We start from the raw sequence: 115,343 nt of genomic DNA on the forward strand, positions 1-115,343 counted from the left end.
GCTGGAACCCACGCGCTCAGCCGTTCGTCTGGACCAAAACTGCGGAGCAGATCCTCAAGAAGGCCAACCGCCCAACAACTTCAAACGCGGACCACTAGGACGGCGGGCGAGCTTGCTCTATCCCCTGGATTCTCGATACCGGTCTCACGATAGGTATGGAACGATGGTCGGGTTGTCCAGCACTGTTCTGCGCGCGTGATGCCAGGCGCCAGTCAGTGGCGATTCCAGTCCGTAGGTGGCTAGGGTGATCTGGGGATTGAAGTGTGGCACCCTTTCGGATCGTGAGCGGATGAGGCCGTTGAGGTACGGCTCCAACCATGGAAACAACGCAGGGAGGATGCCGCCGAGTACGACGACGTCGACATCGGTGTAGTTGCTCATTGTTCCGACTGCAGATGCGAGCGCCTCGCCTCCACGATCCAACGCAGCATGCGCGTCGGCGTTGTTGGCCTCCAACAAATCGATCAGCTCCGTAACAGAGAGCGAACTGTCGAGGCCTGCGCGTTCCAGGAGCGCGTGGAGGCTGAGATATAACCCTAGGCATCCTCGGGCCCCACAGCTGCACTGTGGACCCGCCATGTCGACGCCCACATGTCCGACGAGTCCAGCCAGTCCATGCGACCCGCCGTAGATATTGCCTTCGATCACCAAGGCCCCGCCCACTCCCTCGCGTTGTGCGCTGATATAAGCCATCGCGCGAGGCCGAGTATCGCTCGGGTACGTGGCGTATTCGGCCAGGGCGCTCAGGCGCCCCTCGTTAATTACTTCGACGCGCCGGGGTTGCGCTAGAGCTTCTTGGAGCGGTGTTCGCACGTCGAACGCGCGTAGGCCCAATGGCAGGGCGGCCACGATGTTCGAGTCGTGCGCAACGATCGCCGGCAGAACAGCCACGGGATTCGCGATCCACGCATTGGTGGCGTGGTTTGCGCGTTCGATCGCAGAATCGAACATGTCCTTGAGCGCCGTAACGAAACCCGATCCATCGCCTGGTTCGGTGGTGTGGGCTTTGCGCGCGGACCACAGAACTTGACCCGCCATGTCTCGGACTTCGCCAGAAACCGATCTCGGAAATAGCTGGACTGCCACTGTGCGGACACGATCCGGCGCAGGCATCAACAGCCTCCGCGGTCGCCCCCGTCGTCCTTGGACGTTGCCGGACTCGACCAGTAATCCCCGTGCAATCAAGTCCTCCACCATGGTGGTTACAGTCCCGCTGACCAAGCCGGTCCGCTCGCGCAGCTCCATACGCGCGCACGGCGCGTTGTCGACGGCGGCGGCCATCACCAGAGACAAGTTGTGTCGGCCGACGTCTGAGGATAGTGCGGGAGAACCTGTCATGGATTCCTATTGTCCGCTACGTCTGCTGCAGGGTCGTAGAGAGGCCGACGCGGATTCGAAGTCCACAGCCATAGGGCACGCGCCTGAGCGTATCGGCGATGCGTTCTCTTGCCGTTGGCTTACGTTTCGGATGGCCACCGGATTCGCCGAAGACGCAGAAACCAATAACAGTTATAGCCTGCAACAAATCGGCAATGAACACTGAATTTACGTCGAAAAATCTTTTAGTCAATCGTTGACTTATTCATCTGAATCATCTTAGTGTCGTAGAGCACACCTTCGATGGTGAAGTTCCGGTGGACATCGACCCGCAGCCAACCAGGATTTATCGAAACCAGCTGTGCCGGAGATCAATTTGAGTCTCAGAATTCCGTTGCTGCCGAAAACGACAGAAGGAAGTAAGCCATGGAAGGCATCGTCTTTACAGGCAACCGCAGGGTGGAAATCCGCAATTTTCCGGTTCGAGAGCCCGGACCGGGCGAAGTAGTCGTCGCCGTACGAGCGTCCGGCATGTGCGGAAGCGATCTTCACGTTTACCGTGCCGCCCAGGACGGGGTCGACGGGGTCGGTCAAGCGATTGCAGGCCACGAGCCTGCTGGTGTAGTCCATAGTGTCGGGACTGGAGTGGGAAACCAGCTCGCTGCGCCGGGCGACCGCGTTATGGTGCACCACTACATCGGTTGCACGACGTGCGACAGCTGCAGGTCCGGGTGGCCGCAGATGTGCACAAAAGCTCCGTTTCGTGCGTTCGGGACTCAGGAGCACGGTGGGCACGCTCCGTATATTGTGGTTCCGGCAGCGACCTTGGTGCCTCTCCACGACTCGCTGAGCTTCGAGGCGGGTGCGGCCATCGGATGTGGCACCGGCACGGCGTGGGGTGGCCTGGAACGTCTTGGCGACATCGGGGGATCGACACTGGTGGTCTTCGGGCAGGGTCCGGTGGGGTTGTCGGCGACGATGCTCGCGACAGCGAGGGGTGCACGTGTCATCGCCGTCGACCCAGAACCGGCCCGCCGGATTAGTGCCGAGCGGTTCGGTGCTGTAGCCACCGTCGATCCGGCAAAAAGCAACGCGTCGGACATGATTCGGAACTTGACCGACGGTGCGGGAGTACCGCTCGTACTGGAAACCTCCGGAAACTCCTCTGCGATCTCCGCTGGAATGGCCTCCCTGCGACCATGGGGAAAAATCTGTCTGATCGGTTTGGGTGCAGGCGAGGCACGATTCCGCGTGACCGATTTCTACCGAACCCAAGTGACAGTGATGACGTCGTGGACGATGTCCATCGTCCAACAGCGACAGTGCGCCGAATTCGTTGCGCGCGAGAAGTTGCCAATTGACGAATTATTCAGTCATCGGTGGCGTCTGAGCGAGGCTGTCGAAGCTTACGAAGAATTCGACAAGCAGAACGCAGGAAAGGGTGTGTTCGTGTTCGACAGACTGGATTTGGACGCCGAACGAGTCGGTGCCGAATCCACTGTTCTCGGAGGGGACCGATAATGAACACAATAAATCCACGTCGCCGCTTGATCGGAGGGTGTATCGGCAATGTCTGTGAGGTCTTCGACTACTCAATCTACGCTCTCGCCGCACCGGCGCTAGCGCTGCACTTCTTCTCGCGAGAGAATCCTACCGCCGCCTTGCTCGGAACCTTCGCAATCTATGCACTGGCCTTCTTTGCGCGACCAGTGGGCGGCGTTCTCTTTGGTTTTATGGCGGACAGGGTCGGACGCCTGAAGATATTGTCGTTGACCATTCTGCTGATGGGCGGAGGAACGGTCGTCACAGGTTTGCTTCCTACGTACGAAACAATTGGCATCGCTGCACCCGTGCTCCTCGTCTTGTGTAGGCTCCTGCAGGGACTTTCGATGGGAGGCGAATCGTCGGGCGGCTACAGTTTCATCGTGGAATCCGCACCTGACGGCAAACGCGGACGTTGGATCGGTTTTGCCGTGTGCTTCATCTACGTCCCGACTTCGCTCGCCGCAGTGTTTGTCCTCGGCGTCCAGGCCGCCCTGGGCAGCGAGGCTTATCTGGATTGGGGCTGGAGAGTGCCGTTTATCTTCGGTGGTCTCATCGCAGTTGCAGGGTTCTGGATACGCCGCACGCTCGATGATCCGGAGGAATACACTGCCGCAGTTGCCAATCAAGGTGACGCGCGGAGCACACTTCGGGAAGTAGCTGCTTCTAGGAAATCGATGCTGAGGGTGATACTTCTGCAAGTTCCACAGGCTGTAGGAGCCTACCTTCTCGTCGGCTACATGTTTACTTTCGTCGTGAAGACAGGTGGTCTCGACGAAAAGCCGGCTCTGTTTTCCAACGCCGCGGCAATCCTGGTCTTGGCAGTAATCGCAGTATTCTTCGGCTCCCTGGGCGATCGTATCGGTCGAAAGCCACTGCTCATCGGGGGCGCGTCGTGGCTAGCGGTGACCGCGTACCCGGCGTTCTCGCTCGCCGCATCCGGAACGCTGTTGGGTGCAATCGTCGGGCAGAGCCTTTTAGCTATCGGAGTCGCGATCTTTGCCTCCGGTTACTTTGTCACCGCCGTAGAATTATTCCCGACTGCAGTGCGCGGCACCGGTCATGGGTTCTCGTTCAACCTATCCGCTGCCATCTTCGGAGGTACCACACCGCTCGTTGCCACTGCCCTAGTCGGCTCGTTCGACAGCCCGGTTGCCCCTGCGTTCTACGCGATGTTGTTGATCCTCACCCTCGGTGCAGCTGGCATCGCTATGACGCCGGAGACCAAGAACACCGACCTACGCACATCTCTGCAGCCGACTGGACCGACCGGGAGGATCTTTTCGTCCGACCGATCCACTGCCGACACAAACAGCAAGTAGACCGTAACCGCACCAGGCGCACGTCTAGGTGTTGAACGAATAACAGCGCACCACTGCGTAAGCAGAAGAGGGTGCATAGCTTGCTCAAACTCCGCCCTCGCCAGACGGCTCCTAGGTTCAGTCTGGTGAGGGCGGGCTGAGGAGCTGTAGGGCGAGCTGCCCGGTGATCAATGACCGTAACACCATTTTTGCAATTCTCACTGGCGCAACATCATTGGATTCAGCCCGCCCCAAGCTTGCCAATCCCCACCCGATACGCCGATACGGCCCGAGCAACGTCAATCGTGGAAATGCTGGGTACACCAGCGGACTAAACACGCCCAAAAAGTCCCGACCCCACGATGCAGTCAGGAACCACAGCACATCACCTCAGTCAGTGGATCGAGGCTAAGAGTTTCCGTGGAAGAACAACTAGGCTTGTTCTTGAAGTGCGATAACTGGTCGACTGAAATCTTTGCCGTTCGCGCCGTGTCCAGCGGCGGCCCCACACAGCTTCGCATTGGAACGGCGGAATCCTGGGTCGGACCTCATACTGGGCCCGTGTTTGTTCCGGTCGCATCTGCGCCGTTGGTCAATCGGGTAGCGGCACGTTTTGGAGTCGAACTTGGCCGCGGGCGACTACCTTGCCAGTGTCGACAGCCGTGATTACCACGAGCCAGAGTTGTTGTATCCGCCCTTGGTGCAACGGTTCGGCGACCACCTCGACCCGACCACCGGTGCTGGCTCGGATGAAGTCGGTCGAGTTGTTCACGCCTACCGCGAATTGACCACGTGCCTTGACCGCCTCGCTGGCGCCGATGCTCGCGGCCGACTCCAGCGCGGTGGAGTAGACGCCACCGTGCACCACACCCCACAGCGTGAAGTGTTCCTCGGTGAGTTCGATGTGTCCCACCACCTTCGTGCCGGAGACCAGTTCAGCCTCCAGTCCGGCGGCGGCGGCGAACGCGCTCGGCGGTGTCGCCAGGACGTCGTTGGGAGATACTTACTCCTTACTCCTTACTCCTTGCTCATCTCACATGCCTCGTTTCCGCCGGAAGGCTCCGGCACCGTTTCGTCGCACCATTGCGATCAGCGTGGCGATGCGTCCGCGCTGAAGATCGGGTTGAAGGCCCGCGCCCAGGCGGTGCAGTTGATCGGCGTGCCAGGACAGCTCCAACAGTCCGTCGAGCGACTTGATGTCGATGAGCTTGCCGACGACCGGGCGTAGTCCGGCTCGGATGCTTCTAGCGGACAGCGTTTCCGTGCGGCCGCTGAGGATGGCGTCTGCCGCGTCGGTGGTGGTGGCGGTAGGTCGCCCGAGACCGATGATGTCGCACTCACCCGATTCGACCGCCGCGGTCATCGCCGTCCGGGTGCGGAACCCGCCGGTGACTGCGAGCGGGACAGCCTTCGCGAGTTCGCGCACGGTGCCGGCATATTCGAGGAAATACGCCTCACGCGCCCGAGTGCTGGCTGCGGCGGACCCCATCATCGCCGGCTGCTCGTAGCTGCCGCCACTGACTTCGATGAGGTCGATGCCTTCGCCGGCGAGAGCTGTTATGACCGCACGTGACTCGTCCTCGGTGTAGCCGCCACGCTGGAAGTCTGCCGAGTTCAGTTTGATGCCCACGGCGAACCCGTGGCTCACCCTGGACCGGATGCGGCGGACGATCTCGATCACGAACCGCATGCGACGCTCGGGATCGCCACCCCATTCGTCGGTGCGCTTGTTCGACCGCGGTGAGAGGAACTGCGCCACCAGGTATCCGTGCGCCCCGTGGATCTGCACCCCGTCGAAACCTGCGGATTCGCACACCGCGGCTGCGGTGGCGAATCGCTCGATGATGTCCTCGATCTCGGCTCCGGTCAGCTCGCGTGGAGTGCTCGCTCCGGGGAAGTCGAGGGTAATGGGACTCGGCGCAACCGGGGTGTGGCGGACGTTGAGTGGATTCGACTGTCTGCCAGGATGATTGAGTTGGACCCAGATGGGGGTCCCGCCGTCCTGCGTCGTCTTGGCCCACCGCTTCAGGGCGTCGAGATCGTGATCGTCTTCGATCACGACATTGCCGGGCTCGCCGAGCTGGGCGCGGTCGATCATCACGTTCCCCGTGATGATCAGCCCGAAGCCGCCGCGACTCCACGTCGAGTAGAGCGTTTCGAGACGCGTATCGGGAGCGTGGTCCCGGTCGGCAAGCGCCTCACTCAGCGCAGCCTTCATGATTCGATTCGGCAGGATCTGACCGCAGGGAAGAGTCAGCGGATCGTTCAGCGAGGTGGTCAAAATGGTTCCTTGTCTCGGTTCGGTTCGATCGAGAAGTCAGCGGCGGGTGACCGGTGGGAGGTTGGGGAAGGCGGGTTCGTTGATGCCGAGGTTTCCGGAGCTCGCCAGCGGCCGTACCTGCAAGAACAACCCTGTTTTGTGGGTGGTCTCGTCTTTCGTCCGCTGCATGGCCGGCTTGTGGCCACCGGGTTTGTAGGCGTAGTCCATTGCCAATGCGTGAGTCTTCCAGAGGCTGATCGACGTGTGCTCGAAGGGGAACTTCGAGGCGACGTCGATGCTTCCTCGGTGGCCGGGGTGATGCCTCGCTCGTGACGCTGCGTCGATGTTGTCGTTGGCGAATGTCCCGAGATGTCGGGGATGCAGGATGCCGTGGACGACCACGATCAAGGGCTCGTCGCGCGTGATCGGAGCGGCACCCTCGGCGCAGGGGAGCCATCCGTGCCAGGTGTCGCCCGGATTCTCGAGGCGGACGCGGGTGACCTCGCCGTCGACCCTGAACCTCCCCGGTTCGTCGACGAGATCGCCGAGCGGTCCCGCGAATGCTGCTGCTGCGACATCGGCGTCGTCCCAGGCCATGACGAGTGCCCCGTTTGCGGGAAGTAATTTCGGGATCTTCGTGAAGGTGCCGAAGTTCGAGTTGTTGATCAGGACCGAACGCAGGCCTGCAGGTCGATCGGCGAGCACGCGCCGGAGCGCGCGTCGCCACCGCCGTACGCCGCCGCGCGGACGGCTGAGGTGGTCGAGTGTGATGTAGTCCTGGGTCTCGGGCACTGATCGCTCCTGTTTCATCGGTTCCGGCGTAATGGCCTCATCGCCCTCGCCACGCTACTATATGTTTCGTATAGTAGCCAAGAAGTCGTTTCCGAGAAATCAACTCTGACAGGAGATTCACGGATGATTCGTTACCCGTTGAAGGACAAAGTCGTCTTCCTCACCGGTTCCGGCCAGGGGGTCGGTGCGGCTACCGCCCGCGAGCTGAACCGTCGGGGCGCTCGGGTGGCGGTCGTCGACATCGACCTCGTGAACGCTCGCCGTGTGGCAGGCGAACTGCCGGCCGGTCGTGCGATCGCGATCAATGCCGATGTGACAAACCCGATATCGGTACAGGAGGCGGTCGCCGAGACGACCTCGATGCTCGGTCCCATCGATGTGGCCATCGCAAATGCCGGTGTGCTCGGGCGTCCGGGGCGCCTGCAGTCGCTCGCGTCTGCGGACTTCGAGAAAGTCATGTCCGTCAACGTTGTCGGCGCGGTCAATACCGCTGCAGCAACGCTGGATTCGATCATCGCGCGTCGCGGACAGATCGTGGTCGTGAGTTCGGTGTTCGCGGTTATCAACGGTGCTGCCGCGCTGCCGTACGCGATGAGCAAGGCGGCCGTGGAGAAACTAGGTCAGGGCCTTGCCGTTGAACTCGCCGCGCAGGGTGCGTCGGCGATGACGGTGTACTTCTCTCTGGTGGACACCCCGATGATCAGGGACGGCGTGGATGCGAGCCCCGAGGTGACACGGCTACTCGAAGAGTCCTCACCCGCACCGCTCCTGGTTCGTATCTCACCGGAGGCCGCCGCGAAGGCGGTCGTCGACGGGTTGCAGCGACGCGCCCACACGGTGATTGCCCCGAAGCGGTGGCGTGCAGTGTTCGCTGCGCGTGGGGTCGTCGGTCCTATTACCGACCGGAAGCTCATGAAGAACAGCCGGATCGGCGAATTGCTGTCCGGAATCGATGCGGCACGCCGCACAGGAAGTGAAGTCTGATGTCCGATGATCTCGCGTACGCGCCCGCACACGAACTACTGACGCTGCTCGGCAAGCAGGAAGTGACGAGCGTCGACCTGGTCGAGATGTACCTGGCCCGGCTCGACAAGCACAACACCCGTCTCAACGCGGTTATCACACTGGACGCCGAGCGCGCCCTGGCGGAGGCCGCGGCCGCCGATGCGGCCGCCGCGCGCGGCGACGCACAACTGGGTCCGCTGCACGGTCTGCCGATCACGATCAAGGACAGCTACGAGACCGCGGGCATGCGGACATCCTGTGGCCGAACCGATCTTGCGCATCACGTACCCGCGGTCGATGCCGAAGCCGTTGCGCGGCTTCGTAGGGCCGGTGCGGTGATCATGGGGAAGACGAACATGCCCGCGGGGAACATGGACGTGCAGGCAGACAACAAGCTCTACGGTCCGACCAACAACCCCTGGGACCTCGGTCGCACATCGGGCGGTAGCGCCGGTGGTGGGTCGGTCGCCAGCGCGGCGGGGTTGACGTCGCTCGACATCGGATCGGAGATAGGCGGGTCGACTCGGGTCCCTGCGCACTACAACGGCGTTTACGGACACAAGGTGACCTTTCGTTCCGTCCCGCTGGTCGGCCACATCTCGCCCGGTCCCGGAGTGCAGCGGTGGAGTGAACCCGACCTGGCCTGCTCCGGCGCGCAGACCCGTCACCCCCGCGATTTCGTCCCCGTTCTCAAGGCCCTCACCGGAACCCTCGCGCGCGACGGCGGGTTCTCCTATCGACTGGATTCGCCACGAGCGACGGAGCTCAGCGGTTTTCGAGTGGCGGTGTGGACCGAGGATCCCGACTGCCCCATCGATTCCGACGTCCGTCGCGCGGTCGACCTCACAGTGGCGGCGTTGCGGGATGCGGGAGCGAGCGTCGACTCGCATCCGGCGTCGTTGCCTGTGACGATCGCCGAGTCGCAGAGTGTGTTCGAGCCGTTGCTGTACGGTCAGCTCGGTTTGGACCGAAGCCAGAACACTCCGGCGATGCTGAGCGCAATGGGCGCTCGAATGGCGCAGAACCCTCGGGGTGACGCGGCCCGCGCAGCGCGTGGGAGCTTCTTGACCCACTACGCGTGGATGAAGGTCGACGGCAGACGGATGGAGATCCGTGAGCGGTGGACGCGCTTTTTCGAGAACTACGACATCGTGCTCATGCCTGTCACCGGCACCGCGGCCATCCCGCATCATCGCAAGCTCGTCGACCGGTTCGGCAGGCCTTACAGAGTCGACGGACAGGAGCGGTCATACTGGGATCAGGTGCGCTGGAGCGCTGTGGCCAACGTGTCGGGGTCACCCGCGACGGCGTTTCCGGTGACCCAGACGGCGTCGGGTCTGCCGGTCGGTCTGCAGGCCATGGGCCCGATGGGCGGCGACCTCACTACGATCGAATTCGCCGCGCTCCTCGGCGAGAGGCTCGGTGGGTATCGCCGTCCGCCGGTCGATTGACTGGAAATCGTGCGGGGCGCGAATGCGGGCACGGGGCGCATCGAGCAGGATAAGGACAGTCGAGCGAGTTGCGAGGAGGCCACGGTGACCACGAAGGACAAGGCAGCGCCGCGGTCCTATGGTCAGGCGTGTCCGCTCGCAACTGCGATGGACTTGCTCGGTGAACGGTGGACGCTCCTCGTTGTCCGGGAGTTGTTACTGGGACCGAAGAAGTTCGGCGAGCTGGGGGTACGTCTCGCGGCTGCAGGGCCGAACAGGCTGTCCTCCAGACTCGATCGACTTCGTGAGGCGGGCGCGATCGAGAAGACTGCGGCGGGTGCCTACACGCTCACCGATTTCGGCGAAGGTCTTCGGCAGCCGGTGATCGGTCTGGCGATGTGGGGGCTCGGACTCATGCAGGGTGGCGTCGACGCGCTGGAGCCCCGGCCGGACGTCATCGCGCTGGTTCTGACGACACTGGTGTCGGCAGATGCTCTCGATGGACTCGATGTCACCTGCCAGGTGCAGTCGGGTGACGACTTCGTGATCGACGTCCAGGACGGCCGCATGACTGTCGTCTCGGGACGCACAGACGATCCCGACTGCGCGCATCTGATGTGCAGTACGGCGACGTTCATCCAACTGGTCAGTGACTCAACGACTCTCGATTCTGCCATCGCACACGGCGACGCCCAGATCGCCGATGAGACCGGTGACGTGCACACACTCATGACGGTTCTCGGCACCACGGTGGCCGCCATCCGCGCGATCAGTACCTGATCCCTCGGGATTGTATCGGGTTCGACCGCATCTCGGCTGCGGCTGTTCCGAAATTGCCGTCGCCGATGCGCCGAGCGCCGTCGGACCCGATCGCGACCAGACAGGCGACGACCTCTCGGCGGCTCAGCGCTATGTCGCCGTCGAGCCACTTCGCTACTACCTCGGACGCGCTGGCGATCAGAAGGTGTGCGGTGAGTTTTGCTCGAGGGTCGGGTGAACTGTTTGCGGTGAGGACGCCGAGCATGCTGTCGACGAACTTCGCGACGGCTCGGTCCTTGGCGTCGCGTATTCCGCGGTTGACTGCTGCTTCGAGGTACAGCTTGGCCATTCTCGCATCGTCGAATGTCGAGAGAATTGCCTCCACGGCCGCCGCGATGAACCCCCCCGCTTGCGCCATCGGTCGGCTGGTGTGTGCTGGACGCGATACGTTCGCTGGCAGCGCTGAACGAACTTTCGAGTACCTCTTCCGCGAGGCCGTCGAGATTGTCGTATTGCTCGTAAAAGTGACGCTTCGACACTCCCGCCCGTTCGCACACCACGCTTACCGTCAGGGTGCCGATCCCGAGTTCCTGGACGAGGTTCAGCAGTGCTTTCGTGAGTCGGCCCGACCGTGCCGATCGTCGTTTGGATGCACTTTCGCCTCGATAGGGACGTTCTGCAACTTTCCTGGGTGGGTTTACGCGCTCCATGCTGCCACCTCGTTGTTCGGTGACCACTCTTGAATGCAGATTGCTGTCGACCTGCAACTAAAACAAGTCAGTTTCGGTTTCGGACGTCACAACGACACAGCTGATCACCCGGGACGGCCAGGTGCCGCTGCGGTGGTTCCGGGAGGTGTACCCGAATCTGAACCGTGAGCAGGGGTTCAGGCTCGGCGTCGAGTTCGCGCGATATGTACAGCCCACCTCCTTCGGCCCGCTCAGTCTTCCGCTGATCAGTGCCGGGTCGGTTGCCGAATCGTCGAGTTGCTGGAATATCTTCCTCTGATCTCGACCGCGCTCGCTGTGCACATCCACCACACCGAGCATGGGTTGACCATCGGGCTCGCGGGCCGCACCGGCGATGCAGGCTTGAACAGCATTGCAGTCGCCTACGGCGGTGCCAGTTTGCTCCGCCTCATCGACCTGCTCGCGAGCTCGGCTCAGAATGTCGAATTGCACCTCGATGTCCCGGTGTCCGCGGCTGCAGATTTCCTCGGCGACATGACTCGACGGTTCGTCTTCGATGCACCGTCACCTTTCGTTTTCGTGCCGGCGGCCATCCTCGACGAGGCCTGCAGATTCTCGGACTCGGTGTCCTACCGACTCGGCATCGCGGAATTGAACAAAGCCGTGGATGGGCGCCGCACGAAGTCGTACACGGACACCGTGCGTGCGCTCTTCGCCGCCGATCCGAGATGTACCGACAGCGCGTATTGCGCGCGCCAGCAGGCCATTTCGACCAGCACCCTCAAGCGACATCTCGGTTCCGAGGGAACCACGTTCCGTGAACTGCGCCAGGCTTTCCTGCAAGAACGCGCCACCGTGCGTCTACTCGACAGTTCGGTGACGGTGGCGGAGGTTGCCGCCGAACTCGGCTACAGTGACGTGGCCAGCTTTTTACACGCGTTCCCTCGATGGACCGGGCGATCGCCGAGGGCGTTTCGCAATCACTCCGTATCGCCGGGGTGACGGTCGCGGTCGAGTGCGGCTGACTGTTGTGCACCGACGGCGCTCGACACGCGAGCTCCACGAGCGTCTCCACCACGGCCGTATCCGGCTGATCGTTCATCGTCTCTCCTCGACCTCCCACCGCGTTGCGGCGGCTCCTCACCACTGTCGCCCCGGGCTCCCAGTGCTGGACAGGGCCATTCGTCACTGGATGGAAGGCCTTGAGGTAGACGCGTTGCGTGCATGCCGATCGAGGGCGGGAACCACAGGTTTAGTGTTGAGGGTGAATGCGACTCAGGAGCGGAACCTGAGGACGCGACCGAGGATCCACGTCCGCAGACCGCTCAGGAGGGTCCGTTGCTGACCAAGGATGCTCAATCCTCGACCCCGCTTCTACCGACGTTGCGCGCCTTTCTGAGCGTGGATGGCCGCAAGACCGAGTCTGCTGAGATTCTCTACGTGCAACGCCGAACGCTGTACAACAGGCTCGCTCGAATCTCCAACATCCTTGGGAAGTCGTTGGACGAACCGGAAACTCGGCAGCGCTTGCTGTTGGCAGTCAAAGGCTTGGAACTGCTGGAGGGCTCGGCTATCAGCTTGTCCAGACTTTCCCAAGGTGGTGCTGGTTCGTCCGCTGGTGCGGTGCCCCTGAGGTAGTTGGCCGGTTGTGTTCGGTTGAGTTACTCGTGCGCGCCGCACCGTAGTTGATGGCTGATTCCGACCGTGCCCAGCCCGAGAAGTGGGTGCGATCGACGACGACAAGATCGGGATTTCCAAGCGCGCGAGGATCGTGTGTTGGCCGCCGATGGCGTGGCGCATACAGAGCTCGCACCCTCGATCGCGAGAGTGGGATCTCGGTGGCATTGTTCGCCCAACGGGCGAAGTACGTTGTTAAGCAATGGAGTTTCAGATTGCTTGCCGACTACCCGAAGATCGGGCACGCCCTTGTTGCTCGCTTGTGGTCCCAACTTGGCGTTCAGTCATGGTTTACGCCACGCAAGGCGGGTGGCGGGGGCGTCGTTACCGCAGCAGATGCTGGCGAAGTGTGCCGTGGTGTCGTCGATGAGGATGGTGATGTGCGCGGAAAGGCCCTAGGCATCACCGCTCTCGTTTTCCTCGACCGCGTTGGTTCTCGTGGACGAGAGAGAAGGTGCATATTGGGTCAGAGAATCAGACCTGCTCGCCGGGCAGTGTGCGCCGCTTCGTATCTCGTCGAAGCGTCGAGCTTGGCCATGATCGACTTCATGTAGCTCTTTACTGTGGACACGGTGAGTCCGAGCGCCTCGGCGATCGCGATGTTGGATCGCCCCAACGCCACGAGCAAGAGCACGTCACGTTTGCGCGAGGTCACGTGTGGAGCGGCGGACGTCGCCGCGGCCGGTTCGAGGAATACCCGAAGGGAGTCGAGTACGGACGAGACGTTCGATGCGTCCATTCCTGCTGCGGCAGAACGGAGTCGGGTGTAGAACTGTCGAATATCCTCGCGAAGACGGTCCATGTCTCGGCGGGTGGCGACGATCGAGTGCGCGGCGACGGTCCTCGATCGTTCGACATCGAAGTGCGCTGATGCAAAGTCGTCGCGCTTTCCTGCTGACTCCGTGGCGATGTGGTTTCGCTCGGATGAGTCTCGTTGTCACGAGTCCGCGCACTGCATCATTGCGTCAGGACGCTCTCCGTCCACCCGATACCATGGCTGTCCGGCACCGATCGGGACGGTCCGGTGCCGGAGAGTCGACGGCAGTTCGGTGTCACGAGAGTGTCACAAGTCGGTACGATCGAACATGGACTCGTCCGGACAATGATGTACGAAAACCGTTGCAAATAAACAAATATCGAGTCCATTGAAGTTCATGCGAATCCACTTCCAGGGACTTAAAATCCGCACAGTGTCGGTTCGAGTCCGACTGGGGGCACTGGAGTCCATGTGGATCCGACTTCGACAGTTCACTGACACGAGGCTGATACATCTCGGTATGAGCGGAGTCGTGGTGTGAGCGTCGATGCTTACGTTCTTTGCGCACGACTGGATGCATGTGGGTATGCGAGCGACGACGTCGTGGATGAAGGAATGGCGCTCTGCCACCGATCAAGGATATGACGCAAATTATGGAGGGATCATTGCGGACCCGGCGTCCTGCATCTGTTGTGCGTTTTCGCCTCTCAACGTGACCGGTGTGTCAGTGACCACGTGCAGATGTGCCGGTTGCGGTGATTCGACGACCGGTAACCGGGCACATCTTCTGCGCTACTCGGGTTCAGTCGAGCGGAGACTTTATGGTTACGACAGGGCAGGGTGCGTCGAGCATGACTCGTTGGACCTGACTACCGAGCAGCAGCTTCATCGTTGCCGATCGACGGCGCATCCCAATGACCACGAGGTCGGCCGAGACTGACTCGGCTACCTCGATGATCTGTGTCGCTGCATCACGGCCAGCTGGATGGACGGTGTGAGAAATTCCGACTTCTACCAATTCGGCGGCGATCGATTCTCCGAGTGTGGGGGAGCTGTAGTTGGGGCTCGCCGGGGAATCAGCACCTCCGACGAGTACGACGTTTATGTGTAGATCGCTGGGGCTACTGGCCAATGCTTTGCCATGATTCAGAACCCAGTCGAACGCCAGTCGGCTTTCGGGGCGATCATTTTGTGCAACAACGATGTTCATAGGTGTCCTCATCCGGGGTAGGCGGCGGTGAGTGCGCCGACGGCGAGCATGACTACGCAGACGAGTGATGCGCGCCAGATTGCTTTTCGAAGGTGCGCTCCGAGTTCGACTTTGGCGAGTCCGATGAGCAGGAGGAACGAAGCAACCAACGGGCTCGAGGTGTGCAGGGGTTGGCCGACGATGGCGGCGCGGGCCATTTCTTCGCTTGTGATTCCGTAGTGCGATGCGGTTTCGGTGAGGACTGGTAGCACTCCGAAGAAGAAGGCGTCGTTGCTCATCAGGAATGTCAGCGGGATGCTGAGCACGCCGGCGACGATGGCGAGGTGTGGTCCGAAGGCGTCGGGGATCACGTCGACGAGCCATCGTGACATTTCTTCGACCATGCCGGTGCCGTTGAGTACGCCGGTGAGAACCGATGCTGCGAAGACGAGGGCGACGACGGACACGACGCTCGATGCGTGGGCTTTGATCTGGTCGGATTGTTCGCTGACACGCGGGAAGTTGAGCACGAGTGCGATGCCGACCGCGATCATGAATGTCACGGGTGGTTCGACGATATCGAGGACGAGCAGTGTCATCACTGCGATGGTGAGAGCGAGGTTGAGCCACACCAGCTTCGGGCGGGCTTTGGGTCGGTGCAGGTGTGCCGCTGCGTCGTCGGGGAGATCGCCGAAGTCGCTGGTCTCGGGGATCGCTGTCGAGGGTATGTCGTCGCCTGTGCCTGCAGAGCCGGCGCCCGGTCGATCCGATCCGGTGGAGGCGCTGCCTCCGGTTCTTGCTGTGGTGGTGACGCTTTCCCGCTGGAGGATGCGTGATTTGGGATCGAGGGTGAGTGTGCCGACTCGCTTACGTTCAGCGCGGCCCAGGAAGTATGCGAGCACCGTGACAGCGATCAGACCGGCTGCGATAGCGGGAATCATCGGGACGAAAATGTCGATCGGTGAGACGCCGAGCGCTGCCGACGCACGTGCGGTCGATCCACCCCACGGAACAGTGTTGAGGACACCATTGGCTGTGGCTGCGACGACGGTCAGGACGACCGGGCTCATGCGAAGTTTGAGGTAGATCGGCAGGAACGCCGAGGTCACGATGATGAAGGTGGTCGATCCGTCACCGTCGAGGGAGACGATCGAGGTCAGTAGTGCTGTTCCGACGACCAGACGCATCGGGTCGTTCTTGACGAATTTGAGGATCAGTCTGATCAGTGGATCGAAGAGTCCGACGTCGATCATTATTCCGAAGAACGTGATGGCGAAAAACAGCAGTGCTGCGGTGGGCGCGAGTTTGAGCAGCGCCTCCATGATGATGTCGCTCAGACCCAGGCCTGCGCCTGCGAACAGGCCGAACACGGTGGGCACCAGGATAAGTGCTGCGACCGGTGTGATGCGTTTGCTCATGATCAGGTACATGAAAACCGCGATCATGGAGAAACCGAGTATGACGAGCATCGTCGCCCTTTCGTGTAGTGGTGTGCATCACTGTATACCGTATGGAGTTCCTTGGCGAGTGCCCTGTGGTTGGCTACGATGCGTTCATGACTGGTGACAGCAAAAGTGATCGGGTGTATGCGCAGCTCAAGGCGGAGATCATGTCGGGTGAGATCGCACCTGGGTCGTCGCTGGGCGCGATTTCCATCGGTGAGCGGCTGAATGCGTCCAGAACCCCTGTCCGGCAGGCGTTTGTGCGGCTGGAGGCAGAGGGTCTCGTCACGCTGGTCGACCGGCAGGGCGCACGGGTGGCACCGATATCGATATCGGGGGTGCGTGATCTTTTCGAGCTTCGCTCGCTGCTCGAGTCGACGGCTACCGGGATGGTCGCCGATGCGGTGCGTTTCGATCCGGCTGCGGCCGGACCGTTCATCGAGATTCTCGGCGAGCTCGACAGCATGGAGAACGAGGAACCGTCGAGTCAACGGTGGGAGCGCTTCTACGAACTCGCCGAGCAGTTCGATCGAGCGGTGATCGCGCACACACGCAACGCGCATTTGTCGCGCTCTATTGCCGAATTGCGGCCGCACAGTGCGCGTTTGAGGTCGATTGCGCACACCAGTCCGGATCGCCTCGAGCGCTCGCTGGTGGAGCATCAGCAGATGTGTCGGGCGATCATCGCCGGAGACTCGTCGGCTGCGAAGGCAGCGGCGGCCGAGCATCTCGAGGCCACAGAGCGAACCATCCTCGATGCAGTGATGAATCCTGCACGTGCGGGCCGTGGTCCGCGGATCGACGTTGTCACGGCCTGAGCTGCGTCCGGTCGGCTGATCGTCGGGCGGGCCGCAGGACTTGGCGTTCCCGCCAGGATCCTGCGGCCGTCGGGCGTGACGGTCGAACGCGTCAGGCGATGTTGGTGCCGTGTTCCTCGTCGATGCGGGTGGTCACGCCGGTGGCGATGACGGTGCGGTTGGCGTCGATGGAGGCGTAGGTCCAGAAGATGTGGAGTTCGTCGGTGTCGGAGGTGTTGTGAAAGAAGTGTCGAATACCTGCCGGGATGAACGAGTTGTCGCCCACCGTGACGGGATACTCCTTGCCGTCGATGTGTGCGACGGCCGATCCTTTCAGGACCAGCACTGATTCGTCGCAGTTGTGGATGTGTTCGGGGATTGCCGATCCGGGGGCGAACATGGTGATGCCGTTGAGGAAGTCCTTCGCGCCGACCTGTTGTGAGACCAGGGGAATGGTGCGGGCTCCTCCGCCGCGTTGGCGCGGGGTGATGTCTGAGGCATGCAGCACAACGGCGGGGCGGCCGTCGTCGCTGGCGGAGTCGGTGACGGTACGGCCTTCGGTATTGGCGGTCATGAAGTTCGGTCCTTTGCGGGTGGTCGAATTGGGTTGTGGCTGAGGTTATTCAGAGACAGGTGCGACGGAGGCCGGGGTGTTCATGGCCCACCAGGTACGCACGTTGACGAATTCGCGGATACCGGCGGAAGCGAGTTCTCGGCCGTAACCGGATCGCTTGGTACCCCCGAAGGGCATTCGGGCGTCGGAGGCGACGACGGCGTTGACGAAGCATGCGCCGGAGGTGATGCGTTTTCCGACCGCAATGGCCTTGTCGACATCTGCGCTCCAGATGCTTGCTCCGAGCCCGAAGCGGGTGTCGTTCGCGACGTGGACTGCTTCGTCGGCGTCTGCAACGGTGATGATGGACGCGACCGGCCCGAATGCCTCTTCGTGGTAGGTGGTCATTCCGGCGCTGACGGTGCCGAGGACGGTGGGGGCGTAGAAGTTACCGGGCCGATCGAGGACCTTGCCGCCGGTGAGCAGGGTCGCTCCCGCGTCGACAGAGTCCTGGACCTGTGCAGCGACGCCGTCGCGCAGATCGGCTCGCGCCAGGGGGCCGACGTCGGTGCCGTCGGCTTCGGGATCGCCGACGGTCAGTGTTTCGACTGCAGCGACGACCAGTCGGGTGAACTCGTCGGCGACCGGGGCTTCGACGATGAACCGCTTCGGGGAGATGCAGGACTGGCCGGCGTTGAGAAAGCGGCCCTTGGCGGCCAGGTGTGCGACCTTGGGCAGGTCGGCGTCGGCGAGAACGATGAATGGATCCGAGCCTCCGAGTTCGAGCACCGACTTCTTGATCTCGCGTCCGGCGATGGAACCCACTGCAGATCCGGCGCGTTCACTGCCGGTGATGGTCACGGCACCGACGCGGGGATCAGCGATGAGGCGTTCGGTGACCGCCGGTACGTCGACCTCGGCGACGAGGAGGGTGGTGAACAATCCTGCCGGCAACCCGGCGGCTTCGAGGATGGCCTGCGCTTCGAGAGCGGAGCCCGTGGTGTTGGGCGAGTGCTTCAACAATGCAGCGTTCCCGGCCATCAGCGCGGGCGCGGCGAAACGAAAGACCTGCCACAGCGGGAAGTTCCACGGCATGATCGCCAATACGATCCCGATGGGTTCGTACGACACCCAGGAAGTGTCGGCGGAGGTCTCGTAGATCTCGTCGGCGAGGAAGCCGGCAGCGTTGTCGGCGTAGTACTCGAGACCGACAGCGCACTTTTCTACCTCGGCGCGGGACTCGGCGAGCGGCTTGCCCATCTCGCGGGTCACCAACAACGCCAACGACTCCGCGCGGGATCGCAATTCAGCGGCTCCGGCCTGCAAGATTTTCGATCGGTCATCGAAACCGATACGCGCCCAGTCGGTCTGGGCGGCCGAAGCAGTATCGAGCGCAGCGTCGATGACCGCGTCGCTCATCGCTTCGTACGTAGCGAGCTCGCGGCCGGTTGCCGGGTTTATGGTCGTGATGGAAACAGACATTGATGAAGTTCTCCTGGATAGGTGGCCCGAAAACGAGAAACGTCAAACGGACTCGGATGCGATCACGGTGGTGACGGAACTGCCGAACGTGTTGTGTTGCGAGCCGGGAACGATGACGTCGTCGGCGATCTCCCGCCAGGCAGCGAAATGTGGTGACGCTTTGTGCGCGTCGAACGCAGCGCGGTCGGTGTAACGCTCGTAGTAGAAGAAGTGGTTGGGTTTGCTCTCGTCCTCGAATACGTCGAACTGATGGCACCCGGGCTCATTCCGGACCGATGACTCTGCGTTCTCGATGATCGCGCCGATGAATTTCTCGCGCTTGTCGGGTTTGACGCTTACCGACACCAGCAGGTTCATGATGAAAGGCTCCTCGACTCGAATGTGATCCACGTTATGTATGTCGTAGTGTATACCTAAACGTATCGACTGAAACGAGGGATTGATTCCATGACCGACGAAACCCGCATCGAACCCGATGCGCTCATCGAGTTCGCTGCCGCGGTCCTGCGGTCTCACGACGTTCCCGACACCGATTCCCGACTCGTGGCGGACAGTCTCGTGCAATCCGACCTGTGGGGGCATCAGTCCCACGGTGTGCTCCGTTTGCCGTGGTACGTGGCGCGGCTCCGTACCGGTGCGATGACGGCGGTCACCGCACCGGAGGTCATCGCGGATGCGGGTGCCCTGCAGATCCTCGACGGCCGGGACGGTATCGGTCAGGTGTTGACCGAGACCGCCCGGAAGTCGGCGATCGAACGGGCACGTCGATACGGAATCGGGATGGTAGGAGTCCGCAACTCGAACCATTTCGGTACTGCGATGTACTACACCCGGCGTGCAGCACTCGACGGCTGCGCGTCCATCCTGACCACCAACGCCAGCCCAGCGATGGCACCGTGGGGTGGGCGCGAGAAGCGTCTGGGCACCAACCCCTGGTCGATCGGGGCACCTGCACCCACGCCGGGGGGAGCAGTGGTCGTCGACATCGCGAACACCGCCGTTGCCCGGGGCAAGATCTACCTCGCGCGAAATAGAGGCGAATCGATCCCGGACACGTGGGCGATGAACGCCGACGGCCGCATCACCACCGATGCATCCGAGGCGATCGACGGCGTCATCTTGCCGATGGCGGGCCACAAGGGTTACGCCATCACCTTCATGATGGACATCCTTTCCGGCGCGCTCACCGGCAGTAACACCGGCACAGCAGTGAAGGGACCGTACGTCGCGGACCAGCCCAGCGGAGCGGGCCACATGTTCATCGCCATCGACGTCGCGAGCGCAGGCAAGACCGAGCAGTATCTCGAGGCCGTACAAGGGTTGATCGACGAGGTGCATTCCACCCCGCTGGCAGAAGGCACCGACCGCATCTACTACCCCGGCGAGGTCGAGGACAACGCTGCGGCACGCAATCTCGCCGACGGTGGAGTGGTGCTGGCCGAACAGACCCTCGCCGACATCAGGGCCCTGGCAACTGAAACCGGCACCTCTCTTCCCTTCTGAATCCTGCCCGCCCTTTTCAGAACTGTACGAGGAGATCTGTTGTCCGCCTTCACCGTTGACCGCCGTGATCGACGCGATGCACACCTATCACGCCGAACTCGGCGGGCGGCGAGCTAACCCGAACCGTTGACCGCGAATTGCCCTGCGGTCCAACGCAACACGAATGGCAGTCCAGTCATGGCACCGATGAAGTGATCGCCTGCCACGGGCTCGTAATGCACGTCGGCCCCCTTGCTGCGCCACTGCTCGATCAGGGCAGACACGCCGGCCTCGGGGATGAAGCGATCGCCGATCCACTTGCTCGCGGAACCATGGAAGAGCGCGACCGGCACCGTCGGCGCGTCGGCGCCCGGACGGTTCGCGGCGATCACCCGCCGCGCGATGTCGGAGTCGAACGGGTCGGGCTCGGACGCCAAATCCTCGATTCGCATGCGTGCCAACCCGCCCAAAGCCAGGGGGAGGACGGACATGTCCTTCACCCAGGACGCCAACAGCAGCGCCTTTGGGCCGAACAATTCCACCATCTCGGGGTGCTCACGGGCGAGACCCATGGTTGCCGCGCCCAGCAGGCCGGCCGCGACGGTGCCGTTCATGGTGTCCAGCAGCATCGAGAAGTCGGTGGGCGTTCCACCGGCGACGGCGCCCGCCAACCTCACGTCCGGCGCGTACCTCGGCTGCAGCTGCGCCGTCCACGTGGTGGCGATCGCGCCACCGCTGTAGCCGTAGGCCACCACTGGGCTGTCGGCGAGCTCCGGGGCGACGACCGTCATCCCGCGTAGCGAGTCCAGGACGGCATGGCCTGCCATCGTGCCTTCGGAGTACGACATCCGCGGGCCCTGGTGATCGGCGACGAGGACGGCGTATCCGCGAGCGAGCCAGAGCGGCATCACCGGCGGGAGGTCGGCGCCGACACCGTGCACGAGCCGGTACGACGGCGTGCTCTTGGCTCCGAGGGAATCGATGGCCACGTTGTGGGCGACGACGGGCCGCGGTCCGCGCCCGGTCCACGGCCGCTTCGGGATCAGCAGCGAGGCGGTGACACCGGCGGGGAGACCCCGCGCGTCGGTTGATCGCACCATGAACTGATGCAGGGCGGTTCGCGGCCGGGGCACCAGACCGCGGGTCGTGCGCTGCCGGATCACCGCACCGGGTGCTAGGTCTTCGATGCCGGGAGGGGTGAGGAAGAAGGCGTCGTTGTCGATCGGGGTCGGAAGGATCGAGGCATGGGGATCGTCCGGAGGCTGCAGAGGCAGTCGTCGAGTCAATACGCGATCGAGCACACCGAACAGAGTCATGATCCCCCGACATTCTTCCCGAGCCGTATCCATCCCCGCGGTCACCGTACACCGCGAGGCGATCGGTGAACGCAATAATGGAGACGTCCCCGCGGTCCACCCCTCACTGTGGTTGAACCGAAATGCTTTTCGAAGAATTCATCATGCCCGCTCTGCGGCGTCCACCCCCTCGGCGCATCACACCGAGAGCGGGCAGCTCAGGCCATTCGAGGAACGACTGTGCCGGGACTCTGGTCGACGAGGGTATCGAATTGACCGCCCCTCGATGCAGCAGCGAACTCCCTACCTGCTCATCAGTCCGTGCTCGTCGTCATAGCCTGCGGCGAAATGTACGAAGCCCGGTCAGGATTGCTGCCGCAGCAAACAAACAAGTAGCCACCGATGACCAGACCGAAAACTCACCGTCCTGAGTTCGAGTCACCGAGACAACGGCCCACAGCAACGCCAGCCCCGACCAGAAGAAGACCCACCTCGTCCCGCTCGGAAAGTTCACCGTCGACTCCTCGCATTCGGGACTGCCCCTACGTCGGTTGCCTCGTGGGGTCGAATGATTCGGCCCGCGTGTGCGGTCCGGTTGATTGTCTCGAACTCGACGGTAGGCCACCTCTGCGGTGAGCGGCACATCGGGCGCGCGGGTCGACCATCGCCGGGGCGAGGATGTTTTTCTGCAGCAGAGCGAAGTAGGACTCCATAGGGCGTTGTCACCACACGCCCCGACCCGGCCCATGGAACCTCGTAATCCTTTGCGCAAGAGAGCATGCACCGAATTCCTGGACCGGAATTGGCTACCGCGATCCGAGTGGGCGTTCGTCCTCACCGAGCTTCTTTGCGCCACAGCATCATCCAACGTGGACACCGACGACGAGGCCTTCATTCGGGAGGGGATCTAGTAGCGGACGATCCTGTTGGACCACATGTCCGTGATCGTGCACAGGAACAGCTTGCCGTCGTCCGTGCGGTGTCCGGTGATGTCGGTCGGCCGCAGATCCCGCCCGCCGTCGCGAAGCGAATCGCGGGCGCCAGGCAAGCATCCCGCTTCGAGGCAAACGCGTGGGACCTGTGTGGGCGCTTCACCAGTTGGTCCGAATCGAAAGCTCACGTGACCTCGCCGGCGCATTCGTTGTCGATGCCGCCGACACCCGTACCGAAGCGTCGTCACGACAGGCCGACGATTCGGCGGGCTGTTCCGTTGTGTGACAGCGCGTATGCGAACTCACCACACCGCTGGGGTCTTGGGCCGATTCGAGTAATCGGTCTTACTTGTGGTGGGGCTTCGTGCAGAATCGGTATATGTCGATCGACCGATCGCAGGATCGTGAGCTCTCGCTCGTCGGTGTCGTGGATTGGGCGTTTTTCGCCTATTCGGGTGTGGCGGCAATCTGGTTGGCCTATGTCCTGCTGCGCGACGGCGTGGTCGGTGGTTGGCAACTACCGCTGCTCGTGGTCTTCTGGCTCTTCGTCACCTACCTCGTACTTCCTCGGCTGCATGGCATCCTCACCAGCGTTTACGTGCCGAACTATTTCATCGGACGCGCGCGCACCAGCGATGGGCTGCTGGGCGACCCCGTCAACCTCGGATTGCTGGGCGACGAAGCACAGATTCAAGAGGCTTTCGATGCCGCCGGGTGGACGCGCGCCGACGATCTCGGCCTCGGCACCTCGTGGCGACTGGTGCGTCGTATCGCGTCGAGGCGCAGTTACCCGCAGGCACCGGTGAGTCCGTTGTATCTCTTCGGTCGACAGCAGGATTTCGCCTATCAGCGCGAGGTGGCAGGCAGTCCTTCGAAGCGACACCACCTGCGACTGTGGCGATGCCCGCCGGGATGGTTGCTACCGGGTGGCTTCCCGGTGCACTGGCTGGGTGCCGCGACGTACGACCGACGAGTAGGACTGTCGCTCTTCACATTGCAGGTGACGCACAAGATCGAGGAGGACATCGACGTCGAACGCGACTTCGTCGTGGGTACCCTCACGGAGGCTGCGCCGGCGGTGACGGTGCGGACGCTCGAGCGCTTTGCTTCCGGCTATCACACCCGGAACGGGGGAGGCGATCGCATCCTCACCGACGGCGATCTGCCGATCCTCGATCTGAGCGCCGTCACGACATCGTCGATCCAGCACGATGCCCCGACAGACAGCCGGGACCGCCGTCCCGCGATGATCATGCTCGGATCGAGCTTGGCACTGCTCAGGGGAGCCTGCTACCTCACACTGGCACTGCTGCTGCTCACGGCTCCGGACCTGCTTGTCCGGCTGGGAAGCCGCGACGTGGTGGATCTGACGAACACGGTCACCGTAGGGACGGTGGTGGCCGTGCTTGTCTCGTTGACGGTGATCGATGTCTTCCTCGCCCTGCGGGTCATGTCCGGCTATCAGTGGGCCCGACTCGGCTTGATGTCCGCGTGTGCGTTGACGTCGTTGGTGGGTTTTGCGTCCACTCTGGGGAACCGGGCTCCGCTCGGTATCGGTGATCTTCCGGCCATCGGCGGGAGTATCCTTGTACTGCTGGCGCTTTCGAGTCCACGTTCGCGGGAATGGTCGAGTCGGCGTAGCCGAAGTGATCGGGTCGGCTCATGACGAACATTCGGTCGCGAGTCTGGATCGGGATCGGTCTGGTGGCCGCGTTTCTCTACGCCAACTTCCTGATCGATTGGGTGCTGCGTGACTTCCGTGGCCTGGGTGAGGTCGTCAGCGAATTGCAGGCCCCGGGGGAGCCGAACGCAGTGTTGTTGCGCGTCACCGACGTCGTGTGTGCCGTGCTTGTGGTCGCGCTACTGCCGCCGGTGAGGTCGGCGCTGCCCTCGGGGTGGTGGCGTGAGGTCGCTGTCTGGGCGACGGTGGTCTTTGCGCTCGGAGCAATCGCAGCCGCCGTGGTGTCGGCCCCGTGCGGCCCGAGCGTCACGTGTTCGTCACCGTCCGACCAGCTTCAGTTGCAGATTCACGATGGCGCAAGCCTGCTCTCCAACGTTGCCCTGTTCACCGGTGTCGCTGCGGTCTGGTTCGCGACACGTACCACCGGTCCTCGATGGTTGAAAAGGTTCGCGTGGTGGACTTTCTGGATTGTCGGAGTGGTCGCCAGTCTCGTCTTCGGGTATTTCGACAGTGCCACCGAGCCGTCATCGGCTGTGGGTGTGTCCCAGCGCATTCACATCGTCGGCATCAGCGCCTGGATCGTCTGCCTCGGGGTGGTCGCGGCGCGGGGCCGACAGTAGGCGCTCACGTCGTGGGGGCCTCTTCCTCGATTTCTCCATGACGAGCGAGGCTGACCGCTCCGGCGACAGCCAGGACGAAACCGATCGCAGCAACGATTCCCCATCCCGGCCGTGGTGCATCGCCCAGCAGAGTGAGACCGACGATCGCAGGCGCGATGGTCTCGCCCACGACGACGGGGGCCGTCGCCTGCGTCACGGTGCCACGCTGCAGGGCCACCGAGTAGGTCAGGAGCGCGGTCACTCCGCCCAGCACCAACGCCCAGGTGGCGGGGCTGGCGGGGATGGCCGCGAGGTCGTCGGGCAGCATCCGCGCTGCCACTGCCGTTGCGCCGAAAGCCAGGCCGGCCACGGCACCCATAGCCGTCGCGCCCGCGGCACCGTTGAGCCGCCCTGCGGGGATGGCAAGCATCACGAGCACGACGGTGGCGATGAGGACACCCCAGGTCTCGGCCGCCGATACGGCGACCTCGGCGTCCTCGGCCGCCGAGGACCCGACGAGCACGAGGCCGATGACGACGACCGCGATACCCACCTTGTCTCGGCGCGAGAGGGGCATTTTCAGGAAGATCGCGCCCAGGATGGCGGTGATGGCGAGGAAGCTCGCCACGATGGACTGGACGACGAACAGCGGGAGGGAACGGACGGCGACGAGACCGAGCAGGAACCCGAGGCCGTCGAGGCCCACTCCGAGCAGATATTTCCAGGATCTCAGGAGCCGGACGAGCAACCGCGGATCGAGTCCCTCGACCTGGGCTGTGCCGCGTGCCGCGGCTGCCTGCAGGATCGACCCGACGCCGTAGCAAATGGCGGCGACAACAGCAGTGGTGAGACCGAGGGTCATAGGGACAGTCTGCCGCATTCGCAATCAGGTTGTCGCCGTTCGGCTCTGGCGGTTTCATTTAGGCATCGCAGCTTATCGCGGTGCAATTATCTGAGTCCGCCTACATTGTTCGGCAAAACAGGCATTGTGAATCTTTTCGCTTTCCGCATCATGACGACGTCCACATTCGGATACGCTCGATTCGGCGGTCGCCCAACATGATCCGACGGCCGACGTGCAGGGGAACCTTGCCCGCGCGAGCATCTTCAAATGGCATGTCCGGAAAAGAATTGCCGCCCAGGGGGCGGCTCGTTCGCGGGAGGTATCCCTTTCATGACTGTGGAGCAAAAAGAGGAACGCGGCGCAATCCAGCCTCAGCGGCCATCCCCCGACCGTTGGCCCGACCTGTTTGCCGCGGCTGCTTTTCTTTTCGCGACCTTTGTCCTGGTGATCACGCTGGTACCGCCGTGGTACCGCTACTTCGCAGCGGACGACGACATCGTGTCGCTCTTACTGGTGCCCGTGTACCCGGGACTCGTCTACGCCGCGCTGCTGTACGTGATGGGCGTGGCCCTGCGGCGACGACTTCGACCTGCCCTCGTGCTCCTGATCGCGTGGTGGTTCGTCATCCCGAGCATCGGTCGGGTCTGGAACATCGTCGACGGCGAACACGTGGTGCCGAACATCCTCGGAGTGCTCGTCAGCCTCGCGCTGGTGGTACTGGCGTGGCGGGTACGGGCTCAGTTCGTGGCTCGTCGCGTGCCGGGGAGCCTGCGCCGAGCCCTTGCGGTCTTCCTCGGCGGAGGCATCGTGATGCTGCTGCTCGGCTCGGTATTGGTGCGTGCGTTCGGCACTGCCGACGGCATCGGCAGTGCCGCAACATACGTCCTGTCGACGATGTTCGCCGATGTCGGGCGTGCCGGAACGGATCTCGTCTCGGGAGTCAGCGCGCCCATTTGGGTACGCGCCATCGTGGGGTTCGTCGGGGCCGTCGTGGTCATCGGTGCCGCAGGAATTTTCTTCGGTGCACCGCGCAAGATCACGACTCCCGAGGCGATCGACGAAGCCATCGTGCGCGGAATGCTGCGGGACCACGGTGACGAGGACTCGCTCGGCTACTTCGCGACGCGTCGCGACAAGGGTGTCGTATGGGACTCCGGCGACGCCGGAACGGCGCACGCCGGTATTTCCTACCGTGCGATCGGTTCGGTATGCCTGGCGAGCGGAAACCCGGTCGGTGCCAGAGAGTACTGGCCCGGAGCCATCGAGGCCTGGCGACGGTGGTCTCGTGAACAGGGCCTGTCCCTCGCGGTGATGGGGGCCGGCCACAGCGGAGCCGAGGCCTACGCCGAAGCAGGCCTGACGATGCTCGACATCGGCGACGAGGCGATCGTGGACATGGCGACGTTCTCGTTGAACGCCCCGGGGATGAAGGAGGTGCGGCGGTCGGTCGATCGACTGCAGCGGCGTGGGTACACCGCCACTGTTCTGCGGCATTCTGCGCTGAGCGCCGATGACTTCGCGGCGCTCGCGGACGCAGCAGAGCACTGGCGCGGAGACGGTGGCGACGAGCGTGGGTTCTCGATGGCACTGGGCCGACTTGCGGATCCGCTCGACGGCGACTGCGTCCTGGTGCGGGCGAACGACGAGACCGGACGGTTGCGAGGGTTCCTGAGCTTCGTCCCGTGGGGCAGGACCGGTCTGTCTCTGGACCTGATGCGTCGAGATCCCACAGCCGACAACGGACTCGTCGAGTTCCTCGTCGGCGCCCTCGCGGCACAGGCCTCGCGCATCGGCGTCGGCCCGGTCTCGCTCAATTTCGCGATGTTCCGCGAGGCTTTCGAGCGTGGCGCTCAGGTCGGGGCAGGGCCGGTTGCGCGGGTCTGGCGGCAGGGCCTGCTGCTCGCGAGCAAGACATGGCAGCTCGAGTCGTTGTACCGATCGAATGCGAAGTACCTACCGGACTGGCAGCCGCGCTACATGGGCTACGAGTACGCCTCCGACCTGCCACGAGTGGGCACGGCCGCCGGTAGTGCCGAGGGCTTCCTGACGGTTCCCTCGATCAACCTGTTGCGCCGCCGAGGCCGCGGCGACGACGGTCTCGCCACCGGACACGAGGAGTACGCCGAGCAGGTCCGGACGCTGATTCCCCCGGCACGGGACGTGGTCGCCGAGGCCCTGTCGATCGACCGTCTGCCGGACCAGATGCGGGTGCGTCGGCTCAAGCTCGACCGACTCCGCGAGGAGGGTGTCGACCCCTACCCGGCCACTGCGCCACGAACTCACACGCTGGCGCAGGTCAGGGACGAGGCGGGCGAGCTGCCTGTCGACACCGAGACCGGCACGGTCGTCTCTGTCGTCGGACGGGTCGTACTCAAGCGCGACATGGGAAGCGTCGCGTTCGCCACCTTGCGCGACGGCAGCGGCGACCTGCAGGTCATGGTCGACGTGCAGCACCTGGGGGCGAACGACCTGCACTTCTGGGAGCATTCCGTGGACCTCGGTGACCAGGTCGGGATCACGGGTGAGGTCGTGACCACCCACAAGGGAGAGCTGAGCGTGCGGGCGACCTCGGTTATGATGACCAGCAAGTCTCTGCGCCCACTTCCTGACAAGCACAAGGGCCTCATCGACCCCGAGGCCAGGATTCGCATGCGGTACGTGGACCTGATCGTTCGACCGGAAGCCCGAACGGTGGCCTACCAGCGCGCGACGGTGGTGCGCAGTATTCGGGACTCACTGCAGAGTCGGGGATTCACCGAGGTCGAGACGCCCATTCTGCAGACCGTGCACGGTGGGGCGAACGCACGTCCTTTCGAGACGCACATCAACGCCTACGACATGGATCTCTATCTGCGTATCGCCACGGAGCTACACCTCAAGCGGCTGCTGGTCGGAGGTATGGAGAAGGTCTTCGAGGTGGGTCGGCAGTTCCGTAACGAAGGAGCGGACTTCAAGCACAACCCCGAGTTCACGTCCCTCGAGGTCTACGAGACCTACGGCGACTACAACACCATGCGCATGCTGACGCAACAGCTGATTCAGGAGGCTGCGATCGCAGTCCATGGTGAGCCGATCGCTCGGCGTGCCGACCGTGACGGCAAGATCGTCGAGTACGACCTCTCCGGCAACTGGCCGGTCAAGACGATGTGCCAGGCCGTGTCCGAGGCACTCGGCGAGGAGATCACGGCCGATACCCCCAAAGCGGAGCTGCTTCGCCACGCCGAGAAGGTCGGTGCCGAGCTGGTCGAGGACCCGACGTGGGGAGCGGCGCTCGAAGGCATCTACGAGGAGCTCTGCGAGGGGCAGACGACGACGCCCGTGTTCTACACGGACTTCCCGAAGGAGAACGCTCCGCTCACCAGGCCGCACCGCGGCGACGGACGGCTCGCCGAGAAGTGGGACCTGGTGATCTTCGGTGCCGAGCAGGGCACCGCGTACTCCGAATTGGTGGACCCGGTCGACCAGCGCGAGCGTCTCGTCACCCAGTCGTTGCTGGCCGCGGCCGGGGACGCGGAGGCGATGCAGGTGGACGAGGATTTCCTGGAGGCGTTGGAGTACGGCATGCCGCCGACCGGCGGAATGGGACTCGGCGTCGACAGGCTCGTCATGAACCTGACCGGCCTCAGCATTCGTGACACGATCCTGTTCCCCATCGTTCGCCAGCAGCACTGACCCATGACGGGTACCGCGGAACAGGCGGACCGCAAGGTCAACGTGACCACGTTGACCGCGATGGTCGTCGGGTCGATGGTCGGTGGCGGGATCTTCACCCTCCCGGGTGGTTTCGGCTCCGCCACCGGTGTGGTCGGGTCCCTCATCGCATGGGCCATCGCCGGATCCGGAATGCTCATGCTCGGACTGGTGTTCCAGTCGCTCGCCCTGCGGAAACCGGACCTCGACAGCGGAATCTACATCTACGCCCAAAAGGGTTTCGGGAACTATGCAGGCTTCAACGCCGCGTGGGGATACTGGGCCAGCAACATCGTCGGAAACGTGTTCTTCCTGACGTTCGCCATGGCGAGCATCGGAGCTTTCCTCCCTGGTCTCGGAGCCGGAAACACGGTGCTCGCGGTGATCTGCGCGTCAGTGATCATCTGGGTCGTTCACCTGCTCATAGTCCGGGGGATCCGTCAGGCAGCGATCATCAACAGGATCGTGACAGCGGCCAAGCTGCTGCCGATCGCCGTCTTCGTCGTGATCTGCGTGGTGGCCTTCGACCCCAGCGTGTTCGCCCAGAACTTCTGGGGCCGTGACACGGGGGAGAGCCTGTTCACGCAGGTCACCGACACCATGCTCCTGACCACCTTCGTCTTCCTCGGCATCGAGGGGGCGAGCGTGTATTCACGGATCGCCCAGAAGCGCGCCGATATCGGCCGTGCAACCCTGGTGGGCCTACTCAGCACACTCGCCCTCTTCGGCTCGGTGACGACGGTGTCGTACGGCGTGCTTCCCCGCACGGACCTGGCCGACGCCGCGGCCCCGTCGATGGGCGTCGTACTCGAAGAGGTCGTCGGGCCCTGGGGTGGGACGCTGATCGATCTGGGGGTCGTGATCTCGGTGTTGGGTGCGTACCTCGCGTGGACACTACTCAACGCCGAGGTCATGTTCATGCCCGCGAGAACCGGGATCCTGCCCAAACGGCTCGCCCGAGAGAACGCCGGTGGAACACCGGTGGCAGCCCTGGTGCTCACGAACATCAGCGTGCAGATCTTCCTGCTGCTCGTTCTGGTCGTCGGTGACGCGTTGGACTTCATGCTCTCGCTGGACACGGCCCTGACTCTGATTCCCTACCTGCTTGCGGCTGCGTACGCGGTGAAGCTGACTCTCACTCGCGAGACCTACGGTCCGGGCGATGACACCGAGCGACGCCGTCAACTCGTCATCGGGATCCTGGCAGTCGTGTACTCCGTCTTCCTGCTGTACGCGGCAGGCGTGGAGTACGTGCTGCTCGGCTGCCTGGTGTACGCCCCGGGGACGCTGCTCTACGTCGTGGCTCGGCGCGAGCATTCGGGTCGGGTGTTCACCGGCCCGGAACGCATCGTGTGCGGGTTGCTCACGGGGGCAGCAATTCTCGCGCTTGTGCTGCTCGGTACGGGCGACATCACGGTCTGACGACAGGGAGAGTGCAATGTTCGACGAACACAGAGAATCGAGGAGCGACCATGGTCTCTGACAGCACAGTAGCGCTCGACGAAGCGGAGCTGACCGCTATCGATCGGTGGTGGCGGGCAGCGAACTACCTGTCGGTCGGACAGATATACCTCCTCGACAACCCGATGCTCGAGCGTGAGCTCGTTCCGGAGGATGTCAAGCCGCGCCTACTCGGTCACTGGGGGACCAGTCCCGGGCTGAATCTCGTGTACGCACATGTGAATCGGCTCATCCGCAACCGTGACGTCGATGCCATCTTCTTGGCCGGACCCGGGCACGGCGGGCCGGCTCTGGTGGCCAACGCGTACCTGGAAGGCACGTACAGCGAGGTCTACCCGCACATCGGGCAGGGTACCGACGGATTGCGAAAGCTCTTCCGGCAGTTCTCTTTTCCCGGCGGAATCCCCAGTCACGTGGCACCGGAGACGCCGGGCTCGATCCACGAGGGCGGTGAACTCGGGTACGTGCTCTCCCACGCCTACGGTGCGGCGATGGACAACCCCGACCTCGTTGTCGTCGCGGTGGTCGGTGACGGAGAGTTCGAGACCGGGCCGTTGGCCGCCTCGTGGCACAGCAACAAGTTCCTCGATCCGGTCCACGACGGGGCGGTACTGCCGATCCTGCATCTGAACGGCTACAAGATCGCCAACCCGACCGTTCCGGCGCGCATTCACCGCGAGGAGCTGGAGAGCCTACTGCGGGGCTACGGCCACGAGGTGATCACCGTCGAGGGCGACGACCCGGCGCAGGTGCACCAGCAGATGGCCGAGGCCATGGACAGGGCCCACGATCTGATCACGGAGAATCAGCGCGCAGCGCGGGTGGACGGCGACCTCGAACGGCGTCCGGGTCCGATGATTCTGATGGTCACCCCCAAAGGGTGGACCGGTCCGAAGGTCGTCGACGGGCTGCCGGTGGAAGGTACGTGGCGGGCCCATCAGGTCCCACTGGCGGCGACTCGCGAGAACGACGAGCATCGCGCTCAGCTCGAGCAGTGGATGCGGTCGTACCGGGCCGAGGAGTTGTTCGGGACCGACGGGGTGTTGATCGAGTCGGTGCGGGCGCTCGCCCCGGTGGGGGACCGTCGGATGAGCGCCAACCCGCATGCCAACGGAGGCCTGCTGACCCGTCCCCTCCGGTTGCCGGATTTCCGTGACCGAGCCGTCGAGGTCAGCGAACCTGGAGGGTCGATCCACGAGCCGACGCGGGTCCTGGGTGAATACCTGATCGACGTGGTGCGGGACAACCCCACGAACTTCAGAATCTTCGGCCCGGACGAGACTGCATCGAACCGGCTCAACCCGGTGTACGAGGTCACCGACAAGGTCTTCGCCGGCACCATCGTGGACACCGACGAGCACCTGGCGCGATCGGGACGCGTGGTGGAGATACTGTCGGAGCACACCTGCCAAGGGTGGGTCGAGGGTTACACCCTGACCGGACGGCACGGGCTCTTCAGCTGCTACGAGGCGTTCATCCACCTCGTCGACTCGATGTTCAACCAGCACGCGAAGTGGCTCAAGACCACCCGCGACATCCCGTGGCGACCACGGGTGCCCAGCTTGAACTATCTGCTGAGCTCACACGTGTGGCGTCAGGACCACAACGGATTCTCGCACCAGGATCCCGGCTTCATCGACCATGTGGTCAACAAGCGAGCGGAAGTCGTGCGGGTCTACCTGCCGCCGGATGCCAACACGTTGCTGTCCACCATGCAGCACTGCCTGGAAAGTCGGCACTACGTCAACGTCGTCGTGTCGGGCAAGCAGCCGTCGTTCGATTGGCTCACCGGGGACGAGGCCGATCTGCACTGCGCTCGGGGAGCAGGGATCTGGGAGTGGGCCTCCAACGACGAGGGACATCCGGACGTGGTGATCGCTGCCGCAGGCGATGTCCCCACCCTCGAGGCGCTCGCCGCCGTCAGCATCCTGCGGGAGGGTCTGCCGGACCTGAAAGTGCGGTTCGTGAACGTGGTGGATCTGATGCGGCTGCAGGACGAGACCGAGCATCCGCACGGGATGCCGCAACGCGAGTACGACAGCCTCTTCGGGGTGGACGTGCCGGTGATCTTCGCCTACCACGGCTACCCATGGCTGATTCATCGTCTGACCTACCGCCGAGCCAACAACGCCCATCTACACGTGCGTGGCTACAAGGAGGAGGGAACGACCACCACGCCCTTCGACATGGTCATGATGAACGACATGGACAGGTTCCATCTGGTCATCGACGTCATCGACCGCACTCCACGACTCGGCTCGAGGGCGGCGTCGCTACGGCAGGAGATGGTCGACACCCGAAGGCGTGCGCGACAGTGGACCCGAGAGCACGGTGACGACCTGCCGGCCGTGCGGGACTGGCAGTGGACCACGCGTGGTCAATCGCCCGAGAAGGGCAATTCACCGTCGGTCACGGCTGCTGCTTCCACGAGCGCCGACTTCTGACTCGGACGCCGTAGGGCCGGGACACAAAAAACCGGTACCGTCCGAAATGCATTTGGGCGGTACCGGTTTCACGTGGTTCTCGGTCAGCCGGCCTTGGCGCGTAGGCGCTCGACTTCCGAGCGAGAGTGACGTACGGCCTCGGTGTCGGCTCCCTTGTCGTGGGCAAGGTCGTGGGCGAGGTCGAGAATCGCGCGCCGAAGGTGCTTGCGTGCTCGACGGGACTTGTGATGCGGCGCGGACTTGATGAAGGCCTTACGCGCCTTCTTCTCCAGAATGCCGTCGATCTCGGCGTCGGTTACGGTTCCCGCTTCGACCTCGGGGGCGAGGATGTCGCGGACGAACTGGTACTCCCGCGGCGCTGCCCGCCGGAACGCGATGGTCAGCACCGTGAAACCGAGCACGATGGAGGCGATCATGACGGGAATGGTCAGGATGCCACCCTGGCCGAGTCCGCCTGCGTCGTCCCAGGTGAAGTGCAGAAACATGCCCAACAACACGAAGGCCAGTCCGCGCCCGATCCGACGTGGCTGGGCCGCGGTGCCGATGAGGTAGATGACACCCGAGCAGACAAGGGCGCTGAAGAGCGGGTGCGAGGCGAAGCTGACCGCGATACGGGTGAACGACATCGACACGGCCTGACCGACCGGATCGGTACCGAATGCCCCAGCGGTGGAGTTGGCGGCATATTGGAAGTCCTCGAACACCGCGAACCCGAGTCCGATGAAAGCCCCGATGATCAGGCCGTCGTTCGCGGTTCTGATCAAGCGCGGGGCAAGGCCCATGAGTAGTACGAAACCGCAGAGTTTCGCAGCCTCCTCGGTGAACGGTGCCGCGGCACCCGCCGCCCAGTCTGCAACCCATTCCTGCCCGAACAACTTGGAATAGATGCCGAGCAACGCGTTGTTCGCGGGCAACGCGAATGCGAACGTAGCCGCAACACCACCCCACAGGAGCGCGGCGACGATCAGGCGGCCCGGCTGACGTTCCCACCGGTCGATGTGGCGGAACCAGGCGAACCACGCCAGACCACACAGTCCGCAGAGGACTGCCGCTGCAACGAATCCGTCTGCGTAGAACCCGGCCGTCGGTTGGAAGAAGGACCACGTCTGGAAAGCGCCGAGTCCCATCAGGAGCACGTACACCCAGAACGAGAGGTTGTGAGGTTGTACGAATACGAAGCGCTCACCCCAACCGGAGACCTCGAGAGCCTCAGCTTGGCGTCGCCGGGCGTCGGGGCTCACGGCATGCGTCGCTGTGTTCGTTCCGGTCTCGCTCATGCGTTGTTCCCGTCTACGGTACGGATGCTCGCGATCATGGTTTGGATGCTGTCGTTGGCTGCCGTCATCTGAGAGGGAGGACCGTATGCGGCGATCTTGAGACCGGTGCCGTCGAGTACGAATGCTGCAACCACGCCGTCGCCGTTCACGCTGCTGTACGGCTGAGCGACCCCGGTCTCTCCGGTGAACGTCGTGAGGGTGGTGCGGTCCCCGTCGACCCGGAAGGTCGGGTCGTCGGTGCGGGAAGTGACTTTCTCGACCTGATCCAGAAGCTCGTCGGGTGTGCCGGCGAACGAGTCCGCCGAGATCTCGAAGGTCACGCCACTATCGGAGATGGTGGCGTCGCCGTGTCTGCGGCCGTCGTCGGTCACGCGGAAACCATCTTCGACGGTCCAGCCGGTGGCCGGGGTGAAAATGATGTTCTCGGTGATCGCCAGTTGCTCTCCTGCGAGAACGGGGTCCTCCAAGCCGATTGCTGCATCGACACGCGGTATCACGAAGGTCATGATGACGAATACCGCGACAACGAAGAGTGCGGGTGGAAACGTCCTTCGATCGAGTCCGAGCACCCGATGCTCCGGCGGCACCCGGTGTTTGTGTGTCGCAGTGTGTATCAGTGTCACGGATACCCCTCGGCCCAGATCGTTGTTCGAGTTTTCACGGACCTTGTGGTCGATGAAGTCCAGAAAATGTGCGGTGAACAGGCCGGCGCTCCGTCGCCGAGTGCAGTGCCCGTAGATTCACCGCCGACGAACGGACAAGCAGCGGTGATGGTCTCGATGTATGGATTTTATTGTGCGACCGAACGCCAGGGCCGTACCCGGCATCGCCGGTAAAGCTCAGGACGCGGGCGCGTTCCCGTTGTCCGCGCTTCCGGTGAACAGCTGAGTGAGCAGGACAAGAAGGTTCGGTTCGAGTTCGCTGGACGAGAACATACGAAGGACTCCTCTGTTCGCGTGAGTGTGATGCAACCATTCCTGGTTGCATCCATGCTTTATTGATATCAAGGCAAGTGCTCATTTGCCATAGCACTGCTCGAAAAAAAACCGAAAGTACATTTGGATACAAGAAACCAGAACATCGCCTTCGTTGTCAGGCTGAAATTGCCCACCATATTCGGGATGGGTGAGTCCAGTCCTGTTCCGGGACTGCGTTATTGCCGTGACAATGCGTAATACAATTAGGCAATCGGGTGCGGGACTCGAATTTCGGCAAAAGCCCAAGGCGCAATCACCGTTCTTTGTACGGTGAACGGTATGGCCCGGCCAAACGATACTCACTCGAACGCCGTACAGGGGAATGCAGCCAAGGCTCTCCTCGACGTCGGTAAGTTCTTCACTCGCTGGGATGAAAGTGAAGACGGTCGTACGGTCTTTCGTGAGGGTGGCCGAGCGGGCGACGTGTTCTACCGCGACCGATGGAGTCACGACAAAATCGTTCGATCCACGCACGGCGTCAACTGCACCGGTTCCTGTTCGTGGAAGGTCTACGTCAAAGACGGCATCATCACCTGGGAAACGCAGGAGACCGATTATCCGTCGGTCGGGCCGGACAGTCCCGAATACGAGCCTCGTGGGTGCCCTCGTGGTGCTGCATTCTCTTGGTACACATACTCACCCACTCGTGTTCGGCATCCCTATGCCCGTGGGGTACTGGTGGAGATGTACCGGGCCGCGAAGGCACGTCTGGGCGATCCGGTGCTGGCCTGGGCCGACGTGGTCGGTGATCCACTGCGTCGAAAGTCGTATCAGCAGGCGCGCGGCAAGGGCGGTCTGGTACGCGTTTCTTGGGACGAGGCGACAGAGATCGCCGCTGCCGCGCACGTTCACACCATCAAGACGTACGGTCCGGATCGCTGTGCCGGATTCTCGCCGATCCCGGCGATGTCGATGGTCTCGCATTGCGTGGGCACCCGCTTCGTTCAGCTCATCGGCGGCGTGATGACCTCGTTCTACGACTGGTACGCCGACCTGCCGGTAGCCAGCCCGCAGGTCTTCGGAGACCAGACCGACGTTCCCGAATCCGGCGATTGGTGGGACGCCACCTACTTGATGATGTGGGGATCGAACGTTCCCGTCACGCGTACTCCTGATGCGCATTGGATGGCCGAAGTACGTTACCGCGGAACCAAAGTCGTCACCGTGAGTCCCGACTACGCCGACAACAGCAAGTTCGCCGACGAATGGCTTCCGGCTCAGGCGGGTACCGACGGCGCGCTCGCGATGGCGATGGGACACGTCATCCTCACCGAGTTCTTCGCCCGGAGATCGGTGCCGTTCTTCGACGACTACATCAAGACCTACAGTGACCTTCCGTTCCTCATCCATCTCGACGAGCACGACGGTGCCCACGTGCCCGGAAAGTTCGTCACCGCAGACGAACTCGCGGCATTGCCCGACGGCGCTGCTGCCGAGGACGATGTCTGGAAGACGGTCGTACTCGACGACGGCACCGGCGAACCCGTGGTGCCCAACGGATCTTTGGGGTTTCGGTTCTCGGCATCGGGAGAAGGTCGCTGGAATCTCGATCTCGGATCGATCACGCCCGTGCTCACCCTGCACGGGCGGAGCAGCACCGAGAACGTGGAGATACTGCTTCCTGCATTCGATGCCCCCGATGGTTCGGGCAGGGTATTGCGGCGCGGAGTCCCGGCGATCCGGGTCGACGGGGCTCTGGTCACCACGGTCTTCGACCTCATGTTCGCGCAGTACGGTGTAGCCAGAGACGGAGTACCGGGAGAATGGCCCACCGGCTACGACGACGTCACCACGCCGTACACACCCGCCTGGCAGGCCGAGATCACCGGTGTGCCGGCCGAAGCCGCTGTCCGTGTGGCTCGCGAGTTCGCCACCAATGCCATCGATTCCGGCGGGCGCTCGATGATCATCATGGGTGCAGGCATCTGTCAGTGGTTCCACGGTGACGCCACGTACCGCGCCATACTGTCCCTGCTCATCCTCACCGGGTGCATGGGCCGCAACGGCGGAGGCTGGGCGCATTACGTGGGTCAGGAGAAGTGCCGTCCCATCACCGGGTGGATCTCTCTCGCCAATGCACTCGACTGGTCGCGGCCGCCGCGGACCATGACCGGTACGTCGTACTGGTACATGCACACCGACCAATGGCGAAACGACGGTTATTCGACGGCGTCGTTGGCTTCGCCGTTGTCGAAGAGCTCGATCACCCACGAACACACAGCCGACGCCATCGCGCAATCGGCGCGGATGGGTTGGATGCCGTTCTACCCGCAGTTCGACCGTAATCCGCTCGATCTCGCAGACGAGGTGAATGCTGCCGTGGAGACCGGGGATGCGTCCACGGTCGGCGGGTATGTTGCCGAGAAGTTGCACGACGGCGGCCTCACCGCCGCGATCACCGACATCGACGCGCCCGAGAACTGGCCTCGCACACTGATTCTCTGGCGCTCGAACCTGATGGGCTCGTCGGCCAAGGGAAACGAGTACTTCCTGCGAAACCTGTTGGGCACCCACCACAACGTGCTGGGAACCGAGAACCCGAACACGCCGCGGCCGAACGACGTGAAGTGGCATGAGGAAGCACCCGAGGGCAAGCTCGATCTGATGGTGTCGGCAGATTTTCGAATGACGTCGACGACGCTGCTGTCCGACATCGTGTTTCCGGCTGCGACCTGGTACGAGAAGCACGACCTGTCGTCGACGGACATGCACCCGTTCGTGCATGCCTTCTCACCCGCGATCGACCCGCCGTGGGAGGCGAAGTCGGATTTCGATCTGTTCCACCTACTGGCCGACAAGCTCTCGTCTCTCGCGAAGACGCACCTCGGGGTGCGGCACGATCTCGTCAGCGTTCCGATGCAGCACGACACCCCCGGTGAGACGGCACAGCCGCACGGCAGGGTGACGGACTGGCAGGGTTCGCCCGATCCGGGGACGCCAGGCAAGAATCTTCCCAACTTCGTTGTGGTCGAACGCGATTACACGGCGATCGCGGACAAACTGGCAGCCGTCGGACCACTGGCGGACACGTTGGGTTTCGCGGTCAAGAATGTGACCTACGACGTGGCCGAGCAGAGTGCCCGACTGGCTGCGAGCAACGGCGTGATGCCGTCGGGTCCTGCCGAAGGGCGTCCGGCCATCGACACGGACGTCAAGATGGCCGAGGCAATTCTCGCCTATTCCGGTACGACGAACGGCGCGTTGGCGAAGGACGGTTTCGAGAAGCTGCAGAAGCGCGTCGGAAAGCGTCTCGACGATCTGGCAGCGGGCGCGGAGGACAAGCGCATCACCTTCGCCGACACCCAGCGTGGCCCAGTTCCCGTGCTCACCTCGCCGGAGTGGTCGGGGTCCGAGACCGGGGGTCGGCGTTACTCACCCTTCACCGTGAACATCGAGCGGCTCAAGCCCTTTCACACACTGACGGGACGAATGCATTTCTACCTCGATCACGACTGGATGATCGACATGGGTGAATCGCTACCGATCTACCGACCACCTCTGGACATGCACCGGTTGTTCGGCGAGCCGAGGCTCGGCCCCGATGGCGCGCAACAGATCACCGTTCGATACCTCACTCCGCACTCGAAGTGGTCGATCCATTCCGAGTACCAGGACAACCTCTTCATGCTGTCGCTGTCCCGAGGCGGGCCGACGGCGTGGCTCAGTCCCGAGGACGCCGCCGCGATCGACGTGAAGGACAACGATTGGATCGAGTGCGTGAACGCCAACGGAGTCGTGGTCTGCCGTGCTGTCGTCAGCCACCGAATGCCGACCGGCGTCACGTATGTCCACCATGCTCAGGAACGAACCATCGATGTTCCCAAGTCGGAAGCCACCGGCCGTCGCGGCGGCATCCACAACTCCGCCACTCGGCTGCTGGTGAAGCCGACGCATCTCATCGGCGGATATGCCCAATTGTCCTACGCCTTCAACTATCTCGGTCCCGCAGGTAATCAACGCGACATGGTGGCCACCATTCGTAAACGTAGCCAGGAGGTGACCTACTGATGCGAGTCATGGCCCAAGTGGGCATGGTGATGAATCTGGACAAGTGCATCGGATGCCACACCTGTTCGGTGACATGCAAGCAGGCGTGGACCAACCGTGCCGGCACCGAATACGTGTGGTTCAACAACGTCGAGACCCGCCCCGGGCAGGGGTACCCACGACGCTACGAGGACCAGGAGAAGTGGCGCGGCGGTTGGCATCTGAACGCGAAAGGCAAACTGCGCCTGCGCACCGGCGGCCGACTGCAGAAACTGCTCACTCTGTTCGCCAGTCCCGTGCAACCCACGATCGCCGACTACTACGAGCCCTGGACCTACGACTACCAGACGCTCATCGACGCACCACTCGGTGACGACTTCCCCGTGGCCCGGCCGAAATCTCTGTTGACCGGCAAGGATACGAAGGTCAGCTGGTCTGCGAACTGGGACGACAACTTGGGCGGCGCAACGGAGTACGGCGACCTCGACCCGATCGTCGCCAAGCTCCGCAGCGAATCCGAGGAGGCCGTCAAGTTCAGCTTCGAGCAGACCTTCATGTTCTACCTGCCGCGAATCTGTGAACACTGCCTCAACCCGTCGTGCATGGCCTCTTGCCCGTCGGGCGCGATCTACAAGCGCAGCGAGGACGGAATCGTCCTCGTCGACCAGGACCAGTGTCGTGGCTGGCGGCAGTGCATCACCGGATGTCCCTACAAGAAGATCTATTTCAACCACAAGTCGGGCAAAGCCGAGAAATGCACGCTGTGTTACCCGCGACTCGAGGTCGGCCAACCGACGATCTGCTCCGAGACGTGCGTCGGTCGGCTTCGATATCTCGGAATCTTCTTGTACGACGCCGACGCGGTGACCGACGCGGCGTCGACACCGGACGAGAAGGACCTGTACGAGGCACAACTCGATCTGCTCCTCGACCCCGAGGATCCGAGTGTGATCGCGGCGGCGCGCGCCGACGGCATTCCCGACGACTGGATCGACGCGGCCCGACGTTCCCCGGTGTACGCGCTGGCCAAGAAATACAAGGTCGCGCTTCCGTTGCATCCGGAATATCGCACGATGCCGATGGTGTGGTACGTCCCACCGCTGTCGCCGATCGTCGATCTGCTGGCCGAGCAGGGACACGACGCCGAAGGATATGGCACGTTGTTCGGGGCGATCGAGGCGTTGCGCATCCCCGTCGAGTATCTGGCCGAACTGTTCACCGCCGGCGACACCGATGTCATCGACACCGTTCTCAAACGACTCGCCGCCATGCGCTCCTACATGCGCGATATCACCCTCGGTCGTGAGCCGAACGCCGACATCCCCGCTTCCGTTGAAATGTCGGAAGAGGAGATGTACGAGATGTACCGGCTCATGGCGATCGCCAAATACGAAGAGCGCTATGTCATTCCGACCGCTCACCATGAACAGGCCGCGAAACTCGACGAGATGGCCTGCTCACTGGACTACGAGGAAGGCCCCGGAATGTTCGAGTCCGGTGCCTTCGGTGAGGCCAGCGGTCGTCCGGCCCCGGTGTCGGTGGAGACCTTCCACGCTCTCAAACACCGGCAGACCTCCGATACCGCGGCGGGAGCCGACAGTCTGGCCGGTCGAGTCAACTTGCTGAACTGGGACGGAAACGGCGTGCCGTCGGGAATGTTCCCCAAGAGTTCGGAGACGCCGTGAGGTGGTTGCGGGGTCGACGAGAAGTCGACCAGCGGGTCATCTACCAGGCCGCAGCCTGGTGCCTGACGTACCCGGATTCCCAGCTGTTGTCCCGAATCGGGTTGTTACGAGAGGCGCTCGGTGAGCATCCCGACCGAACTGTCGCTGCGCCTCTGGAGCGTTTCGTCGACCACCTGGCGGGCTCGGATATCGACAAGCTGCAGCGCGAGTACGTCGACGTGTTCGATCTTTCGAGCAAACGCACGTTGTATCTGTCGTACTGGACGGACGGAGACACCCGCCGCCGCGGCTCGGTGCTCGGCGAGTTCAAACAGCGTTATCGCGACAGCGGCTATCTGGTCGATCTCCATGGGGAGCTACCCGACCATCTTCCGGTCGTGCTCGAATTCTGTGCTCGCGACCAGCCGGCCACGGCGGTGGAGCTGTTGACGATCTACCGCGCAGCGCTGGAACTCATTCGGTTGGGCCTGGTCGATCTCGGCACCCCGTATGCCGACGTGATGACCGCGATCTGTGCCTGCCTTCCGGGGGAATCGCCGACGGATCGCCAGTCCGCGCTTGCCCTCCGGGCGACGATACCCATCGAAACGGTGGGCCTGGAGGCTTTCGATCCGCGTCTGCTACCCATCGCCGAGACGAGGTGACGACGTGAATACGATTCTGTGGGGCGTACTTCCGTATCTGGTGCTGACGCTGCTCATCGGCGGCACCGTCTGGCGCTACCGGTACGACAAGTTCGGGTGGACCACCCGATCGTCGGAGTTGTACGAATCGCGGTTGCTCCGAATCGGGTCACCGCTGTTCCACTTCGGCATCCTGGTCGTCATCATCGGCCACGCCATCGGTCTGCTCGTCCCGGAGTCGTGGACCGAGTTCTTCGGGATCTCCGAGAGTGTCTACCACCTGAATTCGGCATTCTTCGGGTTGATCGCCGGTGTGTGTACTCTCGTCGGTCTCGTCATTCTCGTGTACCGACGTCGACGCGTCGGGCCGGTGTTCATGGCGACCACTCGTAACGACAAGGTGATGTACCTCGTCCTGACCGCTGCTCTGCTGCTGGGGTTCTACGTGACCCTCCTCGGTGCTGTGCCCGGTCAGGAAGGGGTGAACTATCGAGAGACGGTCTCGCCGTGGTTCAGGTCTCTGTTCTATCTGCAGCCGGATGTCGAGGCGATGAGCAACGCGCCCATGCGTTTCCACATCCATGTCCTCGTCGGGATGCTGCTGTTCGCCATGGTGCCGTTCACTCGGTTGGTGCACATGTTCACCGCGCCGGTGCATTACCTGTTTCGCCCGTACATCGTCTACCGCAGCCGCGACAGGCACTCGTCGCCAGGAAATCGCCAGTACCGGCCCGGTTGGGCACCGGTCGGAACGAAGGATCGTGATCGATGAGCACTCCTGTCGAGACCCCACTCGATCGACGCGCGCAATCACTGAACCTCGCTCTTGCGACACTCGCGTTCACGATCAGCTTCTGGGCGTGGAACCTGATCGGCCCGTTGGGTGTTCGATACGCGTCCGACATGGAACTATCCGCTACCGCGAAGTCGGTGTTGGTGGCGATACCGATTCTGGTCGGTTCACTGGGGCGCATCTTGACCGGTGCGCTCACCGACCGCCTGGGCGGCCGAATCATGTTTCCGATTCTGCTGCTGGCGTCCGTGCCGTTCGTCTTCCTCGTCGCTCTCGGCGGACACCTGGGCAACTACACGATTCTGCTCGTGGCCGGATTCTTCCTCGGAATCGCCGGCACCTCGTTCGCGGTCGGAATCCCGTTCGTCAACGGCTGGTACGACAAGTCTCGCAGGGGATTTGCGACAGGAGTCTTCGGAGCCGGTATGGGCGGCACCGCGTTGTCGGCGTTCTTCACACCGCGGTTCGTTGAGTGGTTCGGGTATGTGACCACCCATGTCGTCATTGCGGTTGCTTTGGTTGTCACCGCCGCAGTCTGCTGGATGTTCATGCGTGATTCTCCGCGGTGGTCTCCCAACCATGACGCGGTCGTACCCAAACTGGTCGGTGCGGCGAAATTGCCGATCACGTGGCAGATGGGTTTCCTGTATGCCGCCGCGTTCGGTGGGTTCGTCGCCTTCTCGACGTATTTGCCGACGTACCTGAAAGATGTGTACGACTTCGACCTTGCGGCGGCCGGTACCCGCACGGCCGGGTTCGCGATTGCTGCGGTTGTCGCCCGGCCCATCGGGGGTGTGCTGTCGGACCGCTTCGGTGCGCGCCTGATCACCGCGATTTCGTGTGGTGGTGCCGCGGTGATGGCGGTCTGGATGATCACTCAACCTCCCCTCGAGTTCCTCGCCGGACTGAACTTCGTGTTGACGGCCGTATTCATGGGCCTGGGTTCGGGGTCGGTGTTCAGCTGGGTGGCCAAGGAAGCGCCACAGGAGCGGGTCGGCTCGATCACCGGTATCGTCGGTGCCGCAGGCGGACTCGGCGGCTTCTTCCCTCCGCTGGTCATGGGTGCCACGTACGACTCGGTCGACCACAGCTACACGATCGGCCTCGTTCTGTTGGTGGTCACCGCATTCGTGGCCACGTTGTTCACGGTGTTCGGTGTGCGAGCGCGCAAAACCGAAGAACGCCTGTCGACATGAATTCGGCAGAGCGCACTGCTCGAGATGCAACCGACATGTGGGGTTCCATCGGCACCAGCCAACCGAGGAGACGAATGACAATGCATCGGAACAACGAGAGCTTCGGCGCCTCGGCTCATCCGGCCGTAATCCGATTCCACGTCGCGGTGGTGCAGCATGTCGCGTGAGAGCAAAGCCAGGGCGGGGGCACAGGCGGCCGTGGGTGGTGACCGAATTCTCGATGTGGCTCTTGCGGTTCCACGCGGCACGACTTTCGCGGGTGCCGTGGGAATGGGTCTCGGTGCCGGAATCGGCGGCGGCGGTAACTCGACGACCGCATGGGAGATGGGTGGGCTGATGGCGGGGCGTGCCAGCGCGGCTCGACGTCAGAAGATGCCTCCGTCGGTGGTACTCGCACTATCCGAGACGACGCTGTACGCACTGGGGCGCAAGCGATCCGGGCTGTTCGGATCATGGAAGAAATTGGGGCTGTTGACCCGGATCCCTCGTTCGCACCTGACCGTGGCGCACAAACGGCGCGGAACCGTTCTGCATTTGACGTTCACGGACACTACGTCCGGAGTGCCTCTCGAGGTCGAGACGACTCCAGTGGGAAACTTGGGTATCAACGACTTCCTGAAGGCGCTCGACAGCGGATCGCAAGACTGACCGCTTGGGTGCCTGTGATTTGGGTCGGTGGCCTCCGATCGATCTGAGTGGACAACTGAGGCAGCTGCGCATTCGCCTTTTCAGATGTCCGCCAGGAACGGATCGATAGCCGCCCAGGTCGCGTCCGGGGCTTCGAGGTGGGGGAGGTGTCCGGCATGAGCGATTTCGACGAACTGGGCGCCGGGGATCGCGTCGGCGATGGCCCGTCCGTAGGCCGGTGTGACAATTCGGTCGCTCTGTCCCCACACCACGAGCGTCGGAACCGTGATTGCGTCGAGCCGCGCCATCAGGTTCGGATCGCTCATGTTCCTGCCCGCCAGGGCTTCCATGGTGTGCCTGTTTGCCGACTGAATCGCTTGCTGTTCATCGGTGAGAGTAGCGGGGTCGGTGTACCCACGGTGCGGGTCGTGCCATGCGGCTTCAGCGAGTTCACGAGCGTCGAGGCCGAAGAAATCCGCGACGGGTTCTCCGTCCACGATCACGCCGACGCCGTCGATGACGACCACTGCTCCGATCGATGTTCGGTACTGCTCGGCACCGGCGGCCTGCACTGCCATTTCCAAGGCGATCCACCCGCCGATGGAGGACCCGATCAACACGACGTCGGTGTATCCGCGCTCCTGCAGGCGAGCGAGATAGCCCGCGGCGAGTTGCGCGATCGAGGTGATGCCGTCCGGGCGGTCGGTGCCTTCCCAGCCGGGATGGGTGGGTGCCAACATGTCCAGTTCGAGCGCGACGTGTCCGGCTAGGGACGCAACGGTTTTGGGTCCGCCGCCGCCGTGCAGTACGAACGCGGTCCGTGGCCGAAGGCGGGCGGTCGAGGCGACGGGGAAGTCGATCGGGAACGATGTGTTCATGATTCTCCTATATCAACATGTTTATATACAGACATTGATACGGTAGCACCATGGCGACCGATCTCGAAGTCCTCGGACAGGCAATCAAGCGCGCGCAGTATCGAAATCACCGCGCGATGGATGCTGCTCTACGCGAAATAGGTGTCAGCCTCGTCCAATGGGATGCGCTGCGCGCGATCGAGCGCATGCCGGGTGCGTCCGGGCACGAACTCGCTGTGACGACCTTTCAGAGCGATCAGGCGTTCGGAACATTGGCGAACAGGCTCGAAGAGCGAGGGCTCATCAGCCGCTCCTCGGGCCGCGGACGGCGGGTGGAACACGTCCTGACCGACGCGGGAGGGCACGCACTCGGAGAAGGTCGGCAGCTGACGCGCGGCGTACTCGAGGACTTGTTCGCTCCGCTCGATGAGGCGCAACGTCGCGAATTACTTCGGACGCTCGGCACTCTCACCGAAGAGCCCTGAGTCGGGAACCGGGATCGATCTTCTCGGGCGTGTGCTCGTCGCTCCCGACTTTCGGAAAAGGAACAGTCGGGTTCCGTTGAATCCGCACTCGGTCCGTGCTGATCCGCCGCTGTACGCCACGGTTCACGACCGTCCGCGCGGATTGGGAGTTCGGTGTCGCAGAGTGAAATAGCTCGAGATGACTGCCTTGGGTGTGTGATCCCGATACCAGCGATTCCACACGGACCTGTCGGGTGCTTCGGACGCCGAGACCGCTCGGCGATCTGACGGCGCATCGATCAGCTTCGTCGCATCTTTCTACGGATCTTGTCGACCGAAGTTGCTGTGCGAGAGCCGCGTAGCGCGTAACCGCCGCAGCACCGCAGTCGCGCCGGTGCGCTCGGCGCGGTCCTGGAGCGCGGTGACCTCTGCGACGTCGACGGATCCGGTCGCGGCCCGAATTCGGAGCGCGAGTGCGTCGGTCTCGACCGACCACGCAGCGAATCCCCGCTGCGCATGAATCGTCCGGGCCGCGTCGATGTGACGGTGCGCGGAGGCGTCGTCTCCGAGAGCCCACGCCAGCGAGGCGAGATGGTGGTGTACAACGCCGTACAAGCTGGCCCAGGTGAGCACGACGCAGTCCTCGTGGTCGAGGAGGATTCGATAGACGTACTCGCACAGCCGCGTCAGCACCAGCTCGGATGCCGCCCGGGCGATCAATGCCATGGTGGACAACCACATCGGGTCGACGGGAATCGCGTCCAGGCGCTGCGGTGTGTACCACTCGATGAGTTCGGTCGCCTCGGCATTGCGGCCCACGTCGATCAGGGCGACAGCGAGCGCGGGCCGCAGTACAGGGTTGTCGTGTGCGCGCGCACGCATTGCTTCGGCCTGACTTGCGATCTCGCCCATGTCGCCGCGCAGTGTCCGCAGTGCGGTCAGCGCCGGCAGCAATCGTCCGTAATAGCCTGTGTCGGTAGGCGAAGGCGGTACCGCTCGTATTCGATCCAACGCGGCCTCGCACGCAATCAGATCGCCCGCCGCGAGTGACACGCCCAGTCGTCCGTAGTCGATGAGCCAGCGAAGTTCGGGGTCGCCGTCCACGTGAGCGTCGGTGATGGCGTCGAGACATGCCGTGGCACCGTCGAGATCCCCGGCTTCGAGTCGCGCCCGCGAGAGCCACACCGCCACCGTGGCGTCGTTCATGACGGACGGGTCCGCACCGACGAGTTCGTCGAGGTCGACAAGTGCGGCGGCAACCACATCGGCGCTGTGGGGAACGCGCAATCCGATGAGCGCGGCGACGTTCACCGACGCCAACAGCTGTGTGTCACCCAAGCTTCGGGCGATGTCGGCAGCGTGAACGATCGTGCGGGCGCGCTCGCTGTGGTCCGCGCCCCAGGCCTGCTCGATGACGCGCTGGGAGGCGAGGACGGCGTACTCGCGTGACACCGTCCGACCCTCGGCTTCCAACTCGGTGCACATGGCGTCGATGACCGCGACGCGCTCGGCGTCGGATGCGTACCGCTGCACGAATTCCATTCCACGTCTCTTGCTCGCTGCGATCGCATCGTTCTGCAGGGTTCGCTCGCCGAGTTGCCGCGCCATCGTGAGTGCGGCCATCGCGGTATCGCGGGCGTTCGGGTCCCGCAAGGCTCGCTGGGACAGTCCGAGCCCGATCGAGATGGAACACCGGGTGACGGCATCGTCGAAAGGCGTCCAATCGAGTGCTCGACGGTAGTGCTGGCCGGCATCTTCGTAGGCGCCGAGCGCGTAGGCGTTCTCGGCGGCTCGGTGTGCGTACGAGCCCGCACGAACACGGTCCTCGATGCGACCCCGGCCGAAATGAAACGCGAGCCGCGCAGCATCTTGCCCGTCCTGATTCATGCGTTCCAACGCACCCCCGACCTTGGAATGGAGGGCAGCGCGAGTGCCAGGACCGATGGCCGAGTACACGACGTCGCGGACGATGGGGTGCCGCAACTCGAAGAGATCGCCGTCGTGGGCGGGCACGATCAGCCTGTCGCGAACGAGTTCGTCGAGGGCGTCGTCGAAGCGATCGTTCGTGAGCTCACCGGTCGCGCCGCGCAGCACGACGAGCGGGACGAACATTCCTGTGACTGCGCACGCATGCAGCAGCAGCCGAGCGCCCTCGCCCAGACGATGCTCTGATCGACGGACGAAACCTACGATGGAGGAGGGATATTCGGTGCGCTCGGCTGGGTCGCCGCCGCGACCGGCCGCCAGAATGGACGTCACGAACAGGGGATGTCCGCGGGTCTTGCTCAACAATTGCACCGGATCGAGGTCCGACTCGTGCGCGGTGACGAGTTCGCGAAGGTGCCCCAACTCGAACTCGCGCAACTCCAGCCGGCGGGTGCGTCCCAGCCGTGTGGCCGTGTCCAGTGTCGCGCTCAGTTCGACATCGTCGAGCGATTCGGTTCGGGCTACGGCGACGAAACAGATCGCAGCCGTCGTGCACACCTGAAAGAGGTAGCGCAGCAGGGACTGCGACGCCGGTGACGCCCACTGCAGGTCGTCGACGACCAACATCGTCGGCGTGTTCGCGACGGTACCGGTGAGCCAGCGACGAACGGCGTTCATCGTCGATACACGATCGCTGCTCGACGCGTCGGACTCGACATCGATGTGAGCGAATCGTTGAGCGCTTCCCGGCAGCAGCCTGAGAACGTCTTTGCCGTGGGCGTCGACCCATTCGCGTAGCTGCGCGGAGTCGGCGTCGTCGAGTTGCCCTTCGATCGCGTCGACGAACGGCTCGAACGGCACGACGGCATCCTCGCTGCATCGACCGAAGATCACCGTGACGCCGGTGGCGCGTGCTCGTCGCATCGCTTCACGGATCAGCGTCGTCTTTCCACTCCCTGCGTCACCGGTGACGACGACGCAGTGGCTGCTTCCGGGGCCGGTCGACTTCAACGTCCGCGCGATCGCGTCGAGTTCGCCGGCCCGGCCCACAACCAGGGGAGTGGCGGTCGAGACGGCTTCGAGCTGCGTCCGGTCGTCCTGCAGTGCGTCGGCGAAGAGTTGTGCGGTCTCGGCCGAAGGATCGACGCCGAGGTGTTCGGTGAGTGCTCTTCGGCATCGTGCGGCTACCTCCAGTGCCTGTGCGCGGTCGCCCAGCGCGATGTGCCCGCGCATCGCGTGCCGGTATGCGCGTTCGACCAAGGGATCGATGGAGATGACCGCCTCGGCACAGGAGATGGATCGGTCGAAAGAGCCCTCTTCGGCCGATGCCTGCGCGTCGATGTCGAGAGCCGTCACGAGAAGCGATACGCGCTCGGCCTGAAGTTCGTCCGCCCACGCTCCGATTACTCCCCGCAGGAGGGGGTCCGACAGCGCGCGGTGGGCATCATGCGCTCTATCTGCCCTGACACGCGCAGGCAGATCGCCGCCGGAGCCACGGCAGAACTCGCGGATCACTTCGAGATCCACGTGTACCCAATCGGGCAGTGCGAGCTGCAGAACGCCACCGCGCGATCGCAGACTGCCGCCGGGAATGCCCGCCGTGTTCAGCGCCTCGCGTACCTTCGTCAGGACACTCCGGGCTGCCGCATTCCAGGACTTCGGGCGACCGTTCGGCCAGATGATCGAAGCGAGCTCGTCTGCCGAGACATCGCGGTGCCGATGCACCGTCAAGTAGGCGAGGGCTTCGACGCAGCGCGGCCCGCCGATGGTTCGCGGGTCGACAACGCTGGTGCCGCGAACTGTCGGTGTACCGAGCAGTTCGATACAGGCACTGTGCGCTGTCACAAGTGGAATGTAAGCACAGACCCTGAGCATTGGGTTGCAAAACAATTGCACTGTCGAACTAGCGTCCGGAATATCGTTCTGATCCGAAACGAAAGGCTGCACATGTCCGTCGTTCAGTACCGCAAGGCGTCCATCGCACTCGCCACCCTCGCCGTTGCCGCCGGTGCAGCGCTCGTGCTCCCGGGCACCGCCTCTGCCGCGACACAGGAACGCGACTACACGGTGTCGTCGACAGTGGGGGGCTTCCAGTCCACCGATTTCGTGCTGGTGGAGGGCACACCGGTGACCGTGACGGCTGAGGGGTCCGCCACGTCTTCCACCTCAGGGGATCCTGTTTATTACGGCCCCAACGGATCGGTCGACACATGCACCGTCGACTGTCAGGATCCCGCGGGTCAGTATGCGGCCCTCTATGCCAAGGTCGGTGATGGTGCCCCGATACTGGTCGGAACCGGACCGGTCGTCCTCACCGGAGCGGGTCCTCTGTCGTTCGCATTCAACGACGGGAGCAACAGTTTCGGTGACAACGACGGCTCGTACGTCGCTACCGTCACCTACGACGACGGCATCACCCCGGTGGATCCCGGCTGCTCCGGGTCAGCGTGCTTCGACTTGATGGACTTCTTCGGATCTTCCGCGGCCTGATTCCGCGTAGTTCTCGGCGATCACCCGCATTCCAGTCAGGAATGTGGGTGATCGTCTGTTGTGCGCACTGTGTGCGTCGCACCCATCCTGCCGTGATCACGAGGCTGCGCGATCGCGTCCAACGACAGGGGCACCAGAGTCCGTACGGATCCAGATCTCTGCACCAGGACGATCAGGCCGACGCCTGGTCTACACGGCTTCGAGGACACTGACGTAGTTCGCGACGGCGAGTCCGCCCATGTTGTGGACCAGTCCTCTTCGTGCAGTCGGTAGTTGCATGTCGCCGGCCGTACCCGTCAGTTGCATCGATGCCAGAACATGTTGCGAGACACCGGTTGCGCCCACAGGGTGCCCCTTGGATTTCAACCCGCCGGACAGGTTGACAGGCAGAGACCCACCGGGGGGATCGGCGGCGAGAATGGTCCCGACGAACATCTCGTCGACGGGCAATCGATTCGACATCGGTCAGCCGCTGACCATGAAGGCTGCGTATGCAGGTATGGCGTCCCGAACCGCAGTGAGCACATGAGCGATAAGTACTGATAGCCCACGTTCGATGCGCCGGGAGACGACATCGCGGGCAGGTGTCATTGAACGCGTCCCCCCCAAGAATTGTCATCCGGTGACTAATCGTGTTATCGGACAAGGGGAAAAGTCTTGCACGTTCTCAGCATGACAGGCAGGGTCGTCGGCATCGAGAGCATGCACCTACGGGCAGTGTGGTGGAGCGTCGAACGGCGGAGGAGATCAGCGATGGATGCCGAAGTGATCGTGGTGGGCGTGGGCCGGGCAGGTTGGTCGCGACCGCCGAAATGGCCTCCACCGCGAATTCCTTAATTCGTTCATCAGGGTCCTGCAGATACTGGCGATCCACAAATTCTGTCGATCACTCGGTGAACGACTACTCGAACTCCTCGGTGTATCCGTCTTCATACGCTTTTCCCGCCACGCCCGTTCCGTAGCACTGCGGACTCGGTCCGAGCGACGCTCTGATCGAGCTCGATCTGATTGCGTCTCGAGTTCACGCCTAGCTCGATCTGGATCAAAATTGTTCGTAAACAGCAAATTTCGGCAACTCGGTGTTCGGCCACACTGCCAATTGAATGCGTGCCCTCCGAGCAGAATGAGCCGGCGATACTCTCGCCCATTCCTCGAAGTCACATATGAAGGAAACATGATCATGTCGAATGGTCGGTTCGATCCGGCACCAATCCGGCTTCACACAATCAAGGGGGCATAGTGTCGTCCAAAATTCTCCAGTACTCAATGGTGGCATTGACAGCTGTCGCGCTCACGAGCGTCACAGCACCAACTGTCGTTGCGCAGTCGCAGCCAGGCTCCTTCTATCAATACGATGGGACTGCGGCATTGTCGTCGTATGAGCCTGGGGCCGTCTTGAAGACACGAAGTGTGCCCTACAACGTCGTCAACATCCCCACCCCGCTACAGGCGGTGCAGGTGCTCTACCGATCGACAGACGCACTCGGTCGACCGTCTGCGAATGTCACCTCAATTCTCAGACCTCCCAACGCCAAGGCAGGCAAAGTCGTTTCATTCCAGTCGGCGTACGACTCCTTGAACCCGGAGGACGGACCATCACGGGCCGTCGCAGGGAACACTCCGCTCGGTTCCCTGACAACCAGTGGACGAAACGTCGCTGTCGGTGGGACTCTCCCGTCGGGCGAAGCGGCCATGTTCGGTCCCCTGCTTGCGTTGGGCTACACCATCGTCATTCCCGATACCCAAGGTCCTACAGCAGATTTCGCGGCAGGACCCGAATACGGAATGATGACTTTGGATTCCCTCCGTGCTGCGCGCAATGTTCCCGAGACTGGGATTACCGACTCAGCCGAGATCGGACTGATGGGATACTCCGGCGGGGCAATAGCCACCAACTGGGCGTCCATCCTTGCCCCCGACTATGCGCCCGACATCAACGAGGACCTGATCGGTGCCGCCCAAGGTGGCCTCTTGGTCAATCCGGCAAACAATCTCCGGTACGCCAACGGGAGTACCGTTTGGGCGGGCGTTGTCGGGATGGCAATCGTAGGGCTCGGTCGCGCCTACGACATCGATTTCTCCCCTTACATCAGCGATTTCGGGCGAGAACTCTTGCCCCGACTCGAGGACGCTTCGATTGCAAACGTTCTATTGCAGTACCCAGGCGTGACGTGGCAGGACATCGCAAAACCTGAATACCCGAATCCGAGCATGGTTCCTGAGTATGTCGACGTCGCGAACAAGATCAACATGGGCACCGCGCCAGTTCCTACAATCCCGATGTTCGTTGCCCAGGCTGCGAACGGTGTCCTCGAAGGTACCCAGCCGGGTGGGCCGAACGTCGGACCCGGCGACGGAGTCATGGTGGCTGGGGATGTCCGCGCCCTCGCCACTCGATACTGCGACGCGGGCCTGCCCATCCAGTACGACCAGTACGACACCGTCAGTCACACCGTCGGCGGAGCGTTGTGGCTTCCCGGCGCTTTGGCCTGGCTCAACGACCGCTTCGACAATGTCCCTACCCCAAGCAACTGCTCGAATATTGCACCTGGAAACTCGCTTGCGCCAGAAGAACGCGCGATGGGGTGATCCTCGGGCGGGTTCAGAATGTCGGACGGTCGGTGGGTGGACTGCCCTGGTTTTGTTGTCAATAAACGAATTTCGAGTCCAGTATGGTTCAGGTGGATCCATTTCTAGGGACTTAGAATCGGCACAGTGTCGGTTCGAGTCCGACTGGGGGCATCATTTCCGGCGAACTCGAAGTTGTGGACGGAATCCCGTCGCAATCCATCCATAACGTCGAGTTCGTCCCGGTCCCGGTATTTCCTGATGCCGCTTCTGTCGAGGCAAAAGCGCGAGAGGTATTGCACAGCAACCGATAACAGAGGTAAGCGTGGCACTGCTCGCTCTGTCACCGTTCACACGACGGTGGCCGCGTATGCCACGAACACCACGAACATGGCCGCGCCGCCGAGAGCTGCGCCGATCATGGCCTCGCGGCCATTGGTCGCCAGGCCCTTCTCGTCCCGGCCCACGCCGACCCACCCGCACACCACCGCGGCGACACCTGTTGGGACCGCGACAAAATCCCCGATGAAGGGTACGAACGCGCAGACCAGGGCGATGATGCCCAGGGTCAGCGCGGCACTGCCTGCACCGTTGCGAAACAGCGGCCGGGTGGTGTGTTCCTCGGCCATGCCGCCTCCCTCTTTCTGGTCCTGATGCAGTGGCTCGATGCACGGGTCCGTCGCACGTACACGACGACCAGACCCACCAAAAAGATACCCTCGATATGCTCAGAGGCGCGATGGCACCGATGCACCGCAGCTCGCGACTTCTGCGCCCTCGGGCCGAAGACTCCAGCTAGGCTCGGTTGGTGACGGACTCAACGTGGGACGGGTATGTCCGTGTGCGCGGCGCTACCGAGCACAACCTGGCCGCTGTCGATGTCGACATACCCCGCAATGCCTTCGTCGCGTTCACAGGGGTGTCGGGGTCCGGGAAGTCGTCACTGGCTTTCAGCACCTTGTACGCCGAAGCGCAGCGACGCTACTTCGAGTCGGTTGCCCCCTACGCGCGTCGACTGCTTCAGCAAGTGGGCGCTCCCCATGTCGCCTCCATCACCGGCCTTCCGCCGGCCGTTGCGCTGCAGCAACGTCGGGGTTCGCCCAGCTCACGCTCCAGTGTCGGCACCATCACCACGATGTCCAACCTCCTGCGCATGCTCTACTCCCGGGCCGGTACCTATCCCGACGGTGCGCCGATGCTGTCGGCGGAGGCGTTTTCACCCAACACCGTCGCCGGTGCCTGTCCGCGATGCGGTGGGTTGGGCGAATTCCATGATGTGACAACGGAACTGCTCGTTCCCGACCCGTCGCTGAGCATTCGTGAGGGGGCGATCGCGGCGTGGCCGGGTGCCTGGCAGGGCGCAAACCTGCGCAGCATCGTCAGCGGCATGGGTATCGACATCGACGCGCCGTGGCGCACGCTGAAGAAGAAGGACCGAGACTGGCTTCTCTTCACCGAGGAGCACCCCAAGGTGTGGATCGAACCCGAAGAGGGCCGCGTCGACCACAGCTACGAGGGTAAGTTCTGGAGCGCCCGAAGCCACGTCATGCATGTTCTGTCGGACTCGAACAGCGAGCGGATGAGGGACCGCGCGCTGCAGTTCACCGAAACCGTCCGCTGCCCGATGTGCTCCGGGAGTGGACTGCGCGCCGACGCGCTGGACGTCACTATCGCCGGCCGCTCGATAGCCGAGATCAATGCGCTCTCGCTGACAGAACTCGCTGCAGTACTGCGCCCCATTGCCGAACAGTCGGGGGAGACCACGGAGGTGGCGGTACGCATCACCGCCGACCTGCTGGCCAGAATCGACGTGTTGCTCGAGTTGGGCTTGGGGTATTTGGCGCTCGGGCGTAGCTCGACGACGCTGTCACCCGGCGAGACCCAACGGTTGCGGATCGCCACTCAGCTCCGTTCCGGACTTTTCGGGGTGGTCTACGTGCTGGACGAACCCTCCGCGGGACTGCATCCCGCGGATGCCGAGCCACTCCTCGACGTCCTGGACCAACTGAAGGCGTCGGGCAATTCCTTGTTCGTCGTCGAACACGACATGGACGTGGTCCGCCGCGCCGACTGGGTGGTCGATATCGGTCCCGCAGCGGGTGAGGGCGGCGGACGGGTTCTGTACAGCGGCCCCGTCGCCGGCTTGGAGGAGATCGAGGAGTCGGTCACCAGTAGGCACCTCTTCGGGCGAGCGGAATCCGAGCAGCGGGCGGCACGCCCAACCCAGGGCTGGCTCACGCTGACCGGAGTCACTCGGCACAATCTGCGGGAGCTGACGGCGGAGTTCCCACACGCGGTGCTCACGGCGGTGACGGGTGTATCGGGCTCCGGTAAGTCGACGCTCGTCAGCCAAGTCCTGTTCGAGGTGGCGCGTCACCGACTCGAGACCGCGACAGACGAGGGCGAGGACGCGCAGATCGAGGTCGACGTGGCCGAGGTCTCCGGAATCGAGACGTTCACCCGCCTGGTCCGAGTGGATCAACGCCCCATCGGCCGAACCCCCCGGTCGACACTGGCCACCTACGTCGGAATGTTCGACATCGTCCGCAAACTGTTTGCCGCCACCGATGAGGCCAAGGCCCGCGGATGGGCGCCAGGACGGTTCTCGTTCAACGTCGCCGATGGACGATGCCCCACGTGCCTGGGCGACGGTTTCGTCGAGGTGGAGCTGCTGTTCCTTCCCGGCACCTACGGGCCTTGCCCCACCTGTCACGGTGACCGGTACACCCCGGAAACTCTCGAAATCACCTGGCGCGACAAGACAATTGCCCAGGTATTGCACATGTCGGTGGACGAGGCTGCCATGTTCTTCGCCGACATCCCGGGAGCATCCCGCAGTCTGGAGACTTTGCGCGACATCGGGCTCGGCTACCTTCGGCTCGGTCAACCCGCCACCGAGCTGAGCGGTGGAGAAGCGCAGCGCATCAAGATTGCCACCGAATTGCAGCGCACCCGCCGCGGCACCGCCCTCTACCTATTGGACGAACCGACCGCCGGGCTGCATCCCTCCGACGTCGCCCTGCTCATGCGCCAACTGCACCTGCTCGTCGACGCGGGCAACACCGTGGTGATGGTGGAACACGACTTGGATGCCATAGCGTCCGCAGACTGGGTCATCGATCTCGGTCCCGGCGGCGGCGACAACGGGGGCACCGTCGTTGCCACCGGCACTCCCGCCGAAGTGGCGGCGTCTCAGGACAGCATCACGGGACCGTATCTGGCCCGACGGCTCCAATCCTGAACGGCCGCTTCGTCTTACTCCAGTGCTGCTGCGGGCCTTCGGCCTCGGAGCCTTGAACACCTTTATAGGCCGACGAGGGGATTTGGTGATGCCGCGGTCCTGAATGACCGGGACGCTGGTGAAGATCGGACTGGGAGTAACACGCCGAGCACCATTCGGACACCGAGCACAATCGAAATGCCGGTGTCCCCGGTGTCCACGTTCGATGAGCGACGGTCGCACCGCGCGGAGGGCGTCAGAGGCGAGCATCTTCACCTCTGACGCCCCGTCGGCCACCGGCGGAATCATTGCCGGTGCCCGGCTTTTCTATTCAGCGAACTGGTCCTCCAGCGCTTGTACCAGCTGGTCGTGAATCGGTGATTCGTCATTGATGAACGCGATCCGCTGCGCCAGCGTCAACCCCGGGTCGGTGAACGGGTCTACTGGCATGCAATCGGCCGACTCGGACTTCGGACTGCCATCCGGATTGACGAAGTCAGCGCAGCTCGGCAAAGAGCCGGGATCGAAGGACGCGGGTGATGCGGCCGCAGGGGCGGCAAAGCCTCCCAGCACGGCACCGGCGGAAAACACCCCTCCCGCAATCCCGGCCATGATCCGATTTCGTCGTGAAATGTGCGACAGTGCCATTACTGTTCTCCTTCGGCTTTTCGGTCGCGCTCTCTGCGCGACATCAACGACCCTGCCTGTCGAATGTCACGGCTACGTCCCTGGCGTGGAACAATCCGTTCCGATTTCCCCGCCACGTCCGCACAACCCTCGCAGTACTCAGGAACTGCATGAGTTCGGTTCGTACCCAACGTATTCGGGGCTGTCTTTGCCCCGATACCGCGCCGGAGCCGGCACGCCGTCTTCGTATCCGATGGGGTTGACCGCAGTCGCGGCAACGGACTGCTACCGGCCGACGGGTTCCGATTTGGCGCGTGCTGCTCAACACCTCCCGCTCGCGCGCTGGGCTCGCGGCTCTACCCGACGCGCAGATCGAGATTCTGAGACGGCTCTTCCCGGACAAGTGGGAGGGGCCCACAGTGCTGGGGCGTCAGCTGGGGTTGGCTCGACCCACGATCAGCAACCTCGTCCGAACCATGGAATCGGACGGTCTCGTCGCTCGCCGCCCCGACGGCTCGGATGCGCGAAGCATGCGCGTCGGCCTCACAGATCTTGCTCGCGAACAACTTCGCATCTACGACGTCGCGGCGGAGGGGCTTCTTGTGCAGATACTCGCCGACCTGACGCCGGCCGAGCAACGCACCCTCCGTGACGCCACTGCGCTGCTCGGCCGAATCCGCGCGGCGCTCGAACGCGGCGACGACCTGCAGCGGCGACAGAGTACGTGAGGGCTCGACGCGCAATTCACTTCGATCCTTCACTTCGCGTGCACGTCTGAATCGGTCGTTCTGTTCTCCTGTCCGCCGAACGTAAATCGACAACGATTCAAGTAATTCGGCCACATCTGCACTGGGTGTCATATAACGTCGATTCATGTCCCGCAAATCGGACATACCGCCGCGAACGTGCTCGGCCATTCGTCGAATCGTTCTGCGCTCGTGCCGTTTTCATCCGACGATCAAGGAAGTTCGATCATGGGAAAGCTCGACGGGAAAGTAGCCTTCATCACCGGTGCCGCACGTGGACAGGGGCGTAGTCACGCGCTTCGTCTCGCGCAAGAAGGTGCCGACATCATCGCAGTCGACATATGCGCACAGATCGATACGGTCGCGTATCCGATGGCCACCTCGGAGGACCTCGCGCAGACAGTGAAGGAAATCGAGGCTCTCGATCGGCGCATCGTCGCCAAGGAAGCCGACGTCCGCGATTACGACGGGCTGAAAACGGCGGTGGACTCCGCGGTGGCCGAACTCGGTCCGATCGACATCATTCTGGCGAACGCCGGGATAGCACCGCAGGGTGCCGAGAACCCGGACCAAGTAAAAACTTTTCGCGATGTTGTGGAGGTCAATCTGTTCGGTGTGTGGAACACCGTTCAGATCGGGGTTCCGAGCATGATAGACAAGGGTCAGGGCGGGTCGATCGTGTTGACCAGTTCGACGCAGGGCCTTTCCGGTGCGGGCGGCAACGGGTCCGGTGCCGGTGACGGCTACGCGGCCAGTAAGCACGCGGTCGTGGGTCTGATGCGCACGTTCACGAATTGGCTTGCCCAGTACTCCATACGCGTCAACACCGTGCACCCGACCGGAGTGAACACGCCGATGGTCGTCAACGATGTCATGCAGAAGTTCCTCACCGAAAACCCCGACGCCGCAGCCATGCTCGGCAATTTGCTTCCGGTACCGATGATCGAAGCGATCGATATCAGCAACGCGATCGCATGGCTCGTGTCCGACGATGCCAGGTACGTCACCGGCGTCACCTTGCCCGTCGACGCCGGCTTTCTGGCGAAGTAGGAGACGGACATGGGAAAGTTGGAAGGTAAGGTCGCGTTCATCACCGGTGCCGCTCGCAGTCAGGGGCGAAGTCACGCGATACGCCTTGCTCAGGAGGGTGCGGACATCATTGCCGTCGACCTGTGTGGACCGGTCGACACCATCGAAATGTATCCACCGGCAAACGACGCAGATCTGGCCGAAACGGTGAAGCAGGTCGAGGCGCTCGACCGACGGATCGTGGCCACGAAGGCCGATGTTCGCGACTCGGCCGCGCTGAGGAAGGCCGTCGACGACGGCGTCGCCGAACTCGGTCGCCTCGACATCGTCCTGGGCAATGCAGGAGTGTTCGAGATCGCGCCTGCCCTCGACATCACCGACGACGCGTGGCAGAACATGATCGACGTCAACCTCACCGGCGTCTGGAACACCTGCAAAGTTGCACTGCCGCATCTGATCGCAGGCGGCCGCGGTGGTTCCATCGTGTTGACGAGTTCGACGGCCGGACTGAAAGGTACGCCGAACACGGTGCACTACACCGCGACCAAGCATGGTGTCGTCGGCATAATGCGCACTCTGGCAAACGAATTCGGCCAACACAGTATTCGCGTGAACACGGTTCACCCGACCGGCGTGGACACCGTCATGATCCAGAATCCCAAGACATGGGGGTTGTTCGCGCCCGATGATCCGAACCCGTCCCGAGAGAAGTCGGCACCGATCTTCCAGAGCACCAACACATTGCCGGTTCCGTGGATCGAGGCAATCGACATCTCGAACGCCATAGCGTTCTTGGTCTCGGACGATGCTCGATACATCACGGGTGCAACGCTTCCGGTCGATGCGGGGTACACCGTCAAATGACCGGCACTGCGTCGATCGGTGAGGTGCGCCGCCGGATTGCGACGCACCTCGTCGGTCGAGATCGTGAACTCGATCTCCTGTTGGCAGCGGTCGCGGCCGGGCGCGACCTGCTCCTCGAGGGTCCGCCCGGCACCAGCAAAAGCACTCTGCTCGGCGCGATCACGTCCGAGTGGGCCATTCCACTGTTCTTCGTCGAGGGCAACGCCGATCTGACACCGGCTCGAATTGTCGGGCACCACAACCCGGCTCGGGTTCTTCGCGAGGATTACAGCGAGGACAACTTCGTACCGGGACCGCTGATCGAGGCGATGCGCACCGGCGGTTTCCTCTACATCGAAGAGTTCAACCGCGCACCCGAGGACACCCTGAACACGCTTCTGACCGCGATGGCGGAACGACGTATCGTGATCCCGCGCGTGGGAACCGTCCACGCATTACCGACGTTCCGCCTCGTGGCATCAATGAATCCCTACGACAACGTCGGCACGACGCGGCTCTCGACGAGCGTCCACGACCGCCTCTGTCGCCTCGCCATCGGCTACCAGGATGCCGAAGCCGAACGCGGCATCGTGGGCCTACGCAGCGAATCCGACTCCGTACGAATCGTTGCCGACGCGGTGGCCATCACCCGGATGACGCGTGAGCACGAGGACATCGTCCAGGGCAGCAGTGTGCGCGGGGCAATCGATCTCACCCTCGTCGCACAGCAACTGGCAGAGTTGCGGGGAGTGAACGTTCCCCTCTCCACCGACATCGCTCCACCCAGAGATCTACCCGAGGACTACCAGCAGGTGATGCTCGACGCGATGTACGTGGCCCTCTCCGGGCGCATTCACGTCGACGAGACATCCGACGTACCAGCAGAATCGATTTTGCACACCATCTGGCAGGACCACTTCGTGTTGCACCCCGCCGCGGCGGCACCTGGTTGAAGAGCCGTCGAGGTCGAATCGCCGATCACACGACCGGGGACCCGTCGGTCGTCGGGGACTCCGAAGCCGTTGCGACGCAGGCCGAAACAGCTGACGGAGTCACCGTCGGTGTTCCGTCCGGGCGGCGGGAGCGGTGCGGTGCTGATCGCCGAGGGGCGCAGCAAGCCGGGTAAGGCTGTCGGTGAGAACAACCCGTCGGCACCCGGGTTCACCGAGGAATCGGCCGAAGTGATTCCGCTCAACGACGCGACCGAGAACGAGTCGACTGCCGACGCCGCGACGCGGGCCCGCGCCCGGAAGATCGCGGCGCGTTTGGCAGTTCGACGTCCACGGCTCGATGCACGCGCGCGACGTGGTGCCGGCGAGCTGACGTCTCTGCGCTACCGAGGTGGCAGTGACGAGATCGATCTCGACCGCACTCTGGACGTGTTGGCGGCAAACCCGATACCCGAAGAGGATGACATCGTCGTCCGAGAACGCCGTCACACCAAACGTTCCATCGTGCTGGTGGTCGACATCTCCGGGTCGATGAAAGGTGAACGGGTACGGACTGCGGCCGCGACCGTCGGCGCTCTGACCGGTGAGATGAATCGAGACAACCTGGCTGTCGTTGCGTTCTGGTCCGACGCGGCCGTACTGACTCGATTCGGCGACTCACGGACCCCGCTGGGAATTCTCGACACCGTTCTCCGCATCCCGGCGCGGGGGCTGACCAATGTGCAGTTCGCGCTCGAGACCGCGGCGGGGCTCCTGCGCACGGTATCCGCCCCCGATGCGCGGGTTCTTCTGCTCTCGGACTGCGTCCACAATGCCGGTCCCGATCCGCGACCGACCGCGGCGAGAATTCCGCGCCTCGATGTATTGCTGGATACGTCCGGGGAGAAGGACGTCGACCTCGGACGGGATCTCGCTCGCATAGGTCACGGACGTATACGGACCATCAAGACCTACCGCGACGTCGGACCGGCGCTGAGTGCACTGTTCGGTGGGTGAGGTGTGGAAGTGGGCCCGATCGAGTCGTGCGGCCGATCGGTCGTGATTGCGGACCGTTACTGTCCGCGATGACTTGCACGATGACATCATGACAATCACCGCGCCTTCCATCCCGTTCGTGGTCGACATCCCGCAGTCGGAGCTCGACGACCTGTCCCGTCGTGTTCGCGACGCACGTCTACCCGAACCCCTCGGTGCAGATGACTGGACCACCGGAGTGCCTGTGTCCGTGCTCCGTTCGATGGCCACCACCTGGGTCGACGACTTCAGCTGGCGAGAGGTGGAGAAGCAGCTTGCGTCGTTTCCGCAGTACATGATGGAGATCGACGGTCAGCGCATCCACTACCTGCATGTGCGGTCCTCGCGAGCCGACTCCACTCCTGTTCTGCTGTGTCACGGGTGGCCGGGGTCGTACCTCGAGTTCCTCGACCTCATTCCACTGCTGACCGAGCCTGAGGACGCCGGATCTCAGGCATTCGACGTGATCGTGCCATCCGTGCCAGGATTCGCCTTCTCCACGCCGCTGTCCGACGACGGGTGGAGTACCGATCGCGTCGCCCAGGCGTTCGTGGAGTTGATGTGCTTCCTCGGATACGGCTCCTATGTCGTGCAGGGCGGTGATTACGGTGCCGGAGTCGCACCGGCGATGGGTCGTCTCGATCCCGACCACTGCGCGGCCATTCATGTCAACGGGTCGATCGGTGCGCCCTTCCAGGAACCCGACGAGGCGGAACAGAAGCGTTGCACCGAAACCGAATTGGACCGCTACCGGCGCGTTGGCGAGTTCATGGAGTCCGAGTTCGGGTACATCTCCATCCAGTCGACGCGTCCGCAACTGATCGGTGCTGCTCTGACGGACAGTCCCATCGGTCAGTTGTCATGGATGCTGGACAAATTCCGCGCGTGGACCTACCCGTTCGACGAGGAACCGGACGGTGCTCTCGGCCGCAACCGGATTCTCGCCCACGTCACCCTGTATTGGTTGACGCGGAGCGCCGGTAGCGCCGCCTACACCGTCTACGCGGCGGATGGAGGGGCTTGGGACGGTCCAAAGGCAAAGCCGTCACAACCGGTGGGTGCCATCATGTTTGCGCACGACATCGGCATCAGGCACCTTGCGGAACAGGAGTTCGACATCGTGCACTGGACGGAGGTCCCGGATCTCGGTGGTCACTTCGCGGCGATGGAGGAGCCGGTGCGCCTTGCGGCGGATCTGCGCCAGTTTCTGTCCACGTTATCGTCGGCCGGTTGACCGACCGCTGGGGGTGGGGACACTCGCCGGGGCGGCCGACGAACGCCGTCCGGTTGGCACCAGAATCGTCACCCCGGCGCCGATGATCGCCGGCAAGGCGAACGCCAACAGCTGAGTGCTGGTTCCCGCGCCGGCGGCAACGAACAGTCCGCCGTACGTGGGACCGACGATCGCGCCGAGTCGTCCCACCGCGAGTGCGACGCCCAGTCCTGTGGTTCGGCACGACACGGGGTAGTAACTTCCGATGAAGGTGTTCAGCAGGATCTGCGTCCCGGTCGTTCCCATTCCTGCGATCAGCACCAGAACGTACACGATTCCGATCGGGGGAGTGGTCGCAATCAGTGCCAACGACACTGCTGCACTGAGGAATCCGAGGGTAGTCACAGGTTTGATTCCGAACCGGTCCGCCAGATAGGCGCCGCCGAGCGCGCCCACTGCACCGCCCACGTTGAGCACCAGCAGGAACGACAGTGCTGCGCCGAGCGGGTATCCGGCCGATCGCATCACCGCAGGCAACCAGGTCGCGACGCCGAACAACACGAGGAGACACAACAGGGTCATCACCCAGAAGGACAACGTCACTCGCGCACGGTTCGCGGTGAACAGCGCACCGATTCCGCGATCAGTCGATGTCGGATCACTGCCGGGGTTCTCCTCTACCTCCTCGAGACCGTACCGCTTCGAGATCGTCTGTGCCGCATCGCTCCTGCCCCGTGAGTTGAGGAAAGCGGGCGATTCGGGGAGGTATCCGAGCATCATCGGCAGAATCAACAACGCCGGAATCATCCCAGCTGCGAACATCGCCCGGAAGCCGAATGCCGGGACGAGCCACAGGGACAGGATTCCGGCCGCGATACCGCCGACACTGGTGCCCACGAATCCCAGTGCGACCGTTCGTGCCCTGGTGTCGAGCCGGGAAAATTCGATCAGCATCGACGCCGCGGTCGGCATCAGAACGCCTGCCCCGACGCCGACGACAAATCGCGCTGCTCCGAACGTCTCGGGCGAGGGTGCAAGTGCACAGCAACCCATCGCGGCCGAGAACAATGCGACCGCGGCGATCAGGGCGCGTCGTCTACCCCAGCGATCCGCGATGCTGCCCGCGGCCAGTGCCCCGACCAACATGCCGACTCCCACCACCGAGCCGAGGACACCGACGGTCGCTGGATCCAGATCCCACGGCTCGTAGGCCAGGAGCGACGGAACCACCGTTCCGTACATCAGAAGGTCGTACCCCTCCAACGTCAACGCCGATAGGCACAGTGCGACGACAGGCGAAAAAGTGTTACGTGACATGATATTCCGCTCGCGAGAGGGTCAGATGAAATGTTCGGACAACCAGGCACCGATGTCGGCGGCGGCCAGAGAAGCGCCGGTGGGCGCGCCGTCGCGAATGGGGCCACCGAAGTGGGTGCCCTCGATCGCCACGCGAGTCTTGTCCACTGAGCCCAGGGCCTCGACCATCCTCGACGCGTCCTCCGGGAAACATGCCTGATCGCCGGTCAATTCGACGAACAACGACGGGACCGTGACCGACGGTGCGCACCGAACGAAGTCGGCATTGGAGCTCGGACCGGACCACGTCGACAGCCAGGCATCCGGCGTCGACAAGCGAGCGAAACCGACGAGTCCGTAGTTCGTCAGATCCGGCCGTCGGCCGAACAACGAACCGTAGGGGCGGGCGTTGGGACTCAGCGACAGGTCGGTGAATCTCAGGTCCGCGTCGGTTCGATAGACGGTCAGTATTCTCGGTGCCAACGCATCTCGACGATCGGCAGGATTGCCGCTTGTCTCGAAACGCCGTCGGGCAGCGGATGCTTCGGCGACCCGTGACCGCGCGATCGCGTCGAGCCGAGCGACTCGCTCGAGCTGAGCGGCGCGATACCTCTGAACGAAATCGGTGGAATAGGTGGAGCTTTCAGGTGCATCGACAAATCCGTTCGCCGTGTCGAAGGGATCGAGTGCCGGGTCGACGGACATGGGGTCCGATTCGTCGACGACGGACGGATCGATCAGTCGCAGCAGCAGCGCACCCTGTCCGGGGTGCGGAGCCATGAATATCGCACCGTCCGGCACTGGCATCTCCGCGGACGCGAGGTCGATCGGTCGACCTGCGGGCGTTGCCGCCAACCGATCCCCGGGCGCGAGACCGGCTTGCTCGTGGTAGAACGCGAACAGGGTGCCGCCACCCGAGTGTCCGAGCGTCACAACGTGATCGAACGATCGTGAGCGTAGGAACACCTGCCCGGCGGCGGCGTCGAGCAATGCCTGCTCGTGCACCAGGGAGATGTCGTTGTTCACCGATCGCGTGCCCTGAGTCCACACTGCGTATCCGCGGGCGAGCAACTCGGGCACGAGAACGTGATGCGTCAGGTCCTGTCTCGGGTGCATCAAGGCAACGACCGTCTCGGCACCAGGGACCGTGCGCAACACACCGCTGACCTTGGCACCGTCCGCGGTGGTGAGCTCGTGCGCCGAGGTCACCGTGTTCGACGGAGCCTCGGCGGCATCGATGTACCGGTCTGCGCCGAGTCGGGTCCGAGTCATGACTGCTCGACGCGCAGGGCGTCTTTGTCCCACTGTGTGATTCGAGACTGCGACAGCCCGGAGACGCTGCTGTACCAGACGGCGTGCCTGCATCCGGTGGCCCGACGATCGATGACGATGTCCCCGTCCGAGACTATGCGGAAGTACGGGCCGACGTGGTCGACGCGTACGGCTGGGTCGACGTCGGCCACCGATGCGATAGTGGTGTTCTCGGGAATGTCGAGTACGTACAACGTGGTCACGAAACCCCCACCTCGTTCTCGGCCGACCAGTCGGCCGCACGTTCGACGATCAGTTCGGCCTTGCGGGTCAACAGGTTCGCCATGCTCGGGTCGGGTCCGCGAACGACGTCGATCAGGGCGTCGATCGTGAGGTTCGCGTCGAGGTCTTCCTGCGGCGTGACCGGACGCATCGCGCGGGTGAGCTCGATCATGTAGCCGTTGGGATCGTGTGTGTAGATCGACTCGATCGTCTCGTGTTGGATCTGCATCTCCACGGGCCAGTCGCTGCCGTCCAGCCGCCGCCGGTATTCCATCAGGTCTTCTTCGCTGTCGACGTGGATTGCCAGGTGACGCGAGCGGATGAAGAAGATCGGTACGTCCTCGGCGAAGCGTGAATAGGAATCACCCTGTGGTCCACCGTCGAACGGTTCGAGGCCGAAGTAGTAGAAGAACGCGAGTCGGTCGTCGTTGCCGATGTCGAAGAAGAAGTGAATGAAGTCGGGATGCTTCTCCGGGCCCCACCCTGCGGCGCAGATGGAGTGGACGACGGGGAAGCCGAGCACGTCGCGATAGAACTCGACCGTTGCCGCCGGATCGAACGTGGGGTAGGCGACGTGGTCGACGCCCCGGACCTTGTGTGGCAAGTCGGACATGAAGATTTCCTCTCTACGAAAGTGACGATCTACGAGGTGACGACGGCGTCTGCCCGGAGCAGTGAGCCGGCGTCCGGGAGATCGACGGGTAGGTCCAGCGCACGGAGCAGGCTGTAGGCACCTGCCGTCGCGGCCGACAGAACGGGGATGCCGAATTCGTCCTCGGCAGCCTGGACGAGCGGTAGGGACGGCATCTGTACGCACGCGGAAATCACCAGGGCGTCGGCACCTGTGAGATCCAAGGACCGTGCCGCGTCCATGACTCGTTCGCCTGGGATGCAGCCGACTTCGGCGTTGTCGGAGACCTCGAGTGCACGCCAGTCGAGGACGCGAATGCCCTCGGCCTCGATGTACTCGACCACCTTCTCCGCGAGCGGCCGCATGTACGGCGTCACCAGAACGATGTTCTTCGCGTCCAGGGCACGCAGGCCTTCCACGAGAGCGCCCGCGCTCGACCTGACGGCTGCATCGGATCCGCCTGTGGCGAGCTGTTCCGCGATGAGCCCCTCGACCCGTTGGTGTTCCCCGGGTCCCGCGACCATGAGGGCGACGAGGCATGCGTAGAGAACGGCGTCGATTCCGGCATCGCCCAACTCGAGGATGCACCGTTCGCGCTGGGCATTCATGGCCCGCAATTGCTCCGGCGACACGGCCTGCATGCGCATGCGCGAGGAGTGGAACGAGAACCGGGCATCTCGATGTCGCGCCAACAGGGCGGGCATCTCCGTTTCCACGGTGACGTTGGAGCTCGGTACGACCAAGCCCACACGATGAATACTCATGAACTGCCTTTCGGTAATTGACGCTGATGACGAGTATTCGACGTTTGCGATGATTCGTCAAGCGGCCTGGAGCTGGGGAATCGAATCCGGGTGTCCGGTCGGGCAGTATCGAGGGAAGTGGCAGCACTCACATTCATGCTTGACATGTCGTCGGTCACGTCGAATACTCGACGCAGACGTAAGCAGTGTTCGAGGGTGTTTCGCTCTCACACGCCAGAACGTCTTCGACTCGGACCTAAGGAGCACACCGGCATGACCTATGTGATCGGAGTGGACGTCGGCGGAACGTTCACGGACGCAGTACTCGACGACAGTTCCGGCACCGTGGTCGCTGCAAAAGCGCCCTCGACTCCACCCGACTATTCCCAGGGGGTCATCGACGTTCTCGAAGCGTTGGCCGAACAACTCGGATGCCCGGTGCAGGAAATGCTCGCGAACACCCACCACATCGCGCACGGCACCACGTCCTCGCTCAATGCTCTGGTGATGGGCAACGTTCCGCCGGTCGGATTCCTGACCACCAAGGGGCATCGGGATTCGATCTACATCATGAACGTCGAGGGCCGTTACCTCGGTGGCTCTCCCGAGCAACTGCAGAACGTGTTGGGACAGAGCAAGTCCCACGGTCTCGTCCCCAAGCGACACGCACTCGAGGTCACCGAACGGCTCAACCGTGACGGCACGGTCGTCGTCGCGCTGGACGAGGAGTCCGCGCGCGTCGCCATCCGAAGCCTCGTCGACGACGGCGTCTCCGGCATTGCGGTCTCGCTGCTCTGGTCGTTCCGTAACCCTGTGCACGAGCAGCGCATTCGCGAGCTGGTCCACGAGATCGACCCCGACATGTTCGTCTCGCTGTCCTCCGAGGTGAGCCCGCGCATCCGTGAGTTCGCGCGTAACGCGACGACGATCATGAGTACCCAGATCGGCCCGGGATTGCGCGATTACCTCGGCTCGTTGGAAAAGAAGCTTCGCGCCCTCGACCTCGCCGGCCCACTCCTGGTGATGCAGAGCAACGGTGGTGCCGTTGCCGCAGTCGAGGCCCCGAAGAACGCCATCAGCACAGTCGGGTCCGTGTTGACCGGCGGCGTGGTCGGTGCGGTATCACTCGGAAAACAGCTCGGTCACAAGAACATCATCGCCACCGACGTCGGCGGCACCACCTTCCTCGTCGGCCTCGTCGTGGACGGTGAGCCGGTGCGTGCGTCGAGCACCATCATCAATCACCACCCGATCAACGTGCCCACCCTGCAAGTGCACGCCATCGGCTCCGGTGGCGGTGCCATCGCGTGGGTGGATGCCGGCGGCAACCTCCAGATCGGGCCGCACAGCGCACAGGCGGTACCCGGACCTGCCTGTTACGGACAGGGTGGCACCGAACCCACCAATGCCGACGCCAATCTCGTCCTCGGGATCCTCCCCGAACGCGGATTGCTCGGTGGTCGCAAACCACTCGACAAAGAGCTGGCGCGCGAGGCCATTCGACGCCGCATCGCGGAACCGCTCGGTCTGTCGATCGAGGACGCAGCCGCCGCGATCTATGCCGTCCAGAACGCACAGACCGGCGACCTTCTGCGCAAGACCGTTGTCGAAGCCGGGCACGATCCGCGCAACTTCGTTCTCTACGCATTCGGTGGAGCCGGCCCATCGCATTGCGCTGCCTATGCCGCCGAAGTCGGCGTCAAGGAAGTCATCGTTCCGCTCGGGCAGGTGGCATCGGCGTTCTCGGCCTACGGTCTTGCGTCGTCGAACATCGTCCTCGCGGCCGAGCTGTCCGACCCGGCGGCGATGCCGCTCGATCCTGCTCGCGCAGAAGCTAATTTCGACGGCCTCGAGAAGCGAGTCCGTGAAGCCCTCGGTCGACAAGGACTCAATTTCACGTCTGTCCAGGTCGAACGTGAAATCGACATGCGGTACACGATGCAGTTGGCAGAGGTTGCCACCACCATTCCCGAAGGCTCGCTCGACTCGTCGAGCGTCGCACACGCGTCCGACCTCTTCGAGCAGCGCTACGCAGACTTGTACGGGAAGGACAGTGGTTTCCGTGAAGCAGGTATTCAGGCGATCACCTACCGCGTGCGTGCAACCGGCGTCCTGCCGTTCTCACCGACGCTCCCCGAGCTGAAGTCGGCCGACTCCGCCGACGCCTCGGTCGCTCGCATCGGCACCCGAAAAGTCAACTTGGACGGCCGAATCGGCTACGTCGACACCGACATCTACGACTACAGCAAGCTCGCCGCCGGGCACGTGCTCGCCGGCCCCGCCATCGTCGAAGTCCCGACGACCACAGTCGTCGTCCCGCACGGCACCACCGGAACTGTCGACCGCCTCGGCAACCTCAACATCGTCGCCGGCTGAGACCACAGGAGAACCGAACCATGACATCCGCAATTCCCGGGTCCGAGATCTTCTCGTCCCGCCCCGTCGACCCCGACGCCCTCGCCCGCACCTTGCCACCGACGCTGCCGGTGCACACCGTCACCCAGCAGCAGATCGACGAGCTCGACCCGCTGACCTACGAGGTCATCCGACACCGACTCTGGTCGGTCACCGACGAGATGGGCGAGGCACTCAAACGAATGTCGGGCTCACCCATCGTCACCGACGCGAACGATTTCGACTTCGCGATCAGTGACGAACTGGGACAGGAGGTTCAGGTGGGCCTCTACAACACCATGCTCGTCGGAGCCGTCGACCTGGCGATCTACTGGACCTTGCAACACCGTGCCACCAACCCCGGAATCGCGCCGGGTGACATGTTCCTGTGCAACGACCCATGGGTCGGCGGGGGACTGCATCAGAGTGACGTCATCGTCTACCAACCCATCTTCCACGAGGGCAAGCTGTTCGCCTGGACCAGTGCGATCTGCCACGAACCCGACCTCGGTGGTTCCGGCCTGGGATCGTTCGATCCGTCGGCGAAAGACGTGTTCTCCGAATCGCTTCCGACTCCACCGGTCAAGGTGGTCCGCGATTACGAGCTACAACGCGACATCGCGGATCTCTGGGTTCGACGCTCCCGCGTTCCCATGCTGGTCGGGCTCGACCTGCGCGCCAAGATCGGCGCGAACACCGTCGGCCGCAACCGCATGCTTGCGGTCATCGAGCAGTACGGTGCCGACACCGTCAAAGCCGTCATGAAGCGCATGATGACCGACGCCGAAGGACGACTGCGCAGCAAGCTCTCCTCGCTCCCCGACGGGACCTGGAAGGCCACCGGCTACCAGGACCAGTCGCACACCGGTGACCGCGAGGTTCACAAGATCACCGTCGCGATGACCAAGACCGACGACCATCTCACGTTCGACTTCACCGGCACCGACAAGCAGACGGGTGTCATCAACTGCACGTACGCAGGTATGCGCGGCGGCGTCATGCTCGCGTTGCTTCCGATCCTCGCCGGTGACATTCCCTGGTCTGCAGGCGGATTGATGCGATGCTTCGATCTGGTCTCCGAAGAAGGCACCATCAACAACGCGAGCTTCCCGGCTGCGGTCAGCCGTGGTCCCATCGGACCTGCTTGGCTGACCGGAACACTCATCGCCGAATGCCTGTCGCAGATGCTCGACAGATCGGTCGACCTCGGCAAGAGCGTGCAGGCTGCGTGCTGCGGTACCTGGGACACCGCCGTGATCGCAGGCCTCGACGAACGCGGGGAACAACCCGTTCCGTTCCTCAACATCATGATGGAACCGATGGCAGGCGGTTACGGCGCACGCCCGACGGCAGACGGCATGGACACCGGCGGACTCTTCTGTATTCCGATGGGGCGCATCCCCGATACGGAAATGACCGAGTTCCTCTACCCGCTGCTGACTCTGTGGCGTCGTGAAGAGCCCGACTCCGGTGGACCCGGTCGTCAACGCGGAGGCGTCAGTGCATCGCTCGCTGTCACGCCGTACGGCACCTCACTCCCGATGGGCCTCGTCCTCGCCTCGGCGGGTAAAGCCGTGGCACAGAACAACGGCCTCGCCGGCGGATATCCCGGCAACACCGGACTCGAAATCCTGGCGCGCAGTACCGACGTCATCGAGCAGTTCGCAGCCGGCAAGATTCCCGGAGCCCTCGACGAGCTCGGCGGCGGAAAGGAATTCGGCGCGTGCTACGCCGAAAGCTATGTCGCTCCCGGTGAGGTGCTGTACATGCATTGGCAGGGAGGCGGCGGCTACGGAGATCCGCTGCACCGCGATCCGGCTGCTGTCGTCGTGGACCTACGCGAGGGCAAGGTCACCGCAGAGGGGGCGAACGTCGTCTACGGCGTGGTGATCGACGCGGGAACGGTCGACGAAGCCGCAACTGCACGACGACGTCGAGACATGATCGACGAACGGCGCACGCGTTCCACTGAGCACTCCGATGCTCCCATCATGGATCTCTCGCTGGCCAGACGTCTCGACGACAACCTGTCCGAGGTGACCGTCGGAGACGTTCGGGTCATCGCCTGTGCACAGTGCGGTCGTTTGCTCGGTGACGAGAAGACCAGCGGCGTATTGGATCTGGCTCGCTACGAGGGGCCGTCCTCGGCGGCGGGGCCGCAGGTGACGTCGGATCCGTCCATCTACGTCGACACGCCCATCGTGTTCCGTCAGCTGTGCTGCCCGGGATGCTGGACGGCCGTGTACTCGGGAATCGTCCCGGCCGATCACCCCGATCATTCGTTGGAGATCTCTCGATTGCTTCCAGCGGTGGCCGAACGATGACGGTGACCACCGAGGCGACCCACTCGGACTGGGACGGCCGGCTGGTGGGATACCCGGAGGATCGTGCGCAGCACTACCGCCGGAGTGGTTCGTGGAGTCCACTGCCCACAGGTCGCCGGTTCCACGACATCGCTCTTCGGTATCCCGACCGGCTCGCGATCATCAGCGCCGAGGGTTCGATGACGTTCGCCGAACTCGACCGTCGTACCGACGCCGTCGCTGCCGGATTGATTCGACTGGGACTGGCGCGCCTGGACCCTGTGTTGTTCCAGATGACGAACCGGCTCGAGACGGTTCTGGCCTGGTACGGCTGCATCAAGGCCGGACTGGTTCCGGTCGCCACGCTGGCCGCGCACCGAATGCACGAGATCGCGCACATCGGTGCGGCGGTGGGCGCGGTCGCGCATGTGGTCGAGGCCGGCCTGCCGTCGTTCGATCTGGTCTCGTTCGCCCACGAACACGCCGCGGGCAGCGAGACCGTTCGCCACGTGGTGACGGTCGGGGCGGTGGAGACCGACGAACTGCGGCTGGAAGACCTCGGGCGCGGCATCGATCCCACCGAGGCCCGAGCTCTCGTCGAGGCCATCGAGGCGGAGACGGATCCCGAGGATGTGGTTGCATTCCAATTGTCTGGAGGGACAACGGGAGTGCCCAAGGTCATCCCACGGATCCATGCCGAGTACTGGAACAACGCACTCATGTACGCCCAACGGCTCGAGTGGACCGCGGACAGCCGCGTCGCCCATCTGATCCCCATCGTGCACAACGCAGGGATCGCCTGCGGTCTGCACGCCTCGCATTCGGTGGGCGCGTGCCTGGTACTCGCGACCGCCGACGTCGGATCGGCGTTCGACCTGATGGAGCGCGCGGAGGCCACCGAGGTGTTGATCGGCCACGGTCACTACCAGGCCGTGTCGAGCCCCGAGTTCGATCGCGTGCGTGAGCGTCTGCGGCACGTGATCCTGTCCGGTGCCAAAGTCTCACCGGCACTGATGGACCGCGTCGACGACGGCGGAGATCATTGGGCGGGTCAACTGTTCGGGATGTCCGAGGGGCTGCTCACCGTCACCCCGGTCGCCGCCCCTCGCGACGCTCGAATCACCACAGTCGGTACTCCTGTCTGCGCCGAGGACGAGGTGCGCATTCTCGATCCCGGCACGGAGATCGAGCTACCCGACGGGGAAGTCGGCGAATTGTGTTGCCGTGGCCCGTACACGATCACCGGGTATTTCGGTGCCCCCGAGCACAATCGGACTGCCTTCACCTCCGACGGCTTCTACCGAACCGGCGATCTGGCGTCGATCTCCGTCGTCGACGGCGAGCGGTACGTCACGATCGAGGGTCGCATCAAAGACCTCATCAACCGCGGCGGCGAGAAGATCAACGCCGAGGAGGTGGAGCTTCTTCTGCTCGACCATCCGGCCATCGAGGGCGCGGCCGTCGTCGCGATGCCCGACCCTCGACTCGGCGAGAAGACGTGCGCGTATCTCGTCACCGACGGGGCCCCGTTGACGATGGCCGACGTGCAGGACCATCTCACGGGACTCGGTGTGGCCAAGTTCAAATGGCCGGAGCGCCTCGAGTGGCTCGACGCGCTTCCCCGAACCAACGTCAACAAGATCGACAAGAAGCGTTTGCGGCTGGACATCGCCGCAAAGCTCGAGAGGCAACAATGAAACTCGACCGCGTCGCAGTCATCGGCGGGGGCCCCGGTGGCCTCTACGCCGCGCGGCTGCTGAAACTGTCCAATCCCAACGCGGAGATCACCGTCTACGAACAGAGTTCACCGGACACCACGTTCGGGTTCGGAGTCGGCCTCGCCTCACGGACGCAGCGAAATCTACGTCAGGCCGACGCTGCATCACTCGATGCAATTGTCGCCCAGTCGTATTCACACGAGATGTCGATGCAGGTGGGGGATTCGATCGCCCGCTTGGCCCACGGCGATCTGCTCGCTGTGGCACGTACCTCGCTGCTGTCCGTCCTGCAGGAGCAAGCGCGTGACGCCGGTGTCCGGCTCGAATTCGGCGAACGCCGTGAACCGGGCGATCTCGATGCCGACCTCGTCATCGCCTCGGACGGAATCAACAGCGCAACGCGAACGGCAGACCCGGGTTTCGGCACCGACATCACCACCGGGACCGGCCTCTACCTCTGGTGCGGAACGGATTTTGCACTGGCAAGCGCCATCTTCGTACCCGTCACCACCGAGCACGGCACTTTCGTCGCGCACGCGTATCCCTATGCGCCGGATCGCAGTACGTTCCTGATCGAGACGGATCTCGACACGTGGCATCGCGCGGGCTTCGACGTCACGACAGCAGCCACCGACCCGACCGACAGTGACGAGGCATCGTTGCGCTACCTCGAGTCTGCCTTTGCCGACACCCTCCAGGATCACAGGCTCATCGGCAACAGGACCCGGTGGATGCAGTTCCGAACCGTCAAGTGCCGCAAGTGGTCCGTGGACAACGTCGTTCTTCTCGGGGACGCCGCCCACACAGCCCACTACTCGATCGGATCGGGAACGAAGTTGGCCATGGAGGACGCCATCGCGCTCGACGCTGCACTGGCGTCGGCTGCGACCGTCGGCGAAGCCCTCACCGAGTACGAACGGGTGCGTCGCCCCGCGGTCGAACACCTTCAGCAGATTGCCGTGCGAAGTGAACAGTGGTGGGAGTCCTTCCCACAACGGATGGATCTGCCCGTGGAGCAACTGATGGTGGCGTACATGACGCGCGCCGGAAAGGTCGGTCTAGAGCGGTTTCTCGAATCTGCCCCCGAGGTGGCGTGGAAGGGAATCGCGAGCTACGCGAAGGTCCCTGCGGACTCGAAGGTTCCCGTCGATGTGTCTCGGTGGATCCTCTCGCGCCCCATCGAGCACGGTGGCCGGTCGTTTCCCGACCGATTCGCCCCGTCCGATCTTCGCGAAGACCCGACGACGACGGTGGTCTCCGTGGACGTCGAATCTGCGTGGAACGAGAAGGCGACGGCCATCGTCGACGAGTCCAGGGCAAGCTCCACGGTGTGGCTGACCGGGTCAGGCGAGCGTGATCGCGTCCTGACCCGACTCGATGTCGCGGAGCGAATGATGCGCAGCACCGGTGCACTCGTCGTCGTCGACGTGCCGGAGGAGTGGATGCCCGACGCGGTGGCAGGTCTGGTCAGTGCGCGCACCCACCTCGTGTCTGTCGGTCGTTGACGGGAGCGACGGTTATTCTTCGGTCATGACACGCGAGGACTCACAGCGGGGCGCGGCGAGGAATCCGCGTCGGGAGCTGGTCGAGAAGCAGATTCTCGACCAGGCCACGCGGTTGTTCGCGGAGAAGGGGTTTGCCAGTACGACCCTCCAGGACATCGCCGACGCAACGGGCCTCACCCGGCCGGCGCTCTACCATTACGTCGCGAACAAGGACGAGTTGCTGTCGCGTCTGATCAGTGAGAGCACCGAGACGCCTGCCGCAGTTCTGCACCAGATCAACGAGCGATCCGATCTCGGTCCCACCGAGAAGCTTCGCAAGATGGCCACCGCGATCGCCCTGAACCAAGCTGAAACCGCCGACCGTTTCAAGCTCATCATCAGGTCGGAAGCCGATCTCCCCGAGGAGATTTCGCGGACCTACCAGCAGAGCCGTCGGCACGTGCTCAAGGAGTTCGTGACGGTCGTCGAAAGCGGTGTCAAGGCAGGAGAGTTCAGGCCTGTCGACCCGCGTACTGCGGCACTCGGCATCATCGGAATGCTCAATTGGGTCGCCTGGTGGCATCAGAGCGGTGATCCCGACGCCGATCGGAGCGTGGCCGTCCAACTCGCCGACATGGCACTGCGCACCGTTGCTCAGGACAGCGGCAAGCCCGTCGTACCCGAGGGACCCGAACGGGCCATCTCCATGCTCCGGGAAGACCTCGACTACCTCGAACGCATCCTGGCTCGGGATCGAACCTAGGCAAACGTCAAAGAGCGGCTCCGTAGTGCGACCGTTCGCCGCTCGTAACGAATCAGCTGGTCATTCACCTCGCAGAGCCCGATCGACGATCGCTCCGACAGCGGCAGCACCGACGGACGTCATGATCGTCCCGGCGTGATCGAGCCCCGGCATCGGGGTGATGGACGTCAGGTCGAGTGCGTCGATGTCCTGAGGCGAGTACATCGGGGCGGATTCTGCACCAACGCTCCACTGCGCGTGCAGGAATCGAATCGGCATCGTCAGTTCCCGGAACCGCGAAGCGCCGAAGAACACGTCTGTGGCGTCGGCGACGACCGCAGCGGACGACAGTCGAATCGATCCGTCGGCCAGATCGTGTTCGGCATACGTCCGTAGCAGCGGGTCGCTGCGGTCGAGTAGCGGCAACGAGGTCGACACCAAGAACTCGATGTAATCCTCGATGTCGTTCCACCGCTGCTGAGTTCGAGCAATCTTGTCCGCGAAAGCGGCCGCGACGTTGTCCTGTGTGAGACCGGCGGGCGGTGCCACCGGAACGCCCCCGTCGACGAGAACAAGGCTTTTCACTCTGGATGGATACCTGGCCGCGAATTCGACCGCCACGAAGCCGCCCATCGACATTCCGCACACGTGCACGGCGTCCAGTTGCGCAGCATCCAAGACGGCGTCCAGATCGTCTGCGTGCTGGGTCAACGACGACGGTCCCGTGACGTCCACGCTGTCGCCCCTGCCGCGGAGATCCGGTGCGACGAGCGTCAGGTGCGGCGACTCTGCGCGTAGCCAGCCCCACAGCATGCGCTGGCTCGAGACCCCGTGCACCACGAGAACGGGCTCGCTGGTCCCGGTGTGTGTTTCGACGACGATGTCTCCGCCGGATACCGGTACTCGATCGATGGTCATGGTGCCGACAGTATGGGAAGCAGGCTTCGGACGGGATGGATTGGATCCCCACTGTGCACGTTGAAATGTGGATGGATCATCTGTATCGCTGTGTGGTCTCCGTCACTATCGTCAACTCTCGACGCTGCAGCAGGCAGTGCGGGTCCGAGCCAAACGAAGGTGATCGCAGATGATTCCACAACGCCGACATGTCCGAACGCGATTGACCACTGTGACGGCCGGACTCCTTCTGGCGTTCACCGCGACCGCATGCGGTGGAACGCAAGCAGCGCCTGCGGCGTCGGAGAACGGTCTGACCACCGTCCGCCTCGGCAATGTCCAACTGTCCGACTACGCCGCGGTGTTGCTGGGCGTGGACCAGGGCATCTTCGAGCGCAACGGATTGAACATCGAACTCGTCGACATCACGCCCGCGGACCTGGTCGGTGGTCTCCTCAGCGGTCAGGTAGACATGAACCCCAATACCGGTCCCGGCACCGTGATGGCGGCCGGTAAGGGGATACCCCTGGCTGTCGTCGGCGGCGTCTCCACCTTCCAGGCAGGCCCGGACGGACGCACCGGATCGACCCTGCTGGTCGAGGCGGGGAGTCCGATTCGCACCGCTGCCGACCTCGAAGGCAAGACGGTCGGAGTGAACCTTCTGGCATCGGCATCCGAGTACGGGGTCCGAGGTGTCGTCGACCAAGCGGGGGGCGACGGCAGCGACGTGTCGGTCATCGAGGTTCCGTTCTCCGCCATGGGCGAGTCGCTCACCGCCAATCGCATCGACGCGGCGCTGGTCGGTGATCCCTACGCCAGTCTGCTGTTGAAGACCGGACAGTTCGAGGCACCGATGGGCGACCCGATCGAGCAGGTCTTCGGCCCCGCGCCCCGGGTCGTCGTCACCGGTACCCGCGACTACGTCGAGACCAACCCCGAGGTGGTCGACAAATTCCAGACCGCACTCGACGAGTCGGTGGCGTACGCCGACTCGCACCCCGAGGACATGCGCGCCGCCATGGTCGAACATTTCGGCACCCCAGCCGACACCGTCGGGGACACGGGGTACCCGGCACTCGAAAGTCGCGTCGACGCAGCGGGACTGGACGACATCGCCACGATTCTCCGGGGAAACGGGACGCTCGATTCCTCGGCTGACATCAGTGGGCTCACCCGATGACCAGTGCGGCGCTGCGCACCGCGCCGGTGCTTCGAGTGCGACCGGCAATGCCCTCCGCGGCGCAGAAGGCCATCGCTCCGGTGGTGCTGCTACTCGGTTGGGCCGCCCTGTCGTCGTCCGGCCTGTTCGCCGCGGACACGATTCCCGGCCCCGTTCCGGTGGCCGCGAGAGTGCTGGACATGGCGACAACGGCGACGTTCTGGACCGATATCGCGTCGACCATGACCGGCTGGGCCTTGGGCCTGCTGTACTCGACCATCATCGCGGTGCCGTTGGGAATTCTGCTCGGGACGAGTGACTTCGCCTACCGCAGTTGCCGATTCGTCATCGAGTTCCTTCGATCCATTCCGACTTTGGGGATCATCCCCCTCGTCGCGCTCATCTACGGAACCACCCGTCAGACGGAGCTGACGGTGGTGGTGGCAGCCTGCGTGTGGCCGATCCTGCTCCAGACGATGTACGGGGTCCGGGACGTCGACGGTGCCGCACTCGAAGCGGCTCGGTCGTATCGCCTGAGCAGATTCCAGGTCATCCGCTTCGTCATCGTGCCGTCCGCTACTCCGTTCGTGGCCACCGGCTTTCGTATCGCCGCGGTGATGGCGATGCTCCTCGCGATAGGAATCGAGCTACTGGCTGCAGTGCCGGGAATCGGAAAGACGCTCGCGCAGGCTCAGACGAACGCGCAGATGGTCGACGTCTTTGCCCTGACTCTGGTGACCGCCCTCATGGGTGTCGCCGTGCTGTATCTGTTCGCCGCGGCCGAGCGCCGGCTGTGCCGCTGGCACCCATCGCAGAGGATTCCGTCGTGACCCGTATTCGTTCGATCGCCGTCGAGGCCTGGCTTCCGGTTCTTCTCGTCGGACTGTGGTGGTTCGTGTCGAGCAGTAGTTCCTCGTTCTACTTTCCACCGCTGCGCGAGATCATGACGCGGTTCGCAGACCTGTGGTTCTCCGATCAGTTCGTCGTCCACGTGGTGCCGAGCCTCCGAAACTTCGGCATCGGGTTCCTCCTCGGCGTGACAATCGGAATTCTGTGCGGCCTCGCGCTGGGTTCGATGCCGCAGACGCGTCGTGCGCTGTCCCCGACACTCGAATTCATCCGAGCCACACCGGTTATCGCCCTGGTTCCGTTGACGATCGTGTTGCTGGGAACGGACGTCGTGCAGAAGGTGGCCATCATCGCCTTCGCCTGCATGTGGCCGACGTTGCTCAACACCGTCGACGGAGTTCGCGCCGTCGATCCACTGGTACGCGATGTCGCGAGGAGTTACCGTCTCGGCCGGTGGGATTCGACCATGCGCGTGTTCCTGCGTTCCGCCACACCTCAGATCATCGCGGGAATGCGAACCAGCGTTGCCGTTGCAGTCGTGGCCATGGTGGGCAGCGAGCTGTTCGCCTCGTCCGAGGGGATCGGCTACTTCGTACTGCAATCTCAGCGCACCTACGCCATGACGGACATGTGGGCAGGACTCATCATGCTCGGACTGCTGGGCTACGGACTCAATCTACTGTTCGCTCTATTGGAGAGAAGGACCCTTCGGTGGCATCGTCTACGACTCGAAACGACCGCAGCGCAGTGAACGACCGACCCGCGCCCGCAGTGGCCGTCCGGAAGCTGTGCAAGACCTACGCCGGTGCAACCAGGCCCGTGCTGGAAGACGTCGACTTCACGGTCGACGAACGTGAATTGGTCTGCATCGTCGGCCATTCGGGCACGGGCAAGTCGACGTTGCTTCGCGCTGTGGCCGGACTGACATCCGCGACGGGTGAGGTGTCGATCAACGGCACGAAGGTCGACGGCCCACCGGCTGATCTGGCGGTCGTCTTCCAGGACTACGGTCGCTCGTTGCTCCCGTGGATGCGTGTCGGAGAGAACGTGGAACTTCCACTGCGTCGCACCACAGGCAAGGCGGAGCGGCACCAACGTGCCGAATCCGCCCTCGAATCGGTCGGACTCGAAGGTCGCGGTGACCTGTACCCGTGGGAGATGTCCGGCGGAATGCAGCAGCGCGCGGCCATCGCCAGGGCGCTCGCGTTCGAGCCTCGCGTTCTCCTGATGGACGAGCCGTTCGCGTCCGTCGACGCCCAGACCCGCGCCGATCTCGAAGACCTGACGATGAAGGTGCAACGCGAGTTCGGGATGACGGTCATCATCGTGACCCATGACGTCGACGAAGCGGTCTACATGTCCAACAAGGTGATCGTTCTCGGCGGAGCCCCGGCATCGGTGACGGCCACAGTCGCAGTGGCACTACCGGATTCACGAGACCAACTCAGCACCAAGAGTTCGGAACTCTTCGGTTCTCTGCGCATGGACGTACTTCGGCGCATTCGCCCCGACCTTGCCGGTCCGGCCGTCTCGGTGGCCTGACGAGAACCGAACGAAAGGCGAATCGATGACGGACTCTGCCGATACGAACGGACCGCGGACACATCGGAGGCTTCCTCGTTGGCGAGAGGTGGCACCGTTTCTCGAAATGCGCGCGACGAGAGGCGATCCCGTCGACAGGCGTCTTTCCCGAGCACACACCATCGGTGACCTCGCCGAGATCGCTCGTCGGCGCACCCCGCGTTCGGTCTTCGAGTATGTCTCCGGTGGTGCCGAGGGTGAGGTGGGCATCGAGCGCGCTCGGGCGGCGTACGAACGAATCGAGTTCAGACCACACGTGTTTCGAGACGTGAGCGCAGTCGATACCTCGACGTCGATTCTGGGTCGGACAGTGGCGCTTCCGTTGATCCTTGCCCCCACTGGTTTCACCAGAATGATGCAGCACGAAGGCGAAACTGCGGTGGCACGCGCGGCAGCGGCGGCATGTGTGCCGTACGCGCTGTCGACGATGGGTACCGCAACGATCGAGGATGTGACGAGAACGGCACCGACCGGTGCCAATTGGTTTCAGCTGTACCTCTGGAAGGACAGGGCGGCCAGTCGGGACCTTGTCGAACGGGCGGCCCAGACGGGGGTCGAGGTACTCGTTCTCACCGTGGACACACCCGTTCCCGGTAACCGTCTGCGCGACGTGCGCAACGGTATGACGATCCCACCGACTCTGAACATGCGAACCCTGGCCGACATGACACGGCACCCCAACTGGTGGCTGAATCTGCTGACCACCCAACCGCTCGAGTTCGCAAACCTGACGTCCTTCGAGGGTACCGTCGGTGAGCTGGTCAAGAGTATGTTCGACCCCGCACTCACGCTGGCCGATCTCGAATGGTTGCGCTCCGAATGGCCGGGAAAGCTTGTGGTGAAGGGGATTCAGGACGTCGCCGACGCGCGCGACGTCGTCGACGCCGGCGCGGATGCGCTGGTGGTGTCCAATCACGGTGGTCGCCAGCTGGACCGTGCACCGACGCCTCTCGAACTTCTCCCCGAGGTGGTCGATGCGGTCGGGTCCGGCGTCGAGGTGTACGTCGACACCGGAATAACGACCGGATCCGATCTGATAGCCGCGGTGGGGTTGGGAGCCACGGCTGGGATGGTGGGGCGCGCGTATCTGTACGGGCTCATGGCCGGCGGACAGAGAGGTGTGACATCCGCCCTCGACATCTTCCGTTCGGAGGCGACTCGGACGATGCAGCTGATGGGCGCACAGACACTGACGGACGTTCGGGGACGTGTGACGCTGCGGCGGTAGCCACTGGTCCAGCAGGCGGTGTGTTTCGAGACGGTACGGTCGAGGCGTGAAAACTTCGATCCTCGGCACCGGTGCCTTGTGAGCATCTCTTCGAGCGACCGTGCATTCCTGGCCCGTGCTGTGGATTTGGCGGCAGAGGCGGCGCGCACGGGCAACGATCCGTTCGGCTCGGTTCTGGTGTCGGACAGCGGCGAGCTGTTGGCCGAGGACAGGAACAGGGTCGGTGACCTGAACGATCCCACTCGGCACCCCGAGATCGCACTGTCTCGGTGGGCTGCGACCAACCTGGACGCCGATCAGCGCCGATCCTCCACGGTCTACACCTCCGGCGAACACTGCGTGATGTGCTCCGCGAGCCACGGGATAGTAGGACTCGGCCGCATCGTCTATGCCACGTCGACGGCTCAATTGCTCACGTGGCTCGAAGAATTCGGTGCTGCGCCACTCGCAATCACGCCATTGCCCATCGAACGGATCGTCCCGGGCATCGTGGTGGACGGGCCGGTGGCCGAGTTCGGCGACACCGTTCGCGAACTTCACCGGCAACGCCACGCGTCTGCGTAGTCACGCACTCGAGAAAGACAAGGGAGAAGACCGTGCCGGACGGCATCGAGGTCGGAACAGGGCACCGAACCAGAGCGAGGACGGCTGCGCTCGCGGTCACAGGCGGCGTCAGCGTCGTACTCGCATGGCTCGAGTTCGTCCTCATCCGTCAGCAGCTCGCTGTGGGGTTGTGGATAATCGCCGCGGCAGTCGTGGCAGTCTGTCTCGTCGCTTCCGATGCCAGAAAGCACGTAGCCGTAGGAACGTCGCTCGGGTCGGTCACCGTCGTGACCCAGGTGGCATGGCTGGTGACGGGATTTCACACCCTGTGGGTCATAGCCTTGACCGCGGCCGTTGCGCTCGGTTTCTTTCTGCTCGCGTCGGCGTGGGCGGGCCGTTCGGCGGCCTCCACTCGTAGGGTTGCCACCGCCCTCCCGGCCGGCCTCGCCGCAACGATTGCATTGGTGGGCTCCGCCGCGGTCGTCGGCATGGCGGCCGATCCGGCACCGCTGGTCCGATCGCTGCATGCGTTGGGGCAGAGCAATTCCTTCGAGCCCGACGCGCAGACAGCGACGACGGTCGTAGACGGTGCACGACTCACCAACGACGTCGAATACGGCTCGACGCTTCCGAATTCGTTTCTCGACATCTACATCGCCGACGACGATCCATCGGTCGGCCGGCCCACGTACGTCACTGTTCATGGCGGTGGCTGGATCGTCGGTGACAAAACGGATGGTGCTCCCAGCGCAGATTCCGGCGGTGCATCGTGGGCCGGCCCCATGCTCGACGCCGGCTACAACGTGGTGTCGGTGAATTACGCGTTCGCGCCGAGCTACCGATTCCCCACGCAGACAATCCAACTGGGCCAGGCCATGCAGTTTCTGGAAGCGAACGCCGACGGGTACGGACTCGACATGAGTCGCGTCGTGCTCGCCGGAACCAGCGCGGGTGGCCACATCGTGGGCAACTACGCCACCGTGCAGACCAATTCCGACTACGCGCGATCACTGGGTATGGAACCCACCATGGACCGAAGTGCCTTGAAGGCGATCGTGTTCGAGAGTGCTGCCCTCGATGTCGGTAGAGCGGGCGCACCGCAATCACCGAGCCCGTCGAACGGTTTCTTCTTCGACATCGCCGCCCGAAATTACCTCGACACCACCGACGCAGCAGTGCTGGCGCAGGCGAACGTCATCGACAACATCACAGCCGACTTTCCGCCCAGTTTCATCTCCGACGGCAACACCGGTACCTTCCCCGACCAGGCAGCCGAACTGAGCGCCGGACTGGACAGAGTGGGCGTCGCCAATCGCCTGAACCTGTACAGCAAGAACGAGGCAAGACTGGACCATTCGTTCATGTCGGTGGATTCGGAGTGGACCGACGAATACAGCCGCCTCAAGATCGAATTCCTCCGCGGCATCGTCTGATTCACCGCACCTCAGCTCGGTCCGAAACGCTCCGTTCGGATGTTCGCTGCCGAGTGCCCCCGCTCCACCAGCATGTCGGCCACAGTGTCGACGAAGCTCGTGGGGCCGCAGATGTAGCACCGCGGCTCGAACTCCGCCGGCCATCCGTGGGCGTCGAGGTCCTCGATCGTGATGCGGCCGAGTGGCCGTGCATTGCCGGCAGGGGCGCGCCGCGTGTGGATCATGGTGACGTCCACGCCGGCCGGCGGGCGAGCCCACTCGTCGGCGAAATAGACCTCCGCGGGTTCTCGCACCGAGTACAGCACCCGGAACGGCACCCGTCCGCCCGTTGCGGACGCCTGGGCGCGCACCATCGCGCGGAGCGGGACGATTCCGGAACCGCCACCCACCAACAGGATCGGCGGAGACGGGGTCTCGGAGGGCTGGGACGGCCGCCAGACGAACCATCGACCCACCGGTCCGCGGATCTCGATGCGATCGCCGACCTCGACGGCCTCGACCAGGTACGGCGACACCTCACCGTCGGCGACGTTCTGCACCGTGATCTCGATGCGCGACGTGCCGTCGGGTGCCGACGCCAAGGAGTAGCTTCGCTGCGCGCTGTAGCCGTCCTCGGCGGTGAGCTTGACGTCCACATGCTGTCCGGCGAGATGGCCGGGCCATCCGTCGACGTCGAGAACGAGGGTGGACGCGGTGGGTGTCTCACGCCGCACGGTCGCCACCGTGGCAACGAGCCAGGGTTTCGCCCCGGCTGCCGATGTCACGTCAGTCGCCCTGGTACCGCTGCTCGCGCCACGGATCTCCGTAGTCGTGGTACCCACCGCGTTCCCAGAAGCCTTGCTCGTTCTCCACGGTGAGCTCGATTCTCGAGATCCACTTCGCCGATTTCCAGAAGTACAGATGTGGAACGAGAAGCCGTGCGGGACCACCGTGTTCGCGAGTCAGGGGAGCGCCGTCGAACTCGGTGACCAGCCAGGCCTTCCCATCCCTGAGATCTTCGAGGGGAAGATTGGTGGTGTAGCCGTCGAAGCCGTGCACCACGACGTAGCCGGCATCGGTATCGAGACCGTCCAGCAGAACGTCCAGGCTCACGCCCTTCCACGTGGTGTCGAGCTTCGACCACTTGGTGACGCAGTGGATGTCGACGGTCGGAGTCTCGTGCGGGAGAGCCGCGAATTCGTCCCAGGTCCAGCTGCGAGTGTCGCCGCGTTCGGTGGTGACCGAGAACGACCACGTGTCGGTCGCGACGACGGGCGCGGGCCCGATCGCGAGGACGGGAAAATCCTTGGTCAGATACTGACCGGGGGGAGTACGCCCGTCGTCGCCGCGTCGCCGACCCACGAAGCCCTTCGAGATCAATGCCATGGTGGCCAATTGTGCGCTCGTGGTCGGGAGCCTGACAAGTCGGACGGCACGGCGATGTCGGAACGGACCGTCGTCGATCGCGACACGATTCGACTGCGGAGGGAAAGTACGAATTCGACCGCCTGCCAGTACAGAATTCCGACGATGATCGACAGGGCGAATGCGAGCCAGGGATGGTCGTCGCGAAGCGGCAGGTAGACCTGAAAATGGGTCAGGTAGATGTAGAGGGAGGCGCTCGCCAACACCCCTGCCACCCGGCTCAGCATCGCTGGGAACGGAATCGACGACAACCACACCAACATGCACAGTCCGACAGCGACGATGACTTCTCGTTGCGTGTCGCCGAAGAAGAACCCGGGCACCGTACCGACGATGGCCGCCGTCACCCACAGTCGCTGCGGGATCGTCTTCGCCTGCGCCGCAGCCCAACCCAATGCGAACAACCAGAAGACCACCGACGCGGTGAGGATCCGGTTGGGGCTGTCGTCGATGTCGATCAGCCCGTAGCGGGTGACGAGTCCGAGGCCCACGAGTCCCATCGGGAACCAGAACGAGTGACCACGCTCGAGACGGTCGAGCAATGGAATGGTCAGTGCCGCAGCAGCGGCCAGAACGATGTACACGATCGCCTCGACGAACCAGTACCGCCATTCCGCAGACCACCCGTCGGGGCCGAGGATCCCGTTGAGCAGAAATGCGCTGGTGATTCGATAGTCCCCGGTGAGGGCGATGACGCATCCGATCCACACCATGCTGGGGACGGCTATCCGGGCGACGCTTCGGAGCACGCGTCGAGTCCGTTCGATGCGATCCACGGCCCCGAGGTGAAAGCGGGCGAAGTTGTAGCCGGCTATCCCGAGTAGCACGTGGGCCCCGCCGAGCACCGCGAACAGGTGAATGTGTGAGCCGACGATCAGAACGATCGCGAGGGCGCGCAGCAGAACGTTCGTCTCCATTCGGTGCCAGCCACGCCGTGAGCGCCGACTCCGATCGAACTCGCGCACCGGTGTGGTGTGCCAGTTCTCGGGCAGGTGGCCGAGCATGGCCTCCAGCCGTATCGACACACGTACGTAGGACAGGGAGTCGCCGCCCAAACTCACGAACGTACTGTCGTCCTCCACCTGTGAGCAGTGCAGAATCTCGGTGAACAGTGCCTTCACGTCAGCGGTGGCCGGGACGGTGTCCGACGGGTCGAGTTCGTGCCGGGCAGCGATCTCCGCAACCGCTCGCAGATCCGGTTTGCCGGTGGGCGTTCGCGGTAGTCGGTCGACGAGACACACCCGTACCGCTGCCGCGGGTAGTCCACTGCTCTGCGCGGCAATGCGGCGGACTGCGTCGATGTCACCGCCGTCCACGACGATGACCAGCTCGTCGATTCCACCGGTGCAGCACGCCGTCAGCCCGTGCTGCGCGAGCGTGGACTCGACGTGCTGCAGGTCGATGCGCAGGCCGAACACCTTCGCGAATCGACTTCGGCGGCCCACCACCTCGTAGAATCCGTCGTCCGTGAGTCGCGCGAGGTCGCCGGTGCGTAGTTCGCCCGCGAGGGTGTCACCGAGGCGAAGGTCATCGGGGCTCTCGGCGTACCCGAGCATGACGTTCGGCCCGGAGTAGACGAGTTCGCCTGTACCGCTGGGGGAGTCGTCGACTGTCTCCAGGCGGAAGGACCCTCCGGGAATGGGACGGCCGATGGTGTGTGGGTGGGTGGCGGCGAGATCGGATGGCAGATAGGCCATTCGGGCAGTTGCCTCGGTCTGCCCGTACATGACGAACAGGTCCCATCCCCGACGTCGGCCCAGCTCGGCGTACTTTCGGACGCGATCCGGCGGCATCTTGCCACCGGCCTGCGTGATGTAGCGCAGCTCGGGCAGATCCAGCTGATCGAATCCCATCCGGTCGAGCAGATCGAAGGTGTAGGGCACGCCGGCGAACGTCGTTCCGCGCTGGGCCCGCACGAGATTCCAGAAGGCGGGATCGGTGACGGAGGAATCGGTCAGAATCAACGCGGCACCGCGAAGAAGGTGGCTGTGGACGACCGACAATCCGTAGCAGTAATGCATGGGCAGCGTCGTCACTGCTCGGTCGGTGGCGCGGATACCGAGGTACTCGGCGATCGACTCGGCGTTGGACTGCACGTTTCGGTGCGAGAGTCGGACGAGTTTGGGTGATCCGGTCGAACCGGACGTGCTGAGAAGCAACGCGAGGTCGGGGTGCAGGTCATGCTCGGGTCGTCGGCCGGCCTTCTCGACGACGCTGCGGCCGTCGACGGTGCGCACCACCACATCGGGCCGGTATGCGTCGATCAGGCCGTCGAGGTGGCCGGAATTTTCGCTCGGAGCCATCAGCACCGGATGCCCGGCCCTCAGCGCTGCCAGATACGTGACGATCACGTCGACGTCGTTGGAACCGGCGATCAGCACGAGACAACGCGTCGTCCCGAGTTCCGACGCCCGATGCTCGACGCGTTCGTCGAGGTCACGGTAGGTGAGCGCCTCGTCGGCCGTGATCAGAGCAGGTTCGTCACCGAAGCGGCCGAGGTCGCGCGCGAAGCGCACACCGGGGCGGTCGACGTAGGTCATCTCGCTGAGCACCGACGGAGTCTATATAAGGAATGCCGAACCTAACTAGATGACCGCCGCCCGGCCGTGGATTCACGGACTGCGATGCCAGGTTGCGAACACGATCAGCAGACCGCCGACCAACGCGGTGGACACACTCTGAGCGATGAGCTCATCCGGTTCCGGCCTGGTGATGGACACTTCCAGGAATCGCACTACCAGCACCAGCAGCAGCGTTCCTGCGGTCTGCCTCTTCAACTGACCGAACGAGGTGGTTGTCAGCGAAGGCGGCAGGTCGAGGTCGTGTACGAACAATTCCCACAATCCGAATCCGACGATGAGAAGCACGGTCGCGATGAGGATCGAGTCGATACTTTCGAACAATTTGACCAGTGCTTTGTCGGAGGAGAGGCCCTCGACGATGAGCAGGCGGACGAAGTCCACACCCTTTGCCAAGGCCCACATGTAGGTGACGGCCGACAGCAGGAGGGCAGTCGAGGCGCCGACGATGCTCATGAAACGGACTTTTTCGACGGCAAGTCGGCGACCCGTTGGCTGCCCGTTCACAGGTGGTTGTGAATGCTGCTCGGAGTTGTCCTTCGGTGACGACATGTTCGGGTCCCTCCTGCGCTGTCTACGAGACCTTCAGCGAGTCTTCAACGCGTCGGCGAGCATGTGCATTGCTGCGGTGGTGGACAGTGCACGCACGCTTGCTCGGTCGCCGGGGAGATGAAGCGTGTGGGTGACGGTAGGTCGGCCCGTGACGGCGATACCGAAGCACACGGTCCCGACCGGCTTGGCGTCGGTTCCGCCACCCGGGCCCGCAACGCCACTGGTCGATACCGCGATGTCGACGCTGAGCCGCTTCAGTGCGCCTTCGGCCATCAGCGCCGCCACCGGCTCGCTGACGGCTCCGTGCCGATCGATCACCTCGGCTGGGACGTCGAGCAGGCCGGTCTTCGCCTCGTTGGCGTAGGACACCACCGCGCCGATGACGTACGCCGACGATCCTGCGCGGTCGGTCAGGCGTGCGGCGATCATCCCTCCGGTGCACGATTCTGCCGTCGCGATTCGGTGCCCGGACAAGCGGTTCGCGACGATGTCGTCGATGGTGGAGCCGTCGGTCGAAAAGACCTGTGCACCATGGATTTTGTCGATGAGATTTTCGAGTTCCGTGTATGCGGTTCTCGCTGATTCGGCGTAGCGGGTCACCATTTCGAGCTCGCCCCGACTCAGGCAGGTGGTGATCTCGAGTTCGCCGAATCCCGTGATCTCGCGCTCTGCCGTTCGCAGCGTCGCGGCGAGGTCGGCCTCGGACAGTCGATAACCGCGGATGGTGTCCTGTCGCATCTGCGTGCGGCGGGCCAGAACCTCGGCGACGGGTGCGCTGTCGAGGGCCTCCGGCCACATCGCCTGCAGTTCGCGAGGTGGGCCGGGCAGGATGAGGACGGCGGGCAGTGACCTGGAGTCGTCGGCCGGTATCGCGACCCCGGGTGCGGTTCCGGTCGGTGAAATGGACTGCGCACCTTGCGGAACCATCGCCTGCTTGCGGATACCGGCCCGTAGCGGTTCGGAGTCGGCTGCAGAACTCATGCGGCTTCGCCACCGTTGCACGATCGCGTGGATGCGATCTTCGAGCTCGGCGTCCAGGATCAATTCGCGGCCGTACAGCGCGGCGACGGTCGGAACAGTGAGGTCGTCGGCGGTCGGACCCAAACCTCCGGTGGTGACGATCAAGTCCACGCGTTGGTCGGCCAGAAACCGAACCTGCGCAGACAGATCGTCCGGTCGATCACCGCACACGGTGATGTGGGCGACGTCGACGCCCATCTCGAGAAGTCGCTGAGCCACCCATGGGCCGTTCCGGTCGGTGACCCGACCGGCCAGAACCTCGGTTCCCGTGACCACCACACCTGCTCGCACAGTCATGCTTAGACCTTACTGACTGGGGTGCGCCGGTGACTTTCTCGGTTGGACCGGGTCCAAGAGGTGACATCGACCGCTACCGAGGAGACAACCATGACCACCACCCACACCAGCGCGCCGGGGAAGATCGCTCCGCGGATCGGCCTCGTTCTACAGATCCTCGTGATCGTCTTCCTACTGTTCGACGCGATCGGCCACATTCTGAATCTGCAGGTGGTGAAGGACGCATCGGTCGACCTCGGCCTGCGCGACGACATGGCTCCGATCACCGGCATCGTCATGCTGGTCATCCTGGTTCTCTATGCCGTTCCCGCGACGTCGATCCTGGGTGCCATCGTGCTCACCGGCTATCTCGGTGGAGCCGTGCTCACCAACTGGCGTGTCGAGAAGCCTCTGCTGAGCACCGTGTTCTTCGCGATCTACGTGGGCATCGCAGCGTGGGGCGCGCTGTACCTACGGGACGAGCGGGTGCGCAGCATCATTCCATTGCGCCGAACGTAGGGATCGGCGTTCGAGCGGTCCGCGCCGCTACTCGACTGCTCAGGTGAACGGGTTATCCCTGTTCTCTGCACTCGGGCGCGTCTGCCACGAATTCGGGTGTTCCCGGAACAACCTGCACCCGGAGCGAATGAGACCCAGCGATGTCAGGCCACGGTGAAGCGCACGGTATTACCGGCGGGGTCGAGCAGGGTGGTGTTGAGTGGAGAGTCCGTGGTCACCGTCAGTCCCGCTCTACCGGAACCGATGTCGATGGCGAGTTGCTTGCTCCACTCCCTACCTTCGGGCGGAACCGTACCGACGGCGGCGGAGTTCAGGTGGACCATCCACGTGCCGCCGGTCGGCTTGGCACCGCTGTACGGGTCGACCCATGGGGCGTCGAAATTGTTCATGTTCACGAACACGGTGAGCGGGCATCCGTCGGTGAAGAACGTTCTCCAGGTCAACGTGATCACCGCGATACCCGGTCGGTCGTGAGGCGTGTACACGTCGCCGCCCACCTCACCCGCGCACGGCAGTGACAGTTCTCTGCCCAAGGAAAGGTTGTACGGGAACGGCGTGAACTCCTGGTGGTGTGCTGATGCCACACCCGGTGCTCCGACGAGAACTGTTGCGAGCGCGGCGAAGACAACAGACATTCTGACGGTCCAGGGTCGAGTCACGAACAGGACGATACGGGAATCGCGTCGAGAACTCAGTGTCGTCGGTCGTCGACGTGTGCGAAGTTGATTCGCCTCGGTGCGTTGGGGTCGCGCGGTGGTGGCTTCTGCCGTGCGGCAGCAGCGGCGAACCAACCGCCTTCAGGAACCTCGATCTCGGGAGTCTGTCGATTGTCCATGTCGATCTGCGCTGCGGTTTCGGGATCGGGCTCGTCCCACAAAGTGGTCACATCTGCAGCAGCAGCGGCGAATGCGCTGGCATCGACCGTGTATCGCGTTTCGTCGATTCCGAAGTACGGCCATGCGAAGTGGACGTTCATCGGGCCTGGGGCAGGCAAGGCAGTGAGTACGAGACCGATCCGCCCGTGAATACCGCTTCCGTTCCCGCCGTTCGCCTGCAGGCCTGTGGGTCGGCCGGGGAGATTGGTGGATACAGTGCCCTGCGCATCCTCGAAGCCGATCAGCATGGGCGGGGTATGGCCGGACTCGGGCTTTCCGAAGCCGTACATACCGAGGAAGCGATCCGTGGTCGGGACCGCGGCTTCGACCGACAACGTCACGCAACGGCTGTAAATGTGTGCGCCGGTGAGCCAGACCGCGATGGTGTCGGTGTGTGCGAGTACGAGTCGCAAGGGCACCATGGCCGGAATCTCGTTGACAGGTACGCCCAGAAAGCGCAACGGTGCTGGGTTCGAGCCGGATTGATTGCTCACGCCAGCCACCTTGCACCAACGCTCGCAGGTGCGCAAGGAAAGGGATTCGGTGCTGGTGCCTCGGATGACCGAGACGTCCCGAGTCGAAAGCTAGGCTCTGCGAATGCGAACCGATATGCGACGCGGTGGGGTCTGGATGGACGTCGCGGTGGTCGTAGCGATCGTGTCCGTCGGAACCGTGGTTGCCGGAGTCCTCGAAGATCACCGGCCCTCCGTCGAGCCCATACCCGGCTGCGAGGTCGTTCTTCCTGCCGAGGAAGGCTTTTCTTTCTCGATCGGTTCTTACGGGGGTCGGTACGACAACCCCGACTATCCGTGGCTGACGGCAGCGAAGGCGTCGGCAATGTCGACTGCGTTGATCGAATCCTTGCCCGCCGATGTGGAACTGGAGTTCGCTCCGCCGTCGAATTCTTTGGTGTTCCAACCGATGCAGATCTATCCCGAGGGCGTCGAGATTGCGGAGGGCGTCACGGTCGAGGACATCAGCGGTGACAGTACGGCCTCCGGCGTCGTCGGTCGCGGGGATGTGCTGGCGCCCCTCGAAGTTTCGGTCGAAGAGTGGGACGGGGAGATTCCGCCGTGCGTCGAAGAGCGCGTCGACGAACGAATGACCCTGCCCGACGGCACTGTTGTCGACACGTTGGATGCGGTGTCGGACTTCAACGGAGGGGCGACGCATCGCCGCACTGCGGTCGCGTATTTCGCGGACACTCTCGTACACGCGAGAACGTCGAACGACGGTAATGACGTGATGCTCCCGCTGGAGGTGGACGAGCTTCGCGGCATCGTCGCGAACCCCGAATTGCGCGTTACCTCAGAGGTTCCCGACGGAACACCGCCACCTCCTCGTGACTGTGGTTCGTACCGAGAGTATCCGACGCTCCCGCTGTCCAAGGACACGGTCGAACGTGTCGGCGCATCACTGGCCGACCAGTGGGCAGTCGTCTTTCCGGATACGCAATCCGACCGGCCCATCGGCGATCTGGTGCTCGGGTCGTCCGGAAGTGGAAGTGCGTGCACCACAGTGAACGTATGGACACCGACCGGATCCACGGAATTGACAATCGAGATATCGACCGGGGACACCACTGGGTGGCGAAACACCGACGCGCAGGACAGTTCTGGTGTGAACCGATCGACTCTGCCCGACGGCACCGTCGTGACCAGTCGCTCCGACGAAGCTCCGCGAAGTGGGCAACCGAGCGAGTGGCTGAGTGTGCTCCGGCCGTCGAACACGCTCGTGCAGTTCAGCTTTGGAGACGGAATCGACCTCGATTCACTCGTCGATCTCGCGTCGGCTCCAGGATTGGATCTGTGATTGACAGCGATCGATGGGTGATGCACTCGATCCGAGCAGGGAGGTAAGACCTCGAAATCGACGGTCGCCCAGCGTCGGGGCGACGACTGGGCCGACCGGCGACATTGCTCGGCGGACGGGTTCGTGACGATGAACCGATCAGGCCGTCGACCCGTGGATCAGCTCTGCTCGTTCCCGTTCTCGGGAGGATGTGGCACGTTCTCGTCGTCCACGTGCGCGCCCTCGATCGCGTCGGTTTCGGCCGTGTGTTCGCGCGGGCCGTCGTTGCTGCCGTGGGACGGGACTGCATCGCTTGCATCGGTCGGCATCGTCATGAAGTCTCCACAAAGTCGGGGCGAGGGGTCGCCGAAGGTTGGACAATGTGGGTGTGCCCCGCTGCGCGCAGAACTACACCCCGAGATGGCAAGGACTGTATGAAATCGACAGGCGCACGTGGCTCGGTGTGGTCGACGGTTGCGGTGATCGTCGGGATCGTTGCTGTCGGCACGATTGTGGCCGGCCTGTTGCACGAACCGCAGCCTGACCCAGTCGTCATTCCAGGTTGCGAGGAGGTCGTTCAGCCAGAGGATTTGGTGCGAGTGAACTACGCATTTGTCAGCGAGGGTGACGCCGACGTTTCCGAGGTGCCGTGGAGGTTCGAGGCCAAAGCACGAGCGATGACCGATGCCCTGATCGCGGCACTACCCACCGGAGCGACCGTCGAACCCGAACCGTTCGCACCGACCTTCGGCTTCGACGCGGTCGCGGTACGGCAGTCGTTGGACGGCGAGGCCGACGCGCTCGGAACCGTCACCGCCGGCGATAGGACCGGCACGCTGACAGTCACCGTCGGGTTGTCCGATCAGCCCGCTGGTCCGTGCTTCGCGGGCGTCGTCGACGAGCGCTCGACGCAGGCCGACGGAACAGTGCTCGACATTCAGGACAGCAAGGACACGAGTCGCGTCATTGCGCGCGCGACCGACGGCACCCGTATCGATGTGAATGCCAGGGGCGTGTTGACGCGCGAGCAGGTCATCGATATCGCTCGTGCACCCGGTCTTCGCGCGAGCGCCCCTGCCTGACGAACTGGGTGCGCCCACGGGCCGCACCTGAGCGTTCACTACCGTCGCTCACCGGCGGCATCCCGCGCATCACACCCGATCCTGAACACTCACGTCCGCGCGCGCGTGCCGACCCGTAGCCAACAGCACTCGTCCAACTCCGACGATGGCCTATCTTGAGGTCGATGCGTATAGCTGTGGTGGAGGACGACGACGGGGTCGGTGATGCGTTGGTGGACGCGTTGACCGAGGTGGGACACGCGCCTGTCCGTATGCGTCGCGGTGCCGACCTTCTGCTCGGCTATCACGAGATGGACGTCGTGTTGCTCGATTTGGGACTGCCCGATATGGATGGTCTCGAGGCGCTGCGCAAGCTCAGGACCCTCAGTTCGGTCCCGGTGGTGGTATTGACAGCACGGGACGACGAGCGCTCGGTGGTACGGGCTCTGCGCGGCGGCGCAGACGATTACGTCGTCAAGCCGGCTCGATTGGGTGAATTGCACGCGCGACTCGAGGTGGCCGCGCATCGTCGAAGCGCGGCCACCGAACCCGCGGCGGACAGGCTGACACTCGGTGACGTCGTCGTCGATCTGTCCGGTCGTGCCGTCGAAGTCGGCGGACGCGCTGTTGCGCTGACCACCAAAGAGTTCGACCTGTTGGCCCATCTGGTGACGCGACGCGGCGAAGCAGTGAGCCGGGAACAGTTGATGGACGCGATCTGGGGTGACGCCTATGTCGCGATTTCACGAACGCTCGACGTCCACATGACGGCGTTGCGTTCCAAGCTCGCTCGCCCGGGTGCCATCGTCACCATCCGCGGCTTCGGCTACCGCTGGGATACCTGACGTGCGGCGGCGTGTCCTGTTGGTGTTGATGATCTACTCCACCGTCGTCGTGCTTGCTCTGTCGGTTCCCCTCGCACTGTTGGTCGGCCGCGAACGGGCCCAACGGTTCGGCGAGAATCGGGCCGCTGCAGCATCGTTCTTCGCAGAACTGAGCTCGCGAGAAGACGAATCCGGCGTAGCACGTATCCGAGAATCGTTGCAGCGCTACAACAGTCTGTACGACGAGGGCGTCGCCGTCGTCGATCGCACCGGAGAGGCGCGGGCGGTGTCCGGCATGGACTTGCAGAGTGCCGACGTTCAGCAGGCGGTGGCAGGAGCGTTGCGCAATCAGCGCGGCGACCTACCGTCGAGTCTGACGCCGTGGTCGGATTCGTCGGTGTTGATTGCCGCCCCGGTCGGTGGGGGAACACAAGTGGACGGCGCGGTGGTCCTCGAGGCCTCCACCGATTCTGCGCGCAGGGACGTCGCACTTGCCTGGGTGGTCATCGCTGTCGGTGCGATGCTGATTCTCGCGACGGTGGCGGCGATTGCTGTTGCGTTGTCGCGCTGGGTCGTTCGTCCGCTCAGTGCATTGTCCTCCCGAGTCCATTCGTTCGGCGACAAGTTCCACGATCAGGTGTCTATCGAAGGATCGCAACGCCTCGAGCCGGTGCCCTACGTCGGGCCACCGGAGGTGCGTGAGCTGTCCAGTGCCTTCGAGGCCATGGCCGACGACGTCGAGGCCGCCACCGCTGCGCAACGTCGATTGGTGGCCGACACCGCCCACGCTCTCCGGAACCCACTGGCAGCATTGCGAATTCGGATGGACGTGCTGGGAATGCGGGTGCCGGATTCGGCAACCGATGCGCACCAACGGACCACCCTCGAGGTCGATCGCCTGAGCTCCGTGGTGGAAGACCTGCTCGTTCTCGCGGCTGCCGAAACACCGACGAGCACTCGATCTTCGGGGTGTGATCTCGGTGCGGTTGTCGCAGATCGCGTCGAATTCTGGTCGAGCACGATAGCGGTCGCCGGAATGACTGTCCACGTCTCGGAGCCGAATGCCGAGACGGATGGTCGAGTTGCGATGTCCGAGGACGACCTGACTCGGATCCTCGACGCTCTGCTGAGCAATGCAACCAAGTACGCCGGGTCCGGGTCCGGCATCGAGATCGGCTACCGAACCAGTGACGCGGACATCACGATGTGGTTGTCCGACAACGGACCCGGTGTGCCCGATGCCGAACTCGCCAAGGTCGTCGATCGGTTCTATCGAGCGTCGAGTGCGCACGGCGACGGTACCGGTCTCGGTCTGTCGATCGTCCACGCCCTGACCGAGCGAGCAGGCGGATCCCTTCGAGTCATGGCGCGTCGGCCGGTGGGACTACGGATCGAACTGCGGCTCCCGAAGGCCGTTTCCTAAGGGAGTGTTAGGAAATCCGAAACGGCTTGGTTCGGGGCTGTGCTTGCCGTCACAGTAGGGAGGCTTCGGTTGCCGATCGTTGACCGGCAGCCCAATTGCCCGCTGAATGTGGAAGGACCAAACCATGGCCAACGAGGCCACCTCGATCACCGGTTCGACGCTCCCGAGTCCACCCGTTTCCTCTCGCGCTGCCACCCGCCGTGCCGTCTTCAACACATTGCGGGGGTCGTCCGGAAATCTGGTCGAGTGGTACGACGTGTACGTCTACACCGTCTTCGCGACGTATTTCGAGAATCAGTTCTTCGACTCGGCCGACAAGAACTCCACCATCTACGTGTACGGGATCTTTGCGGTCACGTTCTTGATGCGACCGGTCGGGTCGTGGTTCTTCGGCCGCTACGCGGACCGCAACGGGCGCAGGGCTGCACTGACGTTCAGCGTCTCGATGATGGCGGCGTGCTCGCTGGTCATCGCGCTCACTCCCGGACGGGAGAGCATCGGCGTATGGGCCGCCGTGATCCTGATCATGTGCCGGCTGGTTCAGGGCTTCGCCACCGGTGGTGAGTACGGTGCGTCGGCGACGTACATGTCCGAGGCCGCCACGCGCGAGCGCCGGGGATTCTTCTCGTCGTTCCAATACGTCACCCTCGTCGGTGGGCATGTGCTCGCACAGGTGACTCTGCTGCTGATGCAGGTGTTCCTCGAGCGCGAACAGATCGAGGACTTCGGTTGGCGCATAGCCTTCTTCATCGGCGGAGTCGCGGCAGTGGTGGTCTTCTGGCTGCGCCGCAGCATGGACGAATCCTTGACCAAGGATCAACTCGACGCCGTTCGCAGCGGTGCGGACAAAGCCTCCGGTTCCTTGAAGGAGCTGGTCGCCAACCACTGGCGGGCGTTGCTGATCTGCTTCATGGTGACGGCCGGTGGCACCATCGCGTTCTACACCTACAGCGTCAACGCACCCTCGATGGTCAAGGCCGCGTACGAGGATCGGGGGATGACCGGTACCTGGATCAACCTCGCCGGCCTGGTATTCCTCATGCTGCTGCAGCCCATCGGCGGAATGATCAGTGACAAGGTGGGCCGCAAGCCGCTGCTCGTCTTCTTCGGTATCGGAGGCGTGCTGTACACCTACGTACTCATCACCTACCTGCCGACGGCGACGTCGGTTGTGCAGTCACTCGCACTGGTGTGCGTCGGCTACGTCATCCTCACCGGCTACACCTCGATCAATGCGATCGTCAAAGCAGAGCTGTTCCCCTCGCACGTCCGCGCACTCGGCGTCGGCTTGGGATACGCGCTCGCCAACTCGGCCTTCGGCGGCACAGCACCACTGATCTACCAAGCTGCGAAGAACGGCGGGCACGTGGGTTGGTTCATCCTCTACGTGACCGTCGTGATCGCCATCTCGCTGCTGGTGTACATCTTCGTACTGCGCAACAAGTCCGAGACCGTGCTCGACCGAGAGCAGGGTCGAGCGTTCCAGTGACCTGCGACGCCTTACAGTGACTGACATGGCCGTGCCCGCAGCGTCGTTCTCGCGTAGAACGGCGCTGCGGGCAGGTCTGTTGGCCCTGGGCACTGCCGCCGTGGGTGCCTGCGCGTCGGACCCGCCGATGCAGCTGCGCCTCGCGGCAGGCGAGGTCGGCGGATTCTTCTGGGAGTTCGCCGGATTGCTGTCCGACGTTGCCGCGAAAACCGATGTAGCGCAGATCGTTCCGCTCACGTCGGCCGGCTCCGTCGACAACCTCGAGGCGTTGGGTTCTCGGCAGGCCGAGCTGGCCCTGACGCTCATGGACGCCGCCTACAGTCACCCGAGTGGAGATCTGGCGGCGGTCGGGTGCGTCTACGAGAACTACTTTCAAGTGGCTGTGCGCGCGGACTCGGCCATCGAGTCCATGGACGATCTGCGAGGGCGAAACGTGAGCATCGGTGCCCCGGGGTCCGGTGCCACCGAAGTATCTCAGCGAGTCCTCCGCGCAGCGGGTGTGACGGAAGCAGGTGCCGTCGAACAGGTTCAGCTGTCGATGAGCTCGGCGGCAGATGCCCTGACTGCCAACGAAGTCGATGCCGTGATGTGGGCGGGCGGGTTGCCGACTCCGGCGTTTGCCCAGCCTCGAGCCGCGATTCGTCTACTCGATCTGGGCACCGTCGTCGCTGATCTCAGACGCGAATTCGGTACCGCGTACGAGGCCGTGCTGGTACCGGCGAACGTGTACGGCGAACATCCGGAGGTGACCACCGTCGGCATTCCGAATCTTCTCCTGGCACATCCGGACGTGCCGGACCGCGTCGTCGCTGCACTGGTGGGTGTGCTTCTCGATCAGTCGTCCGGGCTGGTACCCGGTCAGGCGATCGGCAGCCAATTTCTCGACGCGCGGTCGCTGGTCATGACCGGCAGCATCCCGCTCCACCCCGGAGCCGAACAGGAATATCGCCGACGGCACGGGTGACCGGCGTTCGGAGAAACGACCTCACAACTTCGCCGCCAGTCGGTGGTAGGCCGCGTTCCAGCGCAGTGTCTGTTGGAATCCTCGTGTCGTGGTTGCGGAATCGATGGTGAGCAACTCGACCCCGATCATGTCCGAGAATGCCTCCAGCACAGGCAAACCGATCGCGGTACTCAGAACTGTGTGGTGGGGTGCCCCGGCCGTCAGCCAGGATTCCGCTGACACCGCGAGTGAGGGCTGCGGTTCCCATACGGCGCAGGCGACCGGCAGCTTCGGGAGAGCCTCGTCGGGCTCGACGACGTCGATCACGTTGGCCGTCAACCGGAATCGTTCACCGACGTCCGAGAGTCCGACCACAACGCCGTGGCCTGGATCGGCGGTGAAGCGCAGGCGGACGGGGTCTTCGCGGCCGCCGATGGACAGTGGATGGATCTCCAGGGTGGGCCGGGAGGTGGTGGTCGAGGGGCACACCTCGAGCATGTGTGCGCCGAGGATCTTCTCCGCCCCCGGGACGAGGTTGTAGGTGTAGTCCTCCATGAACGACGTTCCACCGTCGAGGCCCTCGGCCATCACCTTCATGGCGCGCAACAGCATCGAGGTCTTCCAGTCGCCCTCACCGCCGAAGCCGTAGCCGTCGGCCATCAGGCGCTGCACCGCGAGTCCGGGCAATTGGCGAAGCCCACCGAGATCCTCGAAGTTGGTGGTGAAGGCCTTGAATCCACCCTCGGTGAGGAACTGCCGCAGTCCGGCTTCGACGCGGGCACCGTACCGAAGCGAGTCGTGGCGGTCACCGCCCTTGTCGAGGCTCGGTGCGATGTCGTACAGCGACCGGTATTCGTCGACGAGGTCCGACACGGCCGAATCGCTCACACCGTCCACGACCTCGACCAGGTCGTTGACTCCGTAGGTGTTGACGGACACCCCGAATCGCAACTGCGCTTCGACCTTGTCGCCCTCCGTCACTGCGACGTCGCGCATGTTGTCGCCGAAACGAGCCAGGCACAACGACCTCAGCTCCGCGCGACCGAGAGCTGCTCGCACCCACTGCTCCGCACGCTCGATCACCGCGGGATTGTCGACGTGGCCTGCCACGATCGTGCGCAGAACACCCACCCGAGATTCGACGTGCCCGAACTCGCGGTCGCCGTGGGCGGCCTGGTTCAGGTTCATGAACTCCATGTCGATCGTCGACCACGGCAACGACATTCCGGCTTGCGTGTGCAGGTGCAGCAGCGGAACGTCCAACGCGTCGAGTCCGGCAATCCACATCTTGGCGGGGGAGAAGGTGTGCATCCAGGTCACGACGCCCACGCATTCGTCGGCGGCGTTCGCCTCGCGCATGCAGCGCAGGATCGACGACGCGTCGAGCAGCACCGGCTTCCAGACCACCGAGACGGGCAGTGCCGCATCGAGTTTGTCCGCGATCTCGCGAGACTGAACTGCTACCTGCTCGAGGGTCTCGGGGCCGTAGAGGCTTTGGCTACCGGTGAGAAACCATATTTCGGACATGGGGGTACCTCCGTGGAAAGAGAATTCGGCGCGCCGGTCAGCGCTGGCCGTAGACGTTCTGGTAACGGTCGTAGAGTGCGTCGACCTTCGAGCTCGGAATGGGAAGTGGTTGTCCCAGTTGATACGCCAGGTGTACCGATCGGGCGACGTCCTCGCACATGACCGCGGCCTTCACCGCGGATCGGGCGGATGGGCCGACCGCGAAGACACCGTGGTTCTGCATGAGGATCGCCGGAGATCGACTGTCGGCGAGGGTATCGACGATGCCGCGTCCGATCGAGTCGTCGCCGATCACCGCGAAGGGGCCGACCGGAATGTCTCCGCCGAATTCGTCTGCGCACATCGTGGTGACGACCGGAATGGGTTCTCCTCGGGCCGCCCACGCCACCGCATACGGCGAATGTGTGTGCACCACACCGCCGATGTGTTCGAGGTGCCGGTAGACATAGGCCTGCGCCTCGGTGTCCGAGGACGGTGCATGGTCACCCTCGACCACCCTGCCGTGCAGATCGCACACCACCATGTTGCCGGGCGTGAGGTCGTCGTAGGAGACGCCACTGGGCTTGATGACCATCAGGTCCCGGCCGGGGACCCTCGCCGAGACGTTGCCTGCCGTCCACACGACCAGGCCGTATCGCACCAGCTCGGCGTGCAGGGTGCATACGTCGCGGCGGATCTCCTCGATGACTTCGCGTACGTCGTCGACGACGGTCATCATGCATCCACCTTTCGCGTCAGTGCGTCACGTCGGAGCGCTCGGAGGCGGCGCATGGTCGGCACGTCTCGGCCGAATCGATCGTGTAACTCCAGATAGATCTCGAAGAGTGCGTCGTAGGCTTTCGATCGCGATTCGTCGGGTACGAATGCGGCCCGACGTACCTTGCCCATCGATTTCGATGCGACGGGCACATCGGAATAGCACCCGGCGGCCACCGCGGCATGAATGGCGGATCCCAGGGCCGGGCCCTGGGCAGACGCGATGACCGACAACGGCATTCGCAACACATCGGCGTAGATCTGCATGAGCAGCGGGTTGCGGGCCAGACCACCCGCCACCACGAACTCCTCGACCGGAACTCCACTGTTGCGGAACGTTTCGACGATGACGCGGGTTCCGAATGCCGTGGCCTCGAGCAGCGCTCGGTAGGTGTCCTCGGGGCGTGTCGCCAACGTGGTTCCGATGACGAGCCCGGAAAGTTCGTGGTCCACCAGGACCGACCGGTTCCCGCTGTGCCAGTCGAGCGCGACGAGCCCGTGCTCACCCACGTCCTGCATCTGCGCGAGCCGAGTCAGGTGTTCGTGTACCGACTCACCTGCCGCGGCCGCCGCCTCGCTGTAGGACGCGGGTACCGAGGTGCGCGTGAACCATCCGAAGATGTCACCGACGCCGCTCTGGCCCGCCTCGTAGCCGAAGGATCCGGCGATGATTCCGCCGTCCACCACCCCGCACATGCCGGGAACTTCCTTCAGAACGGTCGAACTCATCACATGGCATGTCGAGGTTCCCATGATGGCGACCATCCGCCCCGGTTCGACCGCGCCGGCCGCGGGTGCCGTCACGTGCGCATCGACGTTGCCGACAGCGACGGCGATGCCCTCCGGCAGTCCGGTCCATTGCGCAGCCTCGGCGGTCAACGTACCTGCGCACGAACCCAACTCGCCCAGCGGCTGATCGAGTTTGTCGGCGACGAAGGAACCGAAGTCCGGTGCCAGTTCGGTGAGGAAGTCCACGGACGGGTAGTGCCCGTCCTGATAGATGCCCTTGTATCCGGCGGTGCACGCGTTGCGTACGTAGTGTCCGCAGAGCTGCCAGACGATCCAATCGGCCGCTTCGACCCATCGGTCCATCGCGTCGTAGATCTCGGAATCTTCCTCGTGAATCTGCAGCGCCTTGGCGAACTCCCATTCCGAGGAGATCAGTCCGCCGTAGCGAGGGAGCCAACTCTCTCCGCGACGCGCAGCGAGATCGTTGATGCGGTCCGCCTGCGCCTGTGCTGCATGGTGTTTCCACAATTTCACGTACGAGTGCGGTCGATCGGCGAAGCGCGGATCCTCACACAACGGAGTGCCGTCGGCGTAGGTGGGGACCATGGTGCACGCGGTGAAGTCGGTACCGATGCCGACCACCTGCTCGGGTTCGACGCCGGCGGCAGCCAGCGCAGCCGGGACCGCACGACGCAGGACGTCGCGATAGTCGTCGGGTACCTGCAGTGCCCACGCGTCGGGCAATCGGACCGTGCCGCCAGGCAGTGTCTCTTCGAGCACCGCGTGACGGTAATCGTGCACGGCAGAGGCGATCTCGGCACCGTCCGAGACCCGGACGACGACGGCCCGGCCGGAGAGCGTGCCGAAATCGACTCCCACCGTGTAACGGTCAACCGGCATCCAGATCTCCTTAGTAGTGCCACCCGCTGTGACGTGTGCAACACAGTGTGAGCGCTAACATCGCGTTGCGTCAAGTGCGTGGGACGCATCGGTTCATCGAACGCGAGGCGAAGAGTCTCGCGGGGTGTCCGCTCGCGTCGATTCGAGTTCCTCGACAACGCACCTATTCGGATCTGTGCATACTGGTGTGACACGGGCCACACGAGCTGATCGGATCCATGATCCCGGCCCGCTGGTCACCCAGCTCACTCGACGAAGAGGAGAACTCATGGCAGACAATCGCGCAGTGACGTACGCCGGACCGGGCAAGGTGGAGGTTCAGGACATCGCTTTTCCCGGCCTGGAGTTGACCGACGGACCTGGAGTGAACCCGGCCAACGTCGGACGCAAATGCGAGCACGGAGTGATCCTGAAGGTCGTCTCGACCAACATCTGCGGTAGTGATCAGCACATGGTTCGTGGGCGCACGACTGCGCCCGAGGGACTGGTGCTCGGTCACGAGATCACCGGCGAAATCGTCGAGGTCGGCCGAGACGTCGAATTCCTGAAGGTCGGCGACATCTGCTCCGTACCGTTCAACATCGCGTGCGGCCGGTGCCGAAACTGTAAGGAGCGCAAGACCGGAATCTGTCTCAACGTCAATCCCGATCGACCGGGCTCGGCATTCGGCTACGTGGACATGGGCGGCTGGGTGGGCGGCCAGGCCGAGTACGTCATGGCACCCTATGCGGACTTCAACCTGCTCAAGTTCCCGGATCGCGACCAGGCCATGGAGAAAATCCTGGACCTGACCATGCTCTCCGACATCTTCCCGACCGGATTTCACGGAGCGGTGACCGCAGGGGTGAAACCCGGTGCGACGGTGTACATCGCGGGTGCAGGCCCGGTGGGCCTCGCTGCCGCGGTCGGCGCGCAACTTCTGGGCGCATCGGTGGTGATCGTCGGCGACATGAACGCCGATCGTTTGGCCCAGGCGCGAACGTTCGGTTGCGAGACCGTCGACGTGGGCAAGGGAGCTCCGCAGGATCAGATCGAACAGATCCTCGGGGTGCCCGAGGTCGACGCGGCGGTGGACGCCGTGGGCTTCGAGGCCCGCGGTCACGGAGGAGATTCGTCCCACGAAGCACCGGCAACCGTCCTGAACTCGCTGATGGACATCACCACGGCGGGCGGGGGCATCGGTATTCCCGGACTGTATGTGACCGGGGACCCGGGCGGTGTGGACGAGGCTGCCCAGCGCGGCGCACTCTCGCTCAGTCTCGGTACCGGTTGGGCGAAGTCACTGTCGTTCGCCACGGGGCAGTGCCCGGTGATGAGCTATCACCGTGAGTTGATGAATGCGATTCTGAAGGACCGTGTTTCGATCGCGAAGGCAGTGAACGCAACGGTCATCTCGCTCGACGACGCACCGCGGGGCTACCGTGAATTCGACAGTGGAGTCGCGCAGAAGTTCGTCATCGATCCACACGGCATGATCGCGAGCTGACGGAGTCGGGGCCCCTAGGCTGGTGTCATGTTCCTTCTCTTCGGCTTCGGCAGCAAGCGTAAACACATCGGCCAAGGGGCAACCCGCAACTGTCCGCGGTGCCACAACACCACCCAGTGGGCGCGGATGAAGCAATACCAGCAATTCACGCTGTTCTTCGTTCCGGTCGCGCGCTGGAAGCGAGTCGAGTTCGAGGAATGCGGAATCTGCGGCAACACAGCTCAGGTCTGACGTCTGCACGTCGAGCCGGCCGCCTGCGATACGCGGGCTGCCGGCTCGACGAATGCAGCTCATGCAGGAGCCAGTACCACCACCGAGTTGTGTCCGCCCATTCCCAATGACGATTTCATGGTCAACCCTGGCTCGGCAGTGGTGAATCCGTCGAGCAGCAGGGGATGGGCATCGGAGACCTGCGGGGCGGCAGGCACGAGTCCGCGCTCGAATCCCATGACCGCAGAGATGGTTTCGACAGCCGACGCCGCACCCTGGCAATGTCCCGTCAGCGGCTTCACCGAATACACCTGCGCGTGGGAGTCCAGCACCGTTTCCAACATGGTGGTTTCTGCCGCATCGCACTGTGCGGTGCCGGGTCCGTGGGCGTTGAGATACCGCACCTGCTGGGCAGTGACGTCCGCGTCGACCAACGCCTGCTCGAAGCAGGCCCGCACCTGGGTGAGCGCAGGGTCGATCGACGTGGCATGAAACGCGTCGTGTGTCATCGAGCCGCCGAGCACCCGTGCGTACGAGGCCGAACTGCGCGTCGACAGAACGAAGGCCGTCGCGGCCTCGCCCATTCCGAACCCGCGGCTGCCTTCTTGGAACGGTCGGCAGCCATCCTGCGGCTCCACGTCGACCACACCGACGCCGAGCTCGACGAAGTGGTCGATGTTCTCCGGAGTCAGGGACAGATCGGTGGCGACGAACACCACGTCGTCGACGAATCCGGTATCGAGCCACATCTTGGCGGTGAGCAGACCCGCATTGCCCGACGCGCACATCGCCGAGACGTTCATGGCCGGGCCGTGAAAGCCGTATTCCTGCATCAGCAGGGACACCGGGGTCGACGGCATCAGCGTCAGATAGTCACGAACACGGCGTTCTCCGCCGTCGCGCAGATAGAAGTTACGCCACTCGTCCACTTCACCCAGGACGACGGCATGGATGAGACCCACTCGTCGGCCGGGCTGCCAGCCCCGCGCCATCGCGTCGTCGATTGCCTCCCGCGCTGCCCCGCGCAGTGCCCGTCCGAATCGGCTGGTGCCGTCGCTCCGGTCCCCGCCGTCGGGGACCTTCGCCAACCAGACCGGATTCTGTCCCGGTCGGGTGAGGTCGTGGTGCAGCGTGGCCGCCGCTTTGCCCGTGGACAGGCCGTCCCACAAGGCGGATGCGCCCCAGCCGTAGCCGGACAGTGCGCCGATCCCGGTGATGTCGATGCCATGAGAGCTCATCGTGGAAATCCGTTTCTTTCGAGGTTCGCGAAACCGGACTCGGCTCGCTCCTTGATTTAGCCCTCCAAACCGGCATCAGGTCCAGTCGGAAAGCGGGACATACAGTCCGAAACGGACGTGAGTCGCCAACGGCACGTTGGTAAGTGGTTCAATCGGGTGTTGACCGTCCGTCTACGATCGCGAGGACCGAGCATGGCTCCAGGGGAGCGTGATGACGTCGACGACCCTCGATCGCGTCCCGCGTCGCCCGGTCTCGCCGATCGCTACCGGGTTCTCGTCGAGCATTCACCGGACGCGATCGGCGTACATCGACGAGGCATCCTCGTCTACCTCAATCCCGCCGGGATGCGGTATCTGCGTGCCGAGGATGCAGCGGACGTCATCGGGCATCCGATCACGAAGTTCATCGCCGCGGAATCGGTCGGCCCCATGCTCGAACGGATCTCCGCCCTCGACTCTCACGGCGCCGCCAGCGCCGCGTCGGAAGCAACGGTGCTGGCCCTCGACGGGACGACGCTGACGATGGAAGCGGTATCGGTGCGCACCGTGTGGAACGGTGAGCCGGCGTACCAGGTCATTCTTCGGGACCTCACCGAACACAAGGCCGCGCAGAAGGCGCTGCAGAAGCAAGCCGCTCTGGTCGAGCACGTCAGCGATGCGATCATCGGTGTGTCCGCCGACGGTCTGGTGTCGAGCTGGAATCCTGCTGCGGAGTCGGTCTACGGGCGACCGGCAGCGGACGTGCTCGGTCGTGAGGTCTCGACGGCCGTCGGGGTGCCATGCGATCCGGCCGCGATTCTCGCTGTGGGCGGGAGGCTGTGCGATTCCCATCGGCGTGCGGACGGGTCTGCGCTCGCGGTGATCGTGTCCGCCGCCCAGATGCCCGACGGCTACGTACTGGTCTGTGCCGACCAGAGTGCCGTGCGCAGAGTCGAGGATCATTTCACCGCGGTCGTGGAATCTCTGGAGGCGGGTGTCGTCGTTCTCGATCACACCGGCCGAATCGAATCGGCGAATCTGTCTGCGAAGACCATTCTGGACATCCAGGTCGGAGTGGCGACTGCAGGACAGGCGTCGGTTCTTCCGTTCCGGGTGTACGGCACCGACGAAGGGCCGATCCACCCGTTCGAGCATCCCGTCGCCGTCACCAGGAAAACCGGCGAGCCCTGCCAGGCGGTGATCGGGATCGAACGTCGCCGGGACGGCCGGAACTTCTGGCTGTCGTTGACGGCGACGATGCTCACCGCGGGCGACCCGAACCCCTCCGTCGTGGCGACGTTCGTCGATATCACCGACACCTACCGGATGAGCATGAAGCTCGAGCATGCAGCGACGCACGACGACCTGACCGGTCTGCCGAACAGACCGTTGATCCTGGCTCGCCTGGACGAACAGCTGGCCAAGCCCGATCGCGAGGACTCCATGGCCGTTCTGTTCATCGACCTCGACAACTTCAAGACCATCAACGATCTGCACGGTCATACCGTCGGCGACGCCGTCCTGGGGGTGGTCGCACACCGTCTGACGCGTGCTCTCCCCGCCGATGCCTTCGTGGGTCGTATCGGGGGCGACGAGTTCGTGGCGGTCGTTTCGAGTTGCGTGGGTACCGAGGCCGACGATGTTCGTGCCGAATTCGCCACACCCATCACGACCGCGGGGCGGGTGTTGACGGTGGCGGCGAGCATCGGTGTCGTCACCGTCGACCGTGACGACACTCGAAGTGCTCTGGACATCCTCGACGATGCCGATCACGAGATGTACCAGGCCAAGCCCGTTACTCAGTACATTTCGCATTCATAACAACATCGGTAGCAATCTGTTGTATCTGTTACCAAAGGTACGCATGGTGCGTATGCGTCGGACATACTGCTTCGGTGATATCGACCGTGCGCAGGTTCCTGCTCGTCGTACCGATGGTGATCCTGGCTGTCGCCGGACTGCTGTTCTCCGCTGCAGGAACCGGTGCCGCTGCACCCTCCGCGTGGCGCTACACGATGGTGGCCTTCAGCAACGACAGCGATCGAGACATGGATGTCTACGAGTCCAGCGACGGCACCGATTTCACAGCACTGCAGACATCGGCCTACCGACCTCCGTCCGGGGTGGTTCGCGATGCGAGCATATTCCGGCACACCGACGGGATGTACTACGCGACGTACACGACCGGCGGCGGCGCGAACGTCGGCTTCGCGCGCAGCAGTGACCGCGTGAACTGGACTTTCCTGCAGAACTTCCCGATCCCGTTCTGCTGCGCTTTCCTGCCGGGCACCGGAGCCGGTACCGGATCGGCCAGCCCTCCCGGATTCAGCGGATCGGCCGGCTTCTCGGACGGACCGTCATTGTCTCCGTTCACCACGAAGGCATGGGCACCCGAGTGGTTCGTCGAGGGCGACCGCGTGAGCATCATCGTCTCGCTGTCGACCGGCGGCGGGTTCGTGCCGTATCTGATGACGGCCATGGATCCGGGCCTGAGGATGTGGAGCTTCCCGGTTCCGTTCGTCGGCATCGGAGCGGACCACATCGACACCACGGTGGTCAAAGTGGGGCCGACTTACCACGCGTTCACCAAGAACGAGACCCACAAGGTCATCGAGCATTGGACGGCACCGTCGTTGATCGGGCCTTACACCGTCGTTCCCACCCGCGATTTCGGACCACTGAAAGAAGGTCCGGCGGTCATCGAGTTGCCCGACGGCACATGGCGGTTGTACTACGACGACTACACCAACCGGAAGTACTTCTACTCCGACAGTACGGACGGGTTGAACACCTGGTCCGAGCCTCGCGAGCTTCCTGGTGTCTCGGGTACCGTCCGCCATGTCGGCGTGATGAGAGAGCCCGCCTGACAGAGGGTTCCGCGTCAGTCGGTGGTTCCTGCGAGTGCTCGTAGCCCGGCTGCGATGAACTCCCCGGTGGCCTCCGCGGCCTTGCCTGCACCGGCCCCGGTGTCGGAGCCCGACAGCGCGCGGTAGGTGATTCCCTCGCCGATCACTCCGAGCTTGAAGTTGGCGAGGGCGAGGTAGAAGCCCCAATCATGAAGTTCTCGACCGGATTCCACTGCATAGTGTTGCGCGAGGTCGGCCGCGGAGGGGTACCGATCGCTCGTCCACGCAGCGTCGGCGCCGAGGACTGCATCGAAGACCGGTTGGCGGTAGATGCACATCAGAGCAACATCGGTCAGTGGGTCACCGAGCGTGGACATCTCCCAGTCCACCACCGCAGCAACGGAACCGACGTCATCGACGGCGAGAATGGTGTTGTCGACCCGATAGTCACCGTGCACGATGGACGACGCAGATCCTGCCGGTACCGACGCTTCGAGCGCACGATGCAATCGTTCGACATCGGGCAGGTCGCGAGTCTTGACTCGCTCCCACTGCCGAGCCCACGTGGCGACCTGCCGCGAGACGAACCCGTCGGGTCGGCCGAAGCTGCCGAGGCCCACGGCGTCGGGGTCGACGGCATGCAGCCTGGCGAGCACTCGGACCAACTCGGCGGCGTTCTCGGTGACCTGCGCATCCGTCAGATCGCCAAGATCCTCGCGGCTACGAACGACTCGACCCGGGACGAACTCCACCACGGTCATGGGCGCACCCAACGCAGAACCGTCCCGATCGAACGCGACGGTCGTGGCAACCGGAACATCGGTGGATGCAAGGGCTTCCGTGACGGCCCACTCGCGGGCCATGTCGTGCGCCGAGGGCGTCAGCCCACTCGTGGGAGGGCGGCGAACGACCCAGGTCGAGGAGTCGTCGTACGCCTTGTAGGTGAGATTGGATCGGCCACCACTGATCATCTCGACCGACAGTTCTCCGTCGACCTCGATACCGTTGCCTCGCAGGAACCGTTCCAGCGCATCGCGATTCATGCCCGGCAGTTCGCTCACGACTGTGCCTCCCGCGCTGCGCGCTTGGCTGCACCGATCGTCCGTTTGGCGATGGCCCACCGGTGAACCTCGGACGGGCCGTCGTAGACGCGGAACGGGCGCACTTCGCGTGAGAGCCTGGCCAGTGGGAGATCGTCGGACACCCCGAGGCCACCACACATCTGGATGCTGCGGTCGACGATGCGGAAGATGGCCTCGGCCGCGAACGTCTTCGCGATCGACGTCTCGTTGCCCGCGTGCCCACCTCGATCCAACTCGAAGCACGCCACCATCAGGAGCGCGCGGGTGGCGGCGATGTCGATCTCGTTGTCCGCGACCATCTTCTGCACCATGCCGAGATCGCCGAGCTTTCCGCCGAACCCTTCACGCCGGGCCACCTGCGCGACGGCGATGTCGTGCGCACGGCGGGAGGCCCCGAGCCAGCGCATCACGTGCGTCATGCGGGCGGGCCCCAGACGCACCTGGGCGTAGGCGAATCCCTCGTCGACGGCCCCGAGCACGTTCTCGTCGGGCACGAACACGTTCTCGAAGAACACCTCGCAGTGACCGCCGATCATCGCTTTGTCCAGAGTGCCGATGTGCCGGCCGACCCTGATGCCCGCGGTGTCGGCGGGGGCGAGGAACATCGTTGCCCCGCCGCGATCACCGGGCGCGCCGGAGGTACGGGCCATGATGATGAAGAAGCCTGCACCGTCGGCGCCGGTGATGAACCACTTGTGTCCGTTGATCTTCCAGCCGCCCTCGACTCGCTCGGCGGCGGTGGTGAGTGCCGCGGGATCGGAACCGGCACCCGGCGCGGGTTCGGTCATCGCGAACGCAGACCGCATGTCGCCGCGCGCGAGCGGAGCGAGAAACTGCTCCTTCTGCGCTGCCGACGCGATGTGAGCGAGCATGTGGACGTTCCCCTCGTCGGGGGCACCGAGGTTGAGGGCGATCGGGCCGAACAGCGAGTAGCCGGCTTCCTCGAACACCGGCGCGCGGTCGCTCATCGACAGTCCGTGACCGCCGTATTCGACCGGCGCGTGCGGCGCGAACACGCCCGCGTCCCTCGCGGCCGCTTGCATCTCTATGCGCAGCTCGTCGCCACCGGCGTCGGCGATGTTGCCCAGGAATCGGTCTTCGATGGGAAGCACGTGATGGCGGGTGAACGTGCGCGTCCGATCGATCAGCTTCTCGATGTCGGGGTCGTACGTCAGATCGATGGCCACGATGCGCTCCCATTCCGGTACCGACCGAGCACTCGCTCGGTCTCTGGAAGGTTGACACAATCGCTCGGTCGGGTCAAGGAGTCCGGGGCAGCTACTCCTACTCGCCGGTCGCTGCTCCGACCGTACGACGGGCAATGTCGAGATAGACCGCCACCAGCTCGCTCGGAGGCAGTGGCCCGTCGGGGCGGTACCAGGTGGCGACGCCGACGCACATCGTCGTGACGGCTCGACTGGCATCCCTCGGGTGCGGAGTGTCGAACAGGCCTGCATCGACACCGGCGGCGACGATCGCGTCGAGCAGCCGCTGTTCCTCGTCGCGTTTGGAAATGTAGGCGTCGCGATTCGCCGGATCGAGGCTGCGGATTTCCGTCGAGCACACGAAGGCGGCGTCGCGCCTGTGGATGTGGAACAGCAGCAGGGATTCGACCACTGCGTCGAAACGGTCACTCGGCGACGAGCCGGCACCGGCCTCTGCCGATCGAGTTCGTTCCAACAGCTCGTCCATCGACGCGTCCATGATGCCGACCAGTAGAGCCTGCTTCGACGGAAAGTGGTGGTACAGACCGGGAACCGACAGTCCGGCTCCCGCCGCGATCTGCCGCACCGATGTGCCGTGGTAGCCCTGTTCCACGAACGTGTTCAACGCCGACGACAAGGCAGGGGAGAGGTTCGAGCCCTCGTACGTTCGCCAGGTGGAGGTCGCGGTCATGCGCCCACCGTAGATGGCCGGGCGGCGGGTGTGGTCCCGGAAGCACCCGGTTGACACTTGTTCTGTGATCCGTAACACTACGGAGTGTCGACCGAGCGAGTGCTCGGTCGGTCGATCTCGGCCAGGCCAACGTTCGATCGAAAGAGTCCTCGATGCCCCTCACCATCCTCGATGCCTGGCGTGCCCGGGTGCTCCGGTCGCCCGATCGGCCCGCGCTGGCGTACTTCGATTGCGTTCTCACCGCCCGCGAGGTCGACGAGGCCACCGACGCTCTCGCCGCCGCGTTCGTCGACCGCGGAGTTACCCGCGGCGACCGCGTCGGCATCTATCTGCAGAACGTTCCCCACTACGCCCTGACGTTCTTGGCGCTGTGGAAGGTCGGCGCCGTGGCTCTGATCCTGAATCCGATGTACCGCAACAGAGAACTGCGCCACCTGCTCGACGACGCGGAGCCCGTCGCCCTCGTGTGCGACGAGTCGGATCTCGTCGCGCTCGAAACCTCGTTGCAGGGCAGCACGATTCGGTTCTTCGTGAGCATCAGCGGACTGGATCTACAGACTCGTAACGATCCGCGTGTGTTCGACGCGACGACGCGCATCACGCCGACGCCCGAGAACGACCTGCTCGGCCTCGTCGAGGCCTACCGAGGTCGCGTGATGGACGAATTCGCACCGCAGCCGGACGATCTTGCGCTGTTGGCCTACACCTCCGGAACCACGGGGCCGCCCAAGGGCGCTCGGATCTCGCACGCCAACGCGTTGGCGACAGCCACGGACTTCGGTGAGCGTGTGGGAATGGAGGACGGCGACGTCGTGTTCGCCGTCGCCCCGCTGTTCCACATCACCGGGGCCATGCTCGACGCTGCGGTGGCTCTGGTGCGCGACTGCTTGCTCGTGTTCGCTCACCGCTTCCACGCAGGCGTCACGTTGGACGCGTTCGTCGAGCATCGGGTCACATACACCATCGGGTCCATCACCGTGTTCAACGCGATCTCCGAGAGCCCGGGCGTGGACCGCAGACATTTCGCCTCGGTCAAGGCGCTCTACTCGGGCGGTGCGCCCATTCCTCCGGCCACCGTCTCCGCGTTCGAGGCGAAGTTCGGGTGCTACATCCACAATGCATACGGAATGACCGAGACCACCGCAGGCGTGATCGCGGTGCCGCCCGGACTCCGGGCACCGGTGGACGCGTCGAGTGGCTCGTTGTCCGTCGGACTTGCGCTTCCTCGCGTGCAGCTGCGCACCCTCGACCCCACCGGGTTACCCACCGAGCCGGGAGTCGCCGGCGAGCTGGAAGTGTCCGGGCCGCAGGTGGTCTCGGGTTACTGGCAGAACCCGGAGGCATCGGCGTCGACGATGCCCGGAGGTCGCCTGCACACCGGAGACGTGGCGATCATCGACGAACAGGGATGGGTCTACCTCGTCGACCGGCTGAAGGACCAGATCAACGTCTCCGGATACAAGGTCTGGCCCCGGGAGGTCGAGGACGCCCTCTACGAGCACCCGATGGTGTTCGAGGCAGCCGTGGTCGGTCGTCCCGACGCCTATCAAGGGGAATCCGTCGTCGCGTACGTGTCGGTCCGCAGTGGCTCGGCCGTGACCACGGACGAGCTGATGGCCTTCGCGCGCGATCGCCTCGCTGCCTACAAACGTCCGAAAGACATACACATCATCGACGAGCTGCCCAAGACGCAGACCGGCAAGATTCGCCGCGCAGCACTCAAACCTGTTTCAGCACAGACTCACTCGAGCGAAAGTGGAACCTCATGACCGTCGGATCACCCCGCGACACCCGCTCGACACCGGACATCTCCTCGCGGAAGAAGTCGTTGTTCGCCAGCACGATCGGCAACGTACTCGAGTGGTACGAGTGGAGCGCCTACGCGGTCTTCGCACCGTTCATCGCCGCGGCGATGTTCAGCCAGACCGATCCGGTCTCGGCCCTACTGTCCACGTTGGCGGTGTTCGCCGTCGGATTCCTGATGCGCCCGCTCGGCGGCATCGTGTTCGGCCGGATCGCAGACAAGAAGGGGCGCAAGTTCGTTCTCGTCACCACCATGCTGATGATGGCGGCCGGAAGCCTGCTGATCGGCATCATGCCCACCTACGGGGCCATCGGGGCCTGGGCATCGGTACTGCTGTTGCTCGCACGCGTCATGCAGGGTTTCGCGCACGGCGGCGAGTCGGCGACGGCCTACTCGTACGTCGGCGAGATCGCGCCACCGAACCGACGCGGGATGTGGGGAAGCGTTGCATTCGTCGCGATCTTCGGTGGCTCGGCGCTGGCATACACGGTAGGTGGCGTCATCACCTCGACACTGTCCGAATCGGCTGTCGGCCAATGGGGTTGGCGTATCCCGTTCTTGCTCGGCGCACTTCTGGCACTGTTCGCGTTGTACCTGCGCAAGAACATGGACGAGAGCGACGTCTTCGATTCGGAGCAGAACAAGGTGAAGCAGGCGCCGATCGCACGAAAGACGGTCGTCAAGGCAATCGTGTTGATGATCGGGATGACGTCGGGAATCACAGCGGCGCATTACACCTGGACTTCGTACGTGTCGACCTTCGCCATCACGCAGCGTGGGATGAATCCGGACACCGCGTACTGGATGCTCGTCATCGCTCAGTTGATTGCGTTGGTGTCCTTGCCGTTCTTCGGTCGTCTCTCGGATTCGATCGGTCGCCGGCCGATGCTTGCCACCTTCGCCGTATCGATGTTCGTTCTGCAGATCCCGCTGACGATGATGATCTCGACGCAGTGGTGGACGTTGCTGCTCCCGTCCACGGTCGCACTGCTCGTCATCGCAGTCCCGGCTTCGATTCTCTCGTCGACACTGTCGGAGAGCTTTCCCACCCGACTCCGCACGCAGGCGATCGGATTCGCCTACTCGTTCTCGGTAGCGGTGTTCGGCGGAACTGCGCCCTATCTCAACCAACTCTTCCTCGGCCTCGATCTGGGCTGGGTGTTCGGCGTGTACATCATGTTCCTGGCCGCCTTGACCGGTGTCGCGTGCTTCTTCATGAAGGAAACGAAGGGAATTCGACTCGAGGACGTGTGATCCGACCACGGCAGATCTTGCTCCTGACGCGACGTGAGGTTCTACCGTCTGGTTCATGAACAGCAAAGGTCCGATCACCTGGGGAATCGGTGACGTCGCGCGTCGAACCGGCGTCACCGAACGCACGTTGCGGTACTACGAGGAACTGGGTTTGCTCGCTCCGGACCGAGACGGAGGGGGTAGGCGTCGGTACGACGGAGGAGATATCGATCGGCTGTACCGTATTCGACTGCTCCGAGAATTGGGAACTCCGCTCGCCGATGTCGATCCGGACGTGGCGGATTTCCAGCACCTGACTCGGCAACATCTGGCAGACCTGGACCGTCGGATGGCGGACCTTGCTCGGGTGCGCGAACGGGTTCGTGCGGTCGAGGACCGACTACTGCACGGTGCTCTTCTCGGCGACGACGCGCTGTTGGATCTACTCTCGTGCCTGTCGACCGAAGAGCCTGCGGTGACCGGTCGGACCACGTTGTTGGTCTACCGCGACATCGCAGCGGCCCACTCCTACCTCGTCGACGTGCTGGGGCTGGCTCCGGGACCGATCGAATACGACGGTGACCGAGCAGTCCACGGAGAGGTTCACGCCGGTGACGGTGTTGTCTGGTTGCACCGCGAGGCTCCTGAACATCGAATGGTTTCTCCCCTGACCAACGGCATGGTCACCGCCTCGCTCGCGGTCCTGATCGACGACGTCGACGCCCATCACGCTCGAGTGGCCGCAACCGGGGCAGCGATCGACTACGCGCCCGCCGACATGCCCTACGGCGTCAGGGAGTACGGCGTTCGTGATCCGGAGGGGCACCTGTGGTCGTTCCAGACGCCGATCGAAGAACCGGTGGCGTCCTGAACCCGCTCTGCCCCAGTGAATCTATCGGTGATCGAGCAGTGACGTCGATGCCGTGTCGGCGAGGTCACTGCCTCCCAGCAGCCGCATGAGCAGAAGGCCGTCGAGCACAGCCACGGCAGCGGCAGCCTCTCTGCGTCGGTAGTCCTGGTCCCCGACTACGAAGCCGCCGAGCCATTCGATCCAGCCCTCCACCAAGTGCGAGGCCACGGATTTGTAGGGCTCGATTCCTGCTGTTGCTTGTCCGATGGCCTCGAAGTAGAGCCCGAACAGCGGATCGCACTCAGGCTGGGCCACCACCGGCCACGCCGTCGCGACCAGTGAGCGGTGGTCGTTCGTCGGCACCGAGAACGCCGCGGCCAGCACGTGTTGCAGTCGATCTCCGACTACCGACAGAACGGACGTGACGAGCTCGTCCTTCGTCGGGAAGTAGTAGACGACCATACGATCACTGATCTTCAAACGCGATGCGAGTCTGCCGAAGGTCAAGCGGCTCAGGCCGTCTTCCAGGGCGGCCTCCAGTGCCACGGACAGCATCTCTTCGCGTGAATGTTTCTTGACCACACCTTGATCGTAGTGGTCACTACAGGTACCTTCTGTTGTAGTGACCACTACAACTCGAAGGAGACGTCATGCGTAGACGTTCGACTCCCTTGCTCGCACTGTCGGTTCTGCGATCGACCGCCGGACTGATCTCGTGGGCGAGTCCCGCACATTCGTGGCGTGCCTTCGGCCTCGGACCCATGCATCAAGTCGGAAGTGCGGGGGTGGCGACGCGCCTGTTCGGAGTCCGCGATCTCGCGCTGGGAATGGCGCTGCACCACCCATCCGCGGACGTTCGCAAAGCAGCCGTGGAGGCCGGCATAGCGATCGATGTCCTCGACGTCGCGGCAAGTGTGATCGGTCGTCGGGCAGGTGCGCCGGCTGCGAGTCTGGCCGGAGTGGCGGCAGGCGCAACGCTGTTCGT

98 protein-coding genes and 2 pseudogenes (1 of these 100 running past the window's edge) are annotated in these 115,343 nt (G+C 63.7%); 57 read left to right on the forward strand and 43 right to left on the reverse strand.

Annotation, left to right across the window (positions count from 1 at the left end; genetic code table 11):
• Positions 1-144 precede the first annotated feature (144 nt).
• Positions 145-1,281: an ROK family protein gene (locus CH302_RS10945; protein ID WP_037192489.1), complete on the reverse strand. Its 1,137-nt coding sequence runs from the start codon at positions 1,279-1,281 to the stop codon at positions 145-147.
• Positions 1,282-1,743: 462 nt separating this feature from the next.
• Between CH302_RS10945 and CH302_RS10950 the strand changes: the two genes are divergently transcribed.
• On the forward strand, positions 1,744-2,838 hold the full coding sequence (locus CH302_RS10950) for a zinc-dependent alcohol dehydrogenase family protein (protein ID WP_082323728.1): 1,095 nt from the start codon (positions 1,744-1,746) through the stop codon (positions 2,836-2,838).
• Entirely contained in the window at positions 2,838-4,181 is a 1,344-nt protein-coding gene (locus CH302_RS10955) for an MFS transporter (RefSeq protein ID WP_052047827.1), read from the forward strand. Before CH302_RS10950 ends, CH302_RS10955 begins: the two co-directional genes overlap by 1 nt.
• Positions 4,182-4,752: 571 nt before the next feature.
• Here CH302_RS10955 and CH302_RS10960 read toward each other — a convergent pair.
• The 3 genes from CH302_RS10960 to CH302_RS10970 form a co-directional block, all read right to left on the reverse strand.
• A complete protein-coding gene (locus CH302_RS10960) occupies positions 4,753-5,145 on the reverse strand; it encodes a PaaI family thioesterase (RefSeq protein WP_037192487.1) in 393 nt (130 codons plus the stop codon).
• Between the two features lie 48 nt (positions 5,146-5,193).
• Positions 5,194-6,378: an NADH:flavin oxidoreductase/NADH oxidase family protein gene (locus CH302_RS10965; protein ID WP_052047831.1), complete on the reverse strand. Its 1,185-nt coding sequence runs from the start codon at positions 6,376-6,378 to the stop codon at positions 5,194-5,196.
• 99 nt (positions 6,379-6,477) lie between these two features.
• Positions 6,478-7,212, reverse strand: a complete 735-nt coding sequence (locus tag CH302_RS10970; protein WP_230596334.1) for a hypothetical protein — start codon at positions 7,210-7,212, stop codon at positions 6,478-6,480.
• A gap of 123 nt (positions 7,213-7,335) precedes the next feature.
• On the opposite strand from CH302_RS10970, the gene CH302_RS10975 reads away from it, so the two are divergent.
• The 3 genes from CH302_RS10975 (at position 7,336) to CH302_RS10985 (ending at position 10,427) form a co-directional block, all read left to right on the forward strand.
• Entirely contained in the window at positions 7,336-8,196 is an 861-nt protein-coding gene (locus CH302_RS10975; protein WP_037192482.1) for an SDR family NAD(P)-dependent oxidoreductase, read from the forward strand.
• Positions 8,196-9,668: an amidase gene (locus CH302_RS10980; protein WP_037192480.1), complete on the forward strand. Its 1,473-nt coding sequence runs from the start codon at positions 8,196-8,198 to the stop codon at positions 9,666-9,668. The genes CH302_RS10975 and CH302_RS10980 overlap by 1 nt, the downstream gene beginning before the upstream one ends.
• Positions 9,669-9,752: 84 nt before the next feature.
• On the forward strand, positions 9,753-10,427 hold the full coding sequence (locus tag CH302_RS10985; protein WP_141216626.1) for a winged helix-turn-helix transcriptional regulator: 675 nt from the start codon (positions 9,753-9,755) through the stop codon (positions 10,425-10,427).
• On the opposite strand, the gene CH302_RS10990 is transcribed toward CH302_RS10985, so the two are convergent.
• Complete coding sequence (locus CH302_RS10990; protein ID WP_037192478.1) at positions 10,417-10,824, reverse strand: hypothetical protein; 408 nt, start codon at positions 10,822-10,824, stop codon at positions 10,417-10,419. The two genes, CH302_RS10985 and CH302_RS10990, sit on opposite strands and share 11 nt — an antisense overlap.
• A gap of 568 nt (positions 10,825-11,392) precedes the next feature.
• Between CH302_RS10990 and CH302_RS11000 the strand changes: the two genes are divergently transcribed.
• Positions 11,393-12,097 (forward strand): helix-turn-helix domain-containing protein, encoded by a 705-nt coding sequence (locus CH302_RS11000; protein WP_141216627.1) that lies wholly within the window; start codon positions 11,393-11,395, stop codon positions 12,095-12,097.
• Between the two features lie 336 nt (positions 12,098-12,433).
• Complete coding sequence (locus CH302_RS11005; protein WP_230596333.1) at positions 12,434-12,733, forward strand: helix-turn-helix domain-containing protein; 300 nt, start codon at positions 12,434-12,436, stop codon at positions 12,731-12,733.
• 505 nt (positions 12,734-13,238) lie between these two features.
• Here CH302_RS11005 and CH302_RS11010 read toward each other — a convergent pair.
• The 3 genes from CH302_RS11010 to CH302_RS11020 form a co-directional block, all read right to left on the reverse strand.
• Positions 13,239-13,574: a response regulator transcription factor gene (locus tag CH302_RS11010; RefSeq protein ID WP_052047825.1), complete on the reverse strand. Its 336-nt coding sequence runs from the start codon at positions 13,572-13,574 to the stop codon at positions 13,239-13,241.
• Between the two features lie 757 nt (positions 13,575-14,331).
• A complete protein-coding gene (locus tag CH302_RS11015; protein ID WP_094649942.1) occupies positions 14,332-14,739 on the reverse strand; it encodes a universal stress protein in 408 nt (135 codons plus the stop codon).
• Positions 14,740-14,747: 8 nt separating this feature from the next.
• Entirely contained in the window at positions 14,748-16,187 is a 1,440-nt protein-coding gene (locus tag CH302_RS11020) for a CitMHS family transporter (protein ID WP_037192470.1), read from the reverse strand.
• Between the two features lie 86 nt (positions 16,188-16,273).
• On the opposite strand from CH302_RS11020, the gene CH302_RS11025 reads away from it, so the two are divergent.
• Entirely contained in the window at positions 16,274-16,978 is a 705-nt protein-coding gene (locus CH302_RS11025) for a GntR family transcriptional regulator (protein WP_037192573.1), read from the forward strand.
• Positions 16,979-17,069: 91 nt separating this feature from the next.
• Here the strand turns inward: CH302_RS11025 and CH302_RS11030 are convergent, their stop codons facing one another.
• Genes CH302_RS11030 through CH302_RS11040 form a run of 3 tightly spaced genes read right to left on the reverse strand, consistent with a single transcriptional unit; the run spans position 17,070 to position 19,349 of the window.
• A complete protein-coding gene (locus tag CH302_RS11030) occupies positions 17,070-17,531 on the reverse strand; it encodes a cupin domain-containing protein (RefSeq protein WP_037192468.1) in 462 nt (153 codons plus the stop codon).
• A 45-nt stretch (positions 17,532-17,576) separates the two neighbouring features.
• Complete coding sequence (locus tag CH302_RS11035; RefSeq protein WP_037192466.1) at positions 17,577-18,992, reverse strand: NAD-dependent succinate-semialdehyde dehydrogenase; 1,416 nt, start codon at positions 18,990-18,992, stop codon at positions 17,577-17,579.
• Between the two features lie 42 nt (positions 18,993-19,034).
• Positions 19,035-19,349 (reverse strand): putative quinol monooxygenase, encoded by a 315-nt coding sequence (locus CH302_RS11040; protein ID WP_230596332.1) that lies wholly within the window; start codon positions 19,347-19,349, stop codon positions 19,035-19,037.
• Positions 19,350-19,439: 90 nt separating this feature from the next.
• On the opposite strand from CH302_RS11040, the gene CH302_RS11045 reads away from it, so the two are divergent.
• On the forward strand, positions 19,440-20,495 hold the full coding sequence (locus CH302_RS11045; RefSeq protein WP_037192464.1) for an Ldh family oxidoreductase: 1,056 nt from the start codon (positions 19,440-19,442) through the stop codon (positions 20,493-20,495).
• A gap of 113 nt (positions 20,496-20,608) precedes the next feature.
• On the opposite strand, the gene CH302_RS11050 is transcribed toward CH302_RS11045, so the two are convergent.
• Together CH302_RS11050 and CH302_RS30565 are read right to left on the reverse strand one after the other, a co-directional pair.
• Positions 20,609-21,790 carry a lipase family protein gene (locus tag CH302_RS11050; RefSeq protein ID WP_037192462.1) on the reverse strand — a complete coding sequence of 394 codons (1,182 nt, stop codon included), beginning with the start codon at positions 21,788-21,790 and terminating at the stop codon, positions 20,609-20,611.
• Between the two features lie 628 nt (positions 21,791-22,418).
• Positions 22,419-22,763: pseudogene (locus CH302_RS30565) on the reverse strand (transposase); the annotation flags it as partial.
• Positions 22,764-23,080: 317 nt separating this feature from the next.
• On the opposite strand from CH302_RS30565, the gene CH302_RS11065 reads away from it, so the two are divergent.
• Both CH302_RS11065 and CH302_RS11070 read left to right on the forward strand, forming a co-directional pair.
• The gene (locus tag CH302_RS11065; RefSeq protein ID WP_094649944.1) at positions 23,081-24,367 is read left to right on the forward strand and encodes an LssY C-terminal domain-containing protein; all 1,287 of its coding nucleotides are present in this window, start codon (positions 23,081-23,083) and stop codon (positions 24,365-24,367) included.
• Positions 24,364-25,002 (forward strand): DUF998 domain-containing protein, encoded by a 639-nt coding sequence (locus CH302_RS11070; protein WP_037192460.1) that lies wholly within the window; start codon positions 24,364-24,366, stop codon positions 25,000-25,002. Before CH302_RS11065 ends, CH302_RS11070 begins: the two co-directional genes overlap by 4 nt.
• Positions 25,003-25,006: 4 nt before the next feature.
• Here the strand turns inward: CH302_RS11070 and CH302_RS11075 are convergent, their stop codons facing one another.
• Positions 25,007-25,843, reverse strand: coding sequence for a hypothetical protein (locus CH302_RS11075; protein ID WP_037192458.1), 837 nt, complete (start codon positions 25,841-25,843; stop codon positions 25,007-25,009).
• A 312-nt stretch (positions 25,844-26,155) separates the two neighbouring features.
• Here CH302_RS11075 and lysX point away from each other — a divergent pair, with 312 nt between their 5' ends.
• Genes lysX through CH302_RS11090 form a run of 3 tightly spaced genes read left to right on the forward strand, consistent with a single transcriptional unit; the run spans position 26,156 to position 33,420 of the window.
• A complete protein-coding gene (gene lysX / locus CH302_RS11080; protein ID WP_037192456.1) occupies positions 26,156-29,497 on the forward strand; it encodes a bifunctional lysylphosphatidylglycerol synthetase/lysine--tRNA ligase LysX in 3,342 nt (1,113 codons plus the stop codon).
• Positions 29,498-29,500: 3 nt separating this feature from the next.
• Positions 29,501-30,937 (forward strand): basic amino acid/polyamine antiporter, encoded by a 1,437-nt coding sequence (locus CH302_RS11085; RefSeq protein WP_037192454.1) that lies wholly within the window; start codon positions 29,501-29,503, stop codon positions 30,935-30,937.
• 50 nt (positions 30,938-30,987) lie between these two features.
• The gene (locus CH302_RS11090) at positions 30,988-33,420 is read left to right on the forward strand and encodes a phosphoketolase family protein (RefSeq protein WP_052047823.1); all 2,433 of its coding nucleotides are present in this window, start codon (positions 30,988-30,990) and stop codon (positions 33,418-33,420) included.
• Positions 33,421-33,503: 83 nt separating this feature from the next.
• Here the strand turns inward: CH302_RS11090 and CH302_RS11095 are convergent, their stop codons facing one another.
• Together CH302_RS11095 and CH302_RS11100 are read right to left on the reverse strand one after the other, a co-directional pair.
• Positions 33,504-34,697, reverse strand: a complete 1,194-nt coding sequence (locus CH302_RS11095; RefSeq protein ID WP_052047822.1) for a PrsW family intramembrane metalloprotease — start codon at positions 34,695-34,697, stop codon at positions 33,504-33,506.
• Positions 34,694-35,320, reverse strand: a complete 627-nt coding sequence (locus tag CH302_RS11100) for a hypothetical protein (protein WP_037192452.1) — start codon at positions 35,318-35,320, stop codon at positions 34,694-34,696. The genes CH302_RS11095 and CH302_RS11100 overlap by 4 nt, the downstream gene beginning before the upstream one ends.
• A 633-nt stretch (positions 35,321-35,953) precedes the next feature.
• Between CH302_RS11100 and CH302_RS11105 the strand changes: the two genes are divergently transcribed.
• From CH302_RS11105 to CH302_RS11130, 6 genes are all read left to right on the forward strand, one after another.
• Positions 35,954-39,682: a nitrate reductase subunit alpha gene (locus tag CH302_RS11105; RefSeq protein ID WP_037192562.1), complete on the forward strand. Its 3,729-nt coding sequence runs from the start codon at positions 35,954-35,956 to the stop codon at positions 39,680-39,682.
• Entirely contained in the window at positions 39,682-41,346 is a 1,665-nt protein-coding gene (narH, locus tag CH302_RS11110; protein WP_037192450.1) for a nitrate reductase subunit beta, read from the forward strand. The genes CH302_RS11105 and narH overlap by 1 nt, the downstream gene beginning before the upstream one ends.
• Positions 41,343-41,990, forward strand: a complete 648-nt coding sequence (gene narJ / locus CH302_RS11115; protein ID WP_037192448.1) for a nitrate reductase molybdenum cofactor assembly chaperone — start codon at positions 41,343-41,345, stop codon at positions 41,988-41,990. The genes narH and narJ overlap by 4 nt, the downstream gene beginning before the upstream one ends.
• A 4-nt stretch (positions 41,991-41,994) precedes the next feature.
• Positions 41,995-42,741, forward strand: coding sequence for a respiratory nitrate reductase subunit gamma (gene narI, locus CH302_RS11120; protein ID WP_037192446.1), 747 nt, complete (start codon positions 41,995-41,997; stop codon positions 42,739-42,741).
• A complete protein-coding gene (locus CH302_RS11125; RefSeq protein WP_037192443.1) occupies positions 42,738-43,958 on the forward strand; it encodes an MFS transporter in 1,221 nt (406 codons plus the stop codon). The genes narI and CH302_RS11125 overlap by 4 nt, the downstream gene beginning before the upstream one ends.
• Positions 43,959-44,114: 156 nt before the next feature.
• Entirely contained in the window at positions 44,115-44,606 is a 492-nt protein-coding gene (locus CH302_RS11130; protein ID WP_037192441.1) for a hypothetical protein, read from the forward strand.
• A gap of 80 nt (positions 44,607-44,686) precedes the next feature.
• On the opposite strand, the gene CH302_RS11135 is transcribed toward CH302_RS11130, so the two are convergent.
• Positions 44,687-45,463 (reverse strand): alpha/beta fold hydrolase, encoded by a 777-nt coding sequence (locus tag CH302_RS11135; RefSeq protein WP_037192439.1) that lies wholly within the window; start codon positions 45,461-45,463, stop codon positions 44,687-44,689.
• Positions 45,464-45,513: 50 nt separating this feature from the next.
• On the opposite strand from CH302_RS11135, the gene CH302_RS11140 reads away from it, so the two are divergent.
• Entirely contained in the window at positions 45,514-45,927 is a 414-nt protein-coding gene (locus tag CH302_RS11140) for a MarR family winged helix-turn-helix transcriptional regulator (RefSeq protein ID WP_037192438.1), read from the forward strand.
• A 297-nt stretch (positions 45,928-46,224) separates the two neighbouring features.
• On the opposite strand, the gene CH302_RS11145 is transcribed toward CH302_RS11140, so the two are convergent.
• Positions 46,225-49,677, reverse strand: a complete 3,453-nt coding sequence (locus CH302_RS11145; protein WP_176460687.1) for an ATP-binding protein — start codon at positions 49,675-49,677, stop codon at positions 46,225-46,227.
• A 102-nt stretch (positions 49,678-49,779) separates the two neighbouring features.
• On the opposite strand from CH302_RS11145, the gene CH302_RS11150 reads away from it, so the two are divergent.
• Positions 49,780-50,322, forward strand: a complete 543-nt coding sequence (locus CH302_RS11150) for a hypothetical protein (protein WP_037192434.1) — start codon at positions 49,780-49,782, stop codon at positions 50,320-50,322.
• A gap of 189 nt (positions 50,323-50,511) precedes the next feature.
• Here the strand turns inward: CH302_RS11150 and CH302_RS11155 are convergent.
• A pseudogene (locus CH302_RS11155) lies at positions 50,512-50,721 on the reverse strand (thiolase C-terminal domain-containing protein); the annotation flags it as partial.
• 867 nt (positions 50,722-51,588) lie between these two features.
• Between CH302_RS11155 and CH302_RS11160 the strand changes: the two are divergent.
• Positions 51,589-52,911, forward strand: coding sequence for a lipase family protein (locus tag CH302_RS11160; RefSeq protein WP_176460689.1), 1,323 nt, complete (start codon positions 51,589-51,591; stop codon positions 52,909-52,911).
• A 329-nt stretch (positions 52,912-53,240) separates the two neighbouring features.
• Here the strand turns inward: CH302_RS11160 and CH302_RS11165 are convergent, their stop codons facing one another.
• Positions 53,241-53,519: a hypothetical protein gene (locus tag CH302_RS11165; RefSeq protein ID WP_037192427.1), complete on the reverse strand. Its 279-nt coding sequence runs from the start codon at positions 53,517-53,519 to the stop codon at positions 53,241-53,243.
• Positions 53,520-53,698: 179 nt separating this feature from the next.
• On the opposite strand from CH302_RS11165, the gene CH302_RS11170 reads away from it, so the two are divergent.
• Positions 53,699-56,131: an excinuclease ABC subunit UvrA gene (locus tag CH302_RS11170; protein WP_037192425.1), complete on the forward strand. Its 2,433-nt coding sequence runs from the start codon at positions 53,699-53,701 to the stop codon at positions 56,129-56,131.
• Positions 56,132-56,437: 306 nt separating this feature from the next.
• Here CH302_RS11170 and CH302_RS11175 read toward each other — a convergent pair whose 3' ends face one another.
• On the reverse strand, positions 56,438-56,758 hold the full coding sequence (locus CH302_RS11175) for a hypothetical protein (RefSeq protein WP_037192423.1): 321 nt from the start codon (positions 56,756-56,758) through the stop codon (positions 56,438-56,440).
• A 293-nt stretch (positions 56,759-57,051) separates the two neighbouring features.
• On the opposite strand from CH302_RS11175, the gene CH302_RS11180 reads away from it, so the two are divergent.
• The 6 genes from CH302_RS11180 to CH302_RS11205 all read left to right on the forward strand — a co-directional run bounded on the left by CH302_RS11180 (position 57,052) and on the right by CH302_RS11205 (position 62,553).
• Complete coding sequence (locus CH302_RS11180; RefSeq protein ID WP_230596330.1) at positions 57,052-57,465, forward strand: MarR family winged helix-turn-helix transcriptional regulator; 414 nt, start codon at positions 57,052-57,054, stop codon at positions 57,463-57,465.
• 246 nt (positions 57,466-57,711) lie between these two features.
• Positions 57,712-58,533: a mycofactocin-coupled SDR family oxidoreductase gene (locus CH302_RS11185; protein ID WP_037192557.1), complete on the forward strand. Its 822-nt coding sequence runs from the start codon at positions 57,712-57,714 to the stop codon at positions 58,531-58,533.
• A 9-nt stretch (positions 58,534-58,542) separates the two neighbouring features.
• Entirely contained in the window at positions 58,543-59,376 is an 834-nt protein-coding gene (locus CH302_RS11190) for a mycofactocin-coupled SDR family oxidoreductase (protein WP_037192422.1), read from the forward strand.
• Positions 59,373-60,308, forward strand: coding sequence for an AAA family ATPase (locus tag CH302_RS11195; RefSeq protein ID WP_037192420.1), 936 nt, complete (start codon positions 59,373-59,375; stop codon positions 60,306-60,308). Before CH302_RS11190 ends, CH302_RS11195 begins: the two co-directional genes overlap by 4 nt.
• Before the next feature lie 69 nt (positions 60,309-60,377).
• A complete protein-coding gene (locus tag CH302_RS11200) occupies positions 60,378-61,301 on the forward strand; it encodes a vWA domain-containing protein (protein WP_037192418.1) in 924 nt (307 codons plus the stop codon).
• Between the two features lie 88 nt (positions 61,302-61,389).
• Positions 61,390-62,553 (forward strand): epoxide hydrolase family protein, encoded by a 1,164-nt coding sequence (locus CH302_RS11205; RefSeq protein WP_037192555.1) that lies wholly within the window; start codon positions 61,390-61,392, stop codon positions 62,551-62,553.
• Here CH302_RS11205 and CH302_RS11210 read toward each other — a convergent pair.
• The 5 genes from CH302_RS11210 to CH302_RS11230 are packed head-to-tail and all read right to left on the reverse strand — an operon-like array spanning position 62,536 to position 66,756.
• Positions 62,536-63,849, reverse strand: coding sequence for an MFS transporter (locus tag CH302_RS11210; RefSeq protein WP_052047821.1), 1,314 nt, complete (start codon positions 63,847-63,849; stop codon positions 62,536-62,538). The genes CH302_RS11205 and CH302_RS11210 overlap by 18 nt on opposite strands.
• 21 nt (positions 63,850-63,870) lie before the next feature.
• Complete coding sequence (locus CH302_RS11215; RefSeq protein ID WP_037192415.1) at positions 63,871-65,100, reverse strand: hypothetical protein; 1,230 nt, start codon at positions 65,098-65,100, stop codon at positions 63,871-63,873.
• Entirely contained in the window at positions 65,097-65,342 is a 246-nt protein-coding gene (locus tag CH302_RS11220) for a hypothetical protein (RefSeq protein ID WP_037192413.1), read from the reverse strand. The genes CH302_RS11215 and CH302_RS11220 overlap by 4 nt, the downstream gene beginning before the upstream one ends.
• Positions 65,339-65,974 (reverse strand): VOC family protein, encoded by a 636-nt coding sequence (locus tag CH302_RS11225; RefSeq protein WP_037192410.1) that lies wholly within the window; start codon positions 65,972-65,974, stop codon positions 65,339-65,341. The genes CH302_RS11220 and CH302_RS11225 overlap by 4 nt, the downstream gene beginning before the upstream one ends.
• Before the next feature lie 29 nt (positions 65,975-66,003).
• Positions 66,004-66,756: a maleate cis-trans isomerase family protein gene (locus CH302_RS11230; RefSeq protein WP_037192407.1), complete on the reverse strand. Its 753-nt coding sequence runs from the start codon at positions 66,754-66,756 to the stop codon at positions 66,004-66,006.
• A 252-nt stretch (positions 66,757-67,008) separates the two neighbouring features.
• Between CH302_RS11230 and CH302_RS11235 the strand changes: the two genes are divergently transcribed.
• From CH302_RS11235 to CH302_RS11255, 5 genes are read left to right on the forward strand one after another with little or no spacing between them, the layout of a single operon-like run.
• A complete protein-coding gene (locus CH302_RS11235; RefSeq protein ID WP_094649947.1) occupies positions 67,009-69,111 on the forward strand; it encodes a hydantoinase/oxoprolinase family protein in 2,103 nt (700 codons plus the stop codon).
• A gap of 20 nt (positions 69,112-69,131) precedes the next feature.
• Complete coding sequence (locus CH302_RS11240) at positions 69,132-71,453, forward strand: hydantoinase B/oxoprolinase family protein (RefSeq protein WP_037192401.1); 2,322 nt, start codon at positions 69,132-69,134, stop codon at positions 71,451-71,453.
• Entirely contained in the window at positions 71,450-73,129 is a 1,680-nt protein-coding gene (locus CH302_RS11245; protein WP_037192397.1) for a (2,3-dihydroxybenzoyl)adenylate synthase, read from the forward strand. Before CH302_RS11240 ends, CH302_RS11245 begins: the two co-directional genes overlap by 4 nt.
• Positions 73,126-74,655 carry an FAD-dependent monooxygenase gene (locus CH302_RS11250; protein ID WP_037192394.1) on the forward strand — a complete coding sequence of 510 codons (1,530 nt, stop codon included), beginning with the start codon at positions 73,126-73,128 and terminating at the stop codon, positions 74,653-74,655. The genes CH302_RS11245 and CH302_RS11250 overlap by 4 nt, the downstream gene beginning before the upstream one ends.
• 25 nt (positions 74,656-74,680) lie before the next feature.
• On the forward strand, positions 74,681-75,397 hold the full coding sequence (locus tag CH302_RS11255) for a TetR/AcrR family transcriptional regulator (protein WP_052047820.1): 717 nt from the start codon (positions 74,681-74,683) through the stop codon (positions 75,395-75,397).
• A gap of 60 nt (positions 75,398-75,457) precedes the next feature.
• Here CH302_RS11255 and CH302_RS11260 read toward each other — a convergent pair whose 3' ends face one another.
• Positions 75,458-76,294 carry an alpha/beta fold hydrolase gene (locus CH302_RS11260; RefSeq protein WP_037192392.1) on the reverse strand — a complete coding sequence of 279 codons (837 nt, stop codon included), beginning with the start codon at positions 76,292-76,294 and terminating at the stop codon, positions 75,458-75,460.
• 169 nt (positions 76,295-76,463) lie between these two features.
• Here CH302_RS11260 and CH302_RS11265 point away from each other — a divergent pair, with 169 nt between their 5' ends.
• The 7 genes from CH302_RS11265 (at position 76,464) to CH302_RS11295 (ending at position 83,066) form a co-directional block, all read left to right on the forward strand.
• Entirely contained in the window at positions 76,464-77,453 is a 990-nt protein-coding gene (locus tag CH302_RS11265; protein WP_082323724.1) for an ABC transporter substrate-binding protein, read from the forward strand.
• Positions 77,450-78,262: an ABC transporter permease gene (locus tag CH302_RS11270; RefSeq protein WP_052047819.1), complete on the forward strand. Its 813-nt coding sequence runs from the start codon at positions 77,450-77,452 to the stop codon at positions 78,260-78,262. The genes CH302_RS11265 and CH302_RS11270 overlap by 4 nt, the downstream gene beginning before the upstream one ends.
• Positions 78,259-79,032, forward strand: a complete 774-nt coding sequence (locus CH302_RS11275) for an ABC transporter permease (RefSeq protein WP_037192551.1) — start codon at positions 78,259-78,261, stop codon at positions 79,030-79,032. The genes CH302_RS11270 and CH302_RS11275 overlap by 4 nt, the downstream gene beginning before the upstream one ends.
• On the forward strand, positions 78,993-79,823 hold the full coding sequence (locus tag CH302_RS11280; RefSeq protein ID WP_230596329.1) for an ABC transporter ATP-binding protein: 831 nt from the start codon (positions 78,993-78,995) through the stop codon (positions 79,821-79,823). Before CH302_RS11275 ends, CH302_RS11280 begins: the two co-directional genes overlap by 40 nt.
• A 106-nt stretch (positions 79,824-79,929) precedes the next feature.
• Positions 79,930-81,090, forward strand: coding sequence for an alpha-hydroxy acid oxidase (locus CH302_RS11285; protein WP_230596328.1), 1,161 nt, complete (start codon positions 79,930-79,932; stop codon positions 81,088-81,090).
• Positions 81,091-81,168: 78 nt separating this feature from the next.
• Complete coding sequence (locus tag CH302_RS11290) at positions 81,169-81,654, forward strand: nucleoside deaminase (RefSeq protein WP_052047817.1); 486 nt, start codon at positions 81,169-81,171, stop codon at positions 81,652-81,654.
• 32 nt (positions 81,655-81,686) lie between these two features.
• Positions 81,687-83,066, forward strand: coding sequence for an alpha/beta hydrolase (locus CH302_RS11295; RefSeq protein WP_052047816.1), 1,380 nt, complete (start codon positions 81,687-81,689; stop codon positions 83,064-83,066).
• Between the two features lie 11 nt (positions 83,067-83,077).
• Here CH302_RS11295 and CH302_RS11300 read toward each other — a convergent pair whose 3' ends face one another.
• The 5 genes from CH302_RS11300 to CH302_RS11320 all read right to left on the reverse strand — a co-directional run bounded on the left by CH302_RS11300 (position 83,078) and on the right by CH302_RS11320 (position 88,918).
• Entirely contained in the window at positions 83,078-83,830 is a 753-nt protein-coding gene (locus CH302_RS11300) for a ferredoxin reductase (RefSeq protein WP_037192382.1), read from the reverse strand.
• Between the two features lies 1 nt (position 83,831).
• Positions 83,832-84,431, reverse strand: coding sequence for a sulfite oxidase-like oxidoreductase (locus tag CH302_RS11305; protein ID WP_037192380.1), 600 nt, complete (start codon positions 84,429-84,431; stop codon positions 83,832-83,834).
• On the reverse strand, positions 84,422-87,010 hold the full coding sequence (locus CH302_RS11310) for an AMP-binding protein (protein WP_037192545.1): 2,589 nt from the start codon (positions 87,008-87,010) through the stop codon (positions 84,422-84,424). Before CH302_RS11310 ends, CH302_RS11305 begins: the two co-directional genes overlap by 10 nt.
• A gap of 72 nt (positions 87,011-87,082) precedes the next feature.
• The gene (locus CH302_RS11315; protein ID WP_037192377.1) at positions 87,083-87,505 is read right to left on the reverse strand and encodes a YqhA family protein; all 423 of its coding nucleotides are present in this window, start codon (positions 87,503-87,505) and stop codon (positions 87,083-87,085) included.
• Positions 87,506-87,634: 129 nt separating this feature from the next.
• Positions 87,635-88,918, reverse strand: a complete 1,284-nt coding sequence (locus CH302_RS11320) for a competence/damage-inducible protein A (protein WP_037192375.1) — start codon at positions 88,916-88,918, stop codon at positions 87,635-87,637.
• 90 nt (positions 88,919-89,008) lie between these two features.
• On the opposite strand from CH302_RS11320, the gene CH302_RS11325 reads away from it, so the two are divergent.
• The gene (locus CH302_RS11325) at positions 89,009-89,416 is read left to right on the forward strand and encodes a DoxX family protein (RefSeq protein WP_037192373.1); all 408 of its coding nucleotides are present in this window, start codon (positions 89,009-89,011) and stop codon (positions 89,414-89,416) included.
• 143 nt (positions 89,417-89,559) lie between these two features.
• Here the strand turns inward: CH302_RS11325 and CH302_RS11330 are convergent, their stop codons facing one another.
• Positions 89,560-90,075: a hypothetical protein gene (locus tag CH302_RS11330; RefSeq protein ID WP_141216628.1), complete on the reverse strand. Its 516-nt coding sequence runs from the start codon at positions 90,073-90,075 to the stop codon at positions 89,560-89,562.
• Between the two features lie 32 nt (positions 90,076-90,107).
• Positions 90,108-90,785, reverse strand: coding sequence for a hypothetical protein (locus tag CH302_RS11335; protein ID WP_141216629.1), 678 nt, complete (start codon positions 90,783-90,785; stop codon positions 90,108-90,110).
• A 103-nt stretch (positions 90,786-90,888) separates the two neighbouring features.
• On the opposite strand from CH302_RS11335, the gene CH302_RS11340 reads away from it, so the two are divergent.
• Complete coding sequence (locus CH302_RS11340; RefSeq protein ID WP_052047813.1) at positions 90,889-92,103, forward strand: hypothetical protein; 1,215 nt, start codon at positions 90,889-90,891, stop codon at positions 92,101-92,103.
• A 158-nt stretch (positions 92,104-92,261) separates the two neighbouring features.
• Here the strand turns inward: CH302_RS11340 and CH302_RS30015 are convergent, their stop codons facing one another.
• Entirely contained in the window at positions 92,262-92,417 is a 156-nt protein-coding gene (locus CH302_RS30015) for a hypothetical protein (RefSeq protein WP_176460688.1), read from the reverse strand.
• 264 nt (positions 92,418-92,681) lie between these two features.
• On the opposite strand from CH302_RS30015, the gene CH302_RS11345 reads away from it, so the two are divergent.
• The 5 genes from CH302_RS11345 to CH302_RS11365 all read left to right on the forward strand — a co-directional run bounded on the left by CH302_RS11345 (position 92,682) and on the right by CH302_RS11365 (position 97,843).
• A complete protein-coding gene (locus CH302_RS11345) occupies positions 92,682-93,164 on the forward strand; it encodes a hypothetical protein (protein WP_141216630.1) in 483 nt (160 codons plus the stop codon).
• Positions 93,165-93,328: 164 nt separating this feature from the next.
• Positions 93,329-93,988, forward strand: coding sequence for a response regulator transcription factor (locus CH302_RS11350; RefSeq protein ID WP_037192371.1), 660 nt, complete (start codon positions 93,329-93,331; stop codon positions 93,986-93,988).
• Between the two features lies 1 nt (position 93,989).
• Entirely contained in the window at positions 93,990-95,390 is a 1,401-nt protein-coding gene (locus tag CH302_RS11355) for a sensor histidine kinase (protein WP_230596327.1), read from the forward strand.
• 124 nt (positions 95,391-95,514) lie between these two features.
• Positions 95,515-96,879, forward strand: coding sequence for an MFS transporter (locus CH302_RS11360; RefSeq protein WP_037192534.1), 1,365 nt, complete (start codon positions 95,515-95,517; stop codon positions 96,877-96,879).
• A gap of 25 nt (positions 96,880-96,904) precedes the next feature.
• Positions 96,905-97,843 carry a TAXI family TRAP transporter solute-binding subunit gene (locus tag CH302_RS11365; protein WP_037192532.1) on the forward strand — a complete coding sequence of 313 codons (939 nt, stop codon included), beginning with the start codon at positions 96,905-96,907 and terminating at the stop codon, positions 97,841-97,843.
• Between the two features lie 21 nt (positions 97,844-97,864).
• Here the strand turns inward: CH302_RS11365 and araA are convergent, their stop codons facing one another.
• From araA to araB, 3 genes are read right to left on the reverse strand one after another with little or no spacing between them, the layout of a single operon-like run.
• Entirely contained in the window at positions 97,865-99,349 is a 1,485-nt protein-coding gene (gene araA / locus CH302_RS11370) for an L-arabinose isomerase (RefSeq protein ID WP_037192370.1), read from the reverse strand.
• A 37-nt stretch (positions 99,350-99,386) separates the two neighbouring features.
• Positions 99,387-100,064, reverse strand: coding sequence for an L-ribulose-5-phosphate 4-epimerase (locus tag CH302_RS11375; RefSeq protein WP_037192368.1), 678 nt, complete (start codon positions 100,062-100,064; stop codon positions 99,387-99,389).
• The gene (gene araB, locus CH302_RS11380) at positions 100,064-101,734 is read right to left on the reverse strand and encodes a ribulokinase (protein WP_037192366.1); all 1,671 of its coding nucleotides are present in this window, start codon (positions 101,732-101,734) and stop codon (positions 100,064-100,066) included. The genes CH302_RS11375 and araB overlap by 1 nt, the downstream gene beginning before the upstream one ends.
• A gap of 268 nt (positions 101,735-102,002) precedes the next feature.
• On the opposite strand from araB, the gene fdhA reads away from it, so the two are divergent.
• Together fdhA and CH302_RS11390 are read left to right on the forward strand one after the other, a co-directional pair.
• Entirely contained in the window at positions 102,003-103,220 is a 1,218-nt protein-coding gene (fdhA, locus tag CH302_RS11385; RefSeq protein ID WP_037192364.1) for a formaldehyde dehydrogenase, glutathione-independent, read from the forward strand.
• A 27-nt stretch (positions 103,221-103,247) separates the two neighbouring features.
• The gene (locus tag CH302_RS11390) at positions 103,248-103,451 is read left to right on the forward strand and encodes a zinc-ribbon domain-containing protein (protein ID WP_037192361.1); all 204 of its coding nucleotides are present in this window, start codon (positions 103,248-103,250) and stop codon (positions 103,449-103,451) included.
• Between the two features lie 59 nt (positions 103,452-103,510).
• Here CH302_RS11390 and CH302_RS11395 read toward each other — a convergent pair whose 3' ends face one another.
• Entirely contained in the window at positions 103,511-104,668 is a 1,158-nt protein-coding gene (locus tag CH302_RS11395; RefSeq protein ID WP_037192360.1) for a beta-ketoacyl synthase N-terminal-like domain-containing protein, read from the reverse strand.
• A 192-nt stretch (positions 104,669-104,860) separates the two neighbouring features.
• Here CH302_RS11395 and CH302_RS11400 point away from each other — a divergent pair, with 192 nt between their 5' ends.
• Together CH302_RS11400 and CH302_RS11405 are read left to right on the forward strand one after the other, a co-directional pair.
• Positions 104,861-106,468: a sensor domain-containing protein gene (locus CH302_RS11400; RefSeq protein ID WP_052047811.1), complete on the forward strand. Its 1,608-nt coding sequence runs from the start codon at positions 104,861-104,863 to the stop codon at positions 106,466-106,468.
• A gap of 113 nt (positions 106,469-106,581) precedes the next feature.
• A complete protein-coding gene (locus CH302_RS11405) occupies positions 106,582-107,514 on the forward strand; it encodes an arabinofuranosidase (protein WP_052047829.1) in 933 nt (310 codons plus the stop codon).
• 14 nt (positions 107,515-107,528) lie between these two features.
• Here the strand turns inward: CH302_RS11405 and CH302_RS11410 are convergent, their stop codons facing one another.
• From CH302_RS11410 to CH302_RS11420, 3 genes are all read right to left on the reverse strand, one after another.
• On the reverse strand, positions 107,529-108,554 hold the full coding sequence (locus tag CH302_RS11410) for a phosphotransferase family protein (protein ID WP_037192357.1): 1,026 nt from the start codon (positions 108,552-108,554) through the stop codon (positions 107,529-107,531).
• Positions 108,551-109,762, reverse strand: coding sequence for an acyl-CoA dehydrogenase family protein (locus CH302_RS11415; RefSeq protein ID WP_037192355.1), 1,212 nt, complete (start codon positions 109,760-109,762; stop codon positions 108,551-108,553). Before CH302_RS11415 ends, CH302_RS11410 begins: the two co-directional genes overlap by 4 nt.
• Before the next feature lie 97 nt (positions 109,763-109,859).
• Positions 109,860-110,471, reverse strand: coding sequence for a TetR/AcrR family transcriptional regulator (locus CH302_RS11420; protein WP_037192353.1), 612 nt, complete (start codon positions 110,469-110,471; stop codon positions 109,860-109,862).
• 152 nt (positions 110,472-110,623) lie between these two features.
• On the opposite strand from CH302_RS11420, the gene CH302_RS11425 reads away from it, so the two are divergent.
• From CH302_RS11425 to CH302_RS11435, 3 genes are read left to right on the forward strand one after another with little or no spacing between them, the layout of a single operon-like run.
• The gene (locus tag CH302_RS11425; protein ID WP_052047810.1) at positions 110,624-112,240 is read left to right on the forward strand and encodes a class I adenylate-forming enzyme family protein; all 1,617 of its coding nucleotides are present in this window, start codon (positions 110,624-110,626) and stop codon (positions 112,238-112,240) included.
• The gene (locus CH302_RS11430) at positions 112,237-113,529 is read left to right on the forward strand and encodes an MFS transporter (RefSeq protein WP_052047809.1); all 1,293 of its coding nucleotides are present in this window, start codon (positions 112,237-112,239) and stop codon (positions 113,527-113,529) included. The genes CH302_RS11425 and CH302_RS11430 overlap by 4 nt, the downstream gene beginning before the upstream one ends.
• 55 nt (positions 113,530-113,584) lie before the next feature.
• A complete protein-coding gene (locus CH302_RS11435; protein ID WP_037192350.1) occupies positions 113,585-114,379 on the forward strand; it encodes a MerR family transcriptional regulator in 795 nt (264 codons plus the stop codon).
• A 21-nt stretch (positions 114,380-114,400) separates the two neighbouring features.
• On the opposite strand, the gene CH302_RS11440 is transcribed toward CH302_RS11435, so the two are convergent.
• Positions 114,401-114,940 (reverse strand): TetR/AcrR family transcriptional regulator, encoded by a 540-nt coding sequence (locus CH302_RS11440; protein ID WP_037192348.1) that lies wholly within the window; start codon positions 114,938-114,940, stop codon positions 114,401-114,403.
• Positions 114,941-115,008: 68 nt separating this feature from the next.
• Here CH302_RS11440 and CH302_RS11445 point away from each other — a divergent pair, with 68 nt between their 5' ends.
• A protein-coding gene (locus CH302_RS11445; RefSeq protein ID WP_141216631.1) for a hypothetical protein crosses the window boundary here: on the forward strand, positions 115,009-115,343 show its 5' portion. 43 nt of this gene lie beyond the right edge of the window; the window shows 335 of its 378 coding nt (coding positions 1-335); the start codon lies at positions 115,009-115,011; its stop codon lies off the right edge, out of view.

It is taken from the genome of Rhodococcus sp. 15-2388-1-1a (assembly GCF_002259145.1).
In the GTDB taxonomy this organism is placed as follows: domain Bacteria; phylum Actinomycetota; class Actinomycetes; order Mycobacteriales; family Mycobacteriaceae; genus Rhodococcoides.

What these genes read in the sequence shown, in the direction of transcription:
- CH302_RS11215 (WP_037192415.1), bottom strand. Translation starts at nt 65,100, where the DNA reads ATGACTCGGACCCGACTCGGCGCAGACCGGTACATCGATGCCGCCGAG.
- CH302_RS10955 (WP_052047827.1), top strand. Translation starts at nt 2,838, where the DNA reads ATGAACACAATAAATCCACGTCGCCGCTTGATCGGAGGGTGTATCGGC.
- narH (WP_037192450.1), top strand. Translation starts at nt 39,682, where the DNA reads ATGCGAGTCATGGCCCAAGTGGGCATGGTGATGAATCTGGACAAGTGC.
- CH302_RS11190 (WP_037192422.1), top strand. Translation starts at nt 58,543, where the DNA reads ATGGGAAAGTTGGAAGGTAAGGTCGCGTTCATCACCGGTGCCGCTCGC.
- CH302_RS11070 (WP_037192460.1), top strand. Translation starts at nt 24,364, where the DNA reads ATGACGAACATTCGGTCGCGAGTCTGGATCGGGATCGGTCTGGTGGCC.
- CH302_RS11360 (WP_037192534.1), top strand. Translation starts at nt 95,515, where the DNA reads ATGGCCAACGAGGCCACCTCGATCACCGGTTCGACGCTCCCGAGTCCA.
- CH302_RS11285 (WP_230596328.1), top strand. Translation starts at nt 79,930, where the DNA reads ATGCGCGCGACGAGAGGCGATCCCGTCGACAGGCGTCTTTCCCGAGCA.
- CH302_RS11255 (WP_052047820.1), top strand. Translation starts at nt 74,681, where the DNA reads ATGACACGCGAGGACTCACAGCGGGGCGCGGCGAGGAATCCGCGTCGG.
- CH302_RS11265 (WP_082323724.1), top strand. Translation starts at nt 76,464, where the DNA reads ATGATTCCACAACGCCGACATGTCCGAACGCGATTGACCACTGTGACG.
- CH302_RS11315 (WP_037192377.1), bottom strand. Translation starts at nt 87,505, where the DNA reads ATGAGCATCGTCGGCGCCTCGACTGCCCTCCTGCTGTCGGCCGTCACC.
- lysX (WP_037192456.1), top strand. Translation starts at nt 26,156, where the DNA reads ATGACTGTGGAGCAAAAAGAGGAACGCGGCGCAATCCAGCCTCAGCGG.
- CH302_RS11185 (WP_037192557.1), top strand. Translation starts at nt 57,712, where the DNA reads ATGGGAAAGCTCGACGGGAAAGTAGCCTTCATCACCGGTGCCGCACGT.
- CH302_RS11130 (WP_037192441.1), top strand. Translation starts at nt 44,115, where the DNA reads ATGTCGCGTGAGAGCAAAGCCAGGGCGGGGGCACAGGCGGCCGTGGGT.
- CH302_RS11020 (WP_037192470.1), bottom strand. Translation starts at nt 16,187, where the DNA reads ATGCTCGTCATACTCGGTTTCTCCATGATCGCGGTTTTCATGTACCTG.
- CH302_RS11205 (WP_037192555.1), top strand. Translation starts at nt 61,390, where the DNA reads ATGACAATCACCGCGCCTTCCATCCCGTTCGTGGTCGACATCCCGCAG.
- CH302_RS11035 (WP_037192466.1), bottom strand. Translation starts at nt 18,992, where the DNA reads ATGTCTGTTTCCATCACGACCATAAACCCGGCAACCGGCCGCGAGCTC.
- CH302_RS11225 (WP_037192410.1), bottom strand. Translation starts at nt 65,974, where the DNA reads ATGTCCGACTTGCCACACAAGGTCCGGGGCGTCGACCACGTCGCCTAC.
- CH302_RS11235 (WP_094649947.1), top strand. Translation starts at nt 67,009, where the DNA reads ATGACCTATGTGATCGGAGTGGACGTCGGCGGAACGTTCACGGACGCA.
- CH302_RS11125 (WP_037192443.1), top strand. Translation starts at nt 42,738, where the DNA reads ATGAGCACTCCTGTCGAGACCCCACTCGATCGACGCGCGCAATCACTG.
- CH302_RS11195 (WP_037192420.1), top strand. Translation starts at nt 59,373, where the DNA reads ATGACCGGCACTGCGTCGATCGGTGAGGTGCGCCGCCGGATTGCGACG.
- CH302_RS11240 (WP_037192401.1), top strand. Translation starts at nt 69,132, where the DNA reads ATGACATCCGCAATTCCCGGGTCCGAGATCTTCTCGTCCCGCCCCGTC.
- CH302_RS11425 (WP_052047810.1), top strand. Translation starts at nt 110,624, where the DNA reads ATGCCCCTCACCATCCTCGATGCCTGGCGTGCCCGGGTGCTCCGGTCG.
- CH302_RS11320 (WP_037192375.1), bottom strand. Translation starts at nt 88,918, where the DNA reads ATGACTGTGCGAGCAGGTGTGGTGGTCACGGGAACCGAGGTTCTGGCC.
- CH302_RS11160 (WP_176460689.1), top strand. Translation starts at nt 51,589, where the DNA reads ATGGTGGCATTGACAGCTGTCGCGCTCACGAGCGTCACAGCACCAACT.
- araA (WP_037192370.1), bottom strand. Translation starts at nt 99,349, where the DNA reads ATGTCCGAAATATGGTTTCTCACCGGTAGCCAAAGCCTCTACGGCCCC.
- CH302_RS11105 (WP_037192562.1), top strand. Translation starts at nt 35,954, where the DNA reads ATGGCCCGGCCAAACGATACTCACTCGAACGCCGTACAGGGGAATGCA.
- CH302_RS11365 (WP_037192532.1), top strand. Translation starts at nt 96,905, where the DNA reads ATGGCCGTGCCCGCAGCGTCGTTCTCGCGTAGAACGGCGCTGCGGGCA.
- CH302_RS11420 (WP_037192353.1), bottom strand. Translation starts at nt 110,471, where the DNA reads ATGACCGCGACCTCCACCTGGCGAACGTACGAGGGCTCGAACCTCTCC.
- CH302_RS11150 (WP_037192434.1), top strand. Translation starts at nt 49,780, where the DNA reads ATGTCCGTCGTTCAGTACCGCAAGGCGTCCATCGCACTCGCCACCCTC.
- CH302_RS10950 (WP_082323728.1), top strand. Translation starts at nt 1,744, where the DNA reads ATGGAAGGCATCGTCTTTACAGGCAACCGCAGGGTGGAAATCCGCAAT.
- CH302_RS11050 (WP_037192462.1), bottom strand. Translation starts at nt 21,790, where the DNA reads ATGACTCTGTTCGGTGTGCTCGATCGCGTATTGACTCGACGACTGCCT.
- CH302_RS11395 (WP_037192360.1), bottom strand. Translation starts at nt 104,668, where the DNA reads ATGAGCTCTCATGGCATCGACATCACCGGGATCGGCGCACTGTCCGGC.
- CH302_RS11075 (WP_037192458.1), bottom strand. Translation starts at nt 25,843, where the DNA reads ATGACCCTCGGTCTCACCACTGCTGTTGTCGCCGCCATTTGCTACGGC.
- CH302_RS11015 (WP_094649942.1), bottom strand. Translation starts at nt 14,739, where the DNA reads ATGAACATCGTTGTTGCACAAAATGATCGCCCCGAAAGCCGACTGGCG.
- CH302_RS11090 (WP_052047823.1), top strand. Translation starts at nt 30,988, where the DNA reads ATGGTCTCTGACAGCACAGTAGCGCTCGACGAAGCGGAGCTGACCGCT.
- CH302_RS10980 (WP_037192480.1), top strand. Translation starts at nt 8,196, where the DNA reads ATGTCCGATGATCTCGCGTACGCGCCCGCACACGAACTACTGACGCTG.
- araB (WP_037192366.1), bottom strand. Translation starts at nt 101,734, where the DNA reads ATGCCGGTTGACCGTTACACGGTGGGAGTCGATTTCGGCACGCTCTCC.
- CH302_RS11135 (WP_037192439.1), bottom strand. Translation starts at nt 45,463, where the DNA reads ATGAACACATCGTTCCCGATCGACTTCCCCGTCGCCTCGACCGCCCGC.
- CH302_RS11085 (WP_037192454.1), top strand. Translation starts at nt 29,501, where the DNA reads ATGACGGGTACCGCGGAACAGGCGGACCGCAAGGTCAACGTGACCACG.
- CH302_RS11245 (WP_037192397.1), top strand. Translation starts at nt 71,450, where the DNA reads ATGACGGTGACCACCGAGGCGACCCACTCGGACTGGGACGGCCGGCTG.
- fdhA (WP_037192364.1), top strand. Translation starts at nt 102,003, where the DNA reads ATGGCAGACAATCGCGCAGTGACGTACGCCGGACCGGGCAAGGTGGAG.
- CH302_RS11250 (WP_037192394.1), top strand. Translation starts at nt 73,126, where the DNA reads ATGAAACTCGACCGCGTCGCAGTCATCGGCGGGGGCCCCGGTGGCCTC.
- CH302_RS11165 (WP_037192427.1), bottom strand. Translation starts at nt 53,519, where the DNA reads ATGGCCGAGGAACACACCACCCGGCCGCTGTTTCGCAACGGTGCAGGC.
- CH302_RS11325 (WP_037192373.1), top strand. Translation starts at nt 89,009, where the DNA reads ATGACCACCACCCACACCAGCGCGCCGGGGAAGATCGCTCCGCGGATC.
- CH302_RS11045 (WP_037192464.1), top strand. Translation starts at nt 19,440, where the DNA reads ATGACCGACGAAACCCGCATCGAACCCGATGCGCTCATCGAGTTCGCT.
- CH302_RS11430 (WP_052047809.1), top strand. Translation starts at nt 112,237, where the DNA reads ATGACCGTCGGATCACCCCGCGACACCCGCTCGACACCGGACATCTCC.
- CH302_RS11210 (WP_052047821.1), bottom strand. Translation starts at nt 63,849, where the DNA reads ATGTCACGTAACACTTTTTCGCCTGTCGTCGCACTGTGCCTATCGGCG.
- CH302_RS10945 (WP_037192489.1), bottom strand. Translation starts at nt 1,281, where the DNA reads ATGGCCGCCGCCGTCGACAACGCGCCGTGCGCGCGTATGGAGCTGCGC.
- CH302_RS11305 (WP_037192380.1), bottom strand. Translation starts at nt 84,431, where the DNA reads ATGGCATTGATCTCGAAGGGCTTCGTGGGTCGGCGACGCGGCGACGAC.
- CH302_RS11065 (WP_094649944.1), top strand. Translation starts at nt 23,081, where the DNA reads ATGTCGATCGACCGATCGCAGGATCGTGAGCTCTCGCTCGTCGGTGTC.
- CH302_RS11030 (WP_037192468.1), bottom strand. Translation starts at nt 17,531, where the DNA reads ATGACCGCCAATACCGAAGGCCGTACCGTCACCGACTCCGCCAGCGAC.
- CH302_RS11175 (WP_037192423.1), bottom strand. Translation starts at nt 56,758, where the DNA reads ATGGCACTGTCGCACATTTCACGACGAAATCGGATCATGGCCGGGATT.
- CH302_RS11350 (WP_037192371.1), top strand. Translation starts at nt 93,329, where the DNA reads ATGCGTATAGCTGTGGTGGAGGACGACGACGGGGTCGGTGATGCGTTG.
- CH302_RS10975 (WP_037192482.1), top strand. Translation starts at nt 7,336, where the DNA reads ATGATTCGTTACCCGTTGAAGGACAAAGTCGTCTTCCTCACCGGTTCC.
- CH302_RS11260 (WP_037192392.1), bottom strand. Translation starts at nt 76,294, where the DNA reads ATGACCATCGATCGAGTACCGGTATCCGGCGGAGACATCGTCGTCGAA.
- CH302_RS11390 (WP_037192361.1), top strand. Translation starts at nt 103,248, where the DNA reads ATGTTCCTTCTCTTCGGCTTCGGCAGCAAGCGTAAACACATCGGCCAA.
- CH302_RS11435 (WP_037192350.1), top strand. Translation starts at nt 113,585, where the DNA reads ATGAACAGCAAAGGTCCGATCACCTGGGGAATCGGTGACGTCGCGCGT.
- CH302_RS11400 (WP_052047811.1), top strand. Translation starts at nt 104,861, where the DNA reads ATGGCTCCAGGGGAGCGTGATGACGTCGACGACCCTCGATCGCGTCCC.
- CH302_RS11310 (WP_037192545.1), bottom strand. Translation starts at nt 87,010, where the DNA reads ATGACCTACGTCGACCGCCCCGGTGTGCGCTTCGCGCGCGACCTCGGC.
- CH302_RS11405 (WP_052047829.1), top strand. Translation starts at nt 106,582, where the DNA reads ATGGTGATCCTGGCTGTCGCCGGACTGCTGTTCTCCGCTGCAGGAACC.
- CH302_RS11095 (WP_052047822.1), bottom strand. Translation starts at nt 34,697, where the DNA reads ATGAGCGAGACCGGAACGAACACAGCGACGCATGCCGTGAGCCCCGAC.
- CH302_RS11270 (WP_052047819.1), top strand. Translation starts at nt 77,450, where the DNA reads ATGACCAGTGCGGCGCTGCGCACCGCGCCGGTGCTTCGAGTGCGACCG.
- CH302_RS11010 (WP_052047825.1), bottom strand. Translation starts at nt 13,574, where the DNA reads ATGGACCGTCTTCGCGAGGATATTCGACAGTTCTACACCCGACTCCGT.
- CH302_RS11025 (WP_037192573.1), top strand. Translation starts at nt 16,274, where the DNA reads ATGACTGGTGACAGCAAAAGTGATCGGGTGTATGCGCAGCTCAAGGCG.
- CH302_RS10990 (WP_037192478.1), bottom strand. Translation starts at nt 10,824, where the DNA reads ATGGCGCAAGCGGGGGGGTTCATCGCGGCGGCCGTGGAGGCAATTCTC.
- CH302_RS30015 (WP_176460688.1), bottom strand. Translation starts at nt 92,417, where the DNA reads ATGACGATGCCGACCGATGCAAGCGATGCAGTCCCGTCCCACGGCAGC.
- CH302_RS11140 (WP_037192438.1), top strand. Translation starts at nt 45,514, where the DNA reads ATGGCGACCGATCTCGAAGTCCTCGGACAGGCAATCAAGCGCGCGCAG.
- CH302_RS11375 (WP_037192368.1), bottom strand. Translation starts at nt 100,064, where the DNA reads ATGACCGTCGTCGACGACGTACGCGAAGTCATCGAGGAGATCCGCCGC.
- CH302_RS11230 (WP_037192407.1), bottom strand. Translation starts at nt 66,756, where the DNA reads ATGAGTATTCATCGTGTGGGCTTGGTCGTACCGAGCTCCAACGTCACC.
- CH302_RS11340 (WP_052047813.1), top strand. Translation starts at nt 90,889, where the DNA reads ATGCGAACCGATATGCGACGCGGTGGGGTCTGGATGGACGTCGCGGTG.
- CH302_RS11040 (WP_230596332.1), bottom strand. Translation starts at nt 19,349, where the DNA reads ATGAACCTGCTGGTGTCGGTAAGCGTCAAACCCGACAAGCGCGAGAAA.
- CH302_RS10965 (WP_052047831.1), bottom strand. Translation starts at nt 6,378, where the DNA reads ATGAAGGCTGCGCTGAGTGAGGCGCTTGCCGACCGGGACCACGCTCCC.